106 protein-coding genes, 3 riboswitches and 1 other annotated feature (2 of these 110 cut by a window edge) are annotated in these 115,343 nt (G+C 38.2%); of the genes, 79 read left to right on the plus strand and 27 right to left on the minus strand.

Going from position 1 to position 115,343, the window contains the following annotated elements:
• The 11 genes from MHI04_RS02175 to MHI04_RS02225 form a co-directional block, all read left to right on the plus strand.
• Positions 1-20 carry the 3' end of an acetyl-CoA carboxylase biotin carboxylase subunit gene (locus MHI04_RS02175; protein ID WP_036117487.1) on the plus strand. It extends 1,339 nt beyond the left edge of the window, so only the last 20 of its 1,359 coding nucleotides appear in the window; its start codon lies off the left edge, out of view; it ends in the stop codon at positions 18-20.
• Between the two features lie 65 nt (positions 21-85).
• A complete protein-coding gene (locus MHI04_RS02180) occupies positions 86-298 on the plus strand; it encodes an acetyl-CoA carboxylase biotin carboxyl carrier protein subunit (RefSeq protein WP_004225532.1) in 213 nt (70 codons plus the stop codon).
• A 15-nt stretch (positions 299-313) separates the two neighbouring features.
• Entirely contained in the window at positions 314-1,231 is a 918-nt protein-coding gene (locus MHI04_RS02185) for a hydroxymethylglutaryl-CoA lyase (RefSeq protein WP_036117483.1), read from the plus strand.
• Positions 1,228-2,010: an enoyl-CoA hydratase gene (locus tag MHI04_RS02190; protein WP_330493609.1), complete on the plus strand. Its 783-nt coding sequence runs from the start codon at positions 1,228-1,230 to the stop codon at positions 2,008-2,010. Before MHI04_RS02185 ends, MHI04_RS02190 begins: the two co-directional genes overlap by 4 nt.
• A gap of 52 nt (positions 2,011-2,062) precedes the next feature.
• Positions 2,063-3,601, plus strand: coding sequence for an acyl-CoA carboxylase subunit beta (locus MHI04_RS02195; protein WP_058843613.1), 1,539 nt, complete (start codon positions 2,063-2,065; stop codon positions 3,599-3,601).
• Positions 3,602-3,725: 124 nt separating this feature from the next.
• Entirely contained in the window at positions 3,726-4,301 is a 576-nt protein-coding gene (locus MHI04_RS02200; protein ID WP_231744989.1) for a VanZ family protein, read from the plus strand.
• A 297-nt stretch (positions 4,302-4,598) separates the two neighbouring features.
• Complete coding sequence (locus MHI04_RS02205) at positions 4,599-5,324, plus strand: hypothetical protein (protein ID WP_330493608.1); 726 nt, start codon at positions 4,599-4,601, stop codon at positions 5,322-5,324.
• A 24-nt stretch (positions 5,325-5,348) separates the two neighbouring features.
• Positions 5,349-5,843, plus strand: coding sequence for a Cys-tRNA(Pro) deacylase (gene ybaK, locus MHI04_RS02210; protein ID WP_141903935.1), 495 nt, complete (start codon positions 5,349-5,351; stop codon positions 5,841-5,843).
• Between the two features lie 118 nt (positions 5,844-5,961).
• Positions 5,962-6,597, plus strand: a complete 636-nt coding sequence (locus MHI04_RS02215) for a YitT family protein (protein ID WP_036117471.1) — start codon at positions 5,962-5,964, stop codon at positions 6,595-6,597.
• 101 nt (positions 6,598-6,698) lie between these two features.
• A complete protein-coding gene (locus tag MHI04_RS02220; protein ID WP_036117469.1) occupies positions 6,699-7,775 on the plus strand; it encodes a nucleotide kinase in 1,077 nt (358 codons plus the stop codon).
• Positions 7,776-7,833: 58 nt separating this feature from the next.
• Positions 7,834-9,030 carry a glycine C-acetyltransferase gene (locus MHI04_RS02225; protein WP_342535311.1) on the plus strand — a complete coding sequence of 399 codons (1,197 nt, stop codon included), beginning with the start codon at positions 7,834-7,836 and terminating at the stop codon, positions 9,028-9,030.
• A 133-nt stretch (positions 9,031-9,163) separates the two neighbouring features.
• Here the strand turns inward: MHI04_RS02225 and MHI04_RS02230 are convergent, their stop codons facing one another.
• From MHI04_RS02230 to MHI04_RS02255, 6 genes are all read right to left on the minus strand, one after another.
• On the minus strand, positions 9,164-10,360 hold the full coding sequence (locus MHI04_RS02230) for a CoA transferase (protein WP_340833684.1): 1,197 nt from the start codon (positions 10,358-10,360) through the stop codon (positions 9,164-9,166).
• Entirely contained in the window at positions 10,357-11,517 is a 1,161-nt protein-coding gene (locus MHI04_RS02235; RefSeq protein ID WP_342535312.1) for an alpha-hydroxy acid oxidase, read from the minus strand. The genes MHI04_RS02230 and MHI04_RS02235 overlap by 4 nt, the downstream gene beginning before the upstream one ends.
• Before the next feature lie 14 nt (positions 11,518-11,531).
• Positions 11,532-12,311 carry an enoyl-CoA hydratase-related protein gene (locus MHI04_RS02240; RefSeq protein ID WP_058843617.1) on the minus strand — a complete coding sequence of 260 codons (780 nt, stop codon included), beginning with the start codon at positions 12,309-12,311 and terminating at the stop codon, positions 11,532-11,534.
• A 13-nt stretch (positions 12,312-12,324) separates the two neighbouring features.
• Positions 12,325-12,996 carry a methionine ABC transporter permease gene (locus MHI04_RS02245; RefSeq protein ID WP_036117459.1) on the minus strand — a complete coding sequence of 224 codons (672 nt, stop codon included), beginning with the start codon at positions 12,994-12,996 and terminating at the stop codon, positions 12,325-12,327.
• On the minus strand, positions 12,989-14,014 hold the full coding sequence (locus MHI04_RS02250) for an ATP-binding cassette domain-containing protein (protein WP_036117457.1): 1,026 nt from the start codon (positions 14,012-14,014) through the stop codon (positions 12,989-12,991). The genes MHI04_RS02245 and MHI04_RS02250 overlap by 8 nt, the downstream gene beginning before the upstream one ends.
• A gap of 105 nt (positions 14,015-14,119) precedes the next feature.
• Entirely contained in the window at positions 14,120-14,950 is an 831-nt protein-coding gene (locus tag MHI04_RS02255) for a MetQ/NlpA family ABC transporter substrate-binding protein (protein WP_340812530.1), read from the minus strand.
• Positions 14,951-15,038: 88 nt separating this feature from the next.
• Positions 15,039-15,143, minus strand: a riboswitch (SAM riboswitch).
• A gap of 122 nt (positions 15,144-15,265) precedes the next feature.
• Between MHI04_RS02255 and MHI04_RS02260 the strand changes: the two genes are divergently transcribed.
• Positions 15,266-15,769, plus strand: a complete 504-nt coding sequence (locus MHI04_RS02260; RefSeq protein WP_342535313.1) for a PPC domain-containing DNA-binding protein — start codon at positions 15,266-15,268, stop codon at positions 15,767-15,769.
• A gap of 120 nt (positions 15,770-15,889) precedes the next feature.
• Here the strand turns inward: MHI04_RS02260 and MHI04_RS02265 are convergent, their stop codons facing one another.
• The 4 genes from MHI04_RS02265 to MHI04_RS02280 form a co-directional block, all read right to left on the minus strand.
• Positions 15,890-17,059 carry a pyridoxal phosphate-dependent aminotransferase gene (locus MHI04_RS02265; RefSeq protein ID WP_342535314.1) on the minus strand — a complete coding sequence of 390 codons (1,170 nt, stop codon included), beginning with the start codon at positions 17,057-17,059 and terminating at the stop codon, positions 15,890-15,892.
• A gap of 146 nt (positions 17,060-17,205) precedes the next feature.
• Positions 17,206-17,796: a site-specific integrase gene (locus tag MHI04_RS02270; RefSeq protein ID WP_342535315.1), complete on the minus strand. Its 591-nt coding sequence runs from the start codon at positions 17,794-17,796 to the stop codon at positions 17,206-17,208.
• A 175-nt stretch (positions 17,797-17,971) separates the two neighbouring features.
• Positions 17,972-18,385 (minus strand): hypothetical protein, encoded by a 414-nt coding sequence (locus MHI04_RS02275; RefSeq protein ID WP_342535316.1) that lies wholly within the window; start codon positions 18,383-18,385, stop codon positions 17,972-17,974.
• A gap of 121 nt (positions 18,386-18,506) precedes the next feature.
• Positions 18,507-18,719, minus strand: a complete 213-nt coding sequence (locus MHI04_RS02280) for a hypothetical protein (RefSeq protein ID WP_141903922.1) — start codon at positions 18,717-18,719, stop codon at positions 18,507-18,509.
• Here MHI04_RS02280 and MHI04_RS02285 point away from each other — a divergent pair.
• On the plus strand, positions 18,701-19,006 hold the full coding sequence (locus MHI04_RS02285; protein WP_342535317.1) for a hypothetical protein: 306 nt from the start codon (positions 18,701-18,703) through the stop codon (positions 19,004-19,006). The two genes, MHI04_RS02280 and MHI04_RS02285, sit on opposite strands and share 19 nt — an antisense overlap.
• 112 nt (positions 19,007-19,118) lie before the next feature.
• Here the strand turns inward: MHI04_RS02285 and MHI04_RS02290 are convergent, their stop codons facing one another.
• Positions 19,119-19,673 (minus strand): hypothetical protein, encoded by a 555-nt coding sequence (locus MHI04_RS02290; protein WP_141903920.1) that lies wholly within the window; start codon positions 19,671-19,673, stop codon positions 19,119-19,121.
• 124 nt (positions 19,674-19,797) lie between these two features.
• Between MHI04_RS02290 and MHI04_RS02295 the strand changes: the two genes are divergently transcribed.
• Together MHI04_RS02295 and MHI04_RS02300 are read left to right on the plus strand one after the other, a co-directional pair.
• Entirely contained in the window at positions 19,798-20,004 is a 207-nt protein-coding gene (locus MHI04_RS02295; protein ID WP_036146195.1) for a hypothetical protein, read from the plus strand.
• Between the two features lie 270 nt (positions 20,005-20,274).
• Positions 20,275-21,069: a carbon-nitrogen family hydrolase gene (locus MHI04_RS02300; protein WP_036117447.1), complete on the plus strand. Its 795-nt coding sequence runs from the start codon at positions 20,275-20,277 to the stop codon at positions 21,067-21,069.
• Positions 21,070-21,120: 51 nt separating this feature from the next.
• Here the strand turns inward: MHI04_RS02300 and MHI04_RS02305 are convergent, their stop codons facing one another.
• Positions 21,121-22,689, minus strand: coding sequence for a PucR family transcriptional regulator ligand-binding domain-containing protein (locus MHI04_RS02305; protein WP_342504157.1), 1,569 nt, complete (start codon positions 22,687-22,689; stop codon positions 21,121-21,123).
• A 222-nt stretch (positions 22,690-22,911) separates the two neighbouring features.
• Between MHI04_RS02305 and MHI04_RS02310 the strand changes: the two genes are divergently transcribed.
• The 16 genes from MHI04_RS02310 to MHI04_RS02385 all read left to right on the plus strand — a co-directional run bounded on the left by MHI04_RS02310 (position 22,912) and on the right by MHI04_RS02385 (position 42,695).
• Positions 22,912-24,324 (plus strand): amino acid permease, encoded by a 1,413-nt coding sequence (locus MHI04_RS02310; protein ID WP_058843621.1) that lies wholly within the window; start codon positions 22,912-22,914, stop codon positions 24,322-24,324.
• A gap of 23 nt (positions 24,325-24,347) precedes the next feature.
• Positions 24,348-25,877 (plus strand): CoA-acylating methylmalonate-semialdehyde dehydrogenase, encoded by a 1,530-nt coding sequence (locus tag MHI04_RS02315; RefSeq protein ID WP_342504156.1) that lies wholly within the window; start codon positions 24,348-24,350, stop codon positions 25,875-25,877.
• A 21-nt stretch (positions 25,878-25,898) separates the two neighbouring features.
• Positions 25,899-27,251, plus strand: a complete 1,353-nt coding sequence (locus MHI04_RS02320) for an aspartate aminotransferase family protein (RefSeq protein ID WP_342504453.1) — start codon at positions 25,899-25,901, stop codon at positions 27,249-27,251.
• Between the two features lie 490 nt (positions 27,252-27,741).
• A complete protein-coding gene (locus tag MHI04_RS02325) occupies positions 27,742-29,325 on the plus strand; it encodes a glutathione ABC transporter substrate-binding protein (protein ID WP_058843624.1) in 1,584 nt (527 codons plus the stop codon).
• Between the two features lie 68 nt (positions 29,326-29,393).
• A complete protein-coding gene (gene nikB, locus MHI04_RS02330; protein WP_058843625.1) occupies positions 29,394-30,317 on the plus strand; it encodes a nickel ABC transporter permease in 924 nt (307 codons plus the stop codon).
• A 13-nt stretch (positions 30,318-30,330) separates the two neighbouring features.
• On the plus strand, positions 30,331-31,227 hold the full coding sequence (locus tag MHI04_RS02335; RefSeq protein ID WP_342535318.1) for an ABC transporter permease subunit: 897 nt from the start codon (positions 30,331-30,333) through the stop codon (positions 31,225-31,227).
• An 11-nt stretch (positions 31,228-31,238) separates the two neighbouring features.
• Positions 31,239-32,231 (plus strand): ABC transporter ATP-binding protein, encoded by a 993-nt coding sequence (locus MHI04_RS02340; protein WP_342504154.1) that lies wholly within the window; start codon positions 31,239-31,241, stop codon positions 32,229-32,231.
• Positions 32,224-33,189 (plus strand): dipeptide ABC transporter ATP-binding protein, encoded by a 966-nt coding sequence (locus tag MHI04_RS02345; protein ID WP_342504153.1) that lies wholly within the window; start codon positions 32,224-32,226, stop codon positions 33,187-33,189. The genes MHI04_RS02340 and MHI04_RS02345 overlap by 8 nt, the downstream gene beginning before the upstream one ends.
• 17 nt (positions 33,190-33,206) lie before the next feature.
• Complete coding sequence (locus tag MHI04_RS02350) at positions 33,207-34,085, plus strand: sugar phosphate isomerase/epimerase family protein (RefSeq protein WP_058843629.1); 879 nt, start codon at positions 33,207-33,209, stop codon at positions 34,083-34,085.
• Between the two features lie 13 nt (positions 34,086-34,098).
• Entirely contained in the window at positions 34,099-35,157 is a 1,059-nt protein-coding gene (locus MHI04_RS02355; RefSeq protein ID WP_058843630.1) for a Gfo/Idh/MocA family oxidoreductase, read from the plus strand.
• A gap of 1 nt (position 35,158) precedes the next feature.
• Positions 35,159-36,040, plus strand: a complete 882-nt coding sequence (locus tag MHI04_RS02360) for a sugar phosphate isomerase/epimerase family protein (protein ID WP_342504152.1) — start codon at positions 35,159-35,161, stop codon at positions 36,038-36,040.
• A gap of 14 nt (positions 36,041-36,054) precedes the next feature.
• Positions 36,055-37,206: an ROK family transcriptional regulator gene (locus MHI04_RS02365; protein WP_342504151.1), complete on the plus strand. Its 1,152-nt coding sequence runs from the start codon at positions 36,055-36,057 to the stop codon at positions 37,204-37,206.
• Between the two features lie 18 nt (positions 37,207-37,224).
• Positions 37,225-38,226, plus strand: a complete 1,002-nt coding sequence (locus MHI04_RS02370) for an asparaginase (protein ID WP_058843633.1) — start codon at positions 37,225-37,227, stop codon at positions 38,224-38,226.
• 12 nt (positions 38,227-38,238) lie between these two features.
• Positions 38,239-39,219 carry a BadF/BadG/BcrA/BcrD ATPase family protein gene (locus MHI04_RS02375; protein ID WP_342504150.1) on the plus strand — a complete coding sequence of 327 codons (981 nt, stop codon included), beginning with the start codon at positions 38,239-38,241 and terminating at the stop codon, positions 39,217-39,219.
• Positions 39,220-39,719: 500 nt separating this feature from the next.
• Positions 39,720-41,390, plus strand: coding sequence for a methyl-accepting chemotaxis protein (locus tag MHI04_RS02380; protein WP_271912321.1), 1,671 nt, complete (start codon positions 39,720-39,722; stop codon positions 41,388-41,390).
• A 351-nt stretch (positions 41,391-41,741) separates the two neighbouring features.
• Entirely contained in the window at positions 41,742-42,695 is a 954-nt protein-coding gene (locus MHI04_RS02385; RefSeq protein WP_141903905.1) for an L-threonine 3-dehydrogenase, read from the plus strand.
• Positions 42,696-42,890: 195 nt separating this feature from the next.
• On the opposite strand, the gene trpB is transcribed toward MHI04_RS02385, so the two are convergent.
• Together trpB and MHI04_RS02395 are read right to left on the minus strand one after the other, a co-directional pair.
• Positions 42,891-44,054: a tryptophan synthase subunit beta gene (gene trpB / locus MHI04_RS02390; protein WP_036117429.1), complete on the minus strand. Its 1,164-nt coding sequence runs from the start codon at positions 44,052-44,054 to the stop codon at positions 42,891-42,893.
• A gap of 58 nt (positions 44,055-44,112) precedes the next feature.
• Positions 44,113-44,312: a binding site (T-box leader), on the minus strand.
• Positions 44,313-44,383: 71 nt separating this feature from the next.
• Complete coding sequence (locus MHI04_RS02395) at positions 44,384-44,866, minus strand: QueT transporter family protein (protein ID WP_036117427.1); 483 nt, start codon at positions 44,864-44,866, stop codon at positions 44,384-44,386.
• A 6-nt stretch (positions 44,867-44,872) separates the two neighbouring features.
• Positions 44,873-44,917, minus strand: a riboswitch (PreQ1 riboswitch).
• Between the two features lie 320 nt (positions 44,918-45,237).
• Between MHI04_RS02395 and MHI04_RS02400 the strand changes: the two genes are divergently transcribed.
• The 3 genes from MHI04_RS02400 to MHI04_RS02410 all read left to right on the plus strand — a co-directional run bounded on the left by MHI04_RS02400 (position 45,238) and on the right by MHI04_RS02410 (position 48,160).
• The gene (locus tag MHI04_RS02400; RefSeq protein WP_036117426.1) at positions 45,238-46,260 is read left to right on the plus strand and encodes an ABC transporter substrate-binding protein; all 1,023 of its coding nucleotides are present in this window, start codon (positions 45,238-45,240) and stop codon (positions 46,258-46,260) included.
• A gap of 84 nt (positions 46,261-46,344) precedes the next feature.
• The gene (locus MHI04_RS02405) at positions 46,345-47,373 is read left to right on the plus strand and encodes an ABC transporter permease (protein ID WP_036117424.1); all 1,029 of its coding nucleotides are present in this window, start codon (positions 46,345-46,347) and stop codon (positions 47,371-47,373) included.
• Complete coding sequence (locus MHI04_RS02410) at positions 47,366-48,160, plus strand: ABC transporter ATP-binding protein (protein WP_036117422.1); 795 nt, start codon at positions 47,366-47,368, stop codon at positions 48,158-48,160. The genes MHI04_RS02405 and MHI04_RS02410 overlap by 8 nt, the downstream gene beginning before the upstream one ends.
• A 511-nt stretch (positions 48,161-48,671) precedes the next feature.
• On the opposite strand, the gene ilvA is transcribed toward MHI04_RS02410, so the two are convergent.
• Entirely contained in the window at positions 48,672-49,934 is a 1,263-nt protein-coding gene (gene ilvA, locus MHI04_RS02415) for a threonine ammonia-lyase IlvA (protein WP_342535319.1), read from the minus strand.
• A gap of 267 nt (positions 49,935-50,201) precedes the next feature.
• Here ilvA and MHI04_RS02420 point away from each other — a divergent pair, with 267 nt between their 5' ends.
• Complete coding sequence (locus MHI04_RS02420; protein ID WP_036117400.1) at positions 50,202-50,945, plus strand: TerC family protein; 744 nt, start codon at positions 50,202-50,204, stop codon at positions 50,943-50,945.
• 446 nt (positions 50,946-51,391) lie between these two features.
• On the opposite strand, the gene bshB2 is transcribed toward MHI04_RS02420, so the two are convergent.
• The 4 genes from bshB2 to thiD all read right to left on the minus strand — a co-directional run bounded on the left by bshB2 (position 51,392) and on the right by thiD (position 54,269).
• On the minus strand, positions 51,392-52,081 hold the full coding sequence (bshB2, locus tag MHI04_RS02425) for a bacillithiol biosynthesis deacetylase BshB2 (RefSeq protein ID WP_036117397.1): 690 nt from the start codon (positions 52,079-52,081) through the stop codon (positions 51,392-51,394).
• 13 nt (positions 52,082-52,094) lie between these two features.
• Positions 52,095-52,445 carry a YojF family protein gene (locus tag MHI04_RS02430; RefSeq protein ID WP_036117395.1) on the minus strand — a complete coding sequence of 117 codons (351 nt, stop codon included), beginning with the start codon at positions 52,443-52,445 and terminating at the stop codon, positions 52,095-52,097.
• 549 nt (positions 52,446-52,994) lie between these two features.
• On the minus strand, positions 52,995-53,276 hold the full coding sequence (locus tag MHI04_RS02435; protein WP_058844322.1) for a hypothetical protein: 282 nt from the start codon (positions 53,274-53,276) through the stop codon (positions 52,995-52,997).
• Positions 53,277-53,438: 162 nt separating this feature from the next.
• Positions 53,439-54,269 (minus strand): bifunctional hydroxymethylpyrimidine kinase/phosphomethylpyrimidine kinase, encoded by an 831-nt coding sequence (gene thiD / locus MHI04_RS02440; protein WP_036117391.1) that lies wholly within the window; start codon positions 54,267-54,269, stop codon positions 53,439-53,441.
• A gap of 175 nt (positions 54,270-54,444) precedes the next feature.
• Between thiD and MHI04_RS02445 the strand changes: the two genes are divergently transcribed.
• From MHI04_RS02445 to MHI04_RS02465, 5 genes are all read left to right on the plus strand, one after another.
• Positions 54,445-55,122, plus strand: a complete 678-nt coding sequence (locus tag MHI04_RS02445) for a uracil-DNA glycosylase (RefSeq protein WP_342535320.1) — start codon at positions 54,445-54,447, stop codon at positions 55,120-55,122.
• 75 nt (positions 55,123-55,197) lie between these two features.
• Positions 55,198-55,377: a hypothetical protein gene (locus MHI04_RS02450; protein ID WP_036117386.1), complete on the plus strand. Its 180-nt coding sequence runs from the start codon at positions 55,198-55,200 to the stop codon at positions 55,375-55,377.
• Positions 55,374-55,640 carry a YwdI family protein gene (locus MHI04_RS02455; protein WP_036117384.1) on the plus strand — a complete coding sequence of 89 codons (267 nt, stop codon included), beginning with the start codon at positions 55,374-55,376 and terminating at the stop codon, positions 55,638-55,640. Before MHI04_RS02450 ends, MHI04_RS02455 begins: the two co-directional genes overlap by 4 nt.
• A gap of 26 nt (positions 55,641-55,666) precedes the next feature.
• Positions 55,667-56,047, plus strand: a complete 381-nt coding sequence (locus MHI04_RS02460) for a DUF423 domain-containing protein (RefSeq protein ID WP_036117383.1) — start codon at positions 55,667-55,669, stop codon at positions 56,045-56,047.
• 163 nt (positions 56,048-56,210) lie between these two features.
• A complete protein-coding gene (locus MHI04_RS02465; RefSeq protein ID WP_340833699.1) occupies positions 56,211-57,386 on the plus strand; it encodes a M20 family metallopeptidase in 1,176 nt (391 codons plus the stop codon).
• A gap of 83 nt (positions 57,387-57,469) precedes the next feature.
• Here the strand turns inward: MHI04_RS02465 and gerQ are convergent, their stop codons facing one another.
• Positions 57,470-57,805 carry a spore coat protein GerQ gene (gene gerQ / locus MHI04_RS02470; protein ID WP_004227629.1) on the minus strand — a complete coding sequence of 112 codons (336 nt, stop codon included), beginning with the start codon at positions 57,803-57,805 and terminating at the stop codon, positions 57,470-57,472.
• 22 nt (positions 57,806-57,827) lie between these two features.
• A complete protein-coding gene (locus MHI04_RS02475; RefSeq protein ID WP_036117377.1) occupies positions 57,828-58,253 on the minus strand; it encodes a cell wall hydrolase in 426 nt (141 codons plus the stop codon).
• Between the two features lie 246 nt (positions 58,254-58,499).
• Between MHI04_RS02475 and MHI04_RS02480 the strand changes: the two genes are divergently transcribed.
• Both MHI04_RS02480 and MHI04_RS02485 read left to right on the plus strand, forming a co-directional pair.
• The gene (locus tag MHI04_RS02480) at positions 58,500-58,670 is read left to right on the plus strand and encodes a hypothetical protein (protein WP_170829838.1); all 171 of its coding nucleotides are present in this window, start codon (positions 58,500-58,502) and stop codon (positions 58,668-58,670) included.
• Between the two features lie 142 nt (positions 58,671-58,812).
• The gene (locus MHI04_RS02485; RefSeq protein WP_036117367.1) at positions 58,813-58,995 is read left to right on the plus strand and encodes a hypothetical protein; all 183 of its coding nucleotides are present in this window, start codon (positions 58,813-58,815) and stop codon (positions 58,993-58,995) included.
• Between the two features lie 42 nt (positions 58,996-59,037).
• Here MHI04_RS02485 and hemQ read toward each other — a convergent pair whose 3' ends face one another.
• The gene (hemQ, locus tag MHI04_RS02490; protein WP_036117365.1) at positions 59,038-59,787 is read right to left on the minus strand and encodes a hydrogen peroxide-dependent heme synthase; all 750 of its coding nucleotides are present in this window, start codon (positions 59,785-59,787) and stop codon (positions 59,038-59,040) included.
• Between the two features lie 154 nt (positions 59,788-59,941).
• Between hemQ and MHI04_RS02495 the strand changes: the two genes are divergently transcribed.
• Positions 59,942-60,775, plus strand: a complete 834-nt coding sequence (locus MHI04_RS02495) for a lipoate--protein ligase family protein (RefSeq protein WP_058844320.1) — start codon at positions 59,942-59,944, stop codon at positions 60,773-60,775.
• 41 nt (positions 60,776-60,816) lie between these two features.
• Here MHI04_RS02495 and MHI04_RS02500 read toward each other — a convergent pair whose 3' ends face one another.
• Positions 60,817-61,467 carry an RsfA family transcriptional regulator gene (locus MHI04_RS02500; RefSeq protein WP_036117361.1) on the minus strand — a complete coding sequence of 217 codons (651 nt, stop codon included), beginning with the start codon at positions 61,465-61,467 and terminating at the stop codon, positions 60,817-60,819.
• A 235-nt stretch (positions 61,468-61,702) separates the two neighbouring features.
• On the opposite strand from MHI04_RS02500, the gene MHI04_RS02505 reads away from it, so the two are divergent.
• From MHI04_RS02505 to MHI04_RS02515, 3 genes are all read left to right on the plus strand, one after another.
• Positions 61,703-61,930: a DUF1450 domain-containing protein gene (locus MHI04_RS02505; RefSeq protein WP_036117359.1), complete on the plus strand. Its 228-nt coding sequence runs from the start codon at positions 61,703-61,705 to the stop codon at positions 61,928-61,930.
• A 581-nt stretch (positions 61,931-62,511) separates the two neighbouring features.
• Complete coding sequence (locus MHI04_RS02510; protein ID WP_080717019.1) at positions 62,512-63,819, plus strand: HD domain-containing protein; 1,308 nt, start codon at positions 62,512-62,514, stop codon at positions 63,817-63,819.
• A 380-nt stretch (positions 63,820-64,199) separates the two neighbouring features.
• Entirely contained in the window at positions 64,200-69,389 is a 5,190-nt protein-coding gene (locus tag MHI04_RS02515; RefSeq protein ID WP_342535321.1) for a collagen binding domain-containing protein, read from the plus strand.
• Between the two features lie 52 nt (positions 69,390-69,441).
• Here the strand turns inward: MHI04_RS02515 and MHI04_RS02520 are convergent, their stop codons facing one another.
• Both MHI04_RS02520 and MHI04_RS02525 read right to left on the minus strand, forming a co-directional pair.
• A complete protein-coding gene (locus MHI04_RS02520) occupies positions 69,442-70,098 on the minus strand; it encodes a class A sortase (RefSeq protein WP_036121527.1) in 657 nt (218 codons plus the stop codon).
• A 91-nt stretch (positions 70,099-70,189) separates the two neighbouring features.
• Complete coding sequence (locus MHI04_RS02525; protein WP_004231516.1) at positions 70,190-70,375, minus strand: 2-hydroxymuconate tautomerase; 186 nt, start codon at positions 70,373-70,375, stop codon at positions 70,190-70,192.
• Between the two features lie 164 nt (positions 70,376-70,539).
• Between MHI04_RS02525 and MHI04_RS02530 the strand changes: the two genes are divergently transcribed.
• A complete protein-coding gene (locus tag MHI04_RS02530; RefSeq protein WP_036121521.1) occupies positions 70,540-71,058 on the plus strand; it encodes a YwhD family protein in 519 nt (172 codons plus the stop codon).
• 343 nt (positions 71,059-71,401) lie between these two features.
• Here MHI04_RS02530 and MHI04_RS02535 read toward each other — a convergent pair whose 3' ends face one another.
• Positions 71,402-73,474: a transglycosylase domain-containing protein gene (locus MHI04_RS02535; protein WP_271912331.1), complete on the minus strand. Its 2,073-nt coding sequence runs from the start codon at positions 73,472-73,474 to the stop codon at positions 71,402-71,404.
• Positions 73,475-73,792: 318 nt separating this feature from the next.
• Between MHI04_RS02535 and speB the strand changes: the two genes are divergently transcribed.
• The 21 genes from speB (at position 73,793) to MHI04_RS02640 (ending at position 100,567) form a co-directional block, all read left to right on the plus strand.
• Positions 73,793-74,665 (plus strand): agmatinase, encoded by an 873-nt coding sequence (gene speB / locus MHI04_RS02540; protein ID WP_036121512.1) that lies wholly within the window; start codon positions 73,793-73,795, stop codon positions 74,663-74,665.
• 247 nt (positions 74,666-74,912) lie between these two features.
• The gene (locus MHI04_RS02545; protein ID WP_340809894.1) at positions 74,913-75,188 is read left to right on the plus strand and encodes a hypothetical protein; all 276 of its coding nucleotides are present in this window, start codon (positions 74,913-74,915) and stop codon (positions 75,186-75,188) included.
• 24 nt (positions 75,189-75,212) lie between these two features.
• Complete coding sequence (yidC, locus tag MHI04_RS02550; protein ID WP_089933031.1) at positions 75,213-75,845, plus strand: membrane protein insertase YidC; 633 nt, start codon at positions 75,213-75,215, stop codon at positions 75,843-75,845.
• Between the two features lie 159 nt (positions 75,846-76,004).
• Positions 76,005-76,436: a DUF1934 domain-containing protein gene (locus MHI04_RS02555; protein ID WP_342535322.1), complete on the plus strand. Its 432-nt coding sequence runs from the start codon at positions 76,005-76,007 to the stop codon at positions 76,434-76,436.
• Positions 76,436-78,103 (plus strand): arginine--tRNA ligase, encoded by a 1,668-nt coding sequence (gene argS, locus MHI04_RS02560; protein ID WP_089933028.1) that lies wholly within the window; start codon positions 76,436-76,438, stop codon positions 78,101-78,103. Before MHI04_RS02555 ends, argS begins: the two co-directional genes overlap by 1 nt.
• Positions 78,104-78,351: 248 nt before the next feature.
• Positions 78,352-78,741, plus strand: coding sequence for a MerR family transcriptional regulator (locus MHI04_RS02565; protein WP_036121497.1), 390 nt, complete (start codon positions 78,352-78,354; stop codon positions 78,739-78,741).
• A complete protein-coding gene (locus tag MHI04_RS02570; RefSeq protein WP_089933026.1) occupies positions 78,734-80,236 on the plus strand; it encodes a long-chain-fatty-acid--CoA ligase in 1,503 nt (500 codons plus the stop codon). The genes MHI04_RS02565 and MHI04_RS02570 overlap by 8 nt, the downstream gene beginning before the upstream one ends.
• A 1-nt stretch (position 80,237) precedes the next feature.
• Positions 80,238-81,905: an acyl-CoA dehydrogenase family protein gene (locus tag MHI04_RS02575; protein ID WP_342535323.1), complete on the plus strand. Its 1,668-nt coding sequence runs from the start codon at positions 80,238-80,240 to the stop codon at positions 81,903-81,905.
• Positions 81,906-81,962: 57 nt separating this feature from the next.
• A riboswitch (cobalamin riboswitch) is annotated at positions 81,963-82,145 on the plus strand.
• A gap of 144 nt (positions 82,146-82,289) precedes the next feature.
• Positions 82,290-83,261: an ABC transporter substrate-binding protein gene (locus MHI04_RS02580; protein WP_342535324.1), complete on the plus strand. Its 972-nt coding sequence runs from the start codon at positions 82,290-82,292 to the stop codon at positions 83,259-83,261.
• Positions 83,258-84,259 carry an iron ABC transporter permease gene (locus MHI04_RS02585; RefSeq protein WP_058844294.1) on the plus strand — a complete coding sequence of 334 codons (1,002 nt, stop codon included), beginning with the start codon at positions 83,258-83,260 and terminating at the stop codon, positions 84,257-84,259. Before MHI04_RS02580 ends, MHI04_RS02585 begins: the two co-directional genes overlap by 4 nt.
• Positions 84,256-85,716, plus strand: coding sequence for an adenosylcobinamide amidohydrolase (locus MHI04_RS02590; RefSeq protein WP_342535325.1), 1,461 nt, complete (start codon positions 84,256-84,258; stop codon positions 85,714-85,716). Before MHI04_RS02585 ends, MHI04_RS02590 begins: the two co-directional genes overlap by 4 nt.
• Before the next feature lie 12 nt (positions 85,717-85,728).
• A complete protein-coding gene (locus tag MHI04_RS02595; protein ID WP_036121468.1) occupies positions 85,729-86,292 on the plus strand; it encodes a cob(I)yrinic acid a,c-diamide adenosyltransferase in 564 nt (187 codons plus the stop codon).
• A gap of 269 nt (positions 86,293-86,561) precedes the next feature.
• Positions 86,562-88,796 (plus strand): heterodisulfide reductase-related iron-sulfur binding cluster, encoded by a 2,235-nt coding sequence (locus MHI04_RS02600; protein ID WP_342535326.1) that lies wholly within the window; start codon positions 86,562-86,564, stop codon positions 88,794-88,796.
• 199 nt (positions 88,797-88,995) lie between these two features.
• Positions 88,996-90,201, plus strand: coding sequence for an acetyl-CoA C-acetyltransferase (locus tag MHI04_RS02605; protein WP_342535327.1), 1,206 nt, complete (start codon positions 88,996-88,998; stop codon positions 90,199-90,201).
• Complete coding sequence (locus MHI04_RS02610; protein ID WP_036121460.1) at positions 90,201-91,052, plus strand: 3-hydroxybutyryl-CoA dehydrogenase; 852 nt, start codon at positions 90,201-90,203, stop codon at positions 91,050-91,052. The genes MHI04_RS02605 and MHI04_RS02610 overlap by 1 nt, the downstream gene beginning before the upstream one ends.
• Before the next feature lie 58 nt (positions 91,053-91,110).
• Entirely contained in the window at positions 91,111-92,247 is a 1,137-nt protein-coding gene (locus MHI04_RS02615; protein WP_340812543.1) for an acyl-CoA dehydrogenase, read from the plus strand.
• A gap of 168 nt (positions 92,248-92,415) precedes the next feature.
• Positions 92,416-93,552 carry an acyl-CoA dehydrogenase gene (locus MHI04_RS02620; protein WP_036121450.1) on the plus strand — a complete coding sequence of 379 codons (1,137 nt, stop codon included), beginning with the start codon at positions 92,416-92,418 and terminating at the stop codon, positions 93,550-93,552.
• A 3-nt stretch (positions 93,553-93,555) separates the two neighbouring features.
• On the plus strand, positions 93,556-94,188 hold the full coding sequence (locus MHI04_RS02625) for a TetR/AcrR family transcriptional regulator (RefSeq protein ID WP_036121448.1): 633 nt from the start codon (positions 93,556-93,558) through the stop codon (positions 94,186-94,188).
• 93 nt (positions 94,189-94,281) lie between these two features.
• Positions 94,282-97,530: a fused isobutyryl-CoA mutase/GTPase IcmF gene (gene icmF / locus MHI04_RS02630; RefSeq protein WP_271912339.1), complete on the plus strand. Its 3,249-nt coding sequence runs from the start codon at positions 94,282-94,284 to the stop codon at positions 97,528-97,530.
• Positions 97,531-97,990: 460 nt separating this feature from the next.
• A complete protein-coding gene (gene rpoE / locus MHI04_RS02635) occupies positions 97,991-98,533 on the plus strand; it encodes a DNA-directed RNA polymerase subunit delta (protein ID WP_058844289.1) in 543 nt (180 codons plus the stop codon).
• A 441-nt stretch (positions 98,534-98,974) separates the two neighbouring features.
• Positions 98,975-100,567, plus strand: a complete 1,593-nt coding sequence (locus MHI04_RS02640; RefSeq protein ID WP_036121444.1) for a CTP synthase — start codon at positions 98,975-98,977, stop codon at positions 100,565-100,567.
• Between the two features lie 51 nt (positions 100,568-100,618).
• Here MHI04_RS02640 and MHI04_RS02645 read toward each other — a convergent pair whose 3' ends face one another.
• Positions 100,619-101,149 (minus strand): DUF2529 family protein, encoded by a 531-nt coding sequence (locus MHI04_RS02645; protein WP_036121442.1) that lies wholly within the window; start codon positions 101,147-101,149, stop codon positions 100,619-100,621.
• A 155-nt stretch (positions 101,150-101,304) separates the two neighbouring features.
• Here MHI04_RS02645 and MHI04_RS02650 point away from each other — a divergent pair, with 155 nt between their 5' ends.
• The 11 genes from MHI04_RS02650 to MHI04_RS02700 form a co-directional block, all read left to right on the plus strand.
• Positions 101,305-101,664 carry a response regulator gene (locus MHI04_RS02650; protein WP_036121440.1) on the plus strand — a complete coding sequence of 120 codons (360 nt, stop codon included), beginning with the start codon at positions 101,305-101,307 and terminating at the stop codon, positions 101,662-101,664.
• 679 nt (positions 101,665-102,343) lie between these two features.
• On the plus strand, positions 102,344-103,198 hold the full coding sequence (locus tag MHI04_RS02655) for a class II fructose-bisphosphate aldolase (RefSeq protein ID WP_036121426.1): 855 nt from the start codon (positions 102,344-102,346) through the stop codon (positions 103,196-103,198).
• Between the two features lie 150 nt (positions 103,199-103,348).
• A complete protein-coding gene (gene fsa / locus MHI04_RS02660) occupies positions 103,349-103,999 on the plus strand; it encodes a fructose-6-phosphate aldolase (RefSeq protein ID WP_036121423.1) in 651 nt (216 codons plus the stop codon).
• Positions 104,000-104,062: 63 nt separating this feature from the next.
• Positions 104,063-105,349, plus strand: a complete 1,287-nt coding sequence (locus tag MHI04_RS02665) for a UDP-N-acetylglucosamine 1-carboxyvinyltransferase (RefSeq protein WP_036121421.1) — start codon at positions 104,063-104,065, stop codon at positions 105,347-105,349.
• 94 nt (positions 105,350-105,443) lie between these two features.
• Positions 105,444-106,400 (plus strand): class II fructose-bisphosphatase, encoded by a 957-nt coding sequence (gene glpX / locus MHI04_RS02670; RefSeq protein WP_036121428.1) that lies wholly within the window; start codon positions 105,444-105,446, stop codon positions 106,398-106,400.
• A gap of 226 nt (positions 106,401-106,626) precedes the next feature.
• Positions 106,627-107,910 carry a transcription termination factor Rho gene (gene rho, locus MHI04_RS02675; RefSeq protein ID WP_036121419.1) on the plus strand — a complete coding sequence of 428 codons (1,284 nt, stop codon included), beginning with the start codon at positions 106,627-106,629 and terminating at the stop codon, positions 107,908-107,910.
• An 826-nt stretch (positions 107,911-108,736) separates the two neighbouring features.
• Positions 108,737-110,119: a zinc ribbon domain-containing protein gene (locus MHI04_RS02680; RefSeq protein WP_036121417.1), complete on the plus strand. Its 1,383-nt coding sequence runs from the start codon at positions 108,737-108,739 to the stop codon at positions 110,117-110,119.
• A gap of 14 nt (positions 110,120-110,133) precedes the next feature.
• Positions 110,134-110,946, plus strand: a complete 813-nt coding sequence (locus tag MHI04_RS02685; protein ID WP_330493597.1) for a hypothetical protein — start codon at positions 110,134-110,136, stop codon at positions 110,944-110,946.
• 348 nt (positions 110,947-111,294) lie between these two features.
• The gene (locus tag MHI04_RS02690; RefSeq protein WP_340833712.1) at positions 111,295-113,196 is read left to right on the plus strand and encodes an AraC family transcriptional regulator; all 1,902 of its coding nucleotides are present in this window, start codon (positions 111,295-111,297) and stop codon (positions 113,194-113,196) included.
• A gap of 87 nt (positions 113,197-113,283) precedes the next feature.
• Positions 113,284-115,008 carry an ABC transporter ATP-binding protein gene (locus MHI04_RS02695; RefSeq protein ID WP_036123690.1) on the plus strand — a complete coding sequence of 575 codons (1,725 nt, stop codon included), beginning with the start codon at positions 113,284-113,286 and terminating at the stop codon, positions 115,006-115,008.
• Between the two features lie 38 nt (positions 115,009-115,046).
• On the plus strand, positions 115,047-115,343 hold the 5' end (the start) of the coding sequence (locus MHI04_RS02700) for an ABC transporter ATP-binding protein (protein ID WP_036123689.1). Its footprint extends 498 nt past the window's final position; 297 of the gene's 795 nt are visible here — the first part of the coding sequence; it begins with the start codon at positions 115,047-115,049; its stop codon lies beyond the right edge, outside the window.

A 115,343-nucleotide genomic window follows, 5' to 3' on the forward strand; every position in this document is an offset into this window, starting at 1 on the left:
AATTAGCAGAAACAAAATAACAACTTTCATACATTCGTGCTTCTTTGAAGGGCGAATGTATGACTAAAATTAGGAGTGAAGGATAATGGCAACAGTAAAAGCAAGTATGGCAGGTACAGTGTGGAAAATCGTCGTAACAGAAGGAGAGAAAGTGACGGCAGGCCAAGATGTAGCTATTTTAGAATCGATGAAAATGGAAATTCCGATTGCAGCAGAAGAGGATGGCGTGGTAACGAAGATCATTGCCAATGAGGGAGACTTCATTAACGTTGATGATGATATTTTAGAAATTGAATAAGAGGAGGCTTCTTTAATGCAGCTACCTAAGCATGTCATGATCAAAGAAGTTGGTCCCCGTGACGGTTTACAAAACGAAAAAACGCATATTACAACTGTTGATAAAATACAATTAGTGAATTTATTGAGCCAAACAGGACTAACTTACATTGAAGTGACTTCATTTGTTCATCCGAAATGGATACCTCAATTGGCAGATGCTGTTGAGGTTCTTCAAGCTATTAAACGGCAGAAGGATATTACTTATGCAGCGCTTGTACCTAATATGCGTGGCTTAGAACGTGCATTACAGGCTGAAGTAGACGAAGTAAGTATTTTTATGTCTGCTAGTGAAAGTCATAATCAAAGCAATATTAATAAAACCATTGACGATACATTTCCTATATTAGAGGAAGTAGTAATAGGGGCTAAGGCTGCAAAGAAAAAAGTTCGAGGGTATATCTCAACGGTTATTGGCTGTCCATATGAGGGGTATATACATCCTGACAAAGTACTACGTGTAACAGATAAATTATTGGAAATGGGTGTGGCTGAAATATCGCTTGGTGACACAATTGGTGTTGGCGTGCCAACGCAGGTTGAGTATCTTTTAGAGGCGTTATTAAAAAGATACGATGCTGAAAATTTTGCCATGCATTTTCATGACACACGTGGGACAGCACTAGCCAATATTATGAAATCCTTAGAGATGGGTATGACCAAGTTTGATAGTGCGCTTGGCGGATTAGGGGGCTGTCCATATGCTAAAGGAGCTTCAGGGAATGTAGCTACAGAGGATTTATTATATTTATTCGATGAGATGGGCATTGAAACAGGAATAGATCGACAGAAAGTGCTAGAGGCAGCACTCTTTATTGAAGAGAAATTAGGCAAAGCGGTTGCATCGAAGCAAATGGCTATTGTCCGTAATGAAAGGAGTGCAAACCAACGATGACACAACTTGTTCGTTTGGAATTACTAGAGGGCAGCATTGGACTGATTACCCTAACAAGATCAGAAGCTGCAAATGCTATGTCTGTTCAGTTACTTCGTGAGCTGTCCGACATGCTCGATCAAATCAATGGAGATCCAGCAGTGCGTGTTGTCCTACTGACAGGTGCAGGAGAAAAGGCATTTTGTGCAGGAGCAGATTTAAAAGAACGTAAAGGAATGGCTGATCGACAAGTGAAGCAAATCGTACAGTTGATTGGTGCGACTGTGGCAAAAGTTGAGACACTTGCTCAGCCTGTCATTGCTGTACTAAATGGGGTAGCATTTGGCGGTGGATTGGAGCTGGCATTAGCTTGTGATCTACGTATTGCCGCTACACATGCAAAGCTTGGTTTAACAGAAACATCACTCGGTATTATCCCAGGTGCTGGAGGAACACAACGACTTCCACGACTAATTGGCCTTGGCAAAGCAAAGGAATTAATTTATACAGCACGTAGGTTGAGTGCGGCGGAAGCCAAAGATTATGGCATTGTTGAGTATGTTTATGAGGAACATGAGGTAATGGAAAAGGCACAACAACTTGCGCTAGAAATGGCAAAAAATGCACCACTCTCTCTAGTGCAAGCTAAAGTCGCAATCAATCAGGGTGTTGAGGTAGATTTAGCTACCGGGTTAAAAATTGAATCACTAGCATATAGTGCACTGATCCCAACAGAAGACCGATTAGAGGGCTTGTTAGCCTTCCAAGAGAAGCGAGCGCCACAATATTCAGGGAAATAAAGCGCTAAAAATGATTTTGGTGTAATTGATTGGGCAAAGGGAGGAAATAAACATGAGCAATATCTCGACAGAAAATACGCCACCTACAATGAAGGACAAAATTTTAACAGGTGGTTTACCAAAATATCATGATAAAAATGCACAACAAGGCAAGCTATTTGTACGTGAACGTCTTGAACTATTACTAGATGATGGTCTTCAATCAGAGGATGGCCTCTATGCAAACTGTTTAGCAGGGGATTTACCAGCTGATGGTGTTGTCACAGGTATAGGTAAAATTCATGGTCGCACGGTATGTGTGCTAGCTAATGATTCTACTATTAAAGCGGGCTCTTGGGGAAAACGCACAGTTGAAAAAATGATTCGTATTCAGGAAACAGCTGAAAAGCTGAATTGCCCATTACTATATTTAGTCGATTCAGCAGGTGCGCGTATTACAGATCAGTTAGAAATGTTCCCAGGACGCAGAGGAGCAGGACGTATTTTCTACAACCAAGTCAAGCTGTCAGGGAAAGTTCCGCAAATTTGCTTATTATTTGGTCCTTCCGCAGCAGGTGGTGCTTATATACCTGCATTTTGCGATATCGTTGTCATGGTAGAAGGAAATGCTTCTATGTATTTAGGATCACCTCGGATGGCGGAAATGGTTATTGGGGAGAAAGTAGATTTAGAGACAATGGGTGGCGCAAAAATGCACTGTTCTGTATCAGGCTGTGGAGATGTGCTTGTCAAAACAGAACAGGAGGCTATTACGTATGCTCGTAAATATTTAGGTTACTTCCCGAATAACTATGCTGAGCGCAGTAAGATAGAGGCACCTAAACCACCTGCTTCATTTGATAAATCTATTGAAGAATTAATTCCACAAAACCAAAATGTTCCTTTTGATATGTATAAATTAATTGAACGTATTATCGATGAAGATTCATTTTGTGAAATCAAAAAATTATTTGCACCAGAATTAATTACAGGTCTTGCACGTATTAATGGGCAATCCGTTGGGATCATCGCTAACCAACCTCGTGTCAAGGGAGGCGTGCTATTCCACGATTCTGCTGATAAAGCAGCGAAGTTCATTTCACTTTGTGATGCATTCAATATTCCGCTGTTATTCTTAGCAGACGTTCCTGGCTTTATGATTGGTACTCAGGTAGAAAAAGCAGGAATCATCCGTCATGGTGCGAAAATGATTTTTGCCATGAGTGAGGCAACTGTTCCTAAGCTAACGGTCATTGTGCGTAAAGCGTATGGTGCAGGTCTATATGCCATGGCAGGACCTGCCTTTGAACCAGATTGCTGTATTGCTTTGTCAAATGCACAAATTGCCGTAATGGGACCAGAGGCTGCTGTGAATGCTGTTTATGCCAATAAAATTGCAGAGCTTCCAAAAGAAGAGCAAGCAAGCTTCATTGCTGAGAAACGTAAAGAATACCAAGAGGAAATTGACGTGTATCGATTAGCATCAGAGCTAATCATCGATGATGTCATTGAGCCGAATGAGTTACGCAAGGTGTTAGAAAATCGCTTAGAGCTTTATATGTCCAAATACTTATTATTCTCACAACGTAAGCATGGGGTAAACCCAGTATAAACATACTTATTGAAAGGCTGTCTCTGCTGTTAAGAGGCAGCTTTTTTTGAATGATTAATTTTTTCAGCTACTTGCATGCCATAGAGCAGCATATTAAAATATGGGAAGGAATAAAGGGAAGTGGGTGTTAAGCTTGTCTAAAAACAACATAACGGATGTTCACGGTAATGCCAAGCTCCCATTACCGTATCGAGATGTCATTGATACATATTATTTGCCCCTCAAGGTCATGGGGTGGATCTTATTTAGCATCTATTCATTTATAGCTTTTTATAAATTGGTCATTGATCGCTTAGTAAATGTAGTAGTTGTTTTATTGCAAGGCGATTATTCTATCGGCGACTTAGGTTTGTTTGATTATAGTAGTTGGCGACTAACTACTAATTTTGTTCCCTTTGAAACGATTCTCCGCTATATAAACTACTCTCAATATTTTAATTGGGATATCATAATCGTTAACCTTCTTGGCAACTTATTAATTTTTACGCCAATGGGTTTTTTATTGCCATTATTGTCGAAAAAATTTCGCAAAGCATGGGTCATTATTTGTTTGGGCTTTTTTGCTAGTCTTGCTGTAGAAACCATTCAATTCATTTTTACAGTGGGTTCTGCGGATATTGATGATTTAATTTTGAATACGATTGGCGCATGGCTTGGCTATATAGCTTATAAAGGGATCTTAATTAGACCTAAAAAATGAGAAAGCAGTCCTGTTTTAAGGGCTGTTTTTTGCGTTAATAAAAATTTTGTTTAAAGAATGCTTACTGTAAAATGAATGTATGGATTATACGCTTAAAAATAGAGTCTTTATACCTAGCACTAAAAATAATTAGTATCTCTTTAGGTGGTTAGTATTAATTTTTGCTTGAATTTAATAGTGAAAATTCCGATAATGAGTGTACAGAAACTGTTCAGACGGTATAGATATAGTGAAAGAAGATATTTTCATATCTAGTATCTTATTAGCATATGAAGATAGAAGGGCGAGGTGAAAACTATGAAAATATCAAATTTAAGGGAGCAAGAGAGAATTTCATCGCAATATAATCGTAAAAAAATCTTGCAACGAAAAGAAGCCGGAGAAGCTTATCGCAAAAATGCGATGTATTTCCAGCCAAAGAAAAACCCAGCATTGCTTGAACTTGAAAATCTACTGTTAGGGCGTACCGATCAAGACTTATTTGAGCAGCAACAAGAAAAGTCAAAAGAAGTTACTCCTCAACAGCAAGCCATAATGGAAGACTTGCGACAAACAGAAAAGAATGTACGTGCTCATGAGCGATCCTATAAAGAAGGTACTAGTGATAGCGCAGAATCTTCTACTGTCGTCAATCCAGAGCAAAATGACACATTGCAAATTTTAGAGCAGGTGCGACATGCCGCATTAGCATCGACAGAGCCTTCTCCTCAAGATTTACAGGTGGCACAAAGCGTGAATGCGCAAATACAACATATATTAAACGATTCGTATACTGAAGAGGGCAAAATAGGTGAAGAAGAACCATCCTTTGTACGTGACATCATGGAAGTGAAGGTTCCTGAACGTTTCTCGAAGGAATTGAAATTGGATCCATTTGCAGATACAATTTTCGGTAAGAACTATGAGACTGCATTTAAATTAAGAACATTCCATCAGGTATCGGAAAAATATGCGGCTCATGTTCAAATGACGAAAAATGGCTATCGTCCAGACACGGACTCTATGTTCTCTTTGATAGCCTGATGCTGTAGATAGGAGATTATTGACATGGCAAAGGCAAAGCATGCGAAAACAAATGCAATTCGATTATTAGAACAACAAAAAATCCATTTTGATGTGATTGAATATGAAACGGGAGACGGTCAAGTTGATGGTGTCTCTGTTGCAGAAAAAATTGGTCACCCTGTCACGCGTGTGTTTAAAACATTGGTAGCAAAGGCAAGCGCACAAAAGCTATTTGTATTTATCATTCCAGTGGCAGAGGAGCTGGATTTAAAAGCTGCCGCAAAGGTAGTAGGGGAAAAGAAAATCGAAATGCTAGCGGTAAAGGATTTACTTGGTTATACCGGTTATGTACGTGGCGGATGTTCACCAGTGGGGATGAAGAAGTTATATCCAACAGTAATAGATGAATCTGCCCTAGGGCAAGATAGTATTATTGTGAGTGCGGGGAAAATAGGTATGCAAATCCATGTTCAGCTAGACGACTTGAAAAATATGACAAAGGCACAGCTTGCCCCTATTACAACTACCCATGTGTGAGAGAATGGGTAGTTTCTTTATGTATAATGGACAATCAAGTACAAGCGCAGTCTCTCAATTTTTTATAGAAAATGTGATACAGTTAGAGCAATATCATGCATAGAGAGAGGGATAGGAAATGCGTAAGATAATGGGGTGGCGTTGGACATTTTTTATTAGTGGCCTAATTGTGATGTCACTTGGCATCACGATGTCGATAAAGGGGAAAATTGTTGGCACAAGCCCTTGGGATGTCTTGCATGTTGGGTTATTTCAAAATTTTGGGTTAAGTATTGGGACATGGTCTATTATAACAGGGCTCTTTATAGTTGCTTCAACATCGATTGTGTTACGTGAATGGCCAAAGATAGGCACTTGGCTGAACATGCTGCTCATCGGCTCCTTCATTGATGTATTTAATTTGGTGCTGCCATCTACTGATGTTTATGGCTTGCAGATTACATATTTTATCATTGGTTTATTTGTTTTAAGTTTTGGCTGTGGGATGTATATTGCACCGAATATGGGTGCAGGTCCACGAGATACTTTAATGATGATACTTGTTGAAAAGTTTGGTGGCTCGATTAAAACAGCCAGAATGGGCATCGAAGTTCTGGTGACCATTGTTGGCTGGCTTTTAGGAGGACCAGTTGGCGTAGGGACGGTATTAATCGCTCTAACCTCAGGCTATATTGTGCAATATTCATTACCGTATTGTCGTAAAATATTAATGAAATGTATTGGGCATATAGAAGGAATGAAGCCATTCTATTAAACGATGAAGCTACTTAGATCTGTAAAAGATAGAAGTAGCTTTTCATCTTTTTTAGCGTTCTTTCATATAATGCAGGGCAGAAGCTAAAGGAGGAACGACATTTGAATGGAAATGTAACGTATTATTTTGGACACGCATTGACTGGGCAAGGTGTGAAACATTTATATAAAGAGATGATAGAAGAGGCGGAGCTTGTTTACTTTTTGCAAGGTGCCCCCACATTTAAAGGATCAGAGCTGTTAAAAGAGCTAGGGTATTTTTATGTGAAGCAGGGCTTTGCAGTCGAATGGTTTAAGCATGCTTTATTAGAGGAAGTAGTTGAGGCCGTTTATGTAAAGGGCTGTAACAGACTTTTTGTATGGGCCTCTGAATGGAATATCGAGCCAACTTTACTCGGTACAAAGCATCGCGTCATGTCCTTTTATGATTGTTTAGAGGAAGTACAGCTTGAAAAGGTTGGGGAGCAGCTTGCTGAGGCGATGCAGGAGCGTGCAACTTGGCGTGAAAAATGTATTGCAAAGCTGGATCAGGCAATCAAGCTTCATGATGACTGGGAGATTATCACGCAAAGCTGTATGAACTGGCAGGCATTAAATGAACAAGTGGAAAATTTAAAGACAGAAGTGTTCCAGTCAATTGTTTTAAATAAAACGGGTATACGGACACATCGTTTACTTGGAACACTAACGCCTAGAGGTGCGGAAAATACAGTTGAAAGTATTACAAAAAGTATAACGACTCGCTTCATGATTAAAGGTAAGCCTGGTACAGGTAAGTCTTCATTAATGAAGGGTTTAGCGGATGAGGCCAATGCTAGAGGTCTTGATGCACAAATTATATGGTGTGGTTTAGATGCAGGTTCAGTGGATATGGTCATTATTCCAGAGCTTAATTTCTGTATCTTTGATAGCACAGAGCCCCATGTCTTTGATCCACAGGATGGTAGATTAGGGGACAAAATTTTTGATATTGGGCAACATTGTGCACTTTCAGAGGAGGCAGAAACAGCAATTGAGGCAGTTCGAGCACACTACAAAGAAGCTATCCAGGATGCAATGGGTCATTCAAAGCGTTATGCTGAAGCCGAATATACAATCCGCCGTCTAGTGGATAATTGTCTATCCGCATCCTTATGGCGTGAAAAAACAGCGCCATTATTCGAAAGATTAACAAAGTAATGTAGCTAATGGCTTGCATGTGCTAAACTAGGAGCTAGAACAGTTTTCCTAGGAAAGGATGATACGCTTGTCAAAAGTATTGAATGCATTTTTAGATGAAAACCTACAAGCCTTACATGAACAAGGCTTATACAATGAAATTGATCCAGTAGAGGGAGCTAATGGCCCGATTATTCAAGTCCGTGGCAAAAATCTTGTTAACTTATCCTCTAACAACTATCTTGGCTTAGCAACAAATGAAGAATTAAAGCGTATTGCCAAAGAGACAATTGATAAATACGGTGTTGGTGCAGGTGCTGTTCGTACAATCAACGGGACACTTGATTTGCACGTTAAATTAGAAGAAAAGCTTGCTGAATTTAAAGGAACAGAAGCGGCTATTTCTTATCAATCTGGCTTTAATTGTAATATGGCAGCCATTTCAGCTGTAATGGATAAAAATGATGCGATTCTATCTGATCAATTAAACCATGCCTCTATTATTGATGGTTGTCGTTTATCAAAGGCGAAAATCATTGCGTTTAATCACTCCGATATGGATGATCTACGTGCTAAGGCAAAAGCAGCTAAAGAATCAGGATTATACAATAAAATCATGGTCATAACAGATGGTGTATTCTCAATGGATGGTGATATTGCTAAATTACCTGAGATTGTGGAAATTGCTAAAGAGTTTGATTTAATTACGTATGTCGATGATGCACATGGTTCAGGTGTAACAGGTAAAGGCAAAGGAACTGTGAAGCATTTTGGATTAGAAAAAGAAATTGACTTCCAAATTGGTACACTATCAAAAGCTATTGGTGTTGTGGGTGGCTATGTAGCAGGTAAGAAAAATTTAATTGATTGGCTGAAAGTTCGCTCTCGTCCATTCCTATTCTCAACAGCTCTACCACCTGGTGATGTAGCAGCCATTACAGCAGCTGTACAAATGCTGATTGATTCAACAGAGCTGCACGATAAGCTTTGGGATAATGGCAACTATTTAAAAGCTGGACTGGAGAAGCTTGGCTTTAATATCGGTGCATCTGAAACACCGATTACGCCTTGTATCATTGGGGATGAAAAGCTGACACAGGAATTTTCAAAACGTCTTTTTGAAGAAGGCGTTTATGCAAAATCAATTGTTTTCCCAACTGTGCCAAAAGGTACAGGACGTGTTCGTAATATGCCAACAGCGGCACATACAAAAGAAATGCTGGATGATGCGATTGCGATTTACGAAAAAGTTGGTCGTGAATTAGGCGTTATTTAATAAGAAAAAGGCTTCCTCATGGATGGGGAAGCCTTTTTGTGTGATAGAAAGTTGAAAGTGGTGGATAAAAGTGAAAAAATAGTCGATAGCAGCTCATAACTGATCGATAGCCACCTGAAAGTAGTCGATAGCTTTATTTCGAACCTATAATTTTGGCTGTTCTTAATTGCTGAATGTCTTCAGCGGAGATATTCAAAGCCTGTAAAATCTCCTCATTATGTTGTCCTAAAGTAGGAGCTGCACTTGTTAGGTGACCTGGTGTTTGTGAGAACTTGGCTGGGAAGCCTAATGTACGCATCGGTCCTGCAGTTGGGTGCTCATAGGACAAGACCATGCCACGCTCTAGAATATGTGGATCATTTAATGTTTGATCGTAGGAATAGATTGGGCTAGAGGGTACGCCGTGTTCATCCAATAGCGCTAGCCAGTAAGTAGCTTGATGCTTGATTAATTCGCTCTCAATTTCTGCCTCCAGTACTTTCACATGTTGGGCACGTGAATAGTTGGTAGCAAAGAGGGGATTGTCTAACCAATCAGGTCGGTTGATAACTTTTGTTGCAAAAATCTCCCATAGCTTTTGATTGCCAGCACCTATTAAAATATAGTCGTCCTGCGTTTTGAAACCTTGATAGGGGGCGGATACCCGATGTGCTGTTCCAGTCCGCTCCGGTAGTTCGCCATGTCCAAAGTAAGCAGCGGCCTCCCATACAGTCCATGCTAGACCTGATTCCACTAAGGAAACATCAATATATTGCCCCTCGCCACTACGCAGCTTATAAATATAGGCCATTAAAATAGATTGTAATGCTGTTTGAGCAGCAGCAATATCATTCACGGCAAAGCCGACTTTTACAGGTCGACCATCCGCTTCACCCGTCATATGCATTAAACCATTCAGACCCTGTGCCATAATATCATAGCCACCCTTTTGACTATACGGACCCGTTTGTCCATAGCCTGAAATAGAGCAATAAATAAGACCAGGATTGATAGCTTTTAATGTGTCATAATCAATACCAAGCTTTTTTGTGACACCTGGTCGATAGTTTTCCACAAGGACATCAACAGATTGGATAAGTTCTTTAAATAAAGCTAATCCCTCTGGCGTTTTTAAATTAATACAAACCCCTTTCTTATTGCGATTGACCATCATATACATATGGCTTTCTTCATTTATAAAAGGACCCATTGTACGGGTATCGTCTCCATTTGGATACTTCTCAATTTTGATAACCTCTGCACCCATATCTGCTAAGACCATCGTGCAATAAGGACCAGCTAATACTTGCGATAAATCAACAACTCTTAATCCTTGTAATGCTTGTTTCATTTAACCACAGTCCCATCGTGTTTGACTAATGTGATGTTGCGTAATCCTTTGATAGAGGTTGCACCTGCTAAAGCGATGGAAACCTTTAATTCATCATAAAGATTGGTCATCACCTTTTCGACGCCCTGTTGTCCTTCAAGGGCTAGCCCATAGACGAAAGGGCGTCCGATTGCAACGGCATCCGCTCCTAAAGCAAGTGCTTTTAAAGCATCCATGCCACGATAGACACCACTATCTAAAATAATAGGAATTTGTCCATTCACAACTTTCGCAATAGCAGGAAGTGCATCAAGTGAACCAATAACACCATCTAATTGACGGCCACCGTGGTTTGATACAATAATGCCATCAATACCATTGTCGATAGCTAGCTTCGCATCTTCAGGATGTAAAATTCCCTTCAATAGTATAGGAAGGTTTGTACGCTTTTTTAATTCTCGAACATGCTTCCAATTAAGTGTTGGGTGGAAGACATTTTGCAAGACACCTTGTACGTAGGACTCGAATGAATCATCAGGTAAAGTGGCTGTAAAAACGGGATCATTCATATAATTGCCTCGTGCATAGCCTAGCTTCAATGGTGAAAATTGATTGCGGACATCTTCTTCACGCCAACCAAGCATTACTGTATCGACAGTTAAGACAATCGCTTCAAATCCGGCTGCCTCCGCTCGTGCCACCATACTAAAAGCGATTTCTTCATTAGTAGACCAATATAATTGAAACCATTTTGTTGCAGAAGGAGCAGCTTGAGCAACTTCTTCAAGTGCATAAGTGGAAACGGTGCTTTGAATATAGGGCATGTTTAAATGCTCGGCAGCACGTACTACAGCAAGCTCACCTTCATCATGAACCATTCCGTTCATGCCGACGGGAGCAAAGAGCAATGGAGTTGGGTATGTTTTACCAAACAAATTAATCGATGTTTGAACATTTGAAACATCCTTTAAAAAGCGAGGAACTATAGAATACTTTTCGAAAGCTGCACGATTATTGCGCAGTGTTTGTTCACCACCAGCACCTGAACGGATATAGCCAAAAGGTCCAGCTTCGATTTTTTCCGCTACGGCCTTTTCTAAATCTGCAAAGCAAATGGGGAAGGGGGCTTGTGCAGTAATATTTTTTAAGAGTAGATCACCATCAGTTATGTTTGTCATCGTTACTACCTCACTTATTTATTGAAAATAGGCTTTCTTTTGTTTAAGAAGGCTTGAATACCTTCGTTATAATCATCTGAACTAAATGAATTAAGAACGATCTGTGCCAGCTCATCGCTTTCTTCGTTTTCACCATCTACAATTGCTTGGATCATTTTTTTGATGCCTGCGTTTGCAATGGAGGATTTACTTAATAGATGTTCAGCAAAATGCAGCGTGGCACTTTCAATATCCTCTGGCTCATGTAAGGCTGTGATTAAACCGATGTTTTTTCCATCTTGTGCTGTAAAAATGTTGGCTGTGTATAAAATCTCTTTCGCCTTGGCAACACCAACAAGATTGATGAGACGCTTTGTACTTTCAAGATTATAGACAATACCAATATTCGCCGCTGTGATGCCAAGCTTACTCTTTGGTGTCGCCATTCTAAAATCACATGCGTTGGCTAGTTCTAAGCCACCACCAATGGCTAAACCCTGAATCATAGCAATCGTCGGGTGAGGAAATTTATAGAGGGTATCAATCGCCTTTAGAGCCAAATCATTATAGGCTTTGGCATTGTCCGCGGCATAACGAATATCTAAAAACTCGCTAATATCGGCACCAGATGAAAAGGCTACTTCATTAACGCCACGGACAATTAAGAGCTTAATAGAAGAATCTACACGTAGCTGCTCAAGTTGCTCTACTATGTTCTGAAACATCGCCTTTGATAAGGAATTCCGTTTATCAGGTCGGTTTAACACTAACGTTGCAATATAACCATTTTTCTCTACATAAATTTCAGTTGTCATTGTCATTCTCCTCTTAATCCTTTTTCAATTTCGCAGCGAAGCGGTTGCCGATGGATTGAATGCTTTGCACAAGAATGATTAAGATAAAGACAGTTGCATACATAACATCGACCTCATAGCGTAAATGACCATAACGATAGGCGAGGTCACCCAAACCTCCAGCACCAACCATTCCTGCCATAGCCGTAGCACCGATTAAACCAATTGTGGCAATTGTTAAGCCTAAAATAATAGATGGACGAGCTTCACGTAATAGCACATGCCAAATAATATGGCGACGTTTAATACCCATGGCTGTGTAGGCTTCTACCACTCCCGAATCCACCTCTAATAGCGCAGATTCCATCAGTCGAGCAATATAAGGAGCTGTATAGACAACTAGCGGAACGATAACACCTTTAACCCCAATTGTTGTGCCGACGATCAGCTTAGTAAAAGGTAGGATGAAGAATAATAAAATGATGAATGGAACAGAACGTATAATATTGATGACTAAATTAAAAAATTGATATAAAAATTTATTGTCAAAGGATTGACCTGGTCGTGTTAATACGATTAATAGCCCCAATGGAATCCCAATGAGAATGGAAAACAATAAAGAAATTCCGACCATTTGAAATGTTTCGATAATTGATTTGCCAATTACATCTGACCAATCTGTAAAAAAGCTTTGAATACTACTCATTGAATTCGCCTCCTAATTCTTCCACCGCGACGCCATTTTCCGTAAAATATGTGAGTGCCTTTTGGACAATGTGAAGTTCTCCATGTAAATGCACCACAATGTTACCAACAATGCCGTTTTTTAATTCAATAATATTTGCCGTTAAAATATTTGGTTGTACATCATACACTTTCGTAACTTCTGCTAGTAATGGCTTACCAGTACTTTCACCTAGGAAGGTTAAACGAATGACACTGCCTGAAACATTTAACTGCTCGATCAGGGAAGGGGATAAATTACGTTGTGAAATCGTATTTAAAAACTTTCTCGTTGTAGGATGCTTCGGTTTAGCAAAAAGTTCAATAGCCGTACCAAATTCCACCACTTTTCCGGACTCAAGAACAGAAACCTCATCACATATTTTCTGAATGACATTCATCTCATGTGTAATCAGCAGGATCGTAATGCCTAATTCACGGTTAATTTTTAACAACAATTCAAGAATGGCTTCGGTTGTTTCAGGGTCGAGTGCACTTGTTGCTTCGTCACTAAGTAGAACCTCTGGTTCCTGTGCCAAGGCACGTGCAATAGCAACACGTTGCTTTTGCCCACCTGAAAGTTGGTTAGGGTAGCTGTCTAGTTTGTCTGTTAATCCAACAATTTCAGCATATTTAGCCACACGGTTTTTTACCTCTTTCTCGTTATAGCCAAGTAGCTTTAAAGGAACAGCAATATTATGGTAAACGGTTGCCGTTTTTAATAGATTAAAATGTTGGAAAATCATCCCGATTTTTTGGCGTGTTTGCCGTAATTCATGAAGAGAAAGGGCAGTAATGTCCACATTGTCGATTAACACTTTTCCAGCTGTAGGTCGCTCTAGTAGATTGACGCAACGAATGAGTGTACTTTTACCTGCACCACTATAGCCAATCACACCATGAATTTGTCCTTTTTTTACATGGAGATTGATTCCATCTACAGCCTTAATGATGTCTTTTTTCGTCTTATATTCTTTTGAGATATTTTGTAATTGAATCATCCGATTGATTGCTCCTTTCTCAAGCTCCTAAAAAGCAAGAATCTGCTCGTTTTCCATAGAGGAATTTCGGCAGATTCTTCAGCTACTAGAAGCTTCCTGAATGTATTACCAGCTAGGGATTACTGAACCTTTGAATTCTTCTTCAATGAATTGACGTACTTCATCAGATTGGTAAGCCTCAACGAACTTTTTAATTGTTGGGTCATTTTCATTTTCTGCACGTACCACAATATAGTTCACATATGGAGAGTCAGTAGATTCTAAAAGAATAGCGTCATCTTTAGGATTAATGCCAGCTTCCAATGCGAAGTTTGTATTAATAGCTGCTACATCTACTTCACTAAGCTGCTTAGGAATTTGAGCTGCCTCTAATTCGATGAATTTTAAATTCTTTTTGTTTTCTTCTACATCACGGATAGAGGCTGTTAAATCTGCCCCATCTTTTAATTTTATATAGCCTGCTTCCTGTAAAACAAAGAGGGCACGAGCACCATTTGTTGGATCATTTGGTAAACCAAACGTTGCACCATCTGGAATGTCCTCAAAGGATTTATATTTTTCAGAGTAAATACCCATTGGATTTAAAATCGTTTTGCCTACTGTTACTAAATCTGTATCATGATCTTTATTAAACGTATCGAGGAAAGGCTCGTGTTGATAGCTATTTGCATCAAGATCACCTTCAGATAAAGATGTATTAGGTAAAACATAATCAGAAAATGATTTAAGCTCTACTTCTAGCCCATTTTCTTTGGCTACTTTCGCTGCAACTTCTGCGATTTGTTCGTGTGGACCAGATGTGACACCTACGACGATTTTATTTTCATTAATTGCTTCAGCTTGACCTTTACTCTCTTCTTTAGAGCCACAACCTGCTAGAGCTGCTGCTAATGTAAGACTTGCTAAACCTACTAAAAATTTATTTTTCTTTTTCATGAAAACTACCTCCAAGATTGTTTTTATCGGTTTTTGAAAATAAAAAAACTCTCTTACAAACTAAGAGAGGCTCATGAAAAAATGTCCTCTCTTATCTATCAAACGATAATCGTTTGCAGGATTTAGCACCTTCCTTCTAAAAGGAGGTTGCCGAGCTTCATAGGGCCAGTCCCTCAGCTACTCTTGATAAGAGATTTATCATATTTTTTTGTAATTCCGATAGAACTAATATAATTTATAGGTTATAGTAAGTCAATAAATATTTTTAAAATTTTTTATATTATTATAATATTTCGTCATGAAAGAGGGATAGCAATGTCTGTAAGAGTTAATTATGGTATAGGTTCATTTGGCAAGGTTGTAAGTGCTCGATTGCTAATGGGTACAGACATTATTGAAGGAATGGAGGCACTTTGTGAGGAGAACCATATTGAGTCAGCAACAATTGTTAGCTGTATAGGTAGCCTTCAAAAGAGTAGCTTTGTTTATTTAGTACCTGATGAAACATCTCAGATTAACGTAAGTTTTAGCGATGTCATAAAAAAAGAAGGGCCACTTGAATTGATCCAAGGCTCTGGCGTAGTATGTAAGCGCGATGGGGGATATGAAACACATTTCCATGGTTCTATGAGTGATCAATGGGGCGTTGTGTCAGGGGGGCATTTAATGAAGAGGGGGAACCCTGTCATTACGGCTGACATAGTGCTAGCTGAGGTTCAAGGCATCCAGCACTTTCGGAAATTTGATGAAGAAACAGGCCATGTTCAATTTTATCCATTAGAACACGGTTTACAGCAGCCAAGGAAAATTGAAAAATAGCGAAAATGTACTAACTTTTTCTTTTCACTAAGCTGCATGTTCCTTCCTGAATTAAAAAATGTTAGACCGAGCTTATAATCGGTCTAACATTTTTACTTTTGTCCCAGCCTCATGTCATGGTTAAGGGTTGAATAATTGTAATTGTTCGATTCTATGGATTGCTTCACGTAAGCGTTCCTCGCTAACAAGTAAACCAACACGGATATAGCCTTCGCCATATCGGCCGAAGCCATTGCCTGCTGCTACAGCGATATCAGCCTTTTCCAATAATAAATCGGCAAACTGCTCGCTAGTATAGCCGAATGGTACAGGGAGCCATGCGAAGAAGGAGCCTTTTGGAGCCGTTACATGCCAACCAATTCTTTGAGCTTCTTCAATGAGTACATTGCGGCGACCTTCATAGGTAGCTCGCAGTTCATCCACACATTCTTGGGAAGCTGTAAGTGCCGTTGCTGCTGCTTGTTGAATAGCAGGGAATTGACTACAAAACAGATGATCCTGAATTAGATTAATGGCAGCAATAATGTCGGCATTACCGACAGCGAAGCCTATACGCCAGCCTGCCATATTATAAGTTTTGGAGAGTGTATACATTTCAATTCCTACTTCTTTTGCCCCCTCAGCTTGTAGGAAGCTAATAGGTTTATTACCGTCAAATCCTATTGCCCCATAAGCAAAATCATGTGATACGATAATATTGTGTTCCTTCGCAAAGCGAACGGTCTCTTCAAAAAATGCAAGTGTTGCTGTACCACCTGTAGGGTTGTTTGGGTAATTTAGGTAAAGTAGCTTCGCCTTCTCTTTCACTTCATCAGGTAATGCATGATAATTAGGTAAGAAATCATTTGCAGCTAAAAGTGGCATCACTTCAAAATGGACATCACCTAATACGACACCTGATAAGTAATCTGGATAGCCAGGGTCTGGTAAGAGCATCGTATCACCTGGATTTAATACGGCTAAAGGTAGCTCAACGAGACCAATTTTTGTCCCGCCAAGAATCGCTACCTCTGTGTCAGGATTTAGATTCACATTATATTCACGTTTATAATAGTCGGCAGCTGCTTGGCGTAATTCAGTGATACCGCGAAATGGTGAATATTTGTGATTTTGTGGATTTTCAGCCGCCTCCTGTAATGCTTGAATGATATGAGGGGGCGTTGGTTGATCGGGATTTCCTTGACCAAGATTAATGACATCGCGACCTTCTTCTAAGGCATTATTTACTTTTTGAACTAACGCTGTAAAAAATTGAGTGGGTAGTTGCTGTAGTTTTTTAGAGAATTCCATGCATGATCACCCTTTTCAGAATATAATAATTATTATTGAAGAATATGAAGCAAATAGTATTACTTTTTTTGTTAATTGTCTAGACCCTTTATAAACAAAGGATTGAAATGCTCTAAAAAACCACAGGCGACCAAAAAGCGACTAAATTACAGAATCTTATTAAATAACTCGATAGCTGTTTGTTTATCTTCTTTAGTCAGATGGCTATAAGTATTCATTGTCAATCCTACGTCACTGTGTCCTAATTGTTCTTGTATGATTTTAAAATTAGCATCATTACTCAATAGATAAGATGCACATGAATGTCTTAATGCATGGAAGTTCAACTTAGGAAGTCCAAGCTTTTTAGCATGTCGGTGCCATGTTGAGCCAAGAGATGAGGGGAGAATAGGGTATCCTAAAACAATTTGCGATGTAACTAAAAAATCTATATCTTTTCCATCTTCATCTTTCATAGGCTTCCATGCATGTCCTGATTTAATTTTCAATTTCTTTTGAGCTTGCACTTGCTCTTTAATTTCATTCATAAACTTTTCAGGGACATTAACAATTCGAGACTTTTTATTTTTAGTTGGTCCTAAAACTAATTCGGATTTTCCTTCAGTATCGTACTTCAAAGCTTGACCGATTAAAATTGTGTTATTTACAAAGTTAATCTTTTCTAATCGAATGGCTGTTATTTCTGACTCTCTTAACCCTACCAAACATGCAAGTTTGTATATTACACGGTATTTCAAATTAAGAACGTTTATCGCTCTAACATTTGAGATAATTGGTCAGAATCATAAAATTGCAATTCTTTTTTTCGAGGCTCTACGCGAGGCGCTTTTATACCGTTCATTGGGTTTTCATTAATAACCTCCCATTCAATAGCTTTTGCAAAAATACTTTTTAAGAGACTAAATTTATTACTTAAATTTTTCCGTCCTTCCTTTTTTTCTCAGAGAAATATTCAACTATATGAAACTTCTTTATTTTTTTCATTTTTATATTGTCAAATCTATCAAATGTTCCAGTATTTAAAATTCTTAAATAGTGAGATTTTGTAGCTGGGGACAGATCAAGCCGTACATAATTGTCTATCCAACGTTGACGAAATTCTGCAAAAGTAATAGTTTCAGTAATTTGCTCAATGTCCATCTGAGAAACTTTAATTTCAAATTCAGTGATTGCCTTTTTTATTGATCGATCAGTAAGACTGTTTAAAGTAACTGTTTTATATTTTCTTATGCGTTTTCCTGTTTCTTCATCATAGCCAAGTTCTACGGTTATTTTAATACGAGGTTTCCCATTCTTTGCTGGTTCTAATACTACATAACTTGCCAAGATTATGCTCCTTTCTTTTTTATAAAATTAATTTACATTGGTTTCACATATTAATCACCACGTTTGGGAATATATGTTCTGTTTAAGGTTGAAAAATTTTTATAGTAATCTAAAATAATTATCACGTTCCATATTTTAAGAGTGGTTTATCAATCCAATCAAACAATTCAATTACGCCCAAGGGTTCAAAGCAAACTGTGAAATTATCAATAGATACACATAATCCATATTTACTCTTGTACCATTCTAAGGCAGCATCTAAAAATTCCTCTGTTACATTAAGAAAATCTGCAAGTTCATAGCGATTAACAAGTAATGGAACCAGTCGTAGCACAAATACCTTCCACAATACCTATTAATACTTTTCCGCAACAAACAGGTATCATTGCTGATAAATCTCTAGAGATACTTGCAACTGCATTAGATCCAGTTGTACAAATATTAGTAGCAATTAGTTTTCCTATTGCATCAGTGATCATGGTTGGTGCATGTTTCTTCTTTATGCTTGGCAATTCCGAAAAGGCTTGGTCGATGATTATGAATGCTGGGTTAGGATATGTCTTGATAAATCTAAGTCCACTATTTTTACAAATCTTAAAACAAATTGGTGAAGCTATATAATAGAAGAAAAAGACCACCTTGTTAGGGTGGTCATGTGGTAACAAAAGTTTTAATCTTCATGTTTGAATCTGTAAATAAAGCACTATTCAAGAGACATTATGGAAGAGGAATTTTATTTTGTATATTTTATTGTGAGTGTAGAAAAATCTCTTCTAGGAATTATACTTAATGTATTAGGGCCATCTGCATACATATGTGCCCATCCCATTCCTTTTCCTGCATAAGCCTGTTCCTTAACTATATCAAAGTTTGCTGCACCTCCAGCAAATTGCATTAAAATTGCTGGTGCTATTGCGATTTTACTTAAAGTTATGAATCCAGTAATAAGAAAAGTCCATCCTAACGTATTTGATTGTTTGTCTACGTATTCCACATAATCTCTTAATTGTTTATTTGTTAGGTAACCTTGTTCTTTTATGTAATATCCAGTTTGTATAGTCATAGTAGCACGTGGTTGCACGCTAAAACTTTGTAAATCGTTATTATCATGGATATACGTTTCTAACGGCAAGTAAGTTAAATTTTCTTCTTGAGAAAAGATTTCAGTTGATGGTATCTCATTTGTTAAATCAGTATTATTCTCCGCAGCCTGTGCTGTAAATGTTGAAGCGAGTGGACTTATAGAAAGTACTAGTGCAGAAGATAGAAAAAATGGTTTTTTTAACATATAAATTACTCCTTTTGTTAATATAGTATTATACTGGTTAAGTACAAGTAATATATTACCATAATTATATTTTTTTGCAAATTTGTTTGATTCTAAATCAAAAACAGTTGGAGGTTATTGTGAATTGAAAAAGTTTATTATTCTTAATTTTTTATTTTTATTTTTAATTGGATCTGTAATTAGTTATTATGGGATTTATGTTTCTAGAGACGATTGGAGCTTCCACATTAGCTCAATAGGTGGGGCATTAATGGGATATAGTATATATGTAAGTTTAAAATTATATTTTCACGTTTATAAAAGAATGGCAAAAGAGAGTATTAAAAATTAATAATGAAACATGTACTTAACAACATAAAAAGACCACTCCATGATGGGTGGTCTTAATTTTTTATTCATAAAAACAAGCGACTTCTAGCGACTAAAAAGCGACCAAACATCGGAATAAATATGAATTAGCGTGGTTTTAGATGTAGTATAATGAAAATTGAATAATCTAAAACGCATTTATACAAACGTTTTTGCACACACTTGTATTTAAATTTACTCTTATTATAAAATGTATTACTTTTTTTGTTAATTGTCTAGAGGAGGAATGGCTATGAAAATCGGTTGTATTCAATTAAATGTTGGCTTTGGCAAAGTAGAAGAAAATTTTGCACGAGCTGAGGACAAGATTCGAGAAGTGGCAAAAAAAGGAGCAGAAATCATTGTGCTGCCTGAAATGTGGAATACAGGCTATGCGTTAGAGAAGCTGCCTGAACTAGCGGATGTCGATGGTGAACGTACGAAATCCTTCTTGGCTGAATTAGCACAGGAACTTGGTGTACATATTGTAGGTGGTTCTGTTTCAACGAAGAAAGGCGACAAATTTTATAATACGATGTATACATTTGATCGCAATGGAGAACTTGTAGGGGAATATAGCAAAGCACATCTTTTCCGTTTAATGGATGAGCATCTCTACTTAGAAGCAGGGGATGAAATGAATCGATTTGCTCTAGGAGATATTGAAGCTGCTGGGGTCATTTGCTATGATATTCGTTTCCCAGAATGGTTACGTGCACACGCATTACAAGGAGCAAAGGTATTATTTGTACCAGCCCAGTGGCCAACACCAAGGATTGATCATTGGAAAACATTGCTGCAAGCTCGTGCGATTGAGAACCAATGTTTTGTAATAGCAGTTAATCGCATTTCAAAAAAGGTAGAAAACTTTAATGGCCAATCGATGATCATACAGCCTTGGGGAGAAGTACTTTGGATCGGTGCAGAGGATGAAGAAGTAGCGGTGATTGATGTAGATTTTTCTATTGTCGATGAAGTACGTGGAAGAATTCCAGTTTATGACGACCGTAGACCAGGACTATATCATGATGTTGTCGTGAAAGGCTAATAGAGGGGCACGCTCAAGAGGGAGTAATCTTTTGAGCGTGCCATCTTTTTTCTAGCCCTTATCCTCAATCAATGAATTTGCCAATAGCATAAATTCTAATGTAATGCGGTTATGTCCTTTCATGAAATTTTCACCTAGTAAACCTTCAAGCTTTCTTAAGCGGTGATAGAGTGTTTGACGAACAATAAATAATTGGTTGGCTGTTTGCTGCTTGGAGCCATTTGTTTGTAAATAAACCTGTAATGTTTCAAGAAGCTTGCTATTGTATTTTTTATCGTACTCAATAACGGGCTGTAAATAATCGTAAATCACTTCCTGTAAATTCACTTGCATTTGTAATTTATAGATTAAATGATATAAATGCAAATCATCATAAAAGAAAGAGGACGTTTGCACTTTGCGGCAAATATATAAAGTTTCTAAAGCAGTTTGATAGCTTTTAGGAATTTCTTCTACATCGCAAACAACCTTTCCAACGGCTATTTGAAAACCTTGTGCTTGCTGCTTTTTATAAAAGTCGGTATTGGGCAGTGTGGAAAAAATGCTATTCAATATGTCACGAATAGCTTTACTGTCTTTCATATGAAGTAAAATAAAAATAATATAGCTTTTTCTTTCGAATAAAAATGGCATAAATCCATGTTGCTCAAAGAGATTTCGATAATAAAGCTTACTATAGACCATATCCTCCTGTGTCTTTGTCATTGTAGTAGGAGAGGATAAAATAAAGACAGCTCCATTAGATTGTGTATAGCCCGCGTAATGTGTAACGATAAATTTATAGATTTCTTCCTTAGATAATTTTTGATCAATCCAATCGACTAAAATTGTAGCATCCTCAATATTCTTTTTTTCCTCAATATAAAACTCTCGCATTAATAGCTGTGCCAGCGCCGTTGCTGTACGATCTAATATTAATAATTCAAACTCTGAAAATAGTCCATCCTCTCGATAGAGTGTTAAATTTGCATAATGCTGATCAAAGATAAAAATAGGCCCATGTTTAAATTGCTGAGCAGACTTGTTCAATGTTAATAGCTGCTGACGTTTTTGGTGTGTCGTATTGGGGAAAAAAATAGGATTGCGTCCCTTAATGGAAAACATGATTTGTGTTTTTAATTCATTATACATATTTTGTAAAATATCTTCTGTATTTTGTCCTAAGACAGCATTTTTGTTCAAAGCTTGTGCATAAGATTCTAGCGAAGAAATCATTAAATATTGCTGATTGATAATTTGGCTATGTAAATCCTGCGTAATACGAACAAAAGGAACTGCCTCATGAAAAACAATAATGGGAAACTGATGCCGGTTTGCCAGTGCTAGTATTGCTTTTGGAACGGTCTGAATATAAGAGCCATACTCAATACAAAGAGCAGCACAATTTTTTTGAATGATGGCTTCTACAAATGCGGTAAAATTAGCGATACTATGCTGGAGACTAATTCCTGTTGTTAATACTAACTCCTCACCAACTAAAAAATGATCAACTTGTACGATTTCAAGAACATGTACCCATTTGATAATCCTTGATAATCCTTCATGACCTGCCACAACCTCTGCCTTATGAAAATACTTATTTTCCAAAACATCTAGTACTTTAAGTTGAAACGGACTCAATTTAGCCCCTCCCTTAGTTGTATGTATTGTATATTTTTTCTGTTTGATGATTTATATTTTCTTATAAATTCGTGGATATAGTATTTTAAGAATATTTAGTCTATTTTACATTATGTTTAAAACAAAAGTATATAATTTTACAGTTTGTCTATTACTTCAACGTTATGAAACATGTAAAATTTTTGTAAGCGATCAAGCAATCTACTAAAAGGGGTGACAGATATGGAGCAACAAACGCATTTACAAAGAGGGTTAAAGAAGCGGCATATGACGATGATTGCTATTGCAGGAGTAATCGGTGCTGGCCTATTTATGGGGAGTGGTTCAGTTATTAATTTAGCTGGTCCAGGGGCCATTTTATCGTATATATTTGCAGGAATTATCGTTATTTTAGTTATGCGTATGCTAGGCGAAATGGCAGCTGTTAATCCAACGAGTGGCTCATTTGCACATTATGCGCATGAAGCCATTGGCCCGTGGGCAGGTTTTATGATTGGATGGCTGTACTGGTTTTTCTGGGTCATTGCGATTGCACTAGAAGCAACAGCAGCGGCAGCCATTATTCAATATTGGTATGACGGGATGCCTTTATGGCTATTAAGTTTGTTACTAACCGTAGCACTTACTTTAACGAATGTTCTTTCTGTCAAAGCATTTGGTGAGTTTGAGTATTGGTTCTCTCTTATTAAGGTTGCAAGTATAGTGGTTTTCCTTGGTCTTGGTGCCTTCATTATTTTTGGCATCGCCCCAAACTTTAATGCTGTAGGTATGACCAATCTAGTCGGGCAAGGTGGTTTTTTACCTAATGGTTTTGGTGCTGTTCTAATGGGTGTCGTCATTGTTATTTTCTCCTTCATGGGAACAGAAATTGTGGCCATTGCTGCTGGTGAATCAGATGAACCATTAGCTGCTGTAACGAAAGCTACCAATTCCATTACTTGGCGGATTTTAATTTTCTATGTGGGCTCTATAGCGGTTGTTGTAACGCTATTGCCTTGGCATTCCTCCGATATTTTAACAAGTCCTTATGTAGCGGTACTCGATTATATTGGAATTCCTGCTGCCGCACAAATTATGAATTTTGTTGTGTTAACAGCGGTGCTATCGTGTTTAAATTCAGCACTTTATGCAACATCACGCATGGTATTTTCTTTAGCAGAAAAGGGAGAAGCGCCAAAAGCATTTTTAAAATTAAACAAAAAGGGTGCACCTGTCAATGCCATTTTAGCAGCAACATTTTTCTCGTATATTGCAGTCATTATGAATTATGTTTCACCAGATAAAGTTTTTATGTTTTTACTGAGCTCTTGTAGTGCGATTACTTTAATACTTTATTTAATCATTGCCTTTTCACAATTAAGAATGCGACGCAAGATTGAACAAGAAAATTTAGAGCTATTAAAGGTGAAGATGTGGTTTTTCCCTTATTTAACGTATTTCACAATACTCGCTACAACAGCTTTATTAATGGCGATGTTCTTTATAGAGTCTATGCGCTCACAAATTTTATTTACATGCGTTGTCGTCGCTATTGTGATGATTTTCTATGTGCTTACTCAAAAGAAAAAGACGATTAAACAACCCGATGAATCAAGTTCTATTTTTAGCAAAGAAGAATTCGATTTTGAACAATAATACGATAAAGGAGTGGTCTAATTATGACAGTTCAGCAAGAAATGAAAACGCTCACACATTTTATCCAAGGGGAAGAGGTAGCTGGTACAAGTGGCCGATTTTCAGAGGTTTATAATCCATCAACAGGAGAGGTTATTGCAACAGTACCACTTGCTTCAAGAGATGAGGTAAAGCATGCTATTCAGCTTGCAAAAGAAGCCTTTCCAGCATGGAAAAAACGATCAATTGGTAAACGGGTAGAAGTGTTACATCGATTCCGTCAGTTGTTAGTAGAAAAACAGGAAGAGCTTATCGATGTGATTTGTCAGGAAAGTGGTAAAACAAAGGACGATGCAAAAGGTGAAATCGTTCGTGGTATTGAATCCGTTGATATGGCGATCAGTGCACCGCAAATGCTAAAAGGAGAGTACTCAGTCAATGTAGGTGGTAATATAAATGCCTTTTCTGCCAAATCACCACTCGGCGTAGTGGCAACTATCGCACCATTTAATTTCCCTGTTATGGTACCGCTTGCGATTACAAGCATGGCTGTGGCAGTAGGAAATGCCGTTATATTAAAGCCATCAGAGCGCGTACCGATGTCCGCTCTCTATATAAGTCAATTATGGAAAGAGGCAGGTTTACCAGATGGCATTTGGACTGTTGTCAATGGAGATAAAGAGGCTGTCAATGAACTATTAGAAAATAAAGAGATTCAAGCTATCTCATTTGTTGGCTCAACACCTGTTGCTGAATATATTTATCAAACAGGAACAAAGCACAATAAACGTGTTGCGGCATTTGGTGGTGGGAAGAACTTTATGATTGTGATGCCAGATGCCAACCTAGAACAAACGGCGAATGCCTTTTTAGGAGCAGCGTATGGTGCAGCATCACAGCGCTGTATGGCGATTTCAGGTGCACTTGTTGTAGGCAAAGATACCGAACAACGGTTTACGGAACTATTAAAAAATAAAATCTCTCAACTAAAGGTTGGACCCTATACAGAAAAAGACGTCGATTTCGGACCAGTCATCACTAAAGAGTCGAAAAGAACGATTATTCGTTCTATCGATGAGGCAGTCACTGAAGGGGCAAATCTTGTGATTGACGGAAGAAATCCGAAAGTATGTGAAACGTCAAATGGCTTTTATCTTGGCCCAACCCTCCTTAATAATGTCACATCGGAAATGAAGATCTTTAAAGAAGAGGTCTTTGGTCCAGCACGTATTGTTGTAGGGGTGGACTCATTACAAGAGGCAATAGATTTAATCAATAACCATGAGCTTGGCAATGGGGTAACCATGTTTACAAGCAGTGGAGCAGCAGCACGGAAATTCCAAGAGGAAATAGAAGTCGGCATGGTAGGTGTGAACGTACCTATACCAATCCCTGTTGGCTATCATAACTTTGGTGGATGGAAACGTTCTAAGTTCGGTGAAGGGCATATGTTTGGCCCAGATCAGGCAAGGTTCTTTACAAAGGCCAAAACGATTTCTGAGCGCTGGCCAGATGAAACGGAGGATACAACAAGTTCCTTTGCGTTCCCAAGTAATAATGATGCGAAAAACTAATATAGTGAGGGGTGTTTGATGATGACACAGACAAATCTTAAAAGTGATGTATTATCCAAGGATGAGCAATATGTTTGGCATTCTATGAAACCATATAATCCGCAAGCCACATATGTAGTAGAGAGGTCTGATGGTGCAAGAATTGTGGATACAGATGGTGTGGAATATATTGATGCAATGGCAGGGCTTTGGTGTGTCAATGTTGGCTATGGACGGAAAGAGTTAGCAGATGCGGCACATGAGCAAATGATGAAAAATGCTTATGCACCTTTATCTCAGGGTCATTTGCCTGCAGTGGAATTAGCTGAGAAGCTAAATGAACTACTTGGTGGAGATTACGTTATTTTCTTCTCCAATAGTGGATCAGAGGCGAATGAAACAGCCTTTAAAATTGCTCGGCAATACCATCAGCAAAAAGGACAAAGCTCACGCTATAAAATTGTCTCACGCTACCGTGCTTATCATGGTAACTCCTTTGGGGCTTTAGCGGCAACGGGGCAGGCGGAGCGCAAATATAAATACGAGCCACTATCTCCAGGTTTTATCCATGTCGCACCACCTGATCAATATCGTGAGCATGAAAGCGATGCTATTGCGCCATTGGATTTAGCGAGTGTAAAGGCTGTAGATAAAACGATGACATGGGAACTGAGTGACACAATTGCAGCTATGATCTTAGAGCCTATTATTACAGGTGGCGGTGTCATTATGCCTCCAGAGAATTATTTAAAAGGCATTGAGGAAGTGTGTAAAAGACATGGTGCTTTACTGATTGTGGATGAGGTTATTTGTGGCTTTGGTCGAACAGGTAAGCCTTTTGGATTTATGAACTACGGTGTTAAGCCAGATATAATTACGATGGCTAAAGGAATTACAAGTGCCTATTTACCATTATCAGCAACAGCCGTGAAGCGTGAAATTTATGAGGCGTTTAAGGGCTCAGATGCATACAGCTATTTCCGCCATGTGAATACATTTGGAGGCTCTCCTGTGGCATGTGCAGTTGCATTAAAAAATATTGAAATTCTTGAGCAAGAAGCGTTGTTTGAGCGTTCCAAGGAAATTGGCGCTGCAACACTACAAACATTGCAGCAACAATTGCAGCATCATCCAAATGTAGGAGATGTGCGTGGCAAAGGTTTATTAATTGGGATTGAATTAGTTGCAGATAAAGTCTCGAAAGAACCTTTACCAGTGGAGAAGGTGAATGCTGTCATTGCCAAATGTAAAGAACAAGGGGTTATCATTGGAAAAAATGGAGCAACTGTTGCAGGGTTTAATAATGTCTTAACGCTATCACCACCACTTAATATTGTACAAGAAGATCTTGATCGTATACTCGATGTGGTTGTGGATAGTGTAAATAAGCTGTAAAGAATATTGATATGGTTCTAAAAGCCTTGGAGTAAAGGCTTTTAGAACTTTTATTTGTGAAGCTTTATAACGCAGATGCTAGATAGCAGTATTTATTATAGCTCGATAAAAATAATTATAAAATTCTGAAATTTAATAAAAAAATACTGGAAAAATTGTATTTCGTAGTTTATAGTTAATAAAAAATTAATTTTTCTGATAATTATATGTAAAAAGTGTCCTGTAGAGAATATTTTTTTGATTACTTATTTTCAGCAGTGGAATAAATAGGTGTTGTTGGTTGAACTATAGTTTCTGATGAAAAGCAATTGTAATAGTTGAGAGAGTCATGTCTTCCTCTAATTGAATTGTCTAATCGTAATGAAAGTATAGTTTATTTTTTGTCTATTTATTTTCATCAGTGGAGAAAATAAGTGATTTTAGTAATTATATTTCTTAATTTAAGTGTTAAGAAATATTTTTATATATTTTTACAAAGGGAGTAGATGAGATGAATTATGTTAAAAAGTTGGTTTTTGTAATTCTATGTATGTTGCTTTTAGCAGCATGCGCAGAGAAAGATAATTCTAATGCATCAAACACTGGGGAGAAGTCTACTACAGAATCAGACACAGCAAGTTCAAAGAATGAACTTGTCATTGCTGTAAATGAAAACTTTATTTCCATGGATCCTCATAATACAGGAGATACAAATTCGAGTTCTGTACAGGAGACCATGTTAGAAGGTTTACTAGGCTTCGATGCTGATGGACAAATTATGAAGGTTTTAGCTGATGATTATTCAATTAGTGAAGATGCTCTGGAGTATACATTTAAGCTACAAGAAGGGGTCACTTTCCATGACGGGGAACAGTTTAATGCAGAGGCTGTAAAAGCCAACATTGAACGAATCATGAATGATGAAAGTTTACGTTTATATTCACGTGGTTTTAGCTTAATCAGCAAAGTTGAAATTCTAGGTGACTATGAAATTAAAGTTACTTTAAAAGAACCATACGGACCAATGATCACGCGTTTCGGAGTGGCTAAAATGATCAGCCCAAAAATGATTAAAGAAAATTTAGCTGATATTCCGAAGCAGCCTGTTGGTACAGGACCTTATAAATTTGTTGAATGGGTACAAGGGGATCATTTAACAATTGAAAACTTCGACGGCTATTGGGGTGGTGGTGATCGTGTTTCTAAAATTACGTATAAGCCAGTACCAGAGAACGGATCACGTGTGGCAATGCTAAAAGCTGGGGATGCACAAGTGATCTATCCAGTGCCAGCACAAAATATCGACGAGCTTTCTAACAATAAAGATGTAGAAATTAATAAAGTTCCTTCTACAATTGCTCATTATGTGTCGCTAAATACGTATAAGAAACCTTTGGATGATATTAAAGTACGACAAGCATTTAATTATGCGGTAGATAAAGAAGCTTATTTAAAAGTTGTAAATGCAGGTCTAGGTTTACCACTAGACTCTATTATTCCTTCCAAAACGGTTTATTATAAACAGCAAAAAATGTATGAACACAATATTGAAAAGGCAAAAGAATTATTGACTGAAGCTGGCTATCCTAATGGCTTCGATATTGAAATCTGGGGGAACACAAACTCAGATACGATGAAGGGCATGCAGTTTATTCAACAACAGTTGAGCCAAATCGGTGTAAAAGTTGAGATCAAATCAATGGAAGAAGGTACTTTGTCAGATGAAATCTACGGTGCACAAACTCCAGATGATGCGAAATTGCAAATGTGGTATGTGAGCTGGTCAGCCTATGCTTCAGATATAACGAATGCGACAAAACCTCTTTTCCATAGTGTATCATTCCCACCAAATGGTGCAAACACAGCCTATTATCAAAATCCTGAGGCAGATCAACTAATGGATGAAGCGAATTCTATTTCAGATGTAGATCGTCAGGCTGAACTGTATGAAAAATTACAGGAAATCGTTTACCAAGATACGCCTTGGATTTTCTTAGGGGTAGATGAGGTCGTATATGGTGTACGTTCAAATGTCAGCGGTGTGTTAGTAAATCCAACAGGTGGACTCGATGTGAAAAACGCAAAAGTTGAGTAATGTTGCACAATAAAAGGAATTGATGATGGTCAATTCCTTTTCTACAACATAGAAAGGAGGAGGTTGTCTTGTGGAAATATACAGCAAAAAGAATTGTTGAAATGATACCAATATTAATTGTTATTTCAATCTTAACATTCTTGTTTATCCATTTAATACCAGGTGATCCTGCACGATTAGTAGCTGGTAAGGATGCCACGTTAGAAGATGTTGAAAATGTACGGCATGAGTTGGGTTTAGATAAACCCATTCTTAAACAATACGTGGATTATATGAAAAATCTGTTGACGGGTGAACTTGGAACATCCTTAACAACTGGATTACCGGTAATTGATATGTTTAAAACAAGGTTTATGCCTTCCCTCCACCTTACTTTCCTCTCCATGTTTTGGGCTACATTAATTGGTTTAATGATTGGCGTTTTTTCAGCCATCAATAAAAACAAATGGCCTGATTATTTTGGAATGGTAACAGCGGTTTCTGGTATTTCAATTCCAGGATTTTGGTTGGGACTATTGTTGATTCAATTATTTTCAGTACAGCTAGGATTATTCCCAACAGGTGGATTGGATGGCTTTTCTAGTTATATTTTACCTTCCTTGACCTTAGGGGCAGGCATTATGTCAATGATCGCTCGATTTACTCGTTCTTCCATGCTTGAAACGTTACAAGCTGATTTTATAAGAACGGGGAGAGCAAAGGGATTAAAGGAACATTCCGTGATTGTGACGCATGCATTACGAAATTCCTTAATTTCTGTTGTAACGGTAGCGGGCTTACAATTTGGTTTTCTACTAGGGGGTTCAGTGGTAGTTGAGACGGTATTTAGCTTTCCAGGAATGGGACGTCTGCTAATCGATTCGATTGCATTTCGAGACTACCCTGTCATTCAATCAGCACTGCTGTTATTCGCATTTGAATTTATTGTAGTGAATTTAATTGTTGATGTGCTTTATACCGTGTTAAACCCAAAAATCCAATTAGATTCTTAAGGGAGGGAATAAAATGACTTCACCAACTACTATGCAAAATAGCCAAGTGCAAAAAACACAAAGGAAATACTCTCCTCTTAAAGAATTTTGGAAGTCCTTTAAAAAACAAAAGGCCGCATTGTTTGCAAGTATCTTTATAGGATTGTTAATTGTAGTTGCTTTTATTGGACCTTATATCGCACCGTACGATCCGTTTGAACCGAATTATGATGCTTTATTAGAGGGACCAAGTGCCAGTCATTTGGCAGGAACGGACGAGTATGGGCGGGATATTTTTAGTCGTTTGATAGTGGGAGCGAAAATATCTCTGATGGTGAGCTTTAGTGCCGTATTTTTAGGCTTAATATTGGGGACTGTTTTAGGTTTAATTAGCGGTTACTTTGGTGGTTGGATAGACAAAATCATCATGCGTAGCTGTGATGTATTGTTTTCATTCCCTGATTTATTGTTAGCCATTGCCATTGTCGCATTACTTGGTCCTGGTATTAATAATGTCATCATTGCTGTCATGATTTTTAGTGTGCCATCCTTTGCACGTTTAGTGCGAGGTGCCACTTTGAATGCGAAAGAAAATGTATACGTAGAGGCAGCACAATCAATGGGTGCTTCGCATGTCAGAGTGCTGTGGAAACATATTTTCCCTGAAACGATTAGTGAATTAATTATTTTCGTCACAATGCGTATCGGAACAGCTATTTTAGCAGCTTCTAGTTTGAGCTTTTTAGGCTTAGGTGCCAGCCCTGAAATGCCTGAGTGGGGAGTTATGCTAAGCAGTGGCCGTGACTACTTAGGGACATCTTCTCATGTAGTTATTATGCCGGGTATTGCCATTTTTTTAACCGTACTAGCATTTAACTTAATAGGTGATGGATTACGAGATGTATTAGATCCAAAAATTAAAAATAATTAAGGAGAATGCCTATGACAGAACATGTATTGCGAGTAAGTGACTTAGAAACGTCCTTTACGCGTGATAAAACAGAAATCAAAATTTTAAGAGGTGTCAATTTTTCAATCCATAAAGGAGAGATACTAGGCTTAGTTGGAGAATCGGGTAGTGGAAAAAGCTTGACGTCATTATCCATCATGCAATTATTTCATGGTACTACAGGTAAAATAGTGAATGGCTCTATTCATTTCAATGGAGAGGATTTAACGAAAATGTCTGAATCAGAAATTCGGAAAATTCGTGGTAAGCAAATGGCGATGATTTTCCAAGAGCCTATGACTTCTTTAAATCCTGTTTTAAAGATTGGTAAGCAGTTAATGGAAGCAATCGAAATGCATTTGAAGCTGCCAAAGAACGAAAGTAAACATCACGCCATCCAAATGTTAAAGAGTGTAGGCATAGGAAGGGCAGAGGAAATCATTCATGAATACCCGCATCAGCTATCAGGAGGAATGAGACAGCGAGTAATGATTGCTATGGCAATGGCCTGTCAGCCCAAGCTACTTATTGCTGACGAACCAACTACTGCGTTAGATGTAACGATACAAGCTCAAATATTAGAGTTAATGAAAAAGTTAAAGGAAGAACATGAGACGGCTATTTTACTGATTACACATGATTTGGGGGTTGTTGCTGAAATGTGCGATAAGGTAGTCGTTATGTATGCAGGGCAAGTTGTGGAGGAAGCAGACGTCTTTGAACTATTCGCTAGCCCTAAACACCCGTATACAAAAGGTTTAATTGCATCAGTACCTAAAATAGGAGATAAAAAAGAAGTATTAGATTCTATCAATGGGCAAGTGCCGTCCCCGCAAAATATGCCAAAAGGTTGTAAATTTGCTCCACGATGTGATCATGCGATGTCTATATGTCATCAGGAAAGTCCACCGACATTGAAAATTTCAGCTACACGTCAATGTAGCTGCTGGCTATATGCGAAAAAGGATGTGGAAGCTAATGTCTAACAGTATTTTAAAAGTGGAAAATTTAAAAAAGAGTTTTCAGATAGCAGGTGGACTATTTCAAAAAAGGCAACATGTTAATGCCGTAATAGATGTTTCCTTTGAAATAGAAGAGGGTACGACATTTAGTCTAGTAGGAGAAAGTGGTTGTGGAAAATCTACCACCGGCAGATTAATCACTCGATTAATAGCACCAACAAGTGGAAGTATCGTTGTGGATGGAAAAGAAGTAGCTACTGCAAAACATTCAGACTTAAAGCATTTAAGGCGAACTGTTCAAATGATTTTTCAAGATCCCTATGCTTCATTAAATCCGAGAATGAAGGTAAAGGAATTAGTTGGGGAGCCTTTAGAAATTCATACAAAACTTTCAAAAGCTGAACGTGAAAAGCTTGTACTCGAAATGCTTGAAGTGGTTGGATTAAATGCTGAACAGGCAGATCGCTATGCACATGAGTTCAGTGGCGGACAAAGACAGCGTTTAGGCATTGCACGTGCTTTAATAACAAAACCAAAATTAATTATTGCTGACGAGCCTGTGTCTGCATTGGATGTGTCGATACAATCGCAAATTTTGAATTTATTAAAGCAATTGCAGCAGGAATTTAAAATATCCTATCTCTTTATTTCTCACGATTTAAGTGTTGTAGAACATATAAGTCATTATATTGGTGTCATGTATTTAGGAACCATTGTTGAAATTGGACGAAAAGAAACCATATTTAATGATCCTAAGCATCCTTATACGCAAGCTCTTATTGCTTCTGTACCAATTGTAGACCCAACGTTAAGAAAAAAGAAAAAAGTGTTAATAGGTGATATTCCAAACCCTAAAAATCCGCCAAGTGGTTGTACCTTCCATACAAGGTGTCCCCTTGCATCAGATATATGTAAGCAAGTCATTCCGGAAATGAAAAAAATGAACGAAGAACAAAGTGTTGCATGTCACTTTGTCAATTAATAGAGAGGTGTTCACAAATGAAAGTAGGATTAAGCACATATAGTATGGTCAAAAAAATGAAGCAGGGAGAAATGAATGTTCTTGATGTTCTACAGTGGGTAGCTGACAACGGAGGACAACATGTCGAATTAGTGCCCTATGAATTTACTGTTGTAGATAACTATGAACTGGCATCTCAAATTAAAAAGAAAGCAGCGGAGCTAGGATTAGAGCTATCGGCCTATTCCCTACCTGCTAACTTTATCCATGATACAGAGGAAGCTTTTTTAGAAGAAGTTGAACGCTTAAAAAAACATGTTGATGTAGTACATCATATGGGGATTAGCATTATGCGCCATGACGTTACACTCTTTACTTTACCAAAGGAGCAAACAACCATTCATTATTACAATGACCATTTTGATGAAATGGTTAGAGGCTGTCAATTGATTGCAGATTATGCGAAACAATTTAATATCACGACAACGATTGAAAATCATGGCTTTAATGTTCAAACAAGTGATCGTGTACAGCAATTAATTCATGCGGTTAACAGAGATAACTTTAAAACGACCTTAGATGTAGGAAATTTTTTATGTATTGATGAAGAACCTCTAATCGGTGTCATGAAAAATATTTCTTATGCTGCTACAGTGCATTTTAAAGATTTTTATATTCGTCCTTTTTATGAAAATCCAGGAGATGGCGAATGGTTCCGCACTGTTCATAACAATTACATCAGAGGAGCGATTGTTGGACATGGTGATCTAAATATACGAGAGATTATAAAGCTTGTTAAAGGCTATGGCTACGATGGTTATATTGTGGTGGAGTTTGAAGGTATGGAAGATTGTCAAGTTGGTTCAAAAATAGGGATGGATAATGTGCGTCGTTTATGGGACGAATGCAAGCTCTAAAGGGGGGAAGAACATGAATAAATTAAAAGTTTGTGTAATCGGTACAGGTTCTATTTCCGATTATCATTTAGGCTCCTATATGAAAAATCCAGCGGTTGAGTTATATGGTGTGTATGATGCCTCTATTGAACGAGGCAAAGCAAAGGCTGCTCAATTTGGAGCAACCCATGTTTTTTCTTCTAAGGAAGCGTTATTTGCAGACAAAAATGTAGATGCTGTAAGCATTTGTACATGGAATAATACACATGCCGAATTAGCCATTCTTGCTTTAGAAAATGACTTACATGTGCTTATCGAAAAGCCTTTATCCATGACCTATGCCGAGGCTTTAAACATTCAAAAGGTTGCAGAAAAACATCGTAAAATATTTCAAGTCGGCTATGTAAGACGTTTTGCAACAAATACCAAAGTACTCAAACAATTTATTGACGATAACAAATTGGGGGATATTTATTATGCTAAAGCTTCTTGCCTCAGAAGGTTAGGGAATCCAGGAGGCTGGTTCGCAGAGATTGATAAATCTGGTGGAGGCCCATTAATTGATTTGGGTGTCCATGTGATTGATATATGCTGGTATTTAATGGGTAGACCAAAAGTAAAACGTATAACTGGTCATACCTACAATCAATTAGGAAATAGAAATCATATTGAAAATTTATCCTTTTATAAAGCAGCAGACTATGATGCTACTAAAAATACAGTAGAAGACTTAGCGAATGCTCTTATTACATTTGAAAATGGGTCATCACTAATGGTGGACGTTTCTTATACGCTCCATGCCATAAAAGATGAAATCAGTATTAAATTATATGGCACAAACGGTGGAGCAGAACTAGAGCCTGAGTTGAAAATTGTAAGTGAGGAGCATAACACCATTTTAAATATTTATCCTCAAATTAATGATTTAACCTTTGATTTTGCTACAGCCTTTCAGAATGAAATCAATACGTTTGTTGATTGCTGTCTTCATCAATATGATTCAGTTGCACCTGTGGAGGATGGAGTAGAAATTATGAAAATTTTAGAGGGAATTTATATTTCTGCAATGCAAGGAAAGGAAGTCGTTTATTAAAATGATGAAATTGACCAATGGGATTGGCGTCATTGTAGACAGCTTTAGATTACCTATTCGTGAAGGATTGCAAAAAGCAAAAGAGGTTGGTGCACAAGGTGTGCAGATGTACGCAGTTTCAGGTGAGCTAGATCCAGATCATTTAAACGCTGCACAAAGAGCAGAATTGAAGCAATATATTTTAGATTTAGGGCTTGAGATTTCTGCATTATGTGGTGATTTAGGAGGGCACGGCTTTCAAGATAAAAATGAAAATGCCTGGAAAATAAAAAAATCGAAGGAGATTCTGCAATTAGCAAAAGACCTTGGCACATCGATCGTTACGACCCATATCGGCATCATTCCTGAAAATGAGAATGATCCAATCTATCAAACGATGCTAGAAGCCTGTGAAGAATTAGGGCAATTTGCTACATCATTAGATGCTTACTTTGCGATTGAAACAGGGCCAGAAACGAGTAGAACTTTAAAGGAATTTTTAGATAAGCTTTCGACAAATGGTGTATCGGTTAATTTTGATCCTGCCAATATGGTAATGGTAACGAATGATGACCCTGTAGCTGGCGTTAAACTTTTAAAGAATTATGTTGTACATACACATGTGAAGGATGGCATTCAATTACAGCCAACGAATCCAAAAGATGTGTATGGGTACTTAGGATACGATTCTGGAACATCTCATGATAAAATAGAAGAAATGGTGGAAAATGGAGAGCTTTTCAGAGAACTTCCATTAGGTCAAGGGGATGTCAATTTCGAGCTTTATTTTTCAGCTTTGCATGAAATCGGATACAATGGCTATTTAACTATTGAACGAGAAGTGAGATCAAATCCCGAAAAAGACATCAGAGAAGCTGTACAGTTCATAGAAAAGTTTAAATAGGGGTTGAATCAAATTTGAAAAAGCAAGATCAAGTACAAATGAGAAGACAAAATAAATATATTGTGCTTGACGCAATCAGGCAGATGGCGCCAATTTCAAGAATTCAATTATCAAAGTATACAAAAATGAGCCCTACGACTATTACCCGTATCGTTCAGGAGCTAGAAGCGGAAGGCTTTATTCTTGAAGGAGTATCGGAAGAAACAGCTATTGGTAGACGTCCCACATTAATTCATATGCGTGGAGACGCCTTATACACTATAGGGATAGAGATTGATTGTTTTACTATTCGAATTGGTATATTAGATTTTTTAGGGAAACTTATTGCTTTTCAGGAAATCAAATGCAGCATCAAGCATCAGTATGAAGAAGCTGTACATCTACTAAAACGTTCAATAGTTAATATCATGACAGAATATCAAATTGCTCAGGAAAAATTATTAGGCATTGGAATAGGGATTCCAGGAGTAATTAATAACGAAGAAGGTATGATCGTTTCTTCCGAGCAATTGAAATGGGAAAACTGTCATATAAGAGAAGATTTAAATGGTATTTTTAGTTGTGAAGTCATTGTAGATAATGAATTAAAAATGCAAATCATTGCTGAAATCGGTGATATCTATACACCCCTTTATTCAAATTGCATATTAGTCGGCATTGGAACAGGCATCGGAGCAGCCATATTACTAAACGGAGAAGTGTATCGTGGTATTCAAAATAAAGCAGGAGAGATAAGTCATATTACGATAAATCCATTTGGTGAAATGTGCCACTGTGGTAAGAGGGGTTGCTTATCGATGTATATTTCAGAAGTTACTTTGCTAAAAAGAACACCCCAAAATCTTAATATACAATCAATAGAAGAAATCTTACAATGTGTGGATCAAGGTGAGCAATGGGCAGTAGATATTCAACAAGATGTAGCCACTTTTCTAGCTATCGCCATCAATAATTTAGTTTGTTTATACGAACCAGAGGCTGTCATCGTCAGTGGAGAAATTATTGAGCACAATGTAACATTTCAGAAACTACTTAGTGAAAAATGCAAACAGTATATATGGAAAGAACTACAGCCTTATTTTGATTTGCAGTTTTCAAATCAATTAAAAGAGGGAGTTGTCAAAGGGGCGGCATTACAAGCACAAAAGCAGCTGCTGTCTGTTTAAAGAAAGGTTGGTTGATTCGTGGCTTACTCAGAATTTTTGAAGGAGTATCGTTCAGGATTAATGGAAAATGTGCATTATGGACAAATGAGTGCTGTGAATCTAACAAAGGGAGAATTCGTTTCTGTTGGCCAGGATTATGAGCCTGTGTATTTTCGTTCTGCAGCCAAACCATTTCAAGCCATTCCAATTTTCATGACTGATTTTATAGAAAAGTACGAGATTACTTCAACAGAAAGTGCCTTATTTTTGGCGTCACAAAGAGGGGAATTTTATCATCAAGAGGCGCTGGTCTCATTGTTGGAAAAGATCCCTGTTAATGAAAATGATTTAATATGTGCAGCTTCATATCCATTAAATGAGGAACCAAAAACGCAATATATACAACAGGGATACGAAAAGAGGCGATTATTTCATAATTGTGCGGGCAAGCATTTAGGATTTTTAACTGCATGTCTTGCAAACGGTTATGATTTCAAGCACTACTATCATCCAGACCATCCATTGCAACAAATGATAAAAAAATACATTGCTTATTTGAGTGAATATGATGAGGGGAAAATTCATACAGGAATAGACGGTTGTGGCGCACCAGTCTTTGCCATTCCACTAAAAAATATGGCAATAGCCTATTTAAAGCTAGCGCGGCCAGAATTAATTGATGATCTACCAATTCGTGAAGCAGTAGTAAAGCTTAGCGCAGTCATGAATCAAGAAAATCATATTATTGCGGCTCAAAACTTTATTTGTACAGCATTATTAAAAGATCCTAATATTGTAGCGAAGGGCGGAGCACAGGGCGTATACTGTTTTGCCTTGCGAAATGAAGGAGTAAGTTTTGCTTTGAAAATTATGAATGGCTCAGAAAGTCCGTGGCCGAATGTAATTGCTTCTGTATTGGAACAAATTCAGTATACAAATCAAGAAACGATTGAGCGTATTAAAGCCTTGTCTCCTGCATTTGTGCGTAATGACGCAGGGCAGGAAGTAGGAGAAATTGTTTCTACAATTAAAATCGTATAGAGGTGAAGGTACTTGTATGTTTTGGCAATTGACGGTGGTGGAACAAAAACAATTGCGACAATCTCAACATTTCGTGGGCAAGTTATAGCACTAGCAGAAACAGGTAAAAGTAATCCCACATCTATGAGCTTAGAGCAATTTACGCAGACGATAACAGAACTAATAATTGATTTAAAAAGACAACAACCTTATGATTTTCATCAAATTACGAAGTGCCATGCGGGACTATCTGGCGTAACGGAAAATAATAATGAGGAAATTACCCACACATTATTAACCTCGCTATTACCTGAAGGCTGTCAATTATCACTGTCGAATGATGGGTTGAACGCGCTGTATGCTGGTACATTAGGTCAGTCTGGCATTGTACAGATTTCTGGTACAGGTGCAATTACATTAAGTATAGATTCGTCTGGCAGAGTTGAGCGTACGGCAGGATGGGGCTATATTTTTGATGATGAAGGCAGTGGCTATGATATTGGTATTCGCACATTAAAAGCGGTGTTTAAAGCATTTGATAAAAGAGGACCAGAAACGAGCCTCACATCCGCAGTATTAAATTATTTTCAATTACAATCCATTCCACAAATAATTGAAATTGTTTATGGAAAAGGACATCCGAGAGATACAATCTCTCCTTTAAGTAAGATTGCCATTGATTGCGCTAAAAGAGGTGATGCTGTAGCGAACACGATTCTGGATCAAGTGTGCCATGTTTTTTATCAAAGTATAGATGCTTGTTACAAAAAAAATCCGTTTTCAGATACGCGTGTCAAAGTCGTGCTAGCTGGTGGAGTTTTTAATGAGTTGACGTTATTTATTGAAAAATTAGCCTCCATTGATAAAAATAATAGCAATCAGTATGACTTTATGGGTGCTTATAGCCTACCAGTTGGCGGTGCCGCATTAGCCGCATTAAAACTACCTAATAATGAAGCGAAAATATTTATCGATCAATATAATGCTAGTATTAAGGAGTTTTTAACTAATTAATCCCCCCTTTTAATTTAGCAAGTAGAGAATAGGAAGGTCTTTTCTCTACTTGCATTTTGTTAGTCCTCTACTTTAAACATATTACCTTTATATGACTTATGAATAGTCATAACAATTCCCATAAGCATGATGTTCGATAATATTGATGATGAAGGAGCTTAATTTACCCTACTGGAGTGGACAAAAAGACAGCTAATCCCACCTAGAAGAAGAAAATGAACTACTAAACTTACATCCAACCTCTTGAGTTGAGACAAATATAATACCTCCATTCTTTATTAATACGATAAACGTTTGGAATGCATGGAAGGTTACGGTGGCAGAAATAGTATAATTAAGGATCAATGGTAGGGAGTTATTTGTGTGGTAAATTACCTATATAAAACTAGATAATGGGCATAAATTCTTAATTCTTCTTGCAATCTTTACAAAAACATAACACTGGCTTTATATCTTCATACTATCATTATTGGTAAGAGTTGGAGGAGGAGCCAGGGATCATGCATTTTTTCCGTTTCATAAAGGTGAAGGACAAGTTACTTGTACTCATGATTGTTTGTGTATTATCGAATGTATTGCTGGGTGTGTTTAGTGTGGATTATTTAAGGAAGATGTCGTGGCATGCAAGTGAGAGTTACACACAGGGACTTGTCCCAATCGGTTGGCTGAATGAGCTAGAAGAATCACAGCGTCAATTAGATTTTATCGTAGATGCTCAGGGTGACTATCAAGAAATGACGGTTATTTTAAAAGAGATGGCACAGCCTTTAAAGCAATTGGATAGCCAAGAAATTGATAAAAAAATGAGTCATCAAATTAAAAAATTTAAATCCTTGCTGAAGAAGCAAGGAGAATTGATTGAGAGTTATAAGCAATTGAACCAAGGTGAGCTAGAGCAGTTCTATTCGCTAACATTTCTACCAATAAGTCAGGAAAGCCATACATTATTAGAAGAAACACAAAATTATTTGGTTGAAAAAGCGAAGGATCAACAGAAGTATTATCAACAAGATGTGCAATTTGGTTATTGGTTACTAGGTGGCGTATGCTTAGCGGTGGTGTTGCTTGTCATTCTGATAGGATTTATCGCAACTAAGGCAGTCAATGTACCAACACGTCAATTGAAATCATTATTAAAACGAGCAGAACAAGGCGATTTCACTGCGAATGCAAGTTATGTTGCCCATGATGAGCTTGGTGAGGTAGTACTGTCTTACAATCAAATGGTCACAGAGGTAAAACACCTACTCCATACTGTAACGGACAGCGCCTATGAAGTAGAAGAAATGACAGGTAAATTGCAAGGATCCTCAGAGCAATCATCAACAACAACGTTAAAAATAGCAAAAGATGTACAATCTATTTCAGATTCAACGGCTGCTTCTACTAGTAAATTGGCTTCCAATACAGCTTCTTTAGAGGAAGTTTTAAATGATGTACAAGTCATTTTAGAAAAAGTGCAGGTCGTGGAAAGCTTTGCGCATCAAACAGCAAGAGATGCTGAGAGTGGAACTGAAATTGTACAGGCTAATTTAATGCAAATGCAGGTCATTAAGCAGGCCGTAGAAAAGTCGAATACAGCTATCTTTAACTTGGTTGAGCGTGCCTCATCAATCGATCAAATGATTGAGGTCATAGAAAAAATAACAGCACAAACCAACTTACTAGCGTTAAACGCATCCATTGAAGCAGCAAGAGCAGGAGAACATGGAAAGGGGTTTGCGGTTGTAGCCAATGAGGTGCGGAAGCTTGCGGAACAAACAGTCCAATCAACACAAACGATTACATCCATTGTACAAAACATCCATTTAGATTCGAGCTATGCAGTACAAATGATGGAGGGCGTGTTGTTGGCTACTGAAAAAGGTGTTGCCGTAACAGGACAAACAGCGACAAGTTTTGATCAAATTTTAGAAAAAGTACATACAATCAAGCCTTATATGATGGAAGTATCTGCTACAGTTCAAGAGATAGCCACTCACACCCAAAAGGTGAGTGAGGATGCGGTTATGTTAACAGCTATATCGGATACGAATGCCGTATCCACTAAGCATGTTGCTACATTAACAGCAGATCAATTAACAGCTCAACAACAATTCCATAATTACATTAAAGAATTGCGCAAAGTATCAAAAGTTTTGCAAATTGCTGTTAAACGTTTTTCAATCTAATTTAATATTAAAGAATAATGTTGAAAAGGAGTCTTTTTTGCGGAAATTAGCAAAGAAGGTTCTTTTTTTGCGTGGTTACAAAACTAGTTTATGAAAGATTTAATTTTTTGTATTTTTGAGGTGTACAATTGTATTTTTTATATTTTTGTAGCACAATATTTTTTGAGTGCTCATATACTGGAAGTAAGGGATTGTATGTTCCTTTTAATGAATATTATTAATATAATTGTTGTATTTTCAAAACGAACACATTATAATGAGTTTCATTGAAAGTGTTATTAAATCAATGTTTATCAATATATATTTGTACTTTCAGCAAGTACAATTGTTCATATGTGGAGGTTTTGAGAAATGAAAAAGATTATTGTTACTGGGGCACTTGGTCAAATTGGTTCTGAGCTTGTAGAAAAACTTCGTGGTATTTATGGAGAGGACAATATACTTGCTACAGACATTAGAAAGCTTGAACATACTAAGGGCCCATTTGAAATATTGGACGTGACAGATGGACAAAGAATGCACGATTTAGCAAAGGACTTTGGTGCAGATACGATGATGCATTTAGCAGCATTACTATCAGCCACAGCTGAAAGAAATCCATTGTTAGCTTGGAATTTAAATATGGGCGGTTTAATGAATGCATTGGAAGTTTCTCGTGAGTTAAATATGCAATTTTTCACGCCAAGTTCAATTGGAGCATTTGGTCCATCTACACCGAAGGAAGATACACCGCAGGATACTTTGCAACGTCCAACAACTATGTATGGTGTAAATAAGGTAGCGGGTGAATTATTATGCGATTATTACTTCAATCGTTTTGGTGTTGATACACGTGGTGTACGTTTCCCTGGATTAATTTCTTATGTAACACCTCCAGGTGGTGGTACAACTGATTATGCAGTAGAAATTTTCTATGAAGCAATTGAGCAAGGTAAGTACACATCTTATATTCAGGAAGGTACGTTTATGGATATGATGTACATGCCAGATGCCTTACAAGCTATTGTAGATTTAATGGAGGCAGATGGTAGTAAGCTCGTTCATCGCAATGCCTTTAATATTACAGCGATGAGCTTTGAACCATCACAAATCGCAGCTGAAATCAAGAAGCATTTGCCAAATTTCACAATGGATTATCAGGTTGATCCAGTGCGTCAAGCGATTGCAGACAGTTGGCCAAACTCTTTAAATATTGACGCAGCTCAAAAAGAGTGGGGCTTCAAAGCAGAGTATGATTTAGCCAAAATGACGATAGATATGTTAGAAAAACTAAAAATGAAACTGCATAAAAAGGCAATTTCCTAATCGTTAAAGGAACGGATGTAGAATTAGTCTACATCCGTTTTTTATGTGTCTGTAAAAGAGAATTGTTGGAATATATTAATTAAATTATGAAACCAAAATAGCTAAGCTTCGATATAGTATTGCCGAAATATACCCTCGATTATTGGCATAGTTAAAAGAGCGCTTTCCTTTTATGGAAGTCGCTCTTTTATTGAATTATTTAGTTAACATGTGGAAAACCTGTTCCACGTCTTTATCACCACGACCTGAGATATTAATAATAATGCTTTCTTCAGATGATAAAGTTGGTGCTAATTTTAGAGCATGTGCGACCGCATGTGAGCTCTCAAGGGCAGGAATAATCCCTTCAACCTTCGAAAGTACTTGAAATGCCTCAAGGACTTCTTTGTTTGTCACAGTCACATACTCAGCACGGCCAATTGTTTTTAAATGACTATGTTCTGGACCTGCTCCAGGGTAATCTAAACCAGCAGCTATTGAATAGGTTGGTAGTGGATTGCCGTCTGCATCCTGTAATACTAAGCATTTGAAGCCATGTAGCTCTCCGGGCGAACCTTCGTTTAATGTAGCAGCTTGATCTGGCTCTATTCCAATAAGACGAACCTGTTCATCTGCAATGTAGTCTGCAAATGCTCCAATGGCATTACTGCCACCGCCAACACAGGCAAGGATCGCTGCGGGTAGCTTTCCTTCTTTTTCTAAAATCTGTTCACGACTTTCGCGACTAATCACAGATTGGAAGTGTTTAACCATTGATGGGAAGGGATGTGGCCCAACTGCTGAACCTAATAAGTAAAACGTTGTTTCATAGTTTTCGACTAAGTCAGCGAATGCTTCATCAACTGCATCCTTTAGGCGACCCTGTCCTTTATCAACCGCTACGACTTTCGCGCCAAGAAGCTCCATGCGAAACACGTTCAATGCTTGACGTTTTGTATCCTCTAAGCCCATATAAATAGTGCAATCCATTCCAAACATGGCACAAGCAGTCGCAGTTGCTACACCATGTTGACCTGCACCTGTTTCGGCAATAACGCGATTTGCCCCCATACGTTTGGCTAGTAAAATCTGTCCCAATACATTATTAATTTTATGTGAGCCTGTATGGTTAAGATCTTCACGTTTTAAATAAATTTTTGCGCCACCCAATTGCTTTGTTAAATTTTCTGCAAAATAAAGTGGGGATTTACGACCAACATACTCACGGAAATAGTAATCCAATTCTTTTTTAAATTCTTCATCATCTTTAAACTTTTGGAAATGCTCATCTAGAATAGTTAAGACATTTTGAAGCTCCTTTGGAACAAAGCTTCCGCCAAATTCTCCGAAATAACCTTTTTTCTCTACTACTTTACTCATCTTTACTCGACTCCTCTATGCTAATTTTTCCATAAAAAAAAGCCACTCTAATCCTCTTAAAAAGGACGAGTAACCGTGGTGCCACCTTCATTCGCAATTTTTGCGCGCTTTCTTACTCCGATAACGGGGAGTGAATCGGCCTTACATTTAATAAGGCTGCTCTGAAGTCCATTCACAAGTATCTACTACTGGTTTGCACCATTCACCAGCTCTCTGAAAGTAACCATGCTTGCTACTACTCTTCTTCCTTGCATTTATATTAGAAAGAATTGTAGTTTATTTTCAGAATAGTGTCAAGAAAAAAAGACGAATCTAAAAAGACTCGTCTGTTAAATCAAATGATGAAAGTGAAGGCGTTTATTGAGTGCATACATAATCGGTGCACCAACAGCTAACACAACAAATTCACCTGCCGCCACTGTTAGCCAAGTCCAGAAGAATGGTAGTTCTAAGGCCAAATTCAACTCGAAGGCAATAATAAACATTGTGCAAGTAAATAATAATGTATTAATAATTAAACGTGCCCAAATATTTTTGACATATTTACAGATTAAAATGAACAGTCCAAGTGTAATCATCGAATGACCAACACCAAACACTAAATCGTAAATGCCAAGTGGTGAAAATAGATTAGAGATCAATACACCAATAATGATCCCTACGGCAAAGCGTGGGTTAAAGGCAACCAAATGGTTAAACATTTCAGATACACGGAATTGTACCTCTGTAAAACCAAACGGTGCAACAAGCATTGTCACCGCAATATATAGCGCTGCAATAATACCACTTGCTGCTAAAAATTTTATCTTCATATTCATTTCTCCTTAGTTTTTTTGCGTGGGATGGTTACGAACCACGGTGCTTTCACACAAGATAATATTTTATTATAGATATCTAGCAGAAGTCAAATGTCAGACTTTTTGTCTATATGACACACTTCGTAAAATTGTCATAAATATTTTTTACTATTTTTTAAAAAGAAAGCAATTAACTAAAATAGCGTAGTTTAGCGGTTTAAAGCGGCGAATTGAATGAAAAACTAAAATGTTTCGTGAGTTTTAAAAGTCAGAACATTCATAATGTTGTTGACGGAGCTTGATAATAACGATAATATAGCGATACATTCACACTTTGTTTGGATAAAGTGTGATAGATATTGAGAATATAATCGGGGGGATTATTTGTGAAGAACAGTGTAAAAAAGCTTTCATTCCTTCTTTTTGGATTAGTGTTACTACTTGCTGCTTGCGGTAGTAGCGGATCTAGTTCAACAGATTCAAAAGGGAATGAATCAAACAATGCAAGTGAGAGCGGGAATACAGAGGATAAAACATATAAAATCGGGATTACTCAAATTGTAGAGCATCCATCATTAAACGCAGCAACGGAAGGCTTTAAAAAGGCAATTGAAGATGCTGGCTTAAAAGTAGACTACGATCCACAAATTGCACAAGGAGATAACAGTCTTAACACAACGATTGCTAACAATCTAGTAAGTGCAAACGTAGATTTAATTTTTGCTAACTCCACACCTTCTGCACAAGCAGCGGCAACAGCCACAAGTGATATTCCAATTATCTTCACATCTGTCACAGATGCTGTTGGTGCACAGTTAATCGAATCAATGGAGAAGCCAGGAAAAAATGTTACAGGAACAATTGATTTACATCCTGAAACGATTTCTAAAACAGTCGCATTCCTAAAAGAGCTTGGCGCCAAAAAAGTAGGGATGGTCTACAATGCTGGTGAGCAAAACTCTGTTGCACAAGTTAAAGAAGTGAAAAAGGTGATGGATGAACAAGGCTTAACAGTAGTAGAAGCGTCAGCATCTACTTCGGCAGATGTAAAACAAGCAACAGAATCACTAATTGGTAAGGTAGAGGCTTTCTATATTATTACTGATAATACAGTAGTTTCTGCTTTAGAGTCTGTTATTGATGTTGCTAATACAAATGAATTACCACTTGTTGTGGGAGAGCTAGATTCTGTTGCACGAGGCGGTTTAGCTGCTTATGGTTTTGAATATTTCGATATCGGTTACGAGGCTGGTCAAATGGCTGTGAAAATTTTAAAAGGTGAAGCAACACCTGCCGAGACGCCAGCACAATATCCACAAAATCTGAAACTATTAATCAATAAAAAAGTAGCGGACGATTTAGGAATTGAAATAAAAGATTCTTGGGGTGCAGAACTTCTAGAAAAATAAATGGAAGCGGGGGAGAACTATCCCCGCTTTATCTTCATTTATAAGCAGTAGAAATAATAAAAAGATTTAGGAGATGATTCAACGATGTTTTTAGCATTATTTGGCGCAGTGGAGCAAGGAATCATCTATGCAATTATGGCACTTGGTGTATATTTAACGTTTCGGGTGTTAGATTTTCCGGATTTAACGGTTGATGGAAGCTTTGTAACAGGGGCGGCAACTGCAGCAACAATGATTTTGCTTGGCTACTCCCCAATCTTAGCGACTTTAGTGGCAATTGTTGCTGGATTTATTGCTGGATGTATGACAGGAATTCTTCACACGAAAGGAAAGATTAATCCACTATTATCAGGGATTTTAATGATGATTGCGTTATACTCGATTAACCTGCGCATCATGGGGTTAACTGCAGAAAATACGATAGGTCGCCCGAATATTCCACTACTAAACTCAGAAACGATTTTTTCAAAGTTTCAAGCATTTTGGAGTGATTTAGGGATCGATGCTGCTCTCAATAACCTATTAAAAGGCATGGGCTTTCAGCATGTACCAAATACATGGAGTGTGCTGATAGTCGTATTAATCATCACGATTTTAATTAAGTTAATAGCAGACTGGTTCTTGAAGACTGAGGTCGGGCTAGCTATCCGAGCAACTGGTGATAATAAACGAATGATTCGTAGCTTCTCTGCAAATACAGATACACTTATCATTTTAGGGCTTGGACTTTCCAATGCGCTTGTCGCATTTTCTGGAGCTTTAATCGCACAATATTCGAAGTTCTCCGATGTTAGTATGGGGATTGGTATGATTGTCATCGGTCTTGCATCGGTTATTATTGGTGAAGCTATTTTTGGGACAAAGACCATTATCCGTACAACTTTTGCAGTCATTGCAGGAGCTATCATTTACCGTATTATTTTAGCATTAGCATTACGTGTAGATTTCCTTGATTCAGGAGATATGAAATTAATTACGGCTATCATCGTTATTTTGGCGCTGATCTTACCACAATTTATCAATAAGAGTAAGGAACGTAAACGTAAGGCGAAGCGTGCTGCAGAGCTGTCACGAGTAAAAACAGTAGAGCAAGGAGGAAAAGGTCTTGCTTAAATTACATGGTATTAATAAGGTGTTTAATGAAGGAACACCAGATGAAAAAATTGCACTAGCAGAGATTAATCTACACTTAAAGCCAGGTGATTTTGTGACAATCATTGGTAGTAACGGTGCAGGGAAATCAACGATGATGAATATGATTTCAGGCGCCTTAACACCTGATTTTGGCACAGTTTCTATTGATGGTAATGATGTCACGAATTTGCCTGAATATAAACGCTCTCAATACATTGGTCGTGTGTTCCAAGACCCAATGGCGGGAACAGCTCCTACGATGACAATTGAAGAAAACTTAGCACTGGCCTATTCACGAAATAAGGGTAGAGGACTGCACATCGGTGTGGACAAAAAGCGTCGTACCTTGTTCAAAGAATCATTAGAAATGCTTGGTTTAAATCTGGAAGATCGGCTTTCTGCAAAAGTAGGCTTACTTTCAGGTGGGGAACGGCAAGCATTGTCACTGTTAATGGCTACTTTCACAAAGCCCTCTATTTTATTGCTGGATGAGCATACGGCTGCACTTGATCCATCACGTGCAGAATTAATTACCCGTATTACGAAGTATTTAGTTGAAAAAGATCAGTTAACGACATTAATGGTAACGCACAATATGCAACAAGCTTTGGATTTAGGGAATCGTCTTATTATGATGGACAAAGGCCAAATTATTTTAGAGGTTGCTGAAGACCGTAAGCATGAATTAACGATCCCAGATTTAATGGCCGAATTTGAACGCATTCGTGGGGAAAAAATGAATTCAGACCGCGCTTTATTAGGTTAATGACAAAACGCTCATACACTTGTATGGGCGTTTTTTATAGTGTTAAAAAATCCATCAATAGCATTTTTGTCAATGGTGAAAATGAATGTCCGTTGCAGGCTACTTGATTTCCTGTGGGGGGAATGCCGATCTATCCCACGGGAGTCAAGTAGCCTTCCACTCCAACCCATAAATTGAGCAAAGGGGTTCACTACTGTTAGTATGAAAGAAAATGAAAAGACACATTTGCAGAATAGTTGATTGGAGTGGAGCCGGCGTCACTCCTAGGGGATTTAGCGTCATATAGGAGAAGCTGGAGCGAGTGAAGCGGGGCTATCGGAAGCTGGCGGAACGGAGATTAACCCCTCGCATTGCCAGAATGTCACTTTCCGCAGGTGATATTATTTTTTTCAACAATATATATAACGCTCATGCACTAGTTTGAATGTTTTTTATTTAGGGTAATAAAAACGATTGATAAACTTTATCACAATAAAAAAGTCTCACTTGCTGAGAAGTGAGACTCTTCATTTTAAACGAGTAAGCCAAATAGTTGAATGTCGTTGTTTACTTCTTTGTATTTGAAGCCGAATTCATCCATTCGTGCAAGCAGCCCTTCATAATCCGCTTGATCGCCAAGCTCAATACCAACGAGGGCAGGACCACTTTCTTTATTGTTTTTCTTTGTGTATTCAAAGGTAGTAATATCGTCGTTAGGTCCTACAACGCTTGTGAGGAATTGACGTAATGCCCCTGCGCGCTGAGGGAAGCTGACGATGAAGTAGTAAAGTAAGCCTTCGTGAATAAGCGACTTTTCTTTAATCTCCTGCATCCGTCCAATATCATTATTACCACCGCTAATAATGACCACGACTGATTTCCCTTTAATTTCTTCTTTATAAAAATCAAGAGCTGCCACTGATAGTGCCCCAGCAGGCTCGGCAATAATGGCATGTTTATTATATAGATCTAAAATCGTTGTACAAACTTTGCCTTCTGGTACAAGAATAATGTCGTCTAAATAGCGGCGACAAACATCATAAGTGTGATGGCCGACGCATTTTACGGCAGCGCCATCGACGAATTTATCAATCCAATCAAGAGCCACAGCGCCCCCTTCAGCAAAAGCAGCTTTCATACTGCCAGCACCAGCGGGCTCTACGCCAATAATTTTAGTAGAAGGGGAGAGGTTTTTAACGTAGGCAGAAACGCCAGACATTAAGCCGCCACCACCAATACTGCCAAAGACGTAGTCGATTGGCTCCTCCATGTCATTCATAATTTCTACTGCAACAGTTCCTTGACCAGCAATGACATCGAAATCATCGAATGGATGGATGAATATTTTATCGTGTTCTTCGCAATAGCTTAAGGCGCCTTCAGCAGAGTCATCGAACGTATCGCCTGCTAAAATAATCTCTACAAATTCGCGCCCAAACATTCGCACTTGGTCTATTTTTTGCTTTGGTGTTGTTTGAGGCATAAAAATGCTAGCCTGGATTTTTAATTGAGCACAGGCATAAGCTACACCTTGTGCATGATTGCCTGCGCTTGCACAGACAACACCAGCGTTGCGTGCTTCTTCCTCGATTTTTTTAATTTTATAATAGGCACCTCGGAGCTTGAATGAGCGCACATGTTGTAAATCTTCGCGTTTAAAGTAAATAGTAGCTCCGTATTTCTCGGATAAATAATCGTTTTTTTGTAGTGGTGTATGGACAACTACATCTTTTAAAAAATGATGTGCAATCAGGACATTCTCCACTTGCACGGTTCTAGTATCAGCAACTTCCATAGTATTCATCCTCCGTTATACGTTTAAAACATTTATCTATGATAGCACACTTTATTTGCTTTTGGTGGTTAATTTTTAGTAAATTCTAAATTTTCCGTGTCTATTTTATGATGTAAGCGTTTTATCGAATAAATGATGCCTCGAGCAATTGCTGAAACGTTACTTTTGGGACAAAAAGCATTTGCTGAATCAGGATAAATACAATTCTCATAACAAAAATGGTCAAGCATATACTAGATTAGCTGAGGACAAGTAGGAGGGTAAGTAGTGGAAATCATTCAAGGAATTCTATCTACATATTGGCAATTTTTTGATTGGGCGATGTGGCAGGAAGTATTAATGGACCCTGTATCCTGGGGGCTAATATCCTCATTAATTATTATAGAAGGGCTACTGTCAGCGGATAATGCACTTGTATTGGCAGTTCTTGTTAAACATTTACCAGATAAACAACGAAAGCGGGCATTAATGTACGGTATGCTAGGTGCCTATTTTTTTAGATTTTTATTTATTGGTATAGGTGTTTATCTTGTGGAATTTTGGTTTATTAAAGTGTTAGGTGCATTATATTTAGGCTGGCTCTGTGTAGCTCATTTTCTTCAAATTGGGAATGAGGATAGCGTGAAGGAAGTGAAAAAATCAGGATGGATGGTGCGACTCTTTGGAACCTTTTGGGCCACCGTCATTTCTGTCGAGCTAATGGATATTGCATTTTCGATCGACTCTATCTTTGCAGCCTTTGCCATATCAGATCAAGTGTGGGTACTTTTAATTGGGGGGATGTTAGGCATATTAATGATGAGGACAATTGCAGGTGTGTTTTTAATCATTATCGAAAAAATTCCAGAGCTTGAAGCAACGGCCTTTATTATAATAGGTGTTATTGGCTTAAAAATGCTAGTGAGTGTTGTTAATATTCATATCCCGCATTACTTATTCTTCCTATTCTTGGTGATTGCTTTTTCCATCACAATCATTGTGCATATGATGAAGAGGGTAAGAGCTGCCTAATTAAAAAGTACTGTTCTCCAAAAATGAGAACAGTACTTTTCTTATTGTCGAAAAACAGTCAATTGACAGATAGAAATGGATTTCCGTTGCAGGCTACTTGCTTCCCTTTGGGCGAGCGTCGAGCTGTCCCACCGGAGTCAAGTAGCCTTCCACTCCAATCCACAAAAGTGTTACCTTTTTAGCAAAGATTTTCAAATAAAGTAAAGGTGTTCACTACTCTTTTATGAGATGTTGTCACTCATCACTTCTCTACATTGAAAATAAAAGCTTATCCCCTCTAAGAATAAAGGTAATGGGCGATCGGATCGCTATGCTACTATGAAAAAAAGTAAAGATACTTTGCAGAATGGTTGATTGGAGTGAAGCGGCACATCAGGACGCTGGCGGAACGGAAATCAACCTCTCACCTTGCAAAGTTGCTTTTTCTGCCATTGACATCATCTTTTTTATTTTACATATTTATCTGGGTCAACAATATAAAACTTTTCAACATTTAGCCAGCTTTCACTCATTGGTTCACCATCATCAATGCGCTTTTCAGTTTCCTGCATCATCCAACCAGTTTGGGATGAATGGGCTTGTAATGCTTTTAATTTGTCCATTTTCATTTCAGAAATATCATAGACAACATGTGGATCACCATTTTTTTCAATTGTATCATTGGCAAAGGCACAGCCTAATACTTGTGGTCGGGCAGCCTTAGGCATTCGACGAACAGCTTCAACTACAGCACGTGCTGTGGCTTCGTGGTCTGGATGGACAGCAAAGTCAGGTAAGAACGTGAAGATTAATGAAGGCATTAGCTCTTCGATTAACCCTTCAACTATTTTTACCATTTTCTCATCGTCTTCAAATTCGATTGTTTTATCTCGTAAACCTAGCATACGTAAATCTTGAATACCCATTGCCTCTGCTGCTGCTACCAATTCTTTGCGGCGGATTTCAGGCAAAGATTCGCGTGTTGCAAAGGGTGGATTACCTAAATTACGTCCCATTTCGCCTAATGTTAAACAGGCATATGTAACAGGTGTATTCATCTTCTTTGTATAGTAGGCGATTGTCCCAGCAACTGAAAAAGCTTCATCATCTGGGTGAGGGTACACAATTAAAATATGACGTTGTGGTTGTAAATTCAAATAGTCGTCCCCCTTAGTAAGTAAATGGCGTTTCGCTAATTTCAAGCGCAATCGCCAGTTTCCCTGAGTAGTCTAGTCCAGCCATTAATAAACGGCCTAAATCATCTAATTCAAAATGTGTAATGCCTTGTGCATAAACCCAGCCGTGAGGTAATTTTAAACCAACACGATGCGGTGCATGATCTACCACTTTAGCAAGCTCATAATTAATCTTAGCATTGCGAATAAAAGCACCTGCATTAAAGAATTTTTCATCATAGTGTGCTGCATAAGATCCATTTGTCGTCTCAAGATGAATATAAACGTCTTTGTTGGCGAAAGAATTCAGCAATTCCTGTAACGTCTCTACCTGCACTTCTTGCATCTTAACACTCCTCTCGATCATTTCTCCTTTTAGTATAGTAAAAAAAATTCGCAAAGGGAAATTGATTGCATTGTTATGACAATTTAATGACTCATGAAAAAATGAATCATTATCTATAATTCTATGATAAGTATTCAAGCAATATTCTTGAAAAAATTATTGTAATGTATCAATATAGGGAGTGTGAAAATAGTATGTACAAAATGTGTCGTTTTGTATTGTATCCGTTTTCACATCCGAAAAGATATTGCAACCATGACTTCTTCCTAATTCGTGTGTGTAGACAGCCCCACCTGTTGAAGGGAGTATTATTTTAGTAATAACGGATTCTATCTTGGTACAATAGATGACGTTCCTTATACAGGTGAAACAGGGTAGCTGTGAAAAGAGGAAGAAAAGTGAAGCTCATTATCATAGTATAGTAAAAAACCGCGATTCTCTTTTATGACGGAGAGTCGCGGTTTTTTGTCTTGATTCAGCAAATGTTTTTTTATACCAAAAGCGAAGCGTCCTATAAAGAGACTACCTCATCTATTGGTTATGTATTTATTAGTATCGATTAAGCTTTCGTTCGATTGTATCTAAACGGTTGTTGACATTTTGTAACTGTTTAAACATTTGCTTCATATAAAGATTTTGATCTTGTGTTTCAGTCGTTTTGGCTTGTGCCAATTCTTCCTCCTCCTGCAGCGCTAATATTGTGGCAAGGGTGGATAATGAGTAACCAAGTGTTAATATAATGGAAGCAATTACTTCAACTTTTGAAGAGGTGATTTCTCCAGCTAGTAAACCTGATTCTTCCGTTAAGTCCTCTGCCTTGTTTTTTTTCATCTTTTCCCCTCCCATACAGCTAATATATGGGATATGTAGCCCTAACGTATCTTGTCCACTTTTTATCTTTAGCAAGCAAATGATTCATCATGAACAGAGTGTTTACCATTGATAATTTTTAAAAAGGATGTCTCCAAAATTCTTTGAGACATCCTTTCTATGTTAAATTTCAGTTACTGTTACTGGAGGAGCACCAAAGCGAGATTTCGCTCCATGCATGACTGGTCCTACATATTCATTTAGCGCCCAGCCATGGGCAATGGCAGCAGATACAAATTCTTTCGCTTCAATGACAGAATCTTTAATAGAAAGACCGTTAGCAAGGTTGGCTGTTACAGAAGCTGCAAATGTACAACCAGCGCCATGATTATAAGTAGACGCGACCTTTTCCGATTCTAATAAGAAGAATGTTTCACCGTCGAAGAAAAGGTCTGTTGCTTTTTCAGTAGCTAATGCTTTTCCACCTTTAATGACAACAGCCTTAGCCCCTAGTTCGTGAATTTTACGAGCAGCAATTTTCATGTCGTCAATGTTTTTTGGTGTACCTGTGCCAGCTAATTGTCCTGCTTCAAAAAGGTTTGGTGTTGTTATAGTTGCTAGTGGTAGAAGATGTTGCACCATAGCATCAGTATTTCCAGGATTCAGTACTTCATCGTCACCTTTACATACCATAACAGGGTCGATGACGACATTTGAAGTGCCAGATTTTGCGATAGCTTCTCCAGCGATACGAATAATCTCTTCTGTTGAAAGCATTCCTGTCTTAATGGCATCAATTCCTGTTGAAAGGGCGGTATCAATTTGTTTTTGAAGAAGCTTTGTTGGCAATGGTGTGACGTTATGTGTCCAGCCATTCGGATCCATTGTTACGACTACTGTTAAAGCCACCATCCCATATGTACCGTGCTCCTGGAATGTTTTCAGGTCAGCTTGCATACCTGCGCCACCTGATGTATCTGAACCAGCAATTGTTAATGTTTTTTTTAGAGTCATCTGAAAGATCTCCTTTAGCATTGAGAGTTGTAAAATTACCATCTAGTATAATCCGAAACTGATTCTATAAAAATAGTCAGAATATGATATTTACATATGGTCAGTTTGAACTGATGCTTGAATTCATGTTTGATTTTTTGTACCGTTGTAAGAAGAGAAAGGGGCTTAAAGAACGATGAAACAAGTATTCCCGAATGATTGGCAAGAAATACTCGCAGAAGAATTGAAAAAACCATACTATCACAAACTACGTCAATTTGTAGCAAATGAATATTCGACGCAAATGATTTATCCACCAATGAATGATGTGATGAATGCCTTTTATACAACAGCTTACCATGATGTAAAGGTTGTTATTTTAGGACAAGATCCTTATCACGGTCCGAATCAAGCACATGGCTTAAGCTTTTCCGTTAAACCAGGTATTCCACATCCACCAAGCTTGCGAAACATGTTGCAAGAGCTGCAAGATGATTTAGGCTGTCCTATTCCTCCAAATGGAACATTAACAAAATGGGCAGAGCAAGGTGTTATGCTTTTAAATACTGTGCTTACTGTTCGAGCAGGACAGGCTCATTCTCATAAAGATCAAGGGTGGGAGCAATTTACCGACGCTGTTATCGACCAATTAGCAGCAAGGGAAGAGCCGCTAATTTTTGTACTGTGGGGTAAACCAGCACAGCGTAAAAAGCAATTGATACGTAAATATAAAACACCACATGTTATACTCGAAGCGCCACATCCGAGTCCACTCAGTGCTTACCGAGGATTCTTTGGTAGTAAACCTTATTCAAAAATTAATCAACAATTGGTGGAATGGGGCAAACAGCCAATTGATTGGTGTCTAGTATAGATTGGCACAAATCGTTTTCTTTATACACTTTATAAATCATGATACAGTTAATATAGAAGAAAGTGTGGGACAATAATGAAGGTGAATTGTTTCAAGTGTCAATTTTTCAAAGTAACCTGGGACCCTCAAACGCCACGAGCCTGTGCAGCATATGGCTTTAAAACAAAGCAAATACCATCCGTTGTCGTGAAGCAATCTTCAGGCATGGAGTGTTTAAAATTTGTACCAAAAATAGAAGGGGGGAGAATGTCATGATTCCTTATCAAGCCGTGATACAGCAACTTGAAAAACAATTATCTGGCGCAAAAAATGCAGGAAATGATCAGCAAATTCGCGAGGCACTTACAGCTATTCGAGCATTATGTGATGTGGTATTAGATTCTCCAAACGATACGCCAGCCATCACAACACCTAAGCATATACCTCAAATGCTTGTGTCTGAGTCAAAACAAGCAACTTTATACACATCAAAAATTGAAGAAGATGGAGCAAATGGTGACTCCATTTTTGATTTTTAATCCATTTAAAAGGTAGGGTACGAGAAATGAAAAGATTCATCGTGACAGGTGCTCTTCATGGCCTATTAGCAGTGGCATTGGGTGCATTTGGTGCACATGCGTTAAAGGAAATATTAGATGAATATAGCCGAGGAATTTGGGAGACTGCTGTTCAATATCAAATGTTTCATGCAACAGGGCTGCTGGTCATTGGTCTATTAATGAGCTCTAAACTATTAGGTGAAGTAAAGCAATTAAATGTAGCAGGTATTTTCTTTAATCTGGGCATTGTGTTCTTCTCAGGTAGCTTATATGTACTGGCGATAAGTGGAATTAAAGTATTGGGTGCCATTACACCAATTGGTGGCGTCCTATTCTTAGCTGGATGGTTACTCATTATTTTATCTGCTTTAAAACATGCTCGCTAATTTAAAGTTAAGACTCTCTTACATTATTTGTAGGAGAGTTTTTTTGTTATAAACGAATTTTTTACGTTGGCGATTTAAATCCTATTCATTTTGTAAGAATTTATAGTACACTACTATTATTACTTGCAATATTTCGAAAATACAAAAAGAGAGGTTATGTAGTATGGAAAAACTATTTGCATTAATAGATGGGTACTATAATGAAATGGTAGGGATTCGTCGTCATTTACATGAATACCCTGAATTATCCTTTGAGGAAGTGGAGACGCCAGCCTATATAGCTGCTTTTCATAGAGAATTGGGTCATGAGGTTCGTGAAGGAGTAGGGGGACGTGGCGTAGTAGCTATATTATGTAGCGGAAAACCTGGTAAGACAGTAGCATTACGTGCTGATTTTGATGCCTTAGCGATACAAGAGGAAAATGATGTACCTTATAAATCTAAAGTAGCTGGAAAAATGCATGCATGTGGACATGATGGTCATACAGCAACATTGCTTGGGCTAGCTAAAGCACTCAATGCGATGAAGGATGAAATAACAGGCAATGTGGTGTTTATTCACCAGCATGCAGAGGAAGTAGCACCAGGTGGCGCAAAGCCGATGATAGAGGATGGTTGTTTAGATGGCGTAGATGTTATTTTTGGTATGCACTTATGGGCGCCTACACCACTAGGAGAAATTTTAGTGAAGGATGGAGCCATTATGGCAGCTGCGGATAAAGTAGAAATCACGGTTCAAGGGAAAGGTGGTCATGGCGCAGAGCCACATCATTCCATCGATGCTGTTACCCTTGCCTCACAATTTGTGGTCAATGCTCAACAACTTGTTTCAAGACGCATTGATCCATTAAAATCAGCTGTTTTAACAATTGGTCATTTGGAGGCTATTAATCCGTTTAATGTGATTGCGGATCGAGTGATTTTAGCAGGAACAATTCGTACCTTTGAAGAAGAAGTACGTTCACAAATGGAGCAGGAACTAGAAGCAGTTTTAAATGCGACATGTCTGGCATTTGGGGCAAGCTATGAATATCGTTATACAAGAGGTTATCCGCCTGTATATAACCATCAAAAAGAAACAGAGTTTGTAGCACAGTTGGCGTCTACTGTTCCAGGTGTGGAGCAAGTAATAACATGTCCACCGTTTATGATTGGGGAAGATTTTGCCTATTATTTAGAAAAGGTACCGGGTACTTTCTTCTTCACAGGTGCTAAAAAGCCGGAATGGGAAACTGCCTATCCACATCATCATGCACGCTTTGATTTTGATGAACGTGCCATGCTAATAGCTGCGAAAACTTTAGGGAAAGCAACTTTAACGTATCTAAAAGAGCACTAAATATAGTGAATGATAAAAATCCGCCTACACTCATCGACTTTTGTCAGTGAGCGTATAGCGGATTTTTACATTACAAGATGGCATTATGGATTTTGATTAAAGTAAGCCATTTCCTCATCGTATTCAGCAAAATCGAAATAAATCATAGGGAATAGGAAGCGATGATTGGATTTTAGTTCACGAATAATGACATGATCACGACCAGCGGCTTCTACCACACCACGAACAGTTTTTGTATTTTTTCCCTGTTCCACAGCATGTTCGAAAGAAAAATGGAAGGTAGCTGGTTTTCCGCGATTCAAACGTAAAATATTTTCTATATAGGACTCCTCACGACCAGGTGGTCGTCCGCTCGGAAGAGTGACTGGAGGAGGAGTCATTTGTTGTTGCGTTGTTGGTGTCCAATAATAAGGCATCATCAATTATCAACCTACTTTCTTTTTAAATTTGAGGACAATCTTGTTCAGATGGCGAGAAAAAGCAATGAGATTTGAATCTGCCAGTATTCCATTGACCATACCATTGTGCGGGACAATCCCCCGCTGGCATGAAAAACCACAAGGAGCGAGTAGCTGGATGAAATCTTTCCCCTTGAATCACCCTTTTCGCTAAACGAATGTCTTGTTCACGGGCCCGCTGATAAAAATAACCCTTTTGTGTTGCTTCAAAGCCTCCCGGACGCTGATAAACCATTTGCTCAATCGTTCGAATATCACCAAAATCTAAACAGTCACCTCTTACACGATTAACGCCAACATTCCCAACCATCAGCATGCCTAGCTCTCCTTCACCTTCTGCTTCGGCACGCATTAGCCTTGCTAGTAGGGCAGTCTGTGCATCATTCGTCTTGATAACAGCGATTTTCATACCTCCTCGCAGACAGTATATGCACGAGGGTATTGTAGACATGTTCAATTTTGATAAGAAAGACAATCACACATTAAAGTTACTATGCATATAGTAATCATAACGATAAGTGCCTAGAAAATAATTGAAAACGCTACAAGATCCGATAGTCTTTTAGTCAAAACGGGTAAATAGAAAAAGATAGAATTAGGGGAATGTGAGATGGATGATTTGCATGTGTATTCAATACATGTGAGGTGAGTACTTATGGAAATTGGAGTTTGGTTTGGAATTTTATTAAGTGCGGTACTGGCTTTTCTATTGGGCGAGTTTTATGGACAGCCGCTCCATTGGTATCTCTTTATTGTCATAATTGTAATCGGTTTTTTTATTCAAACTGTTATTTTGATTTTAAAAGTAAAGGACGAACACTCTTGAGGAAGTATGCAGAAATTGAATGGATGAATGAACAAAGTGTCATCGCAGAGAGATGGCACTTTTTTATATTACAAGTATATTAAAGATAGAGCGAGACATACTAAAAGTGACTTTATTTTTGCTTTCAAGAAGGAGCGTTTTCATGCGTATTTTTAGTATGTTTGTAGCCATTATCATCAGTGCTTTTTTAGCAGTTGGGATAGCAGAATACTATCATCAACCATATAATTGGTATTTAGTTTTTCTCATGGTTCTTACTGGGTTCTTTATTCACATCATTATTTTAATATTTGAATCTGAGAATGCTGAAGAAAACGAAATTTAAAAATGCGAGTCCGTTGTGGAGGACTCGCATTTTCTATGTGTATTAAACAGTTAAGAACTTAACTAATTTATCGTTATCAAGTAGGTTTCCGACGAAGAATGCACCGAACTCACCATAGCGAGCAGACACTTCATCAAAGCGCATTTCATATACTAATTTTTTGAATTGTAATACATCGTCTGCGAATAGTGTTACGCCCCATTCGTGATCATCGAAGCCTACTGAGCCAGTAATAATTTGTTTCACTTTACCTGCATAGCCACGACCAATCATTCCATGAGAACGCATTAATGATTTACGCTCATCCATTGATAGCATGTACCAGTTATCGTTGCCTTGACGGCGTTTATCCATTGGGTAGAAGCATACATATTTGGCACGTGGAAGTTCTGGGTATAAACGTGCACGTACATGTGGGTTTTGGTAAGGATCCTCATTTGATTCGCCAGCTAAATAGTTTGAAAGCTCCACAACAGATACATAAGAATATGTAGGAATTGTAAAATCAGCAATTGCTAATTTATTGAATTCTGCTTCAATCTCTTGTAGTTCATCCATTGTTTCACGCAATGTCATAACCATAAAGTCAGCTTTTTGACCCACGATAGCATAAAAGGCATGAGCGCCTGTTTTAGCGATATCTGCTTCGTTCAATTTTTCTAAATAAGCAATAAATTCCTCTATTGCTGCTTGACGTTCTTCTGCAGAAACAAGTTTCCAAGAAGCCCAGTCGATTGAGCGGAAATCATGTAAAGCGTACCATCCATCTAATGTAATTGCTGCTTCATTCATTATTGAAACACTCCTTTATAAGTGAATACCATTCAAAATTAGTTTATCATAGTTTGTACAAAATCCCTAAGTTCATGACAGTAATTCACGAATTTGACACCAACTAAAGATGATGTATTCTAAGAAGAAGATATGTGACTAGAGGAGTACCAATATGAAAAGTATTTTACAACAGCCAATTTGGCGTTTTTATGATCAATCCATTAGTGCCAAGCAACGATCACCATTAGAATCGTTTGCAACGGATGATACGTTGTGCCAATTAGTTGGACAATTAACTTCTCCGCCAACTATTCGTACATGGGTCCATGAGGCATCCGTTGTGCTTGGTATTCAAGATCATCGTTTGCCGTATGTTCAGCAAGGTATGGATTTACTAGAGTCTAGAGGCTATCATCCAATCGTTCGTAACTCTGGTGGATTAGCAGTTGTGCTAGATGAAGGAGTCCTCAATATTTCTATTGTATTGTCTGAACAATCAGAGTCGCTTAGTATAAACGATGGCTATGATGTGATGGTAGACCTTGTGAAGGGATTGTTTCCAGAAGTAGCTGATAAAATAGAAGCTTATGAAATTGTAGGCTCCTATTGCCCTGGCTCTTATGATCTAAGTATTGAGGGGAAAAAATTTGCTGGTATATCCCAAAGACGCTTACGCCAAGGAGTGGCTGTGCAAATTTATTTATGTATTGAAGGAAGTGGCTCACAACGTGCGGCACTCATTCGTGACTTTTATGAAGTAAGCTTGCGACAAGAGGAGACAAAGTTTATTTATCCTCAAATCGTACCTGAAGTGATGGCATCATTATCAGAGCTTGTTGACCCCGATTTAACAGTAGAAGGGGTGGTTATTCGTCTACAGCAATTACTTCATCAGTTGTCCGAGGAAGTTCGTCCACAATCTTTCTATGATGAAGAATTAATATTATACGGTTTCTATTTACAGCGAGTATTTGAGCGTAATGCCAAAATGCTTGAACGAAAATAATAGGCTGATTATATGAAACATAAAAGGGAAAAGCGATGCTGCTAATTTAGCGCATCGCCATTTTCTGATTGATAAACTGGGCCACTTGTTACGAGATTTCCGTTTTTCTCCATTTTGAAAACGGGTGCAATTCGCTCTTCTTCTTCATCCAGTGTTACAAGACGTCGAGCACGATTCATAATTTGAACAAACTGCTCGTAATCTTTGCGGATTGCTCGATTTTCTTCCTCTAGTTTTGTAATAGTTTTCTCTAGTTTTTTATTTTTCTCAGATGTTACATGTACTAGCTGTCTCCATTTTGAAGATTCATTTCCTACTTCACCAGAATGCTGTAAACGTAGTAAATAAGCTATCACAATATCAAGAGAAAGAGCAGATAACGGAATTGATTTTCCTTCTGCAGCACTATTATTCACGGTAAACATACTAGAGGCACGACGTCTCGCTGGTGCTCCTAACACTCGCATTCTCTCTTTTCTTTCTTTTTTAGCCTCTGCTAATTGTTCCTCGTATTCTTTACGAACAACCGCATTCCAACGGAAACCACAGGCTGCAGCAGTACGATTTAATGCATCACCAGCTTCTTCAAAAGCATTGAGCTGTGTGCTACCTTCCGTCACATGACGAATAACCGCCTCTGCTAATAATTCATCGTTTTCTTGTAACCAAGCATCTTGTCTTATTTTACTCATCTTAAAATCCTCCCACCTTTATTTGGAACTTGTTATGTAAGACTAGCATGACCAATCTTTTAACCTTTTATTCATCTATGTAGAAGGAATTATGCTTGAATAGAAGGGGAAAAGTACGATACAATACCCGATGTAGGTTTGTGCACATGCTGCATACTTAAATATGTGAAGGTCATGTGTTCAATAGAGCGATATTTTGTTGAAAAAATACTATATAGAAAGGGTTGTTGACAAAATGGCAAACGAATTTAAAGTTTGCGATGAATGTCAGGCCGTTAACTTAAAGACGTTAATTCCAAAATTAAAGGAAATCGATCCTGATGCAACCATCGAAATTGGCTGTCATTCTTATTGTGGCCCAGGACGCAAAAAAACATTCACCTTTGTAAATAGTCGCCCTGTTGCAGCACTAACAGAAGACGAACTAATGGAAAAGGTTTTAGCAAAATTAAAGAATAAGTAAAATAAATAAAAAGCTATCTCTATTTGTTAGGGATAGCTTTTCATGTTGTTGAAAAAAGATAATGTCATTAGTAGAAAATGACCTTTTGGCAAGGTGAGGAGGTGATTTCCGTTCCGCCAGCGTCCTTTCCAGGGAGACGTCACTCTAATCAACCGTACTACAAAAGTGTCTTTTTTTGTCTTACATACTAGTAGTGAATAAAATAGCCCATGATTTCTATTTTTAAAGAAAGGATAGCCTCTTAATTTTCAATGTGGAGAAGTGATTGATTTCAACAACCATCACCTTCGTTTGATTTGTGAAAGCTTTGCTAAATTTTGTTGAACGGAAAATCTTTCCCACCTCTCATCTTTCATAAAAATGCCATTGTTTTTCAACACTTTGCTATCTCTACATATTAGGTATAGCATTTGCTTTGTATATTTTTAAGTTGCTGTGAATATTAAATCAATAGAAATTTACAATAAATAGGCATATGGCGAAAAAAGGTTGTTAGTATCTATAGAAAAAAGTTAATAAGTATGCTAGTCCTAGATTTATGGCATATAATAGAACTATCACAAAATGGAGGTGCTATCCAAATGACATATGCAAACGCTAAATTACAAGAAGAGAAGGTATTTAAAGACCCTGTTCACCGATATGTACATGTTCGCGATCAAGTGATATGGGATTTAGTGGGTACAAGAGAATTTCAGCGTTTACGCAGAGTTCGTCAGCTAGGTACCACATTTTTAGTATTTCATGGGGCGGAACACAGCCGCTTTAGTCATTCACTTGGTGTTTACGAAATTGTACGCCGCATAGTAGATGATATCTTCGTCGGTCGTCCCGATTGGGATGAAGGGGAAAGACTATTAGTATTATGTGCAGCCCTTTTGCATGATTTAGGGCACGGTCCATTTTCACATGCCTTTGAAAATGTCTTCGAGCTGGATCATGAATACTATACAAGGCAAATTTTATTAGGGGATACAGAGGTAAATGCTGTTTTAAGAAAAGTAGCAGATGATTTTCCAGAAAAGGTCTCGCAAGTGATTGAAAAGACATATCCGAATAAGCAAGTCATCAGTTTAATTTCCAGCCAAATTGATGCGGATCGTATGGATTACTTACAACGTGATGCTTATTTTACAGGTGTCAGCTATGGTCACTTTGATATGGAGCGGATTTTAAGAGTAATGCGTCCACGTAAAAACCAAGTGGTTATTAAAGCAACAGGCATGCATGCAGTGGAAGATTATATTATGAGCCGCTATCAAATGTACTTGCAAATTTATTTCCACCCTGTGTCACGGAGTGCGGAAGTTATTTTAAATAATATTTTAAAAAGAGTTAAACAATTAAGCCAAGAAGGTTATACATTTAAGCATGAACCTACTCACTTCTTAGCATTTTTTCGCAATGCTATTACATTAGAGGATTATCTTGCTTTAGATGAGAGTATACTTTTTACATATTTTCAGCTATGGATGCAAGAGGGTGATGCTATTCTAAGTGATTTAAGTCGTCGCTTTGTTAATCGTAAGCTATTCCAATACATTGATTTAGATCCCGGTGTTGAGCTAGATAAATATCAAAAACTACAAGAGCTTTTCAAGCAAGCAGACCTGAATCCAGATTATTATCTTGTTCATGATACAACGGCAGATTTGCCCTATGATTTTTATAGACCTGGGGAGGAAGAGGTGCGTGTGCCGATTTTTCTAGAAATGAAAAATGGCGAGCTACGAGAGCTTTCGCGTGAATCCATCATCGTTGATTCCATTTCAGGTCGTATGAAACGAGACCATAAAATCTATTTTCCATTAGATTTCTTAGAGGATGACTCTATTCACTCAACTATTAAAAAACAAATCTTAACACTGTTAAGAGAAGACAGCAAATAAAATAAGAATAAACAAAGCAGTAAACACGTTCAAATAAGAGCGTTGTTTACTGCTTTTTTGTATGTATACATGATTTGTTTAGAATTTGTTCAGGACCCCTAGTTATAATGGAACAAAAATCCTAAAGGGGGGTGAGGCCAATTATTGTAGGTGTCACAAAAGTAGTGCTTATAAAATAAAAAGTGAAAAAGGCTATAATTTGTTAATTCTTATGACCTATGTTAGCATACAATTTGGCTTTTATTCACAAGAGTGACAAGTTAATTTTAGGAAAGAGGGAGCAACTGATTGTTTGTAGCACGCCTTTCCTAAACAGTGAAAGGAAGCTATCGTCATAGCAAACAATTCAAGCTCTCTATCTATTAGAAAAGAGGAGAGACATGAGGAAAAAAATGAACATTGCTATGCTGACCATGTTGTTAGTGTTCCAAACACTACTAAGTCCACTGTCAGCATTTGCAGCAGATGACCTTTCAACACCACCAGTCGCAAATGACAATGGTGCGGAGGCCGGAATGGCAGAAAACCTATCTACGCCTGTCGACGATGGCACAGATTTGACAGAAGACAACACAGGTGAAGAAGACCTTTCTACAACTCCATCGGAAAATGAAAACATGGAGCAAGCTCCTGAGGGCGAGGCTCCTGAAGAAGAAAAAGCAGCAGATGAGCCTGTGAAAACATTGCCAATGAATGAGGTACCATTAGCGGCTCAAGAAATTCCAGCTTCACTATCATCATTTGTGATGAAAATTGGTGGAACAACGGTTGGAGCAGGTGAATTTGGTACAGAGCTAGATCCAAATACAACAGCTAACTTCACTGTTAAATTTTCCGTACCAATGCAAGATAGTCAAGGCGAAGCATGGGGAGACGGGAGCTGGTTTGAATTCCAACTGCCGCAATCATTAATTGACTTTGATGGGGCATTTACAGGAAGCAGAACAGTGAACGGTATCACATATAATTATGTAACTACAGATAATAAAGTACGTGTAGAGTTAAGCGGTATGGAACCAGGCTCAGGCAGCTCTCAACCGGAGGAATTAAGCATTACATTTAATTCTGGATTTAACCTCCTTTCTGATAACATTGAGCAAGAGCTGGAAATTCCAGCAGCCACTGGTGGTAGTGAGATAATTAAAGCTCAATTTAGTTTTTTACCTTCAACGAGCAACAAAAAGGTAAGTAAGTCAAAACTAGGCACTCCTACACCAACAGCAAGTGGTAACCATGAAATGGAATGGCAAGTATGGGTTAATGAAGCGGGTAAATCATTAAGCAATCCAACTTTGACAGACGATCCAACATCACATGAAATTATGGCTAATTCCGTGAATGTATATCAATATGTGGTTGGTCTTAATGGTGTAAGAACAAGTACTGAAACAAATGTTCTTACAAATGGTAGTTGGAGCGATATTGAAAGTAAGTTGACTGGTAAATATGCATATAAAATTACGTACAAAACGTCTGTAACATTAGATGCTGATAAACGTGATGGTGCAGTTAACTTTCATAACAAGGTACTATTTACTAACAATGGGCAACTAGAAACTTCTAATACGGCTACTCACACCATTACGTATGGTAAAGCACTAGATAAAAAGCTAGTGAGCAATACAAACTATGAAACAAAATGGCGTATTGATTATAATCATAATCTGTTAAGTATCGATCAAGCTGATGCCTATATTGAAGATACAATCCAAGGTCCTCACGAAATTGATGCATCAAGCATTAAAGTATATAAAATGAATGATGCGGCTGGCAATGTGGCGACAACAGTTTCGGAAGCTAATAGAGTAACAAGTGGATTTACTATTACTCCTACTCCTGCAACTGGAGATGTTAAAAGTTTCACATTAACCTTTGATAACGGTATTTCAGATGCCTATACAATAGTGTATGATGCGAACTATACTAAACAGGATTTTTATGAAAATGAAGCAGGTCTGTTTAACAATAGTGTGACAAGTGGTTCAGGTAAAGAGAAGAATATAGACTATGCACTTACAGAAAACTTATTAAAAAAATCATATACAGTTGATTTTGATAAAAAAGTAATTACATGGACGGTCGACATTATATCTGATAATCCAACTAAACCAATTAACAACCTAAAACTAACAGATACATTTACAGCAGGTGCTGCAGATGGGGTGCATGAGTTAATAGATAACACTGTAAAGCTTAATGGTATAGCAACAACTTATATTCTAATTGATGGAGATAAGAAAAAAGGCTTTACAATTTCAGGTATTAATGTACCAGCAGGTAGTACATCAACTATCACTTATCAAACGAGCTTCGCAATTGGTGATGAGGGTACTGTACAAAAGCAAGGGTATGGCAATACAGCTGCTACAGAGTGGACTAGTGGCGGTAAAACATATAAAAAGTCATCTTCAACGAGTTATATCCCACAGTCAACTACTGTTAACAATGGCAGCAAATCGGGAACCTTTAACTACTCCACGCAGCGATTTACATGGGATGTGAAAGTGAATATCAATAAAAAGGATATTAATGGAGCCGTTTTAATTGATACAGTTGGTGAGGGACATAAGTATTTACCAGGAACAATTGAAGTATTACCTTTAACTGACTTAGGTGGTAGTGATACAGGTGGAACGATTGGTACTACACCGATTAACTCGAGTAATTACACAATCTCGGCTGAATCAGATAAAGGCTTTACATTAAAATTCAGTGATTCCTTAGCAGGAGACATAAACTACCAAGCATACGTTGTTCGTTATAACACAATGGATGACGATCATATTTTAGGTATTGGTTCTGATACGGCTACTGATAGAGGGAATGTTTACACGAATGATGCCACATTTAAAACAAAAGGTACGCAAGAATTTACGCTTGAATCAAAGCCAGTAACGATTGACGAGGATGTAGCGAATAATTTAGTGACAAAAAATACACCACAACAAAACGCGAATACAGAAACAATTACTTGGACATTAGATGTGAATAGATCTCATTCTAATTTAGGTCAAAATGTCATCTTAACAGATTTACCAGGTAATAATTTAATGTTATTGGAAAGTAGTATTCTATTAACACCATATACAGTATCTAAAACTGGTATTCAAAAAGGAACTACTTGGCAAACACCTTCGCAATTAGGGGTAACGGTCACATTCGATACACAAGGTGGCTTTAGCCTCGAATTTCCTGATTTAAATCAAAAGGGGTATCAAGTACAGTATAAAACAATAGGCTTTGGTCAATTTGGGGATGCATTGGAAAATACAGCAACATTGCATTATACGGGTCAAACAAAAGCTAATCAAAAAACAGAGAGCGACTATAAGGATAAATTTAGCTTTAGTAGCTCTGAATCAGATTTTACGTCAACACGAGGCAGTGCTAAATTTAAAAAGATTGGTATCGATTCAGCTACAGGCCAATTTAAAGAAAATTTAGCTGGTGTTGAATTCCAACTTATTAAAAAAACTGCAAAACCGAATGAATATATTATCCAAACAGCTACTACAGATGTAAATGGTGAATTCACATTTGAAAATGTACCGTACAACGATTATCTTATTCGTGAAGTAGCTGCACCAACTGGTTATAGTAAGATGTCTGACTTTAAATTTAAGTTAGATGAAAACACGACACTAGATAAGCAACCAGACTTCATTACACAACTTGTCAATACAACACCAATCATTGGTGGTAGTTGTACACAATTTGAAATAGCGATTAAGGATGTTGATGGTCATTCCATTACAACAGGCACAGTTACATTAAAGGATCACAATGGTATAGAAACAGCGACGTACACAGTAACAAATGGCAAAGTGACATTACCGAATCATTTTACTGCTGGTGAGTATACAGTAACTCATTCAGTTGAAGGTGAATTAGGGAAGGTAACAGTGAAATATGACGGCGGATGTAAAGCTGAGGTTCAACCAGTACCAAAATGTGAAAACTACACAATTGTTGTGAAAGATGATCAAGGTAATATTCGTACTAATATTTTAGAATTAACATTAAAGCAAGGTACTACAGTAGTGACAAAGGTATCTCCTGACGCATCAGGTAAGTTTATTGTTGAATCCAATCAAAACGATCCTACTAATGGTGTAAAACCTGGTGAATATACATTGTATGAGGGTAATCAATTCTTAGGTACAGTCACACTAACGTACAAGAAAAGCTGCGATTATGAATTTACAATTATACAAGCACCGAAGTGCGAAACATTCGAATTAACGGTCAAAGATGTTGATGGAGAATTAGTAGCAGATAAAACGGAAGTAACAATTAAAGATATAGATGGCAAGACGGTAGCTACTGAAGAAACAAAAGACGGTAAAGTAGAATTAAAAGATTTAGAACCAGGTGTTTACGTAGTATTTGATAAGGATGGCAATAAAATTGGCGATTTCGCAAGTAATATTCATTGTCAAGCAACGGTTCAACCAAAACCGGCTTGCGAGCGCTTTACTGTAGCATTGAAAGATGAAAATAATGTGTTGGTTAAGGCTGGTAAAGATGTTGTCATTAAAGATAAACAAGGTAACATTATTTCAACAGTAATAGAAGCAGATGGTAGTATTACATTTATTTCTGAAGATGTACCTGCAGGAAAGTACGAGGTTTACGACAACAAAGTTTATTTAGGCGAAATTGAAGTTTCTTATAAACAAACTTGTAAAGCTGAATTACCTATTGCTCCAGCTTGTCCAAACTTCACATTAACAATTAACAATATGTATGGTCAGCCACGTGAAGGTGTGAAAGTTACGTTTACAGATGAAAATGGTAAAGCGGTAGAAGAGAATGGGTTAATAGAATTTGTTACAGATAGCAAAGGGCAAATTACGATTAACCACTCATTGATCAAACCGGGTAAATATATAGTTAGGGAGAATGGTAATACCATTATTGGGACAGTTACAGTAGGTAATACATGTGAGGCTAAAATACAGCCGACACCACCTACAACAGATCCAGGACAACCAGTAGAGCCAAACAATCCAAACCCAGATCCGACTAAACCAGTAGATCCAACTAACCCAAATCCAGATCCAACTAAACCAGAAGATCCAAACAATCCAAACCCAGATCCAACTAAACCAGTAGATCCAAATAATCCAAATCCAGATCCAACTAAACCGGTAGATCCAAATAAGCCGAACACAGATTCAAATAAACCAGTGGATCCAAGTAAGCCAACGACAGATCCTAACAAACCAACGACCCCTGATAATGGTGGTACATCAGTACAAAATGTGATTGATCAAGGGAAGCAATTACCACCATATCATCCATCTAACGCTACAAAAGATACGTTAGATGCCTATAAAGATTTCCTTAATAGATATAGTAAGCTATCTAAAGACCAACAGGCAGAGGTAGCCCAAGCGATTGATATTAATCAAATCAAGGCAGACACAGCACGCTTAGAAGCGCTGCTAAGAGCACAAGGTAAATTACCACAAACAGATGGAGCAAATCAAACAGCTCTTGTCTTTGTTGGTTTACTACTTGTAGCTGGGGCAGTATGGTTTATGCGCCGCCGTGAAACAGAGGTATAATAAGAAAAAGCGTCATCCTTTTTAGGATGGCGCTTTTTGCGTATTGCTTGCATCAAAAGGTTCCTTTGGCATTTTCTAACGAGTAGCTTTGAACAAAATCTGCTTGTAATGCCAGTCGTTTAGAACCTTTTTCTGCACATGTAATCAATGTTAGTGTAGTTTGATTGGGAATATCGTCAATGATATAAACATCAGTTGCAGCAATGATTTTTTTCGTTGTTAATTTATACTCATAGACATCTTTCATATCCGTGATATAGATGATATCGCCAATTTGTGCTTGATAGAGTGGGCTGAATAAAATATCTTTTTCCTCAAAGTAGTGACCAGCCAATGCATAGTTCCCTTGACCGAGCTGTTGGTTGGGTTTCATCGTACCTGCTCCAATAGCAAGTACAGAATGGCCAACACCTTTTAAAATTGGTAGCTGCATATGTACACTTGGAACAGCAATACTGCCGATAACAGGCATATTACTAGCTTTTACTTGTGCTTGGAGTACCTCAGCGATAGATAATGATTGAACGGCTTCAAACTCAAAATCAGCTGCTGCTTTTTTGTTTTTTTCAATGTCTTTAACGCTGTAGTCAGTTGTATTTAATTGGTCACTCAAATGAGCGATAATAGCATGTTGAATCGGATTAATAAATATTAATAATAGGCCAAAAAGTAACACGCAAACGAGCAAGGTCAGTCTAAATTTATTCATTTTGTATAACACATCCTAGTTATTGAAATAACGGAACGATGATTGTCAGTTTAAAAATGGGTAGAGCTAAGATGCTCTACCCATCTTCATCTTATTTATCACTAAAACGAACGCCTGCAACCCCATAATGGTTTTTTGACATTTCTTCGATAAAAACTGTTACATTTTCTGCAGGTGCATTAACTGTACGCGAAACGGCCTCTGTTACTTCCTTTACAAGGGCGCGTTTTTGCTCCTCTGTACGACCTTCAAGCATTTTCACTGTTACGTATGGCATAATATTGCCTCCTTTATAGAATAATGTTGTATAGTTAGTTTATAAGAAAGTATAAACTTCTTACTTGCGTTGAGGCATAAGTGCGCGTTAGAAATAGTGTGTTATACGACAAAATATACGCGATATGCTTTCCTTTATAATAGCAGAATGGAGGATATTTAAGTATGGCAAATGAAGAAAAACCAAAACAAAAAATGGGTTTTACCATTATAAAAAACGATCCAACAGATGGACATAAAGGGTTTGGAATTGGTTCACTTTCATTAGAGAATGTATCGCCCGTTATGATTGATGTAGAAGAGGGGACAGCTACTGTTGAAATTGGTGCCATGCATGCACGAAGTGATGTTGAGCGAGGTATTAAATTTACGATGGACCGTGCTGATTCAGAAGGTGGGAAATCCTATTGGTTAGTGTGGGTGACGGTAGACCATAAAGAAGATGGACCCTATTATGCGGGTGTAACAGCTTGTGAAATGGTCGTTAACCGTGAAAAGAGACGTGGCTATAAAATTCTAGCTGACCATGTGAACAAAATGGATAAATCCATGAAGCGTCAGATTATTGTAGAGCATATGGATGCACCGTCTAAAAAAGTGTTGGCTACATTCCTAGAGCAACTTAATCCAGATTTGTGGGGACGTAGTGATGAGCAACTGCGTCAAGACTTATTTGTCGAATAGACCAATAATGATTGAACAATCTGTGACATTTTGCGATCGCTTTCGATATTAGGTTGAAAGTGGGTTTGAAACAAAGTACACTTGATGCAGAGCTTACATTTTAGTAAGCTAGGACACTTGGTATCGCGAATATGATGAGCGCTATGCGGCATTTGAATAACCCAAACCCAAGCCAAATGCCCCATGATGCTCATACTTCGCGTACCATAAAAAAAGAAAAGCTTTCTGTTCCCACGGACACGTCTCCGGGGAAGAGAAAGCTTTTCTTATTTATTCGTCTATTAGTTACTTTGTCGAGAGCCTTCATAACATAGAACGAGAGCTGTTCAAAAAGGTTTCCGCATTATTGTTTATTTTTATCATCACCTTTAAAAAGTGAGAATGGCAGCATGTTCCAAAATTCTCCCCATGTATCACTGTCGAGAATATCGAAGTTTGTACATTTTTCAGTTGGTACATCCTTAGCTTCTACATAAACAAGACGTTGTTTTGGACAAGCATCAGTAGCGAGTTTACCTGTTTCGATATCAATGACAACGCCCTCTACACCTTTAGGTTTTTTGAAATCCTCATTTTTCGTTCCTTTGTTGACGCTCTCCATAAAGTCAATCCAAATTTGCTTAGTGGCAGCAGTATCTTCCTTCGTTGTAAGGTTTTTACCCTGATCATAGCCGTTCCACACACCAGCAGTTAGACTTGGTGTAAAACCAATTAGCCATTGGTCACTGTTGGTAGAACCTGATTTAGCCGCATAGGTGTGTGTCATGCGGGAACGAATACTAATGCCTGTAGCAGGAGAATAATCACTGAAAACCGGGTCAAAAATACCTGTCATCATCTCAGTTAAAATGTATGCATTTTCTTTTGAAATGGCCGTTTCCGCCTTGCTTGAAACATCTTTATTTTCATAAATAACGTCTCCATGAGCATTTTTTATGGACACAATGGTTGTTGGAATGGTTTGCTGTCCCTGAGATGCTAAAATATTATAAGCATTCGTCATCTCATATAATGTCGTTTCAATTGTACCGAGAGCGATAGATAAATTATCTTTAGCACCAATCCCTACACTAAAACGGTTTGCCATATCATGAAATTCCTTGAAGCCAATGTCCTCTAACGTTTTTACGGCGTAAATATTGTCTGAGATCGCAATCGCTTGAGCCATCGTCATATCATGATCTGCAAACTGACCATTGACATTTTTAGGTGCATAAGTGCCACGTCCGTTATCATAAGTAAAGGTTGTCTCACCAACATCTAAAAATGTAAGCGGTGTGTAACCATTTTCTAGTGCCGCTGCATATAAAATCGGCTTGATAGTAGAGCCTGGTTGACGTTTAGCCTGTGTGACACGGTTAAATGAACTTACTGAATAGTCACGACCTCCAACTAATGCAGTGACAGCACCTGATTTCGATTCCATACTAACGAATGCTGTTTGAAGATCATTGGCAGGCATGTTTTTTACTACTGCTTCTTCAGCGGCTTTCTGGTGTTCCAGATTAAGCGTTGTTTGAATTGTCCAGCCACCTTCGCTAATATCGAGATTTTTTGACTTTAAAATTTCGCTAGCCTCTTGCCATGCCACATCAAGGAAATAAGGGGCGACAGATTTTGTGGCAACCCAGCTATCATTTTTTAAGACAAGCTGTTCATTTTCAGCTCGTGTTTTTTCTTCTTGTGTAATGGCACCTTGATCCGCCATTAGTTTTAAAATTACGTTTTGGCGATTCGTAGCCTTTTCTAAATTGGCAATAGGTGAATAGATACTTGGTCCCTTTGGTACGCCTGTTAGCATTGCAGCTTCCGCAAGTGTTAAATCAGCGGCAGATTTACCGAAGTAAAATCTACTTGCTGCTTCTACTCCATACATGCCGTGTCCATAGTATACCGTATTTAAATAGCCCTCTAATATTTCGTCCTTGTCATAAAAAACTTCTAATCTATAAGCATACAGGGCTTCATTTAATTTACGTGTCCAAGATTTTTCATGGGAAAGATAAAGATTACGTGCATATTGTTGCGTAATGGTACTAGCCCCTTGGACTTTTCCGCCCGCCTTAATATCCACTAAAATGGCACCAGCAATACGTGAATAATCAAAACCACCATGTTTATAAAAATCTTTATCCTCAACAGCAACTACTGCTTCTTTTAAATAAGGTGACATCTCATCAAGACCAACCCAATAACGTCGTTGATTTGTAAAGTGATCTCCAATTTGGTTCTCATTTTCATCTAAGAAGATGGAAGCTTTCGGTACGGTTAAAGGCGGTGCACCAGCCACTTGAACATAGATGCGTAGAGCGACAAATGCTACGACAATTGCAGATGCAAAGGCGACAAAAAGAGTAAGGGATTTCCGTGTGCGCTTTACACGCTTTTGCTTTCGATGATAGCTTTTTCGTTTCATCCGACTTCACCTCGTTTTCTTACAACTTCTAATTTTAGCTTTAGTATGTGTTTGAACACTCATCTTTAATCGAAATTCTAACTAAAAACTATTGCACTTTATTCAAAAACATCTATACTTTTTTTGTACTACTTGAAATGCGAGCATTCGACAGAAAAATCACACCTTGTAGATTTTAATCGAAATTTGCTAGATGTTCCAATAATGTATACGAGGACGAAAGGATACAGGTTTCATTACAATCCTGTAAGCCATAATAGAAGAAGTTGAAGAGAATTGATAATCAATACAATTTGTTAATGATACGGAGGGCAAGCAATGAGATTTGATGAAGCTTATTCAGGAAATGTTTTTATAAAAAGTCATCCTACCTATGAGGATGCACAAGCCGTTATTTATGGCATGCCAATGGACTGGACAGTAAGTTACCGTCCAGGATCACGTTTCGGTCCTCAGCGTATCCGTGAGGTATCGATCGGTCTTGAAGAGTATAGCCCATATCTAGATCGCGAGCTTGAGGAAGTAAAGTACTTTGATGCTGGTGATATTCCACTACCTTTCGGGAATGCACAGCGCTCATTAGATGAAATCGAAAAATTTATTGAAACATTATTAGCAGATGGCAAGATTCCTGTCGGTATGGGTGGGGAGCATTTAGTGTCTTGGCCAGTTATGAAGGCTGTCTCTGCTAAATATGATGATCTTGCCATCATTCATTTTGATGCACATACCGATTTACGTGTGGAATATGAGGGAGAACCACTTTCTCACTCAACACCAATTCGTAAAATTGCGGAACATATTGGACCGAAAAATGTTTATTCTTTCGGCATTCGTTCAGGCATGAAAGAAGAATTTGAATGGGCAAAGGAAAACGGCATGCACATTTCAAAATTTGAAGTGCTTGAGCCGTTAAAAGAGGTTTTACCAACATTAGCTGGGCGCAATGTGTATGTAACGATTGATATTGACGTTTTAGATCCAGCACACGCTCCAGGCACTGGTACAGTAGATTGTGGTGGTATTACATCAAAAGAATTACTAGCTTCCATCCACGCGATAGCAGCTAGTGGTGTAAATGTTGTAGGCTTTGATCTAGTAGAAGTCGCACCTATCTATGATTCATCAGAAATGACGGCAAACACAGCTTCTAAATTATTACGAGAAATGATTTTAGGCTGGGTAAAATAAGTAAGGCATTGAAAACAGATTGATTGGATGGGGTTAGCTATAGGCTTGCCCCATTTTGTATTTTCTATTGAAATGAAGAATAGCTATACGTCATAAATTTGAAACTTATTTTACGTAGTTGCGTAGATAAGTTAAGTAATAGTTTCTATTTTATAGAAGAGAGAAAAATTGATGAAACAACTGTCATCTATTGGTCAGTAGAATGTATGGTTCTTTAATTTAATTAGTGATAGGAAGGAGGAGTATTATGATTTGGTCACTTCTCATCAATGATTTATTCATCTTTGTCAGTACAATGGAATACTTTTGGCTATTAGCTTCTTTGGTTTTAACTGTGCTAAGTGTTCATTTGCATCTGTATCTGGTTAATAAAATAACAGTTCAAGAAGTAAAGGACGAAGCGTTTGAAGTTGACTATAATATCACGAATACTTGGACTCCACCTATGCTAACGTGGTTTGTTCTATGTATTAGGACGTCGGAAAACAGTGAGGAAGAAAGTGTATCTCCTAGTTTCATGTAAACTTTTAAACTAGGAGGAATATTATTGTTAACCTTTTTAGCACAACCGATTATTTACTTTATTCATTTCATCCATTCATTTACAGGTAGCTATGCAGTGAGTGTCATTGGCATTACGATTGCAGTAAGATTAATTCTAATGCCGCTATTTATTCAATCTGCAAAACATCAAAAGCGCTCGAAAGAACTAATGTCAGCCATTAAGCCTGAACTAGATGCGCTTACCACTAAATATAAGAACAGTCAAAATGAATCTGAAAAAATAATAGTACAACAAAAAATGCAAGCATTAACGTCAGATTCATTGAAAAGTTCTTTATTAGGCTGTTTACCTATTATTGTTCAATTGCCTGTATTATTTTCACTGTATTACGCGATTAAGTTAGATACCGTCATCGCAAGTGAAAATTTCCTATGGATGAATTTAGGTACGATAGATATTGGCATTTCGATTATTGCTTGTTTGATTTATTTGATGCAAAGTGTTTTCTTCTTAGAGAAAAGCCAACCACTTAATATGAAGATTATGGTGTTCATTAATCCAATCATGATCCTCATTTTTAGTTTGTTCAATCCAGCGATTATCCCTATCTATTGGACAGTTAGTGCTATATTATTAATAGTTCAACAATTAATCATTAAAAAATGGTATAGATAAAATGAAACTTCTCTCTTTCGATTATGTAAAGAGAGGAGTTTTTATTTATTCTCCATCTATATTTGTGAGATGCTTTACATGACTTCTATCTTGAAAAAACAGGAGTATTCATCCTATAATAAAAAGGTTATAGTAAAAGACTAAAAGGGAGCGTCCATTATGGCGAACGAAATAAGATCGCAAGTGAACATTAAGCTCATTTCTACAATTCGTCCAAGTGATGGAGAGTCCGAAAGTTATGAAATGTGGCTCAAAGGGCAGCTACTTAAAAAAGCAGGAAGCTTATATTTGAAATATGATGAGGTGCAGGAGGATAAAACTATCCGCACAACAATGAAGTTAGGACATGAGAAAGCGCTAATTATGCGTGCTGGCTCGGTCAATATGCGCTTACCACTTAACATAATTGAGCAACAAAAAGGGCATTATGAGAGTGAGTTTGGTTCCATGCCACTCATTATTGACACGAAAAAAATGACCTTTACGAAACAGGCATTAAGCGGAGATTTCCATGTACAGTACGATTTACTAATGGGTGGGCAATCCGTTGGCAACTATACATTAGATATTACATTTACGGAGGTACAATGATGAACGCAGTAGAACAAGTACAACAGGCTATAAAAGCAGCAATAGCTCAGGCTGTTGAAAAGGCAGGCTTAGTTGAGGCTGGTACAGAATTATCGATTCACTTGGAATCACCAAAGGATAAAGCAAATGGGGACTATGCAACAAACATTGCAATGCAATTAACGAAATTAGCTAAAAAACCACCTCGTGCTATTGCGGAAGCTATTTTAGAAAATCTTGAAACAGCAGGTACAGATATTGAAAAGATCGACATTGCTGGTCCTGGCTTCATGAATATCACAGTACGTAAAGATTTCCTAACTGGGGTAATTACACAGGCTCTTGAACAAGGTACTGACTACGGCCGTTCAAATGCTGGTGCTGGGGAAAAGATTCAAGTGGAGTTTGTTTCAGCAAATCCTACAGGAGACCTTCATCTAGGACATGCACGTGGAGCTTCTGTTGGAGATTCATTATGTAATGTATTAGATCTGGCTGGTTACAGCGTCTCTCGTGAATATTATATTAATGATGCGGGCAATCAAATTAATAACCTAGCTTACTCATTAGAAGCACGCTATAAACAAGCACTAGGTATGGAAGCGGAGATGCCAGAAGACGGCTATCATGGGCAAGATATTATTGATATTGCGGGTAAATTAGCGGAGGAGCATGGTGAAACTATTTTAGCAAAATCAGAGGATGAACGTTTTGCATTCTTCCGTCAACACGGTTTAGCCTTAGAATTAGATAAATTAAAAACAGACTTAGCAAACTTCCGCGTGAACTTTGATGTCTGGTATTCTGAAACGTCTCTATATGAAAACGGTAAAATCGAAGTAGCGTTAGATAAATTAAAATCAAATGGTCATGTCTTTGAAGAAGATGGTGCTACTTGGTTCCGCTCTACAACATTTGGTGATGATAAAGACCGTGTGTTAATTAAAAATGATGGTTCGTTCACATACTTAACGCCAGATATTGCTTACCACGAAGACAAAATTGTCCGTGGTTTCGATAAATTAATCAATATTTGGGGAGCTGACCACCACGGTTATATTCCACGTATGAAAGCAGCTATTCAGGCCCTTGGCTATGATCGTGATACATTAGAAGTAGAAGTTATTCAAATGGTTCAGCTTTATAAAAACGGTGAAAAATTCAAAATGTCTAAACGGACAGGGAACGCGGTAACAATGCGTGAGCTTGTAGAAGAGGTTGGCCTTGATGCAGTACGATACTTCTTCGTGAAAACTGCAGGCGATTCTCATATGGACTTTGACCTTGATCTTGCTGTATCACAATCCAATGAAAACCCAGTGTACTATGCACAATATGCACATGCTCGTATTTCATCTATTTTACGCTCGGCAAATGAGCAAGGATTTGCTGCAGCAACAGATCATCTTAATCTGTTAACAGCAGAAAAAGAAATTGATTTACTGAAAAAGATTGGCGATTTCCCGAGAGTGGTAGCAGAAGCGGCGAAACACCGTACACCACACCGAATCGCTAACTATATTCAAGAGACAGCAGCAACATTCCATAGCTTCTACAATGCAGAAAAAGTATTGGATGCTTCCAACAAGGAGTTAACAGAGGCTCGTTTAGCATTAATTACAGCTGTACGCACAACAATTGCTAATGCACTACGTTTAATCGGCGTATCTGCACCAGAAAAAATGTAATACTTTTTAAGCCCCTAACATGACGAATGTTAGGGGTTTTTTAGTGGCTAGAAGGCCAAAAATGGGCGATAACATTCTAAAAGTGGTTGATAAAACAGTAAATGTGAAAGATAAAAAGGCACAAGGAACGGATAGCACTAAAAATTAGCTGTTTCAAACTTAATTTTTCTGTTAATTTCGAAAATTTTGTTGAAGTTTACGTCAACGTCAATGATATACTGTTGACAATAAGGAAAGGGGAGATGATTTTGAAGACGATTCAGGAGGTAGCAAAGGAATTCAATGTGTCTACTCGCACAATTCGTTATTATGAGGAACTTGGTCTTCTTCGTCCCGATCGCTCATCTACCAATCAACGAACCTTTTCAAAAAAAGAATTGGCGAAGCTCAAGCTTATTTTCAGAGGCAAGCGTTACGGGTTCTCACTGGAGGAAATCAAAGAGATGGTTTTACTTTTTGATTTTGATCGCTCAGGTATTCAGCAATTAGAGCGAACAGTAGAGTATGGAGAACAAAAAATTCAAGAGATTGAGAGTAAAATTGCTGAGCTGACGCAAATGAAACAGGAATTACAGCAAATGCAAGGCATGTTTAGTGAAAAATTAGCTACTTTAAAGGGAGAGATGCATGATGAATAGTTCCAGTTTGTTAGCACGAAATGCCCGTAAGTATCCAAAAAATGAAGCCATTATTTGTCATGGCAGAAGAGTGACCTATCGTGATTTAGATGAACAAGTAACACGTTTTAGTCATGCTTTGCTAGAGCAAGGAGTAAGTCAGGATGATAAGGTTTTAATCTTTATGCCGAACGTTTTAGAGTTTGTTGTAAGCTATTTTGCTATTCAGCGTATCGGGGCAATCGTTGTTCCAGTCAATGCGAAATTTACATTGCAGGAAGTAGAGTATGTGGCACAGCATGCCGAAGCGAAGGCGATTGTTGTTCATGAGGCGATTTTTGCCGCAGTGGAACAACTAGCTGCTGTACCATTAAAAATTAAAACCGGCCAAGAAAAAGCAGGTTGGCAGCATTACGAAACAATGCTTCAAAATGCGAGCACACAAACAATTGATTGCCAGCTACAAGAAGATGACCCTTCGACTATTTTGTATACATCTGGTACGACAGGAAAACCAAAGGGTGTGTTATTTAGCTACCGTAATATTTTAACAGTGGCACAAATGATTGCTGTTGAAATGGAAGTGAAACCTGAAAGCCGTATATTGCTCATGATGCCATTAACTCATTCAGCACCATTGCATTTATTTTTAATGGCGGGCGTATTTGTAGGGTCAACAAGCGTATTAACACCAATCTTTACACCAGACCTTTTTATCGATGCCATTGAGCAGGAAAAAACGACGCATTTCTTTGGAGCGCCTGTTGCTTATTTATTAACGGCTCAGATGCCGAGGCTACAAACGGCTGATTTGTCTTCCATGAAGTGGTGGGTATATGGTGGAGCACCATTATCTCAAAATGAGGTTCGCTTCATTCAACAGGCATTCCGAACAACTAATTTAACCTGTGTTTATGGATTAACAGAGGCGGGTCCGAGTGGCTCACTGTTATTTGGCAAGGAGCATGAAACGAAGGCTGGGAGTATTGGCCAACGGGCGCCACTTGGCACAGAGCTTCGTATTGTCAATGACAATGGAGAAGATGTAAATGTGGGCGAAGTAGGAGAAATTGTCTTATTTGGTGAGGGTAATATGCTTGGCTACTTCAAGGATGAAATAGCAACCAAGGCTGCTTACATTGATGGGTGGTTAAAAACAGGAGATCTGGCTCGGATGGATGAGGACGGCTTTATTTGGATTGTGGATCGCAAAAAAGATGTCATTATTTCAGGTGGTGTCAATATTTATCCGAAGGAAATTGAAGATTGCCTATTAAGCTTTGAAGGGATATTTGAAGTTGCTGTCATTGGTATACCACATCCGCAATGGGGGGAAACCGTGAAGGCTGTATATGCTACGAAACAAGACATAGATGAGGATGCATTGAAAGCTTATTTAGAGGAACGGCTTGCGAAGTATAAACTACCACGTATTTTCGAAAAAGTGGAAGCGCTACCACGCAATGCTTCAGGCAAAATTTTAAAACAATCCTTGAAAGGACAAGAGGTGAGATAGCATGAAGGTTTTACAGCAGGAAGAAATGCGTGCAACAAACTTTTTTACAGAGGAAGAAACGCTTCAAAAAGTGTTAGAAATGATGTTAGATAAAGAGTTTTTGTCTTATGCACACAGAGAACTGACAGATTTCGGTGAGTTATGTGCAGGTGATATTGACGTAAGGGCAAAACATACTGATCGGCAGGGAGAGCCCCGCCTTGAACGGTATAATGCTTATGGAGAAGAGGTATCAGAGGTTTGGGTGAATGACGGTTACAAAAAAACAATTGAAGAGACATATAATACGGGAATTGTTGGCTATGTGCACAAAGAAATTCCACAGTTAGGTCACAAAGGGAATTATGTCTATAGCTTTGCACAAGGTTATTTACTATCTCATGCAGAGCCCGGTTTTTATTGTCCCGTGACTTTGACGATGGCTACGGCTTATCTATTAGATCATTATGCTGATGAGGATGTAAAGCAGCGTTTCTTGCCACATGTTTGTGCAACAGGAGAGACGGAGCTATACGAAGGGGCAACATTTTTAACAGAACGTCAAGGAGGGTCAGACGTTGGGGCGAATGTTGTGGAGGCCAGAAAAGTAGGCAATGAGTACCGTCTCTATGGAGAAAAATACTTCGCATCCAATGCAGGTATGTGTGGCGTAGCAATGGTGTTGGCACGTTTAGAAGGCGCACAAGCAGGCTCTAAAGGGTTAACATTATTTGCAGTTCCATGGAATAATGAAGATGGTACGGCTAATCATCTTCGTATTCGTCGATTGAAAGATAAATTAGGCGTTCGAGCAGTCCCATCGGGCGAGGTAGAGTTTGATGGTGCCCTTGCTTATATTGTAGGGGAACAAAATAAAGGGATTTATTACATGCTAGAAGCACTAAATCTTTCAAGAATTTGTAATGCAGTCGCATCGATTGGTATTATGCGCCGAGGCTTTTTAGAGGCAAAGCATTATGTGACCAATCGATATGCTTTTGGCAAGCCCTTAACACAATACCCAATGATCCAGGATACATTAGGGAAGTTTGCTGCTAAGCTGCATGTGGAAGTAGCGACAGTATTTGATCTTATTCAATTATACGATAAAGTGACAAGTGGGCAGGGAACACAACAAGATCTTATTATGAATCGTTTATATATTGCCATTATGAAAAAGGAAACGGCAGAGCAAGCCGTTCATTATGCTAGTGAAGCGATTGAATTACATGGTGGTAATGGCTATATTGAAGACTTTGTGACACCACGCTTACTAAGGGATGCACAAGTATTGACGGTATGGGAGGGAACGGCAAATATTTTGGCTTTAGAACTTATTCGTTTAGTGGATAAATTCCATGCACATGAACTGTTTGTCCGTGAAATGGAGACAAGGCTAGAGAAGCTAGCGGATAGTCCACTAGTGCAAATTGTGGAAGAGCAGTTGGTAAATCTTGCGGCTACATTACAAAGTTTTAGCGCTTTAGATGAAGCAACTAAAACTTTTGAAGCAAAAGATATAGCGAAAAAGATGGCCCATCTTTATGAAAGTGTTGTAGCGGTGGAATGGGCACTAAAATTTGGCGGGAAGTACGAAAAGCTAGCGGATATCTATTTAGAGCAAACGTGGTCATTGCGACAAATAGGTGCACAAATGAAAACCGTACAATATTTTTCTGAAATTGTATAATTGCCAAGGAGTCGTCTGGAATGGAGGCGACTTCTTTTATTTTCATGTATAATGAAATCAACTGAATATTATAAAGGTTCTTTACTTAAGTAAAGTGAAAAGGGAAGTCGGTGTAATTCCGATGCGGTCCCGCCACTGTAAGTGTGAGTTTTTTCAAATAATGCCACTGAAGATTTCGGGAAGGCTTGAAAAACGCAATAAGCACGAGCCAGGAGACCTGCCTTTATAGTATAGACATGACAGCCTACGAGGATAGGGTGGTGGATTTTGTATCAGTTTTTTGGTGCGATTTTGACCCCTCATCATTCGAAGATGAGGGGTCTTATTTTGATGGAGAAAATATTTCTAACCAATTGACGCACGGATCAACAAAGGAGGATTCACATGAAGAAATTTTGGAAAATAGGATTATCAGCATTTTTAGCAGTAGGTTTGTTAGCAGCATGCGGGCAAGAAGCCAAAAATGACAAGTCAGTAGCTACGGAGCAGCAAACACAGCAAGAGACTCCACAGGTGGATGAAGCAACATTCCCAATGACCATAACAGATGCCATTGGCAAGGATGTTACACTTGAAGCACCGCCTGAAAAAATTGTTTCTCTTATTCCAAGTAACACAGAGATATTATTTGAACTTGGTTTAAATGATGAAATAGTTGGGGTGACAGACAATGATGATTATCCACCAGAAGTCGCTGAAAAGGATAAAGTTGGGGGCATGGAGTACAATATTGAAAAAATTATTGCCTTAAAGCCAGATATCGTGTTTTCGCATGAATCTAGCATGTCCCTTTCAGAAGCGGTGATTGAACAGCTTGAGTCAGCAGGTTTGAAAGTATTTGTCGTAAAAAATGCACAAGACTTTAATGAAACTTACACAACGATTGAGCTACTTGGTCGTGCAACAGGGAAATTACCAGAGGCTGAAAAAATCATTGCTAATATGAAGGAAAAAGTGGAAGATGTCCTGACAAAAGTAAAGGATGTCGAACCCAAAAAAGTGCTAGTCGAAGCATCGGATGAACCTACTATTTATACGGCGGGTAATGGCACATTTATGAATGCTATGCTGGACATGATTCATGCAGAAAACGTAGCGGCAGATGCGAAGGATTGGTATGAAATTAGTTCAGAACAAATTATTGCGAAAAACCCAGATGTCATCGTTGTGACATATCATTATGTACCAGATATTTTAACAAAAATACCACAACGTGCTGGTTTCGATACTGTTAATGCCGTGAAAAATAAGGCAATCGTTCAAGTAGATGAAAGCACAACAAGTCGTCAAGGTCCCCGTTTAGGAGAAGGTCTTGAAGAATTAGCAAAAGCTATTTATCCAGAGGTATTTAAGTGAAAAAAATAGCACTAGCCTATGTACTAACATGTACGCTTCTTGTCATTAGTATCTGGTGTGGCGTAGCGATAGGCTCAGTTCATATTCCGTTAGAAGTTTTATGGAATCAAGCAGTTGATGAAACAGCTGCTAATATCTTTTGGAAAATCCGTCTGCCACGCGTGTTGTTAGCGGGACTAGTGGGAGCTTCTTTGGCCATTGCTGGAGCAGCCTTCCAAGGGTTGTTAAAAAACCCATTGGCAGATCCATATACATTAGGCGTCTCGTCGGGGGCATCTGTTGGTGCTGTTATTACGATTTTTTTTAGTATATCTATACCGGTCGTAGGTTTGTATGCCCTACCCACTTTTAGTATGATAGGCGCAATCATCACGATGGTAGTTGTCATGAGCTTTGCTAGAATGGTAGACCGTTCATTGAAGATGGAAACGTTAATTTTAACAGGTGTTATTTTTAGCTCATTTCTAGGTTCTCTCATTTCATTAATGATCGCTTTATCTGGAGAAGAGCTACGCCAAGTAATTGGCTGGTTACTAGGTTCTGTGTCAATGCGTGGATGGCCATATGTCCAAATGATCACGCCATTTGTTATTGTTGGTTCCATTATGCTTTGGACGCAAAGACGAGAGCTAAATGTTTTGTTATATGGTGAAGAGCGCGCGAAGCATTTAGGTGTCAATGTAAAACGTAGTAAGTATTTGATTTTAGCGGGTGGCTCCATGTTAACGGGAGCTGCTGTAGCGGTTTCTGGCACAATTGGCTTTGTAGGATTAGTTGTACCGCATATGACAAGGATGATTTGGGGTTCTGACCACCGTCATTTATTGCCATTATCGTTTTTCAATGGCGCAACTTTACTCATTGTTTGCGATTTAGTAGCACGAACAATTATTGTGCCAAGAGAGCTACCTATTGGTGTTATTACGGCGTTTATTGGTGCACCTGTTTTCTCCTATATTTTTTATAAGCAACGAAGAAGTAAGGGGGTACGGGCATGATTATTGTCGAACATCTATCGGGTGGTTATGAAGATGTACCAATCGTCAAGGACATTAGTTTTACTGTGGAAAAAGGGAAAATTCTAGGTATTCTAGGACCGAATGGTAGTGGGAAATCCACATTATTAAAGGTAATGAGTGGGATATTACCAGCTACTGCTGGAACAATCACAATTGATGGACAAAATATCCTTTCTTATAATGCCCGTGCTTTGGCGCAAAAGATGGCTGTACTACCACAGCTTCATGCAAATGCTTTCTCAAACAGTGTAAGGGAGGCCATTTCACTAGGGCGCTACCCCCATCAAACAGGTTTTTTCTCAAGTTGGTCTGAACGGGATGAACAGGCTGTTCAGCATGCCATGCTGCAAACGGGTGTGAAACGCTATGAGCACACCCCGTTAGAATTTTTATCGGGTGGTGAACAACAAAGAGTATTTGTTGCCCAGGCATTAGCGCAAACAGCAGAAATTCTACTGCTGGATGAGCCAACCAATCATCTAGACATTGCACATCAACGGCAAATCTTAGATATGGTCAGGAAGGAAGCTGTGGAGTGTGGTTTAACGGTCGTTATGGTACTACATGATATGAATTTAGCCTCTCTCTATTGTGATGAATTATTGCTTATGGAGGGTGGGCAAATGAGAGCACTTGGAGTACCGCATGAAGTATTAATAGCCTCCCAAATTGAAGAAGTTTATCAAGCACGAGTGGCTACATATGCCCATCCTGAAATACCAAAACCTCAAATTACAATGATGCCCGCAACAACTGATTACCAGCAGCGAGCTGTCATCAAAAAAGACCATTTCATGATAACGGAACACTATATTCAACTTCAATCAGAGATTCCGTTAAAAACAGTGTCCTCTGCTGTTCATAACCCAGGTATTGGCTGGCATAATTGCTTATTAAATCGCTCTGTACCTGGCGATTATGTGATAAGTGATGTAAAAAGAGAAGTTAGTGAATTTTTGCAAAGAGAAAATTTTCCCCCTACAAGTACTGTTGTGATGCTGACAGCAGTGCCAACAGCTCTTGTCGCCATCAATGAATTTTCAGCGCCTTTTGGCAGTATGATAGTAGCTGTAACAGCTGGTGTGGGCAATGCGGTTGACGTATCACGTGTACACGAAAGACAGGATGATCCATATATTGGTACTATCAATACATGGATCATAATCAATGGCTGTTTATCGGAGGAGGCATTTTTCCAGGCACTGATGACAGCTACAGAGGCGAAAACAAAAGCTTTGCAATCAGAAGATATTCGTGACGAGCGTAGTGGAACTATTGCTACAGGAACTGCTACAGATAGTCTGTTAATTGCAGCAACTCAAAAAGGGGAAGAAATGCTGTATGGTGGCCCGATTACGGAAGTTGGTAAAATGATTGCCAAGGGTGTTTATGAAACAACAGTTCAGGCCATCAGAAATTATAAAAATCAGTTTTAGGAGATGAGAGAAATGAAGCTTTACACGAAAACAGGCGATACGGGGAAAACAAGTCTAATTGGCGGACGCGTTGATAAAGATAGCTTACGTGTTGAAACATACGGGGCGATTGATGAATTAAACTCTTTTATCGGGAAGGCAGTAAGTGAATTAGATCAAGCACTTTTTAAGGATATTTTAACAGATCTTGAAACAATTCAGCATGAACTATTCGATGCTGGTGGTGACCTTGCCAATGTGATGAAAGAACGCCACTATAAATTAACAGAGCAACCGATTGAAGTGCTGGAAGCTCGTATAGATGCTTTATCAGATGAGGCACCACCATTACAACGTTTTATTTTACCAGGTGGCGCACCAGCAGCTGCAACTTTACACATTGCTCGTACAGTTGCACGACGAGCAGAGCGTGAAATGGTGACACTTATGAAAGAAGTGGAGGACGTGCCGAAAGTTGTACAAAAATATTTAAATCGATTATCAGATTATTTATTTGCAGCCGCACGTGTTGTAAATGCTCGATTAAACGTAGCAGATATTGAATACATTCGCAGTGGCAATGTCTTCAAAAAATAAACTTGTTATGTGAATGTCGCAGCTTTTATTAATTAAATTTTAAAAAGAAAAGTAAAAAAATGCTACTTTGAATAAATTTCAGGGTGGCTTTTTTTCTTGTAAAGTGTAAGAATATAAAATTATCAGAAATATTTCCGTTTTATGTTGACTGAATGCTCACTCATTTATTAGAATAGGAATATATTGATATAGTGACGCACATTTCCGTATGAACTAGCAAATTTGCCGCAAAGAGAGAAAATTACGACAAACTAAAGGGGGGACCAACCATGAGTCCATTATTAATTGCTAACATAGTCTTAACAGTCGTGGTTGTGCTTTATGCAGTAGGATTGTTCTTCTATCTGTTGAAAACACGCTATAAGTATGTGCAATTGGGGAAAAAGGTTGAGTTTGATGAAAGTGTTAAAGAGCGACTACGCTATATTATGGTCAATGTATTTGGTCAAAACAAGCTATTAAAGGATCCAAAGAGTGGATTAATTCACGTGATGTTTTTCTATGGATTTTTGATGGTTCAGTTAGGGGCCATTGATTTAATTTGGAAAGGACTAGCACCAGGATCACATCTGCCATTAGGTATTTTCTATGGTGTCTTTACGTTCTTCCAAGAGCTTGTAGTTTTAATGATTTTAGTTGCGGTAGTGTGGGCATTTTACCGCCGCTATGTAGAAAAGCTAGTGCGTCTAAAAAGAGGATGGAAAAACGGTCTTGTATTAATTTTCATTGGTGGCTTAATGGTCTCAACATTAATCGCTAATGGTATGGGATTAATCTGGCATGGTGAGGGGTTAACTTATACGGAGCCTGTTGCTTCAAGCATTGCTGCTATATTTGGCTTCCTACCTGCATCAGTAGCTGCTGGAGTGTTTTATGTTATGTGGTGGGCACATCTTTTAATTCTATTAACATTCCTTGTGTATGTACCACAATCTAAGCATTTCCATTTAATTGTTAGCCCACTGAATGTTTACATGAATCGTTTAGATCGTGTGGGTACATTAACGCCTATCGATTTTGAGGCATTAGAAGAAGCAGGAGAAAATGCTGAAAGTGAAGAGGATATGCCTTCAATTGGAGTTGGACGCATACAAGACTTCACACAAAAGCAAATGCTCGATCTGTATTCTTGTGTGGAATGTGGACGTTGTACCAATATGTGTCCTGCAACTGGAACAGGAAAAATGCTGTCTCCAATGGATTTAATCGTGAAATTGCGTGATCATTTAACATTTACTGGTGCTGTTGTAACAAAGCAAAAGCCTTGGGTTCCTTATCAATTTTTTGCCAATACCAAGGGTAATCAGCTTGCGATGGCTGCTGGTGCTGAAGGCGCAGTAATTGAAGATATTTACAGCCCATCTTTAATTGGCGATGTGATTACAGAAGAAGAAATTTGGGCTTGTACGACTTGTCGAAACTGTGAGGATCAATGTCCAGTAATGAATGAGCATGTTGATAAAATCATCGACCTACGTCGCTATCTAACAATGACGGAAGGAAAAGTTAATCCTGATGCACAACGTGCCATGACAAATATCGAACGACAAGGGAATCCTTGGGGCTTAAACCGTAAAGAAAAAGAGAATTGGCGTGATCTTGATCCAACAATCCATATTCCAACAGTAAAAGAGTTAAAAAAATCTGGCGAAGAAATGGAATATCTATTCTGGGTTGGTTCGATGGGGGCATTCGATAATCGCTCTCAAAAAATTGCTTTAGCTTTCTGTCGTCTATTAAACGAAGCTGGTGTGAAGTTTGCGATCTTAGGAAATAAAGAGAAAAACTCTGGGGACACACCTCGTCGTTTAGGAAATGAATTTTTATTCCAAGAATTAGCTACAGCAAATATTGATGAGTTTGAGAAAAATGATGTGAAGAAAATAGTGACAATCGACCCTCATGCTTACAATATCTTTAAAAATGAATACCAAGACTTTGGCTGGAATGGCGAAGTGTATCATCATACTGAAATACTAAATCAGTTGATTGAGGAAAATCGTCTGGCACTCAATTATGAAGTTCATGAAACAATTGTTTTCCACGATTCCTGTTACTTAGGCCGTTACAATGATGTTTATGATGCGCCGAGAGAAATTCTACGTGGTATCCCGGGTGTGAAGCTTGTGGAAATGGAACGAAATCGCGAAACTGCTATGTGCTGTGGTGCAGGTGGTGGCTTAATGTGGATGGAAGAGCATGTTGGTAATCGCATTAATGTAGCTCGTACAGAGCAAGCTCTTGCTACTAATGCATCCGTTATTTCATCTGGCTGTCCTTATTGCTTAACAATGCTGGAGGATGGTACAAAGGCAAAAGAAGTGGAAGACTCTATTGGCACATTCGATGTAGCAGAATTACTAGAGCGTTCAGTGTTCGGTGAAAAAGTGAAGGCTGTTGATCCTTCATCTGAGGAAGCTGAAGAAGAAACATTAGAGGAAGTGGTAGCATCCGTAGAAAATGTTCAACAGGACGGGAATACGGAAGCGAACGCAGAAAAATGATCGCTATTGTAGAAATATTTTAGTTATCTGAAAAATATAAATTGCACAATAAAAAATTGTTTTGTAGAATAAGATTAAATGGAAATGGGAGTTGCAACTAACAAGCTCCCATTTTTCATCGATAGAAGTCGAGCGAGCGTTCAGTCAATGAAATGCTATACTACTTCATCGAGTACGTAAAACAAAAGGGGTGTTTTACTTGAATAGAGCTGTCATTTTAGCAGGAGCAAGAACTGCATTTGGTAAATTTGGAGGTTCATTATCAACATTACATGCAAGTGATCTAGGGGCAATTGCAATAAAAGGTGCGCTAGAGAAAGCAAATATTGCATCTGACGAAGTAGATGAGGTTATTTTGGGCTCTGTTTTACAAGGGGGACAGGGGCAAATACCTTCGAGGCAAGCTGCGATAAAAGCCAATTTACCAACAGCGGTAAAAACAGAAACAATCAATAAAGTTTGTGCATCAGGGATGCGTGCAGTGACATTAGCAGATCAATTGATTCGATTAGGGGACGAAGAAGTGATTATTGCTGGTGGAATGGAGTCTATGTCCAATGCTCCGTACTATCTGTTAAATGGTCGAAATGGCTTGCGTATGGGAGATTCCACAATGGTGGATGGCATGCTTTATGACGGTTTAACATGTGCTTTCGATAAAGCGAGACCGCATATGGGGAGCTATGGTAATGCAACAGCTAAGGAATTCTCGCTCAGTCGTGAGGAACAGGACGCTTGGTCTGTTCGCAGTCATGAGCGCGCACTAGCGGCGATTGAACAAGGTTACTTTGCTGAAGAAATCGTACCAGTGGAGATTCCACAACGTAAAGGACAACCACTGGTCGTCGATACAGATGAAGCACCAAGAGCAGGTACAACGTTGGAGGTACTAGCAAAACTGAAACCAGCCTTTGACAAGGATGGCACGATCACAGCAGGTAATGCACCTGGCGTTAACGATGGTGCATGTGCCCTCGTGGTTATGAGTGAGGAACGTGCCACACGTGAAGGAAGAGAGCCATTAGCAATAATTTTAGGTCATGAAGAGCTTGCCATTGAGCCAGAAAACTTCCCACAAACACCGGGTCTTGTTATTAATAACTTGCTGAAAAAGACCAATAAATCATTAGCAGATATTGATTTGATCGAAATCAATGAGGCCTTTGCAGCAGTCGCTTTGGTCAGCAAGCAGTTAGCTGATTTAGATGCTGAAAAGGTGAATGTTAATGGCGGTGCGGTTGCTTTAGGTCATCCTATTGGAGCATCTGGTGCACGTATTATTTTAACGCTTGCACAAGAATTGAAGCGTCGTGGTGGAGGCATCGGTATTGCTGCAATTTGTTCAGGTGGGGGTCAAGGTGATGCGATTATGATTGAAGTACCAAAAACAGGGGGACTGAACTAATGGGAATTCAAAAGGTAATGGTCATTGGTGCAGGGCAAATGGGCTCTGGTATTGCACAAGTTTGTGCACAAGCAGGCTATGATGTGAAATTGAATGATATCAAACAAGAGTTCTTCGAGCGTGGAATAGGAGTTATTACAAAAAATTTATCACGTGATGTAGAAAAGGGCCGTAAAACGGAGGATGACAAAGCGGCTGTTTTAGGTCGAATTAGTATGTCACTAGATTTACAGGATGCTAGTGATGTAGATATTATCATCGAGGCAGCTGTAGAGAATATGGACATTAAGCAATCCATCTTTAAGCAACTTGATGGCATTGCACCAGCACATGCCATTTTAGCTACGAATACATCTTCGTTGCCTATTACTGAAATTGCAGCGGTAACAAATCGACCAGAGCAAGTAATTGGTATGCATTTTATGAACCCAGTGCCAGTAATGAAGCTTGTTGAAATCATTAGAGGCTTAGCAACTACGGATGAAGTATACAAAGCTGTTGAAGCGATGACAGTCAAGTTAGCGAAAACACCAGTAGAAGTGAATGACTTCCCAGGATTTATTTCAAACCGTATTTTGCTACCAATGATTAATGAAGCAATTTATGCGCTTTATGAAGGTGTAGCTACGAAGGAAGCAATTGACGATGTGATGAAGCTAGGTATGAACCATCCGATGGGACCATTAACATTAGCAGACTTCATTGGCTTAGATACTTGCCTTTACATCATGGAAATTTTACATGAGGGTCTAGGAGATAGTAAATATCGCCCTTGTCCACTGCTTCGTAAATACGTTGCAGCTGGCTGGCTAGGAAAGAAATCAGGAAGAGGCTTTTACGTTTACGAATAATCCTATGGGGATGGGGTTATGTAGATGTTGCGGACAACTTAGAGGGGTGACATTATAGATGCAATTGCAATTTACAGATGAGCAAATGATGATGCGCGATATGGTTCGTCAATTTGCTCAGGAAAAAATTCAACCATGGGTAGGGCGGATGGAAGCAGGAGAATTTCCACGTGAGCTTCTACAACAAATGGGTGAACTTGGCTTAATGGGGATTACGACACCAGAAGACTTAGGTGGCTCTGGTATGGATTTTACATCGTATATTATTGCGATTAATGAATTGTCAAAAGTAAGCGCTGTAATGGGGGTTATTTTATCAGTGCATACTTCGGTTGGAACAAATCCAATCATTTACTTTGGAAATGAGGAACAAAAGAAGCGTTATGTACCAAAGCTTGCAGCCGGGGAATATTTAGGCGCATTTTGTTTAACAGAGCCAGGTGCAGGCTCTGACGCAGGGTCTCTACAATCAAAGGCAGTACGAGATGGCGATGAATATGTGATTAACGGCTCTAAAGTTTTTATTACAAATGGCGGAGAGGCTGATGTATATATCGTATTCGCCTCAACCAACCCTGCTGAAAAAACACGAGGTATTTCAGCTTTTATTGTTGAAAAAGGAACACCAGGTTTAATCATTGGTAAAGATGAACAAAAGATGGGTTTACATGGCTCACGCACTGTTCAACTGACATTCGATAATTGCCGCATCCCAACCGACAACCTTTTAGGGGAAGAGGGAGAAGGCTTCAAAATTGCGATGGCGAATTTAGATGTAGGGCGCATCGGTATTGCAGCACAGGCATTGGGGATTGCTGAAGCAGCACTAGAGGCGGCTACTACTTATGCAAAAGAGCGTGTGCAATTTGGTAAACCGATTGCTGCTCAACAAGGAGTTGGCTTTACACTCGCTGATATGGCAACAGCTGTTGAATCGGCAAAACTATTAGTGTATCGTGCAGCAGATTTACGTGCAAAAGGTTTACCGTGTGGAGCAGAAGCTTCAATGGCCAAACTTTTCGCATCACGAACAGCTGTACAAACGTCAATAGAAGCGGTTCAAGTTTTTGGCGGCTACGGCTACACTGAGGACTATCCAGTAGAGCGATATTTCCGTGATGCAAAGGTCACAGAAATCTATGAAGGTACAAGTGAAATTCAAAAACTAGTTATTAGTAAACATTTACTGAAATAAAGCCTGATGATAGGCTATTCTCTTAGGGATGACTTATTAAAGTGGAGTAAAGACCCTCATCAAGAATGGAAACTCGCTCCAATGCTCCAATATGATTGACAATCGCTGAACCCAGAACAACACACAGGTAACATAGAACAGAGTCTAATTAAAAAGGGGAAATGGACAATGAACTTTCAGTTAACAGAAGAGCATGAACAATTACGTGAAATGATTCGTGATTTTGCTATAAATGAAGTGGCACCAACAGCTGCTGAACGTGACGAGAATGAAGAATTTGACCGTGCAATTTTCGATAAAATGGCGGAGCTTGGGTTAACTGGTATTCCGTGGCCAGAGGAATATGGTGGAGCTGGGTTTGACTACCTTGCATATGTCATTGCTGTTGAAGAATTATCACGTGTCTGTGCCTCCACTGGGGTAACATTATCAGCACATACTTCACTGGCAGGATGGCCACTGTACAAGTTCGGTACAGAAGAACAAAAACAAAAATACCTTCGTCCAATGGCAGAAGGAAAACATATTGGTGCGTATGGTTTAACAGAACCAGGTTCAGGATCTGATGCGGGTGGCATGAAAACATATGCTAAACGTGATGGCGATGATTATATTTTAAATGGCTCAAAAATCTTTATTACAAACGGCGGAGTGGCAGATACATATATTGTGTTTGCAGTAACAGATCCAGAAGCTAAACACGGTACATCAGCATTTATCGTGGAAGCTGGATTTAAAGGTTTCTCTGTAGGGAAGAAAGAAAAGAAATTAGGAATTCGTTCATCTCCTACAACCGAAATCATTTTCGACAACTGCCGTGTTCCAAAAGAAAATCTGCTAGGAGCTGAAGGGGAAGGTTTTAAAATTGCTATGACGACACTAGATGGTGGACGTAATGGTATTGCTGCTCAAGCTGTAGGAATTGCACAAGGAGCGCTGGATGCAGCAGTTGACTATGCCAAAGAACGTGTGCAATTTGGTAAACCAATCTCTGCTAACCAAGGTGTATCTTTTAAATTAGCAGACATGGCAACTCAAATTGAAGCTTCTCGACTTCTTACATACCAAGCGGCTTGGTTAGAGTCTAATAACCTACCATATGGTAAGGCTTCTGCAATGGCGAAATTAATGGCTGGCGATACAGCAATGAGTGTAACGACAGAGGCGGTTCAAGTATTTGGTGGCTATGGTTATACAAAGGATTATCCAGTAGAGCGCTTTATGCGTGATGCGAAAATTACTCAAATTTACGAAGGTACGCAGGAGATTCAACGTCTTGTAATCTCGCGTATGCTAACGAAATAATTGATGACAGAAAAAGATAAAAGGCCCCAAGTACAGTCAACTGTAAAAGATGAAAATTTAATCGCCATTCGTCGTGAACAAATGATTCAAGGAGCTATTAAGCTATTTAAAGAAAAAGGCTTTCATCGTGCCACGACGAGAGAAATCGCAAAAGCTGCAGGCTTTAGTATTGGTACTTTATACGAGTACATCCGTACTAAAGAAGACGTTCTTTATCTTGTTTGTGATAGTATCTATCATCATGCAATGGAGCGACTTTCAAGTTACGAGATTAAAGCTGGAACAATTGATGAGTTAAAAGAAATGATTCGAGAATATTTCGTGCAAATTGATAGCATGGTTGATGAGCTAACAATCATGTATCAAGAAACAAAATCATTGTCAAAAGAAGCACAACGCTATGTTTTTAGTAAAGAGTTTGAAATGGTTGCCACTTTTGAACGCTTGCTCCAGCGCTGTGTGCAGTCTGGGGAACTAACAATGACAGACAAGCAAATCCATTTAGCAGCCAATAACTTAGTTGTCTCAGGACAAAGCTGGGCGTTCCGCAAATGGGCATTACATCGTCAACATTCAATTGATGAGTTCATCGACATGCAAATCACCTTGTTCATTTCAGGCATAAAGGGGTTCTAATATTTCGTAAGGGGTTTGTCGGCAATTGCATACATCGACATTGCAATTGTCGGCTTTTTTCAATTCATTAAGGGGAGAGAGTGGGGATTTCATATGACAAAGGTAGAAGTATATCGTCCAAAAAATCACGTACGTTTTGTGACAGCATCAAGTCTTTTTGATGGACATGATGCTTCGGTCAATATAATGCGACGCATATTACAATCGAGCGGTGTAGAAGTAATCCATTTAGGGCATAACCGTTCTGTCGAAGAAGTCGTGAATGCCGCGATTCAAGAAGATGCACAAGGTATTGCAGTTTCTTCTTATCAAGGCGGGCATATGGAATACTTTAAATATATGTATGATTTGCTGCGTGAAAAAGGGGCACCGCATATTAAAATTTATGGCGGTGGTGGTGGGGTTATTTTACCTCGTGAAATTAAAGAGCTTCATGCGTATGGCATTGCAGGCATTTTCTCACCAGAGGATGGCCGTGTTTTAGGGCTACAAGGGATGATTAATGAGCAAATTAAAGGAACGGACTTTCCAACTGCAACAGGCAACTATTTAGATAAATTAGAGGCTTTAACGACAGAAACGCCTGAAATTTTAGCCAATCTAATTACAGCAGCTGAGTCAAATGAGGATGAAGCTACGAAAGAGATGTTAATTGAGGCACGAAAGCGTTCAAAAGGTACACCTGTCATGGGGATTACAGGAACAGGTGGCGCAGGGAAATCTTCATTAACGGATGAGCTGATTCGCCGTTTCCTGAAAGAATTCCCAGATAAACGTGTAGCCATTCTTTCGGTCGATCCAACAAAGCAAAAAACAGGTGGAGCATTACTTGGCGATAGAATTCGCATGAACGCCATCTTCAATAACCGCGTTTATATGCGTAGTTTAGCAACACGAGGCTCTCGCACTGAATTATCTGCATCTATTGGTGATGTAATAGATGTAGTACGTGTAGCGGGCTATGATTTAATCATCGTCGAAACAAGTGGTATTGGTCAAGGTGATGCCGAAATCACAAGGTATACAGATCTTTCCATGTATGTTATGACAAGTGAATTTGGTGCACCTACACAGCTTGAGAAAATTGATATGATTGATTTTGCAGATGTCATTGCGATCAATAAGTTTGAGCGTAAAGGCTCGGAGGATGCGCTACGTCAAGTACAAAAACAATACCAACGATCTCGTGAGCTATGGGAAGAATCACTTGATAGTATGCCTGTTTATGGAACAATTGCTAGCCAGTTTAATGACAAAGGGACCAATGCATTATTCGCAGCTTTAGTTCATATTATTAACGAAAAAACAGGCTACAATTGGGAAACAAGCTATGAGCAATTTGCTAAGACGCAAAAGCAAGATGTCATTATTCCAAACGATCGTCGTTATTATTTACGTGAAATTACTGACACGGTTCGTGGCTATCATAAAAAATCAGAACAGCAGGTGGGATTTGCTCGCCGTCTGTTCCAATTAGAAGGTGCTATTACGGCAGTTAAGGAAAAAGCACCAGAGGATGCACTTATAGCATCGCTTTCTTCTTTAGCACAAGGTGTCAGAGATGAATTATCAGCAGAATCCAAGCGTATATTGGATAATTGGCAAACTTTAAAAGAAGCTTATGCTGGTGATGAGTTTGTGACGAAGGTTCGAGACAAAGAAATTCGCACTATTTTAAAAACAACAAGTCTTTCTGGTACAAAAATTCCTAAAGTAGCATTGCCGAAATTTGAGGACTACGGTGAAATATTACGCTGGGTGTACAAAGAGAATGTTCCTGGTGAGTTTCCTTATACAGCAGGTGTTTTCCAATTCAAACGTGAGGGAGAAGATCCGAAGCGTCAATTTGCTGGTGAAGGAACACCTGAACGTACAAATAAACGCTTCCACTATTTATCGAAGGATGACGATGCGAAACGTTTATCTACAGCCTTTGATTCTGTAACTCTCTATGGGGAAGATCCAGATTACCGTCCAGATATTTATGGTAAGGTCGGGGAATCGGGTGTATCGATCTGTACATTAGAGGATATGAAAAAGCTTTATGCAGGCTTTGATTTATGTGCACCGTCTACATCTGTATCTATGACCATTAATGGTCCAGCGCCTATTATTTTAGCGATGTTCATGAATACGGCGATCGATCAACAAGTTAAATTGCGCGAACAAGAGCTAGGACGGACTTTGACAGTAGAAGAGTTTACCGAGACACGTGAAAACACATTGCAGGTTGTACGTGGAACAGTACAAGCTGATATTTTAAAAGAAGATCAAGGACAGAACACATGTATTTTCTCGACAGAGTTTGCTTTACGTATGATGGGTGATATTCAGCAATACTTTATTGATCATAAGGTGCGTAACTACTATTCCGTTTCTATTTCGGGTTACCATATTGCAGAAGCTGGGGCAAATCCTATTTCCCAATTAGCTTTCACCTTAGCAAATGGCTTTACGTATGTAGAGTATTATTTAAGTCGTGGCATGAATATTAACGACTTTGCACCAAATCTATCGTTCTTCTTCTCGAATGGACTTGATCCAGAGTATACAGTAATTGGACGTGTTGCTCGTCGTATTTGGGCCATTGTAATGCGTGATAAATATGGTGCCAATGAACGTGCGCAAAAGCTAAAATATCATATTCAAACATCTGGTCGTAGTCTACATGCGCAAGAGATTGATTTTAATGATATTCGTACAACATTACAAGCATTGATGGCATTACAAGATAACTGTAACTCATTGCATACAAATGCCTATGATGAAGCTATTACAACACCTACAGAGGAATCTGTACGTCGTGCCATGGCTATCCAAATGATTATTACGAAAGAGCATGGCTTGGCAAAAAACGAAAATCCTCTGCAAGGTGCATTTGTTATAGAAGAATTGACAGATCTTGTAGAAGAAGCGGTCCTTGAGGAATTTGATCGTATTAATGATCGTGGTGGTGTTTTAGGTGCAATGGAAACGCAATATCAACGAGGTAAAATTCAAGAGGAGTCCATGTACTATGAAATGTTAAAGCATTCAGGGGAGCTACCAATCATTGGTGTCAATACGTACCTGAATCCAAATCCACCTTCAGACGCTGCTATCGATAATATGGAAATTGCTCGTGCATCCACAGAAGAGAAGGAAACGCAAATTCGCAATTTACAAGCATTCTGGAAGACGCATGAAGAAGAAAGTGAAGCTGCAATCGCACGTTTACAAGAAGTTGCTGTTAACAATGGTAATATTTTTGCTGAGCTTATGGAATCAGTAAAAGTAGCAAGCTTAGGACAAATTACAAAAGCTTTATATGAAGTTGGCGGACAATATCGTCGAAATATGTAATTGTAGACATTCAAAACTGCTTTTTTTCTAACATTTTTTTCTAATTTATGTAACAAGCTTCTCTAGTTTCTAGTGTCTAGTCTTAAGATTAGGCACTTCTTTTTATTTTCGTTATAATAGAAATGTAAAAAAAGGGAGGCGCAGTAGGGATGAAATCATTTATTCACTACATAATTATATTAGCTTTAGTATTGGTAGCCATTTTCCTGTATAATAAGCAAATTGGCGCTATTCCTTTACTACTATTATCTGTTTATTTGTTTTATCTTGGAATAAAAAAAATGCGTAATATAAAAAACAGTAATTGAAGCTAGCAAAGGGGCTAAAACTTTGTATATAATGGGTATTATGCTTATGTATAGAAAGTACCTTTTGCGTGGCCTTTTTTGCTGCGCTTGGAAAATAAAGCACCATGTAATTTTAAAACGTCCATTGTGATGAGGGAAAGGAAGTGCACGAATTGAATTTTCGTGAAATGACAAAGGAACAATTAACGGAAGAATCGTTAATTAACTTAGCTTATGCAATTTTAAATGAAAAACGTGCCTCAGTGTCTTTTAATGATTTACTAAAATTAATTCAAGAGCTTGTGGGCTATAGTGATGCAGAAATGAAATCCCGTCTGTTACAATTTTATACAGATATTAATATTGATGGCCGCTTCTTATATAATCAAGAAGCAGGATGGGGCCTACGTGAATGGTTTAAAGTAGAGCAAATTGAAGAAGAAACAGCACCTTCTGTTAAGACTCAAAAGAAAAAATCTAAAGCTGCCTTTGATGATGAAGATCTTGATGAGGATGTAGATTTAGAAGAAGAAGATATCGACTTTGACGAAGACTTCGAAGAGTTTGTTGATGAAGAAGATATTGAAGAAGAGGACGAAGAAAAAGAAGAAATCGATTTTGACGATGAAGAAATCGAAGATATTGACGAAGAAATTGATGAAGACTTTATTGATGAAGAGGAAGAAGAGTTCGACGAAGAAGAGGAAGAAAACTAATACAGTACTCTTAGAATTTTCTTTCTATTAGGCATGGAGTAAAAAATCTTGACTTCTATCACGGTTCCGTTTAATCTTTTACTTGGGCTCCTTAAAAGAAGGAGAAAGACCGTGTATATAATACGCTCCCCCTGCAAACCTATGCAGGAGGAGCGTTTTTTTGTTTTTAACTATATTCAGTTCTCCCATACATTCATCCAGAAATGAATATAAAAGTTTGGATTTATTCATGATGTATAGTAAACGGTGACTGGATAAATGTTAGAGTTTTAAGGTTTAAAGGAAAGTGGAAAAGAGATAGAACCGATTACAGCTTCGAATCGACTACATTTTTTGTAGACATTCTCGGCTTTTCTTTTTTTAGGGTATTAGAATATAAAGGATTCTGTTCCCCCCTAAGCGAGCTAGTAATTTTAGAACATCATAAGGAGGAATTTATTCATGACGAAGTATATTTTTGTAACAGGTGGGGTTGTATCATCACTTGGAAAAGGGATTGTTGCAGCATCTCTAGGTCGTTTATTAAAGAACCGTGGTTTAGAAGTTACGATTCAAAAGTTTGACCCATATATCAATATTGACCCAGGTACAATGAGCCCTTATCAACATGGTGAGGTTTTTGTAACAGATGATGGTGCTGAGGCTGATTTAGACTTAGGACATTATGAACGTTTCATTGACATTAACCTAGGGAAACATTCTACAGTAACTTCAGGTCGCGTTTACCAATCTGTATTACAGAAAGAACGTCGTGGTGATTATAATGGTGGAACAGTACAAGTAATTCCTCATATTACAAACGAAATTAAAGACCGTATCCAACGTGCTGGTCGTGAAACTAATGCAGACGTTGTTATTACAGAGGTTGGTGGGACAGTAGGGGATATTGAATCATTGCCATTCCTTGAAGCGATTCGCCAAATGAAAACAAATTTAGGTCATGACAATGTGATGTATATTCACTGTACACTTATACCTTATATTAAAGCAGCTGGTGAATTGAAAACAAAGCCTACTCAGCATTCTGTTAAAGAATTACGCTCTTTAGGTATCCAGCCAAATATTATCGTCGTACGTACAGAACAAGAAGTACCACAAGATATGAAAGAGAAATTAGCATTATTCTGTGATGTGCAACCACATGAAATTATTGAATCTCGTGATGCAGAGCATTTATATGAAGTGCCATTAAACCTGCATGCACAAGATATTGATGATATCGTTCTTGATCATTTTGGCATTGAAGCACCAGAGGCAGATATGGAAGAATGGCGCGAGCTGGTAGACAAAGTGAAGAACTTACCAAATAAAAGAAAAGTAGCATTAGTAGGGAAATATGTGGAATTACAAGATGCTTACATTTCAGTAGTTGAGGCATTAAAGCATGCGGGCTACGCATTTAACTCTGATATTGAAATTGACTGGATTAATGCAGAACATGTCAATGCAGATAACGTTGCTTCACTATTAAAAGGTGCAGATGCCATTTTAGTACCAGGCGGTTTTGGTGATCGTGGTGTTGAAGGGAAAATTTTAGCGACACAATATGCGCGTGAAAATGATGTACCGTTCCTTGGTATTTGCTTAGGTATGCAATTAGCAACAATAGAATTTGCTCGTAATGTCCTTGGTTTAAAAGGTGCACATTCTACAGAGCTTGATGCAAATACAGAGTACCCAATTATCGACTTCTTACCAGATCAAAATGATAGTGTAGATATTGGCGGTACATTACGTTTAGGATTATACCCATGTAAATTGAAAGATGGTTCAAAGGCAAGCAATGCATACGGTAAAGAGCTTGTTTATGAGCGTCACCGTCACCGCTATGAGTTTAACAATGAATATCGTGAGGCAATGGAAGCAGCAGGTCTTGTCTTCTCAGGTACAAGCCCTGATGGCAAATTGGTTGAAATTATTGAGCTACCAGGTAACAACTTCTTTGTAGCATGTCAATTCCACCCAGAGCTAGTTTCACGTCCAAATCGTCCACAACCATTGTTCCGTGATTTTATCGGAGCAACATTTAAATAATCAAAAAGAGTTGTCTCTCTATTAATGAGACAACTCTTTTTAAATGAATGTTTATAGTTCTTCTTCATCAATACCAAGCATTTCATCATAAGCAATTTTCACTGCTTCATATACAAAAAGTCCAGCAATTGCATGTGGTACAACGATTCTTTGCCCTAAATCATTAGGCAATAAACCACCTTTAACGCGTGTAGAAACATACGTATAGGCCAAATCTGCAAGAGGATTTTCCGTATTCGCTACTTCACTCGCAACAGCAGCGAAAGGAATAAACCGTTTATTTAAGTCTTGAGCTAAAGCCAGTGCCTCCTCATCGTGCGCACTGCGTGTAAAAATGCAAACACGATCAGCTTCAGTTAAGCTTGTACTCGAAGTCCAAGGAGCTAATTTGCTAAATGGTTCAACTGCTTGAGATGCATTGGATTCAATAACTTGCATTTCACCAAAGCAAGCGAAATACACATGACCTTCTCCAATGGCTGCTTGTGCAAGGAGTCTTGCTGTTTCCTCAATAGCCTCCTCTTCATTTTGTGTTATTCTTTGTAATAATCCACTTAATTGTGTTGTTAGAATTTTTGACATGTTCCCACCTCTAACCATATTATAGGGGCGGAAAAGGTAGAAAGCAAAAGCAGATAATTTATAATACTAGAAGGTATTAAGCTGAAAAAGGAGAATTATACATAATAAAGAAAGTTTTTGTGTAAGAATAAAACTAAAAAAGGGCGGAATGAAATGTGAAACGATTACTAATTGTCGATGATCAGCAGGGAATTCGTTTACTTTTAAATGAAGTGTTGAAAAAGGAAGGTTATCTTACATATTTAGCGGCTAATGGTTCAGAGGCATTAAAATATGCAGATGAGCAACAGATGGATTGTGTTTTACTGGATATGAAGATTCCAGGGATGGACGGTATTGAAATCTTGAAACGCTTAAAAGAAAAATTTCCGAAGTTACCTGTATTTATGATGACAGCATATGGCGAATTGGATGTAGTGCAAGAAGCTTTAGAATTAGGAGCTATTCGTTACTTTACAAAACCATTTGATATTTTTGAGGTGCGAGATGAAGTAAATAAGGCTTTACAGGTGTAAAAAACAGACAGTGGACACACGGTCTGTTTTTTATGTTTATTTTGAAAGAAGCGACAGGGTATTGCCTTCAATTTCAGTGTGTTGCACTATGCTGTCGTGTAGAAAATAAGAGCCTCTGCATTTCAGGTGCAAGCCTCTGTTGAGTTACACTCCACAACGGCAGACACTGTCGCTACGTTATACTGCGGCTATCGTGTAGAAAATAATAGCCCCTGCATTTCAGGTGCAAGCCTTCGTTGAGTTGCACTCCACAACGGCAGACACTGTCGCTACGTTACACTGCGCTATCGTGTAGAAAATAATAGCCCCTGCATTTCAGGTGCAAGCCTTCGTTGAGTTGCACTCCACTACGGCAGACACTGCCGCTACGTTACACTGCGCTTTCGTGTAGAAAATAAGAGCCTCTGCTTTTCAGGTGCAAGCCTCTGTTGCGTTGCACTCCACTACGGCAGACACTGTCGCTACGTTACACTGCGCTATCGTGTAGAAAATAAGAGCCCCTGCTTTTCAGGTTCAAGCGCCGCCGTTACGTTGCACTACACTTTGGCGACACTGCCGCTACGTTGCCCTCCGCTTTCGTGTAGAAAATAATAGCCCCTGCTTTTCAGGGGCTATTATTTTTGCTATGATTGAGGGGCATGTTTATGTAAAGAATAGTCCTATGAGGAGGATTTTTAGTATGGCATTAGTATCTATGAAAGAGATGTTAATTAAAGCAAAAGCAGAAGGTTATGCGGTTGGTCAATTCAACATTAATAACCTTGAATGGACTCAAGCAATTTTACAAGCAGCTGAAGAAGAAAAATCTCCAGTGATTCTTGGTGTTTCTGAAGGTGCAGGTAAATATATGGGCGGATTTATTTCCGTTGTTCATATGGTAAAAGGTTTAATGGAATCTTACGGTATTACAGTTCCTGTAGCGATTCATCTTGACCATGGTTCTAGCTTTGCAAAATGTAAAGAGGCAATTGATGCAGGCTTTACTTCAGTGATGATTGATGCATCACATCACTCATTTGAGGAAAATGTAAAAATTACTTCAGAAGTAGTAGAATACGCACATGCTAAAGGCGTTTCTGTGGAAGCAGAATTAGGAACAGTTGGTGGAGATGAAGATGGCGTAATCGGTGGTATTATTTATGCTAATCCAGAAGAATGCCGCAAAATGGTTGAACTGACAGACATCGATTGCTTAGCACCAGCACTTGGCTCTGTACATGGTCCTTACAAAGGAGAGCCAAACTTAGGCTTTAAAGAAATGGAAGAAATCTCTAAATTAGCGGATCTTCCACTTGTCTTACATGGTGGTACAGGTATCCCAACAAAGGATATTCAACGTTCCATTTCATTAGGTACAGCTAAAATCAACGTCAATACTGAAAATCAAATTGAAGCAACAAAAGTAATCCGTGAAATTCTAGACAACGACAAAGTTGTTTACGATCCACGTAAATTCCTTGGTCCAGCACGTGAAGCCATTAAGGCAACGGTTATTGGTAAAATTCGTGAATTTGGTAGTGCACAAAAAGCATAATTTTTGCATTTAATATGTTACAAAAGCATAGTTAAATACACATACTAAGAGAAGTGTTGATGCTTTCAATCGACCTTCTCTTGTTTTTGAAATAATAAAATTTTGGAAAATATTTAATAATATAAGAAAAATGATCAGGAGGAAATAAAAATGAAATTTTTCATTGATACAGCAAACTTTGAAGAGATTAAAGAGGCACATGCATGGGGTATTTTATCAGGGGTTACAACAAACCCATCATTAGTGGCTAAAGAAGAGAATGTTTCTTTCCATGATCGTCTTCGTGAAATAGCTGAGCTTGTTGATGGCTCTGTAAGCGGAGAAGTTATTGCACTTGATGCGGAAGGTATGATTAAAGAAGGTTTGGAATTAGCTGCGATTGCTCCAAACATAACAGTAAAGTTACCAATGACACCAGCTGGATTAGAGGCATGTCGTTTCTTTGCAAACAAAGGTATTAAAACAAACGTGACATTAATCTTTAGTGCGAACCAAGCATTAATGGCTGCGCGTGCAGGTGCTACATACGTATCACCATTTATCGGCCGTTTAGATGACATTGGTCAAAATGGTGTCGAGCTAATTGAAACAATAGCAGATATTTTTACCATTCATAATATCGATACGCAAATTATTGCTGCTTCTGTTCGTCATCCTCAGCATGTTACAGCAGCAGCTTTAGCTGGCGCACATATTTCAACTACACCGTTTAAAGTATTAAAGCAACTTTTCAACCATCCATTAACGGAAAAAGGAATTGAAGGATTTTTAACGGATTGGAATACGAGAAAAGGCGAATAATAAGATTATAAAGTGAGCCAATTGCAAAAAATACTACTTTCCAATCATGAGGGAGAACGCAAAATGGATGTTTATAAAATTACTGGCGAAAATCGTCTACGAGGTACAATTAAAGTTAGTGGTGCAAAAAATAGTGCAGTCGCCTTAATTCCTGCATCAATTTTGGCGAACTCTCCAGTGACTATTGGGGGGATACCCGAAATTTCAGATGCTTGGACGTTAAAGGCTTTATTAGAGGAAATTGGTGGAGAAGTTTCATTTGAGGATGGCACAATGACAATTGATCCTACAGATATGATTGCATTGCCTTTACCAAATGGCAACGTGAAAAAGTTACGCGCTTCTTATTATTTAATGGGTGCTATGCTTGGACGTTTTAAGAAGGCAGTCATAGGGTTACCTGGAGGCTGCTTTTTAGGACCACGACCAATTGACCAACATATAAAAGGCTTTGAGGCATTGGGAGCTAAAATTACCAATGAACATGGAGCCATCTATTTACGTGCAGATGAATTGATTGGGGCAAAAATTTATTTAGATGTAGCAAGTGTTGGGGCAACGATTAATATTATGTTAGCAGCAGTGCTTGCAAAGGGACGGACTGTCATTGAAAATGCCGCAAAGGAACCTGAAATCATCGATGTAGCGACACTTCTGACGAATATGGGGGCCAATATTAAAGGTGCAGGTACAAGTGTCATCCGTATTGAAGGTGTAGAAGAGCTACATGGTACCGAGCATACGATTATACCAGATCGCATTGAAGCATCTACATTTTTGATAATGGCTGCAGCAGTTGGTGATGGTATTACCATTGATAACGTTATTCCACTGCATTTAGAAGCGATTATCGCAAAGCTTCGTGAAATGGGTGTGAAAATCGAAATTGGTGAAGAAAGTATTTATGTACCAAAAACAGATCTCTCGACATTACAGGCAGTGGATGTTAAAACGCTGGTATACCCTGGATTCCCAACGGACATTCAGCAGCCACTTGCGGTGTTAATGTCACAGGCATTCGGTTCTTCTAAAGTAACAGATACTATTTATACAGCTCGATTTAAACATATTGATGAGCTTCGTCGTATGAATGCAGATGCTCGTGTAGAAGGAAATACAGCTATTATTAAAGGGCCGAGTAAATTACATGGCTCAACGGTAACAGCTACAGATCTTCGCGCGGGTGCAGCTTTAGTTTTAGCTGGTCTCTTAGCTGAAGGCGAAACAGAGGTTCAGGATATCTATCATATCGAACGTGGCTATAGCTCACTTATTGAGAAATTACGTGATTTAGGCGCTGATATTCGACGTGAAACAATCATGGCACGTGTAGCTGAGACAAAGGAATAATGAGAGCTAAAAGTTTTCAGCCAATTATGTTACAATAGAGGTAATTTGAATGTTTTGGCATAAAAAGATGCCGATAACGGGAGGCAAAGCAACAATGGAACGTAGTTTATCGATGGAAGTAGTACGAGTAACAGAAGCAGCAGCAATCGCATCCGGGAAATGGATGGGACGCGGTTTGAAAATTGAAGCAGATGATGCAGCAACAACAGCGATGCGCAAAATGTTCGATACAATTCCAATGCATGCTACAGTAGTAATTGGTGAAGGTGAAATGGATGAAGCACCAATGCTTTATATTGGTGAAGAACTTGGTTTACGAAATGGTGGTCCAAAAGTAGATATCGCAGTGGATCCTTTAGAAGGTACAAATATTGTGGCAAAAGGTACGAACGGTGCCATGACAGTACTTGCTATTGCAGATAAAGGCAATTTGTTAAATGCGCCAGACATGTACATGGAGAAAATTGCTGTAGGGCCAGAAGCGGCTGGAAAAGTGGATATAAATGCTTCTGTCACTTATAACTTATTACAAGTAGCAAAGGCTAAAAATAAAGATATTTCTGATGTAGTTGCTACTCTTTTAGATCGACCTCGCCATCAAGCAATTGTTGATGAAATTCGTGAAGCTGGCGCACGTATTAAGTTTATCCAAGATGGCGATGTTGGCGCAGCAATCAACACCGCTTTTGATGAAACGGGTATTGATATTATGTTTGGAACAGGTGGCGCTCCAGAGGGTGTTATTTCGGCAGTGGCCTTAAAATGCCTCGGTGGGGACTTCCAAGCAAAACTAGTACCAGAGGATGAAGAGCAATTAGAACGCTGCACAAAAATGGGTGTAGATGTTGAGAAAGTGCTTTATTTAGATGACCTAGTAAAAGGCGATGATGCTATTTTTGCAGCAACTGCTGTAACAGATTGCGAGCTTTTAAAGGGTGTTCAATATAAAGGTGCTTATGCCCTAACACACTCAGTAGTTATGCGAGCTAAATCCGGTACGGTTCGCTTTGTAGAAGGCCGTCACGCTCTTGAGAAAAAACCTAGATATTAATGATATTTTCTTCTAAAATATACCTAGTACATCTATTGTGCTAGGTACCTTCTTCTTAAATTAACCATCCCATATTTTAAGGCAATGTTTAGTTGTATGGTAGAAAGTGTATCAGTAGTTATTATTAAACTCAGGCTACCATATAAGCATTAACAGAGCCTATCGAAAACTTCAATGATAACCCCAATAATTGTATTATATTTTGAAAAAGACTGGAGTTGTGCATATGTCTACATTGACAATCGCTCAATTAGAAAACATGACGTTAAAAGAGCTTTACGCCCTCGCACGCCAATATAAAATTTCATATTATAGCAAGCTAACGAAAAAAGAATTAATATTTGCTATTTTGAAAACGCGTTCAGAGCAAGAGGGCTATTTCTTTATGGAAGGCGTATTAGAAATTGTTTCGCAAGAGGGCTTTGGCTTCCTACGACCAATAAACTACTCACCAAGTAAAGAAGATATTTATATTTCTGCATCTCAAATCCGTCGCTTTGACCTACGTAATGGGGACAAGGTGTCTGGGAAGGTGCGACCACCGAAGGAAAATGAACGCTATTACGGCCTTTTACAAGTAGATGCTGTCAATGGCGAAGATCCTGAAGTAGCAAAGGAACGTGTGCATTTCCCTGCATTAACACCTTTATATCCTGATCGACAAATTAAGCTTGAAACAACACAGCGCAATTTATCAACACGTATAATGGATTTAGTGGCTCCTGTAGGTTTTGGTCAGCGTGGTTTAATCGTTGCACCACCAAAGGCAGGGAAAACATCTTTATTAAAAGAAATTGCAAACGCTATTACAACCAATCATCCAGAAGCTGAATTAATTGTCTTGCTGATTGATGAACGTCCTGAGGAAGTGACAGATATTGAACGTTCTGTAAATGCAGATGTTGTCAGCTCAACATTTGATGAAGTACCAGAGAATCACGTGAAAGTGGCAGAAATTGTATTAGAACGTGCACGCCGTTTAGTTGAACATAAGCGTGATGTTATCATTTTAATGGACTCTATCACGCGTTTAGCACGTGCTTTTAACTTAGTCATTCCGCCAAGTGGACGTACACTTTCAGGTGGTATTGATCCTGCTGCTTTCCATAGACCAAAACGTTTCTTTGGTTCAGCTCGTAATATTGAAGAAGGCGGTAGCTTAACAATTTTAGCAACAGCTTTAGTCGATACAGGCTCTCGTATGGATGAAGTCATCTATGAAGAATTTAAAGGTACAGGTAACTTAGAGCTTCATCTAGACCGTCAGTTGGCGGAGCGCCGTATTTTCCCTGCGCTTGATATTCGCCGCTCAGGTACACGTAAAGAAGAGCTTCTTCTTGAGCCAGAACAGCTTGAAAAACTATGGGCGATCCGTAAAACATTTTCAGATGCGCCTGATTTTGCAGAGCGCTTCCTGAAAAAGCTGCGCACGACAAAATCAAATGAAGAATTTTTTGAGAAATTGAACGAAGATATGAAAAAAGCCACAAAAGGTAAGGGGCTACTTTAACTTAAAATTTAGTTAGCTCTTCATATTGCTGATTATAATCTTCAGAAAAGAATCACCATTAACTAAAATTAGTTGATGGTGATTTTGTTGTTGAAAAAAGGTAATGTCAACGGCATAATAAGCAGTTTTGTAAGGCGAGGGGTTGATTTCCGTTCCGCCAGCGTCCTTTCCAGGGGGCGTCCGATGAGCCGCTTCACTCACTGCGTTCGCTCCAGGGTCTCATCTGTGACGCTAAATCCCCTAGGAGTGACGCTGGCTCCACTCCAATCAACCATTCTGCAAAAGTGTCTTTTCCTGAACAAAATAGCCCATTATTTATATTATAAGAGAGGATAGCCTCTTACTTTCAATGTGGAGAAGCGATGTGTGACAACACCCCTCCATAAAAGAGTAGTGAATACCTTCACTTTTTTGCTAAAAAGTGAACATTTTTATGGATTGGAGTGGAAGGCTACTTGACTCCCGTGGGAATAGCGAGATAGGCGAGCCCCTGCACGGAGGAAGCGGCTCGGCGCTCGCCCACAGGAAAGCAAGTAGCCTGCAACGGAAATCCTTTTTCACCTTTCACATAAATTCTATGGATGGTTTTGTTTTTCAACACTATGATCACCATTAACTAAAATTAGTTGATGGTGATTTTTTGTAATATAAAAAGGAAAATATTGTATGATTGTATAATCATTTTCCTAATACTATTTTACTGATAAAGGGAGCTAGAAACTAAATGTATCAAAATAGAAACTATGAAATTTGAATTAAAAAACTACAATTTACCATAAATGTATTGTATAATTATGTTATTATACATAAGGAATGGTGATTTTTAATGAGATTTTGCATAAGTTGTGGTGAAAAAAATAGTGAAGAAGTATTGTATTGTACAAATTGTGGTAATAGTCTTAGCGATGTACAAGATAAAACATCTATGAAAATTGAACCAAAACTAAGTGCTCAAAAGAAGCATCGTAAAAAAATGACTAAAAAACAGAAATGGATATTTTCTATCTCAAGTGTCCTACTATTAGTTCTTGCTATTACACATTTCGTTTTAAGTAGCATTTATGAGCCAACTAAGCAGATTAGTGCGATGAATGATGCGTATAATAATCAAGATAAAGATGCTTTCTTTCAAGAGTTTGAAGTTAAAGAGGGCACTGTAGCAGATGCTCAAAATTTTTATGCGATTGTTAAAGAGTACGGTTGGACAAATTTGAGAAATCAACTTACATATGAAGTAGAACGTATTATGAATAATGAAAATCCAGATATTATATACAATGGGGGTGAATTTATTTCTGTACATAGTAAACCTATTTTATTTGGGTTGTATGACAGGGTTGAATTCATCATTATTCCGACTGAAGTGTTTATTTATGCACCTTTTAAAAATATGACTTTACAGTTTGGGGATAAGGAAATTGTCAGTAAGAGTGATGAGGAAAATGTAGGATTTGGTCACTATATTCCAGGAGAGTATGCTTGGTCTTATAGTTATGAAGGTGGTTATATACCTTTAGCAGACGAAGGAAAACTAATGCTTGAAGCACAAGCAGACAATATTGCACAAATTGATGTAGACTGGGGTTTCCAAACAGTATCTGTAGACTCCGATTTAGAGGATGCGATTTTATATGTAAATGGAAAATCGACTGAAAAAAAAGTAAGTGAATTAAGAGAGCTTTATCCTGCGAAACTAAATAGTAAAATAGAAGTTTATGCACAAAGTCAAGATAAGGATGGTAAAACGGTAAAGTCAGATGTATTGCCACTAGATAGTGATACTATTTATTTACCATTTGAACATATTCGAACGGAACAAAAATTAGCAGAACATGAAGATATCATAAGGGATATTTATAAAAATTTCCGCTCAGACTATTCCTCTGCTATTCGATACACAAATTTTGATTACATAGGTGATTATTTCAGAGAAGGAAGTAAAATAAAAAAAGATTATGCGAAATTTGTAACGGATCATGATAATATTCCTGGCTATAACTATGAATTTTTGTTAAATGAAATAATATCATTTAATACATTATCAGATAAACAATTTGAGTTACAGTCATATGAAACTTTTAATTATTCTTCAGATAAAGAAGGTTCTATTAACTATGAACGTAAAAAGAAATATATTTTCTCATTTGAAAATGGAAAATACTTTATTGATGAAATTGTGGATTTAGATACGAAAAAGACAAAATTATAGTGAGGTATGTGTAGATGAAAAATTGTTTAACATGTGGACATTCGCAGGAGGATGGAAAATTCTGTGGGAAATGCGGGACTCCACTAGAAAGCGCTGCTCTTGAACAAGCAGCAACAATAAATAATATGACGGATTATCAAAATCAGCCGCAGCCACAAGCCGGACAGGCTGTTCAGGAAACTTCGCACAGTAGTGATCAAATTGAATTATTAAAAAAACAATCTAAATTATACTTTAATCATTTTCTAGAACAATTAAAAAAACCATCTGCAGGTTTTAATGTAGAAATAGCTTGGAAAAATAATCTTACTAGTATGATTATCTATGTTTTAATTACGGCTTTATCTGTATTTTTATTAATAAAAAGTTTCACTTCACGAACGTTTGGGCTTTTCGAAAGTTATGGACCTTCTATAATTCAAGTGATTCTATATGTGTCATTATTTCTAATTTTACTAATGGCGATAAACGTATTAGCCATATTCTTAACTTCAAAATTATTTTCTGAAAACCTCAGTTTTACAAATGTGATTAGTAAAATAGGAAGTTACTACGCTCTTCCTATTGCAGTTACGATTTTAAGTATTTTATTTGGCTTGTTGAAATCTTATACATATTCCATGATTATGTTATATATTGGATTTGTGTTAGCTATCGGGATCATACCTATTTTTGTTATGGTTAAATTATTGAGTAATACATCTAAAATTATTGATAATTTCTATAGTTTTATTTTTTATCTAGTTGTAACAGCTATCTTAACTTCAATTATCTTCTCTTTTATTATTGACTCAACAATAGGGGACTATTTAAGTTTTTTAATATAAGAAATTAATAGCTTCAAAGAAAATTATTGAAGAGAAGACAGTTCACAAATACGTATCCATATGGCACTAACACATGGACAAGTTATTTTATCAAAAAGAAGCAACCTTCTAGTATTGTTGTCTTGTTCTGCAACGAAGGACCCTCATTCATATTAGACGTTAAAATTTGGCGTCTGGATGATCCTTTGAATAAAAAGAGGCTTTAAAAACAATTGTTTGTTTAATACCTGCCAAGTTCGCGCTTGGCAGGTATTTTTGTATATGTTTTATTTTATAAATGTATATTGAAATTGATAATCATTATCAATATAATGAGGCTATAAAGTATGTTTATTGAAGGAGACGAAGATGAATTATGACGCTTATATGCTTCTTTGGCAAAATGCATTTATCCAGTTGAAGCAAATCGATTACATAAATAAATCAGATGTTCATGTGTCAAAGGTTTTAACATATAGCTCGTTTCTTATTGTCACAGGAGGTGGTGCACAGGTTGTCATTGATGATCAACCCTATCACGTGCAGCGCTTCAGTATTTTTCATATAGGAAAATCTCAATGCCTTCAGATTACAGCACAACAGAGTGTGAGCTACTTTCTCATTAGCTATAAGGGGGATGTCATGTACAAAGATGCTTTTATGCAACATTTGCACATGCATTATCAACCATTTCAAACACATTTTTCATGTGTACCCGCTAATCCGATCGTCATTCACAGTATCCTTCAAGATATGTACAGTAAATGGCAATCTGGTTCCATTCAGGAGCATTTATCTGTAAGGGCCTCCTTCTATGAGCTTGTCTATCATGTCTTTCGAGAATTAGCGGAAGGGCAAGGTAAACCACATGAGATGGATAAGGCAGAAGCTGCACGATTGTTTATTAAGCAACACATTCATCAACCACTATCTATACAGACATTAGCAGATATGCTTCAGATTAGTACACGGCATTTATTACGCATCTTTAAAGCGCGTTATGAAATAGGTCCACAAATTTATTTACAGCAATTGAGAATAGAGCAAGCTAAGCAGTATTTATTAACCAATCAATATGGCATTAAAGAAATTGCCATTTCTCTTGGTTTTGAAGATGAATATTATTTTAGTCGTGCTTTTAAAAAAGCAACAAATATGGCTCCAAGTAGCTTTAGGCTGAAATATACAGCTAGTATGTCCGAAATTGCCATTACAAATGAGAATCATTTTCAATACAATAATAATCAGCTCGCGCAAGCAAAACGATTTGAGAATGGAGAAAATGAAATCATGATGAGAAAGATGATTCAGCATATAAAGCTACCTTTTTTACTAAGCCTGATTGTTTTACTGGCAGCATGTAATGAAGATACGAGCCAATCTAAGGTTGACAAACAAACTTTGTCTGATACGGCAGTGACTAGAACCGTAACAGATGATAGTGGACGCGAAGTTGAAATTCCAGTGAAGGCAGAGAGAGTCGTAACCGATTGGTATCTTGGGCAAATTTTAGCGTTAGATGTTGTACCAGTTGGAGGCGTAACGGCTAACCTTGATTATGCAGCTTTCTTAAAGCAACACTATAAGGATGGGGAAATTACGAATATTGGTACAGATGGCAAGGTATCATTAGAAAAAGTTTTAGAGTTAAAGCCAGACCTGATTATTACTTGGAATGTGGAAGATGTAGCGAAATATGAAAAAATTGCCCCGACAATTGTCTTCGCTGAAGATGCTCATCAATCAGCAATGGAGGAGATTGAGGCAATGGGAAATTACTTAGGAAGACAAGCAGAGGCTGAAAAATTTACAAAAGAATTTGAAGACCGTATAGCAAAAGCTAAGGAAAAAATCATGGATGTGATTCCAGAAGGATCCACATTTACTATTTATGAAATGTTTGAAAAAAATGCAACGATTGTAGGGCAATCAAGTGTATCAGGCGGTAGAGCACTCTATCAAATTTTGGGCATGAAACCTCAAGAAAAGGTGCAGGAGATTTTTGATACAAAGGAAGCAAGTAATGGACGTTATGAGATTTCCTATGAAGTAGTAGGTGATTATGTAGGTGACTATAACTTCATGATTAATTTCTTTAACAAAGATGGCCAGTTGCCAGCAACGTGGACAAATTTAGATGTCGTTAAAAATAATCAAGTATTAGAGCTTCCATCTGAATATTATTTTGCTTCTGATCCGCTTTCTGGCTTACACCAAGCTGAAGAATTAGCTGACAAAATAGTTGATTTTACGAAGGCTCAGCAACAATAACTGTGAAAACATGTGAGCTATCTGTATGTAGAATCAGATAGCTCATTTATTAGATACGAAAATGACATTACCATAGGAGGTTGCAACATGTTATTAAGGCGCTTTTTTTCATATTATAAACCCTATAAAGGTTTATTCATTTTAGATTTTAGCTGTGCGATATTAGTGGCACTAATCGAGCTGGCATTTCCACTTGTTTTAAATAAAGTAATTGATGATATTCTGCCAGATGGGGAATTAAAATGGATTCTTATGGCAAGTTTATTGCTGTTTGGTCTATATATTTTCAATTCTATTCTTCACTTTATCGTATCGTACTGGGGGCATATGCTAGGGATTAATATTGAAACAGATATGAGGAAGGAATCCTTTAGCCATGTGCAAAAACTATCTTTCCGATATTTTGATAACAATAAAACAGGGCATCTTGTTTCTCGATTAACGAACGATTTAATGGATATTGGTGAACTTGCTCACCATGGTCCAGAGGATATTTTTATTGCGGCAATGACGATTATTGGGACGTTTGGGGTTATGTACTATATTGATCCAACCTTTACAATTCTTATTTTCTTACTTGTACCGATCATTTTAATTTTAACGATTATTTTTGGGAAGTTAATGTCCAAAGCATTCCGTCAAATGTTCGGAGATATCGCAGATTTCAATGCGCGAGTTGAAAATAATGTAAGTGGTATTCGTGTGGTACAGGCTTTCACAAATGAAGATCATGAGATTAAACGCTTTAAAGTAAATAATGAACGATTCCGTATGACAAAGCTGTTCTCCTATAAAGTAATGGCTTGGAATGAGGCTATTTCAGGCATACTCACTAAAGTATTATCACTCTTTACTTTATTTGTAGGAGCGTATTTTGTTTTAAATGGACATATAACAAATGGAGATTTTATCGCATTTATTTTACTATCAGGTATTCTTTTAGGCCCAATTAACAAAATTAATATGTTTATAGAAAGCTATCCGAAAGGTATGGCAGGATTTAGACGCTATATCGAATTTTTAGAAACGGAACCTGAAATTGCGGATCGTCCAGAGGCAAAAATGGTTGATGAAATTAATGGCGAAATTACTTTCTCCGATGTATCGTTTGGCTATGCTGCCAATAACCGTGCCCTACATCATATTAATTTAAAAGTAAATCCTGGCGAAACCGTTGCCTTGGTAGGTCCATCTGGTGCAGGGAAATCAACAATCTGTAGTTTATTGCCACGTTTTTATGAAGTCAATGAAGGATCCATTAGTATTGATGGTATGGATATACGCGATTTTAAACTGCATTCCTTACGTTCGCATATTGGGATTGTCCAGCAGGATGTCTTTTTATTCGATGGTACCATTCGTGAAAATATTGCCTATGGTGATTTAAATGCCAGTGAAGAAGATATTTGGTATGCAGCACAACGAGCGCAACTGACGGATGTCATCAATGCTCTACCTGAAGGTATGGATACATTAATTGGTGAGCGTGGTGTGAAATTATCAGGTGGTCAAAAGCAAAGATTATCCATTGCCCGTATTTTCTTGAAAAACCCAAAAATCTTAATACTAGATGAAGCAACATCTGCATTGGATACAGAAACTGAACAAGCTATCCAACAGGCATTAAATGAACTTTCCATTGGACGTACTACATTAGTGATTGCTCACCGATTAGCAACAATTAAGGATGCAGACAGAATTGTCGTTGTGTCGAAAAAGGGCATCATTGAAGAAGGTACACACGAGCAATTAATGGAACGCCAAAATGCTTACTATGGCTTGTATACAGCTCAATTTGGTTTACAAATGTAAGAGTGGAACGCATTCTCAAAAATGAAAGGAAGTTAAAGATGTCAGTACTCGAAATAGATCATGTTGCGATTGGTTATTCTTCAGCGCTCATCGTCAACGATTTAAGTGTGGAGATTCCTAAAGGGCAAATCTCCACAATCATCGGCCCAAATGGTTGTGGCAAGTCTACTTTATTAAAGGCTGTTGCCCGTGTATTACGAACACAAAATGGAGCTGTCTATTTAGATGGCAAGGCGATACATCAATTAAAAACGAAAGATGTGGCCAAAAGAATGGCTATTTTACCTCAAACAGCAACAGCACCCGGAGGATTAACGGTTTTTGAATTGGTATCA

The organism is Lysinibacillus sp. FSL K6-1151, from assembly GCF_038630755.1.
Taxonomy (GTDB): domain Bacteria; phylum Bacillota; class Bacilli; order Bacillales_A; family Planococcaceae; genus Lysinibacillus; species Lysinibacillus fusiformis_D.

Bases quoted from the DNA above. Each gene is read 5' to 3' on its own strand.
- MHI04_RS02180 (WP_004225532.1), top strand. From the start codon at position 86: ATGGCAACAGTAAAAGCAAGTATGGCAGGTACAGTGTGGAAAATCGTC.
- MHI04_RS02185 (WP_036117483.1), top strand. From the start codon at position 314: ATGCAGCTACCTAAGCATGTCATGATCAAAGAAGTTGGTCCCCGTGAC.
- MHI04_RS02190 (WP_330493609.1), top strand. From the start codon at position 1,228: ATGACACAACTTGTTCGTTTGGAATTACTAGAGGGCAGCATTGGACTG.
- MHI04_RS02195 (WP_058843613.1), top strand. From the start codon at position 2,063: ATGAGCAATATCTCGACAGAAAATACGCCACCTACAATGAAGGACAAA.
- MHI04_RS02205 (WP_330493608.1), top strand. From the start codon at position 4,599: ATGAAAATATCAAATTTAAGGGAGCAAGAGAGAATTTCATCGCAATAT.
- ybaK (WP_141903935.1), top strand. From the start codon at position 5,349: ATGGCAAAGGCAAAGCATGCGAAAACAAATGCAATTCGATTATTAGAA.
- MHI04_RS02215 (WP_036117471.1), top strand. From the start codon at position 5,962: ATGCGTAAGATAATGGGGTGGCGTTGGACATTTTTTATTAGTGGCCTA.
- MHI04_RS02225 (WP_342535311.1), top strand. From the start codon at position 7,834: ATGATACGCTTGTCAAAAGTATTGAATGCATTTTTAGATGAAAACCTA.
- MHI04_RS02230 (WP_340833684.1), bottom strand. From the start codon at position 10,360: ATGAAACAAGCATTACAAGGATTAAGAGTTGTTGATTTATCGCAAGTA.
- MHI04_RS02235 (WP_342535312.1), bottom strand. From the start codon at position 11,517: ATGACAAACATAACTGATGGTGATCTACTCTTAAAAAATATTACTGCA.
- MHI04_RS02240 (WP_058843617.1), bottom strand. From the start codon at position 12,311: ATGACAACTGAAATTTATGTAGAGAAAAATGGTTATATTGCAACGTTA.
- MHI04_RS02245 (WP_036117459.1), bottom strand. From the start codon at position 12,996: ATGAGTAGTATTCAAAGCTTTTTTACAGATTGGTCAGATGTAATTGGC.
- MHI04_RS02250 (WP_036117457.1), bottom strand. From the start codon at position 14,014: ATGATTCAATTACAAAATATCTCAAAAGAATATAAGACGAAAAAAGAC.
- MHI04_RS02255 (WP_340812530.1), bottom strand. From the start codon at position 14,950: ATGAAAAAGAAAAATAAATTTTTAGTAGGTTTAGCAAGTCTTACATTA.
- MHI04_RS02260 (WP_342535313.1), top strand. From the start codon at position 15,266: ATGTCTGTAAGAGTTAATTATGGTATAGGTTCATTTGGCAAGGTTGTA.
- MHI04_RS02265 (WP_342535314.1), bottom strand. From the start codon at position 17,059: ATGGAATTCTCTAAAAAACTACAGCAACTACCCACTCAATTTTTTACA.
- MHI04_RS02285 (WP_342535317.1), top strand. From the start codon at position 18,701: ATGGAACCAGTCGTAGCACAAATACCTTCCACAATACCTATTAATACT.
- MHI04_RS02290 (WP_141903920.1), bottom strand. From the start codon at position 19,673: ATGTTAAAAAAACCATTTTTTCTATCTTCTGCACTAGTACTTTCTATA.
- MHI04_RS02300 (WP_036117447.1), top strand. From the start codon at position 20,275: ATGAAAATCGGTTGTATTCAATTAAATGTTGGCTTTGGCAAAGTAGAA.
- MHI04_RS02310 (WP_058843621.1), top strand. From the start codon at position 22,912: ATGGAGCAACAAACGCATTTACAAAGAGGGTTAAAGAAGCGGCATATG.
- MHI04_RS02315 (WP_342504156.1), top strand. From the start codon at position 24,348: ATGACAGTTCAGCAAGAAATGAAAACGCTCACACATTTTATCCAAGGG.
- MHI04_RS02320 (WP_342504453.1), top strand. From the start codon at position 25,899: ATGACACAGACAAATCTTAAAAGTGATGTATTATCCAAGGATGAGCAA.
- MHI04_RS02325 (WP_058843624.1), top strand. From the start codon at position 27,742: ATGAATTATGTTAAAAAGTTGGTTTTTGTAATTCTATGTATGTTGCTT.
- MHI04_RS02335 (WP_342535318.1), top strand. From the start codon at position 30,331: ATGACTTCACCAACTACTATGCAAAATAGCCAAGTGCAAAAAACACAA.
- MHI04_RS02340 (WP_342504154.1), top strand. From the start codon at position 31,239: ATGACAGAACATGTATTGCGAGTAAGTGACTTAGAAACGTCCTTTACG.
- MHI04_RS02345 (WP_342504153.1), top strand. From the start codon at position 32,224: ATGTCTAACAGTATTTTAAAAGTGGAAAATTTAAAAAAGAGTTTTCAG.
- MHI04_RS02350 (WP_058843629.1), top strand. From the start codon at position 33,207: ATGAAAGTAGGATTAAGCACATATAGTATGGTCAAAAAAATGAAGCAG.
- MHI04_RS02355 (WP_058843630.1), top strand. From the start codon at position 34,099: ATGAATAAATTAAAAGTTTGTGTAATCGGTACAGGTTCTATTTCCGAT.
- MHI04_RS02360 (WP_342504152.1), top strand. From the start codon at position 35,159: ATGATGAAATTGACCAATGGGATTGGCGTCATTGTAGACAGCTTTAGA.
- MHI04_RS02380 (WP_271912321.1), top strand. From the start codon at position 39,720: ATGCATTTTTTCCGTTTCATAAAGGTGAAGGACAAGTTACTTGTACTC.
- MHI04_RS02385 (WP_141903905.1), top strand. From the start codon at position 41,742: ATGAAAAAGATTATTGTTACTGGGGCACTTGGTCAAATTGGTTCTGAG.
- trpB (WP_036117429.1), bottom strand. From the start codon at position 44,054: ATGAGTAAAGTAGTAGAGAAAAAAGGTTATTTCGGAGAATTTGGCGGA.
- MHI04_RS02395 (WP_036117427.1), bottom strand. From the start codon at position 44,866: ATGAAGATAAAATTTTTAGCAGCAAGTGGTATTATTGCAGCGCTATAT.
- MHI04_RS02405 (WP_036117424.1), top strand. From the start codon at position 46,345: ATGTTTTTAGCATTATTTGGCGCAGTGGAGCAAGGAATCATCTATGCA.
- ilvA (WP_342535319.1), bottom strand. From the start codon at position 49,934: ATGGAAGTTGCTGATACTAGAACCGTGCAAGTGGAGAATGTCCTGATT.
- MHI04_RS02430 (WP_036117395.1), bottom strand. From the start codon at position 52,445: ATGCAAGAAGTGCAGGTAGAGACGTTACAGGAATTGCTGAATTCTTTC.
- MHI04_RS02435 (WP_058844322.1), bottom strand. From the start codon at position 53,276: ATGAAAAAAAACAAGGCAGAGGACTTAACGGAAGAATCAGGTTTACTA.
- thiD (WP_036117391.1), bottom strand. From the start codon at position 54,269: ATGACTCTAAAAAAAACATTAACAATTGCTGGTTCAGATACATCAGGT.
- MHI04_RS02445 (WP_342535320.1), top strand. From the start codon at position 54,445: ATGAAACAAGTATTCCCGAATGATTGGCAAGAAATACTCGCAGAAGAA.
- MHI04_RS02450 (WP_036117386.1), top strand. From the start codon at position 55,198: ATGAAGGTGAATTGTTTCAAGTGTCAATTTTTCAAAGTAACCTGGGAC.
- MHI04_RS02455 (WP_036117384.1), top strand. From the start codon at position 55,374: ATGATTCCTTATCAAGCCGTGATACAGCAACTTGAAAAACAATTATCT.
- MHI04_RS02460 (WP_036117383.1), top strand. From the start codon at position 55,667: ATGAAAAGATTCATCGTGACAGGTGCTCTTCATGGCCTATTAGCAGTG.
- MHI04_RS02465 (WP_340833699.1), top strand. From the start codon at position 56,211: ATGGAAAAACTATTTGCATTAATAGATGGGTACTATAATGAAATGGTA.
- gerQ (WP_004227629.1), bottom strand. From the start codon at position 57,805: ATGATGCCTTATTATTGGACACCAACAACGCAACAACAAATGACTCCT.
- MHI04_RS02475 (WP_036117377.1), bottom strand. From the start codon at position 58,253: ATGAAAATCGCTGTTATCAAGACGAATGATGCACAGACTGCCCTACTA.
- MHI04_RS02480 (WP_170829838.1), top strand. From the start codon at position 58,500: ATGGAAATTGGAGTTTGGTTTGGAATTTTATTAAGTGCGGTACTGGCT.
- MHI04_RS02485 (WP_036117367.1), top strand. From the start codon at position 58,813: ATGCGTATTTTTAGTATGTTTGTAGCCATTATCATCAGTGCTTTTTTA.
- hemQ (WP_036117365.1), bottom strand. From the start codon at position 59,787: ATGAATGAAGCAGCAATTACATTAGATGGATGGTACGCTTTACATGAT.
- MHI04_RS02495 (WP_058844320.1), top strand. From the start codon at position 59,942: ATGAAAAGTATTTTACAACAGCCAATTTGGCGTTTTTATGATCAATCC.
- MHI04_RS02500 (WP_036117361.1), bottom strand. From the start codon at position 61,467: ATGAGTAAAATAAGACAAGATGCTTGGTTACAAGAAAACGATGAATTA.
- MHI04_RS02505 (WP_036117359.1), top strand. From the start codon at position 61,703: ATGGCAAACGAATTTAAAGTTTGCGATGAATGTCAGGCCGTTAACTTA.
- MHI04_RS02510 (WP_080717019.1), top strand. From the start codon at position 62,512: ATGACATATGCAAACGCTAAATTACAAGAAGAGAAGGTATTTAAAGAC.
- MHI04_RS02515 (WP_342535321.1), top strand. From the start codon at position 64,200: ATGAGGAAAAAAATGAACATTGCTATGCTGACCATGTTGTTAGTGTTC.
- MHI04_RS02520 (WP_036121527.1), bottom strand. From the start codon at position 70,098: ATGAATAAATTTAGACTGACCTTGCTCGTTTGCGTGTTACTTTTTGGC.
- MHI04_RS02525 (WP_004231516.1), bottom strand. From the start codon at position 70,375: ATGCCATACGTAACAGTGAAAATGCTTGAAGGTCGTACAGAGGAGCAA.
- MHI04_RS02530 (WP_036121521.1), top strand. From the start codon at position 70,540: ATGGCAAATGAAGAAAAACCAAAACAAAAAATGGGTTTTACCATTATA.
- MHI04_RS02535 (WP_271912331.1), bottom strand. From the start codon at position 73,474: ATGAAACGAAAAAGCTATCATCGAAAGCAAAAGCGTGTAAAGCGCACA.
- speB (WP_036121512.1), top strand. From the start codon at position 73,793: ATGAGATTTGATGAAGCTTATTCAGGAAATGTTTTTATAAAAAGTCAT.
- MHI04_RS02545 (WP_340809894.1), top strand. From the start codon at position 74,913: ATGATTTGGTCACTTCTCATCAATGATTTATTCATCTTTGTCAGTACA.
- MHI04_RS02555 (WP_342535322.1), top strand. From the start codon at position 76,005: ATGGCGAACGAAATAAGATCGCAAGTGAACATTAAGCTCATTTCTACA.
- argS (WP_089933028.1), top strand. From the start codon at position 76,436: ATGAACGCAGTAGAACAAGTACAACAGGCTATAAAAGCAGCAATAGCT.
- MHI04_RS02570 (WP_089933026.1), top strand. From the start codon at position 78,734: ATGAATAGTTCCAGTTTGTTAGCACGAAATGCCCGTAAGTATCCAAAA.
- MHI04_RS02575 (WP_342535323.1), top strand. From the start codon at position 80,238: ATGAAGGTTTTACAGCAGGAAGAAATGCGTGCAACAAACTTTTTTACA.
- MHI04_RS02580 (WP_342535324.1), top strand. From the start codon at position 82,290: ATGAAGAAATTTTGGAAAATAGGATTATCAGCATTTTTAGCAGTAGGT.
- MHI04_RS02590 (WP_342535325.1), top strand. From the start codon at position 84,256: ATGATTATTGTCGAACATCTATCGGGTGGTTATGAAGATGTACCAATC.
- MHI04_RS02595 (WP_036121468.1), top strand. From the start codon at position 85,729: ATGAAGCTTTACACGAAAACAGGCGATACGGGGAAAACAAGTCTAATT.
- MHI04_RS02600 (WP_342535326.1), top strand. From the start codon at position 86,562: ATGAGTCCATTATTAATTGCTAACATAGTCTTAACAGTCGTGGTTGTG.
- MHI04_RS02610 (WP_036121460.1), top strand. From the start codon at position 90,201: ATGGGAATTCAAAAGGTAATGGTCATTGGTGCAGGGCAAATGGGCTCT.
- MHI04_RS02615 (WP_340812543.1), top strand. From the start codon at position 91,111: ATGCAATTGCAATTTACAGATGAGCAAATGATGATGCGCGATATGGTT.
- MHI04_RS02620 (WP_036121450.1), top strand. From the start codon at position 92,416: ATGAACTTTCAGTTAACAGAAGAGCATGAACAATTACGTGAAATGATT.
- MHI04_RS02625 (WP_036121448.1), top strand. From the start codon at position 93,556: ATGACAGAAAAAGATAAAAGGCCCCAAGTACAGTCAACTGTAAAAGAT.
- icmF (WP_271912339.1), top strand. From the start codon at position 94,282: ATGACAAAGGTAGAAGTATATCGTCCAAAAAATCACGTACGTTTTGTG.
- MHI04_RS02640 (WP_036121444.1), top strand. From the start codon at position 98,975: ATGACGAAGTATATTTTTGTAACAGGTGGGGTTGTATCATCACTTGGA.
- MHI04_RS02645 (WP_036121442.1), bottom strand. From the start codon at position 101,149: ATGTCAAAAATTCTAACAACACAATTAAGTGGATTATTACAAAGAATA.
- MHI04_RS02655 (WP_036121426.1), top strand. From the start codon at position 102,344: ATGGCATTAGTATCTATGAAAGAGATGTTAATTAAAGCAAAAGCAGAA.
- fsa (WP_036121423.1), top strand. From the start codon at position 103,349: ATGAAATTTTTCATTGATACAGCAAACTTTGAAGAGATTAAAGAGGCA.
- MHI04_RS02665 (WP_036121421.1), top strand. From the start codon at position 104,063: ATGGATGTTTATAAAATTACTGGCGAAAATCGTCTACGAGGTACAATT.
- glpX (WP_036121428.1), top strand. From the start codon at position 105,444: ATGGAACGTAGTTTATCGATGGAAGTAGTACGAGTAACAGAAGCAGCA.
- rho (WP_036121419.1), top strand. From the start codon at position 106,627: ATGTCTACATTGACAATCGCTCAATTAGAAAACATGACGTTAAAAGAG.
- MHI04_RS02680 (WP_036121417.1), top strand. From the start codon at position 108,737: ATGAGATTTTGCATAAGTTGTGGTGAAAAAAATAGTGAAGAAGTATTG.
- MHI04_RS02685 (WP_330493597.1), top strand. From the start codon at position 110,134: ATGAAAAATTGTTTAACATGTGGACATTCGCAGGAGGATGGAAAATTC.
- MHI04_RS02690 (WP_340833712.1), top strand. From the start codon at position 111,295: ATGAATTATGACGCTTATATGCTTCTTTGGCAAAATGCATTTATCCAG.
- MHI04_RS02695 (WP_036123690.1), top strand. From the start codon at position 113,284: ATGTTATTAAGGCGCTTTTTTTCATATTATAAACCCTATAAAGGTTTA.